Origin of the sequence: Caballeronia sp. S22 (assembly GCF_964261745.1) — a bacterium.
In the GTDB taxonomy this organism is placed as follows: Bacteria; Pseudomonadota; Gammaproteobacteria; order Burkholderiales; family Burkholderiaceae; genus Caballeronia; species Caballeronia jiangsuensis.
The window spans coordinates 1,187,196-1,299,039 of the sequence record NZ_OZ180036.1 but is presented as its reverse complement, the minus strand read 5'-3'; the positions used below and the strand labels follow the sequence as shown (position 1 = coordinate 1,299,039).

Sequence of the window (111,844 nt, the reverse complement as noted above, 5' to 3'; positions counted from 1 at the left end):
CCTCTCAATCCGCAAGCGAAGATCGTCATGATCACACGGCCGACGCCGGTACAAACAAAGGCCTTCCGCCTGCTCAACGTCAGCCCCGCAATCTGTACCCAGTAATCGTCTCGTTCACGCACGCATAACCGTGAGAAATCAATGGTCTATGCGCGGCGCACACTCAAAGTTCGGCATAATCAGGCAGCACGCCCCTTCAAATGGACTTTCCGGGGCTATCCGTTGCAAACGGGCACATCGTAATCGAGAGACAGACATGCCAGCCATACCCCCCAAACATTCCGCGACTGAACTTCAGCGTAAACTGCGCGGCTTGCTCGGCCATGAGCAGATCGTCACACAAGCCTACGGGCGGCACCTGCTGATCAAACGCCTCGATGATGAGGAACCGACCGTCGTAGCGCGCCTTACCGAACTCGCCCGTAATCGTTATAGTGCCGCCTTTCGCAGCCACACCGGACGATGGGAGCCGCTGCCGGGCACAGGTTCGCTCGACGAGATGGCCGACGTCGTCGTCACGCTTCTGCAGCCTTACTTGCTGCCTGATAATTATTAAAGCGATTTGAGGGATGTTGTACTAGCCGCGGAAGGTGGTATCCGAACGTTCTTGGAACGAAAGCGACCCTCGGCCTCGCGAGGATCGAAGGCACTCGGCATTGATTCGGGCCTGCAGGATTTGCTGATACGTGCAGCAATCGCCCAGTGCTGTTCCCATACCTCGAGTGCCATGCCGGCAATTTGCACGCTCCGACTCTTTCCTGGCAGCCCTTATGCAACTTCCTTGAGAGGGCTGTAGCGCTTGCCGTTGACGTGAATAGATTCGGCGTTGTCGGTGATGAATCTTGCAACTGCCGTTCTCGGGAAGGGCCGGTGTCCGCGAGGGACTTGGAATCGTCACTGGAGTTGCGCAGGGCTTCGGCGTCGTCTGTCATGTCGCCCAGTAGTTCTTCGGCTTGACCCGCCGTGCCCGTGCGTTGGATGCGCCCTCCGTCGTTGTTCTTCGGCTTTCAGGGAATGCTGGGTTGTGTGGCTGGCGTGCAGCGCAAGGAAATCCGTCAAGGCATCGCGTGCGCCAAGCACCGGAACATGTCCGGCTCGGACATGGGCGAGGACCACGAGGAGAATTTCAGCGGCGAAGCGGCCTTGAAGGCGGCGGGCAAAGACAGCACCATGAACCAGTTCTAATACCGGCGCTGCCCCTAGCAAAACGCCAATCTTCGGTTGGCGTTTTGCTAGTGTTCGACGGCAACGCCGCCTCATTCATCGAGGCCCCGTCGTTTGATGGAAGGGTTTCGCGGAACGCGGAGGAGCAGATCATGTCCGAACGTTGGCGAGGGCAGGCAAAGGCCGTGTCGCCGCGTTCGGCCACTTTCAGCCGTTCGCCCGCCGCACAGGCCGGCCACTGGAGCGGCTGATCCGCATCCAAAGCCGCCGTATGTTGGCATCGGCGTCTAGGCCATCGCCACTGTCAAGGGCACGGCGCGGCTCAGTCGGCAATGTGACCGCTTGCCGCGCCGCGGTTTTATGCAACAGGAGCTCCAGTTCCGGCTAGCTAGCACGCGTAGTCAATAAACACATCCTCCCAATTCAACTTCGTTGAGTCGTGACCCGGGCGCTTGAGGTACTGCTCAGGGACGCGGACCCGCGACGTCGCTGTCTTCTAGGATGCAACACCTCCAGTAATACGTCCGTTGGCCACGATCACGGCCTCGGAGAATCGACAACTACTGTGAGGCGAGGCATTGAAGCCAGGAGGGATAACTCGCGTTGAAACGGGTTTCGAAGGGAGGCGCGACGCCGCGGCCGACAACCAAGACGAGGCACCTTCAGTTAATAGCTGGCAACTTCGATCACCGCGTCCGCGAACGCTTTGGGAGCTTCCTGCGGCAGGTTATGACCGATTCCACCAGCGACTGTGCGGTGTGCGTACTTGCCGACAAACTTCTTCGCATACGACCCAGGCGTTGGATGCGACGCCCGTTCGCGTCGCCTTCCAGAGTGATCGTCGGAACCGTTATAACCGGCGCTGCGGCAAGGCGCGTCTCCACCTCATCGTACTGCGGCTCCCCGGGTGTGAGACCCAATCGCCAGCGGTAGTTGTCGATCGCGATCTCAACGTGATCCGGGTTCAGGAAAGCACGTGCGGATCGCTCGAAAGTCGCATCGTCGAAGCTCCATTTCGGCGAGGCAAGTTGCCAAATCAGTTTGGCGAAGTCGTGGCGGTTGGTTTCATACCCTCGCTTGCCGCGTTCCGTCGCGAAGTAGAACTGATACCACCACGCGAATTCCGCCTTCGGCGGCAACGGTTCTATGTTGGCTGCCTGGCTGCCGATCAGATAGCCGCTCACCGAGACCAGTGCTTTGCAGCGCTCGGGCCATAGTGCCGCGACCACATTGGCCGAGCGCGCGCCCCAGTCAAAACCGCCGATGATTGCCTTGTCGATCTTCAATGCATCCATTAGGGCAATGACGTCGACGGCAAGCACCGACTGTTGCGCATTGCGGGCCGTGTCGCTCGAAATAAACCGCGTCGTCCCATAGCCACGCAGGTAGGGAACGATTACCCGATAGCCCGCTGACACCAGTCGGGGCGCGACCTCGACAAAGCTGTGGATGTCATAAGGCCACCCATGCAGCAAGATCACGACAGGGTTGTTGGCTTGGCCAACGTCCGCATATCCGACGTTTAGAACGCCGGCATCGACCTGCCGGATCTGAAAGAACGATGCACTCGAAGGTAACACGTTCATGCCTCCAGCAGGCGCGCTCGACTTCGGGGCTTGGGCGTTCACTAGCCCGCTCAGGACGGAATCCATCGCCCCAACGCTGACAATTGCCGTACTCAGAAAGCGTCGCCGGCGGGTGTTGGTCTGATTCGACATCTTGATCTCGTCTCTGCAGGTTGATTCATTTCTCTGTGAACGCACGGCGCGATTGGACGCTTCGCTCCTTGCGTCGAACAGGTATGCCAGGGCCGCCTCTCATTCTCATGAGCAAAGGAGCACGGCGGCCCACTCGGCAAGCGTACGTTCAAAAGGGCTTTGATCGCCGGAGCCGGAGTGGAGCTCGACGTACACGGCCAGGCACTAGCCCACCGAAGTCGCCAGCGATGCGACAAGTTCGCTGGCATAGGCAGGGCCCGTGACAACGGGACTCGCTGCAATTGGAAGTGCAGCGATGACATGTTTACTCATCCGAATCCTTTGGTAAGTGTTAAAGCGGGCAGCTTCAGCTTCCGCGATAGAGTCTGCCCAGACTGGCAAGCTGACCGTCCTTCTGCGCCTGCTCCAATTCGTGACGTACGTCGGCTCGCGTTTTCGACGATGCGCCGATGTGGCTCGTATCGGATTGCTCCGTTTGCGTTGCAGTGGTGGCCGTGTCGGTGTCGGTGGCCCGAGCAATGCCCGAAGCGGTGATTGCGGCAAAAGCCAATGCGATGATTGAAGTCTTCATGCTGTTCTCCTTGGAACGATGATGGTGGTAGATGCCCGAAATGCATCGGCGTGGTGGCAGCTCGTCGCAATACTGGACGCGGTTGTCGAAACTAATTAAATCGGGATTCCTTACTGCTGCAATGGAACGTATTGCTGCGACTGCGGCTAGCGGAACCCTATTGTTGTTGTCGCAGTGGCCTGAATGCCGCGCGGAGCTCCTCGGCGAAGAGTTGCGGCTGTTCCCACGCTGCAAAGTGACCGCCCTTGTTCACCTCATGGAAATAGGCGAGCTTGGGATAACTGCGCTCGGTCCAACTCCGCGGAGCCCGATAGATCTCGCCAGGAAAGACCGTCACGGCAACCGGGACCGAAATCTCGGCGGTCCTCTGCTCCACAGCGTTGAAGTTGTTGTTGTTGTTTTCCCAGTACAGCCGCGCTGACGAGGTCGAGGTGTTCGTGACCCAGTACAGGGTGATGTCGTCGAGCATCTGATCCTTAGTGAGTGAGCGCTCGGCGTCGCCGCCACTATAGGTCCAGGCGGCGAACTTGTCGTACATCCAGGCAGCCTGACCCGCGGGCGAATCAGCCAGCCCATAACCCTCGGTTTGCGGACGAGTGACCATCATGGCGGCATAGCCGCCGCCCTTCTTGTAGAGGTTGGCTAAGGAGTCGTAGGCTGCCTTCTCCGCGTTGGACAGTCCGGCCGGCGGCGGTTCGCCAGCGTTCAGCGCCTTCGCGATCTCCGGTGGCACTGTCGCAGGCATATTGACGTGAATGCCCAGCAGCCCGGCGGGAGCCTGGCGTCCCATCGCGTCCGCCACCACTGAACCCCAATCGCCGCCCTGTGATACATAGTGCGTATAACCGAGACGCTTCATCAGCACGTCCCACGCTCGCGCGATGTGATCCGGGTCCCAGCCGGTGCCGGTTGGCTTGCCGGAGAATCCATAGCCGGGCATTGCGGGAATGACGACATCGAAGGCGTCCTCCGCGCGGCCGCCGTAAGCCGTAGGATCGGTGAGCGGACCGATGGCCTTCTCGATCTCCAAGGGCGAGCCCGGCCAGCCGTGAGTGACGACCAAAGGCAGCGCGTTCGGCTGTCGCGATTTGACTTGGATGAACTGGATATCGACGCCGTCGATCGTGGTCACATACATCGGCAGTGCGTTCAACCTTGCCTCGGCCGTGCGCCAGTCGTAGTCAGTGCCCCAGTAGCTGACGAGGGCTTGAATCTTGGCCTGCTGCACGCCCTGGCTCTGATCGGCGACGGTCTCCTTGTCGGGCCACCGCGTCGACACAATGCGGCGGCGGAGGTCGACAAGTGTTGCGTCCGGAACATGCACTTGGAATGGGCGGATAGTTTCGTCTTCAGCCACAACGCCTGTGCTAGTGGAAGGCTGATCGGGGACCGAAGCGGCATGGACGGAAGTGAAGGCGGCCGCCAGAGAAAGGCCGAGTGCACTTGCGAGCGAATAGGCAATCAAACTGCGTCGGGTATGTGCGGTTCCAATTATAGACATGGTGATGCTCCTATAAGTCTGCTGCGTGATGCGAGATGGCGGTTTATTCAGTGGTGCGCGAAAAGGTAGCGTTGCGTCGTCAGTGACTCACGGCTGCCCGATTGCGAGTGTCCGGCGGGCACAGCGCCGTACGCCGCCTGCGGTGCTTTGATGGCTTCGGTCCGCTCGGCAGCGATGGTTTCCGCGCTTTGCCCGCGCTGGGATGCGGGTGCGCCGACCAACGGACGAAAGAAAGGTGCGGGGCCGTAGCCACTGGCGAACGCCGGACTGGCGGCAGCGAGAGCAGCGATGAAGAGCGATTTGACCAATTTCATTGGTAGTTATCCTACATTGTTTCTTGCGGGTTGATATCACTTCGCACACGACCTGTGGACTCTTGCGTTCCATGAAGCAAAGTTACACGGAAGGCGGTACGCGCACTATTGGACGATGGTATTGGCGACACCTTAGTATCGGTGGCGAAATGGGGCCGATGCGCCGGTCGGGGCTCCGCCGTTCCGCCCTATCGGACGTCTATTGACTATCCGTCCGCAAGCGGCCATTGTTGTGTCTTGGGGCGTAAGCAGGAAAGGATCGCGATGCAAAATGAAGGCGTTTGCGAGCCGCGGCTTGATCCGGCACTGGCAAGAAGCGAGGAAGGCTTCCGCGTGATGGTGGAGACGACGCCGGAATGTGTGAAGGTCGTTGCGCACGACGGTACGCTGCTGCGTGTGAATTCGGCGGGAACCGACATGGCGGGGGCGCCGAGCGTAGAGGCGCTCCTCGGAGAATGCTTCTATGATTTCGTCGCTCCCGAGCATCGAAAAGCGTACGTGGCATTTAACGAGAAGATTTGCTCCGGCGAAAAGGGCTCCCTGGAGTTCGACCTCATCAACCTCAACGGCGAGCGCCGGCATGTGGAATCCCATTCCGCGCCGTTGCACGACAGCGACGGAACGGTCGTCCAGTTGGCCGTGACGCGCGACATTACGGCGCGCAAGAGGGCGGAGGAGCAGCTTCGCAAAAGCCTGGCGCTGATGGCCAAGGTGGAGCAGCTCAGTTCGAGCGGAAGCTTTTGCTGGCATCCGGCGAGCGGTGAGATCACGTTTTCGGAACAGGCTTATCGCATCTTCGGGATCGAGCCCGGGGTGCCGATGACACTCGACATCGCTACGGCGCGGGTCCATCCCGGCGACCTTCATCTAATACGGGAGACGTTGGACGGCGTGAAAGACGGCAAGGACCTGGTGTCCGAACACCGCCTGCTGCTGCTCGACGGCTCCGTCAAATATGTGGTCATGCAGGCTCACGCCACGCGTGGCGCGCAGGATCAACTGGAGTATGTCGGCGCCGTGCAGGATGTAACTGAGCGCCGGCAGTCCGAGGAAGCGCTCGGTATGCTGCGCGCTGAGTTGGTCCATGTGAGCCGCGTGAACAGCCTGGGTGCGCTGACGGCCTCGATCGCGCACGAGATCAATCAGCCGCTGGCGGGCATCGTGACCAACGCCAGCACCGGCCTGCGCATGCTGAGTGGGGAGCCGCCGAATGTCGACGGCGCGCTGGCGACCGTGCGGCGCACGATCCGCGACGCAAAGCGGGTTTCTGAGGTAATGACCCGTCTGCGCGCGCTGTTTAGCAAGAAGGTCGTCGCGACCGAGGTGGTGGACCTGCGTGAAGCTGCCCGTGAGGTGATCGAACTGCTGCGCAATGAAATCCGCGCAAAGCGGATCGTGCTGCGACTTCAAACGGTCGACGACTTTCCGCTGGTCACAGGCGACAGGGTGCAGCTCCAACAAGTAGTGCTCAACCTGCTTCTAAACGCCGTCGAAGCGATGCAGAGCGTCGACGATCGCCCGCGGCAGATGTTGATCACGATCGCACGCGACGATGGCGACCGTGTCCGACTCGCAGTAACCGATACCGGGGTTGGCTTCGAACCGCAGCGCGCGGAAAAGTTGTTCGATGCGTTCTACACGACCAAGGGCGAAGGGATGGGCATCGGCCTGTCGGTAAGTCGCTCCATCATCGAGTGTCATGGTGGCCGCCTGTGGGCCACCTCTAACGAGCACCATGGCGCGACGTTTTCATTCTCGATCCCGTGCCACGCGGACCACATGCCGGCCGCCGACCGATCCGGTGTTGGTGGCCAAATTGCGCGCCTGAACCCGGGGCACCCCGTGAGGAACGTATGATGGGCCACCGCTCGCTTATCGCGGTCGTCGACGACGATGAGTCGGTGCGCGAATCGCTGCCTGATCTGTTGCATGAGTTCGGCTTCGTGTCCCAGGCATTCGCGTCGGCGGAGGACTTCCTGGCCTCCGGCTGCGTAGCGCAGGCCGACTGCCTAATCCTCGACGTCACCATGCCAGGCATGTCCGGCGGCGACCTGCAATGCGAGCTATTGCAGCGCCGGCAAACCGTTCCCATCGTCTTCATCACCGCGTATTGGGATGATGCCGTCCGCCCGCGCATGCTGAAACGGGGTGCCGTCGAATGTCTGTGCAAGCCGTTCAGCGATACCGCTTTGCTCGGGGCGATCCAGGCGGCCCTCGCGGTCGACTGAGTTCGCCAACGGTGCCTAAGACCGGAGTAGCCGATGAGATTAGCCAAATCAATTGAAGGTAGATCCGAGTCGTCATCGGACAACATCGCACCGGTCGTGTTCGTCGTTGACGACGACGTTTCGGTGCGTGAGTCGCTGGAATCGATGATCCGTTTCGCCGGTTTAAGGACAGAGACGTTCGCCTCCGCGCATGATTTCCTCAGGCATCCGCGCGCTATGGTCCCGAACTGCCTCGTGCTGGACGTTAGTCTTCCGGATCTCAGCGGTCTTGATCTGCAGAACCTCATCGCGTCCGAGCGGACCGACATGCCCATTATCTTCCTCACCGGCTACGGCGATGTGCCGATGACGGTGCGCGCCATGAAGGCGGGAGCGGTTGAGTTCTTCACCAAGCCTTTCGACGACGAAGTTCTGCTCGGAGCCATCCGACTCGCCCTAGAGCGCAGCCGGGTGGCATTGAGCGAGCATGCCGAAACGAAGGAGATCGAGGATCGCTACGCGTCGCTCAGTACGCGCGAGTGTCAGGTCATGGGGTTGGTGGTGTCCGGCCTTCTGAACAAACAGGTAGGCGGCGAGCTTGGCATAAGCGAGATCACGGTCAAGGCACACCGCGGGCGGGTCATGCGAAAAATGAACGCCCGGTCGCTCGCCGACCTGGTAACCATGGCCGCAAGACTTCGTCTTGCCTGCGCAGAAATGGCTACGTCGCGGCAGTAAAGGCCAGCGAACGCGACGCTGCAGGTGATCGGCGTGGTTCGAACGTCCGGTGACCAGCGCTGTCTGGGCGTGTGAAGGGTCCGCGCGAGCACGCCGGCGACGGCGGACGTCGGCCGGCGCGAACTACGCCGCATGCCTTGCCGCCCGTTGCAAGGAGCGTCGACAGCGTAAGGCAGGACGCGGCCAGTTGCAGTCCCTGGTCCGTCCCGCAAAGCTGCCATTTAAACGGCTGGTTCGCATCCCAAACTTGCCAATCGCCTACGTGCGGATCATGGAACCAGGTGCCTACCGAGATCGCCGCGGTTCATGACAATTGCCAGCGCCTCCTGCAGGAGGCGTATCACGTCAGCATGCGCCGCGCCGGCAGCGCGTACTGCTCAAGCCCGGACAGTTGCCACATGCATTGCGTACCCTGCGTCTCGAAGAGGCCCGTGAAGCGATGTCGCTGCGACGCGATCAGGTCCCCAAGCATCGCTTCGCCGTACTGCTCGCTCGTCGTCGAGTCGATGATGAGGCGCAGGTCGTCGCGCAGCTCCTTCAGGATCGGCAGGAATCGCTGGGCAGGATTGCCTGCGGCGTCCGCTCGAGGCCTTTCACGGTTTTGATCAGCGTCAACTTGCCAGAACCCGGCGGGCCGCATACGACGACCACTATTTATTCCCTGCACGAGACGATTTCGACCGCAACGCCGAAGTTTCAAATTCTCCCGCAAGCATCGCAATGGTAACCATCTCGAATTTTTTCGGCAGGACAGCCTCGGCTTCGAGAAGTGTCGCCGCAAGACGGGCATTCACAGCTTGTTCGACGAGACATTCCGAATGATCCTCGGAAACAAGACGCGAGAAAAGCGAAGGCTCGCGGACCGTGCAGTAGACATCCAGTAGCGCGATGTTTTTGAGGGGTTCGGCCAGCCCGCCGCCACTTTCCGGATGGCACTCTGAACGCGCATCCACCTGCCATCAGGCGGAGAGGGCAAGATCACCTTGAAGTATGTGTTGAGGTCGCAGGCGTGGCTCTGACTCCAGGCCTTTCCAGCCTAGCCTCTCGCTCTTAGTTCCCGCACGCCGCGACCCAGCTTGCGCCTCAGCAGCGCGCGCAGCGTCACCGCATTGGCATAACCCACCTCGGCCGCAATGACCTCGACGTCGACGCGGCTGGTGCGCAGCAGGTGCACGGCGCGCTCGACGCGAAGATCCTGAACATAGCCGAGCGGCGACCTGCCCAGCACGGCCTCGATCCGGCGCTGCAGCGTGCGCGGGCTGGTGGCTAGCGCCGACGCAGCGACGTCCAGCGAGAAGCCTTCGGCCAGACGTTGGCGCGCCCAGAGTTCAAAACGCGCGACCAACGGGTCGCTGTGCGCCAGGTGGTCGGGGATGACATACGGCGCCTGTGAGGGCCGCGTATCGACGACGAGGTAGCGTGCCGTGACGGCTGCGAGTTCCGGACTGACCTGACGCACCAGCCACAGCGCCAGGTCCAGGTGGGCGATGGCCGCGCCAGTCGTGACGAAGGCGCCCGAGGCCACCAGCATGCGCGACTCGTCCAGCCTCACCTTGGGATAGCGCTCGCGGAACAGTGGCCCGAGCCACCACGACACCGTGGCGTCATGGCCATCGAGCAGGCCGGACTCGGCCAACACGAACCCGCCGATGCAGGGCGCTGCAATGTGCGTACCGGCCGCGTGGCGCTCGCGCAGGTGCGCTGCGGCTTCTCGCACCTCGCGCGTCGCGAGCGCGTCAATCAGACCCGGCGGCATCTTGGCTCCAATGGCAGGCAGCACCAGCCAATCGGCTACTGCGCCGTTGGCCACCTCGGCCGGTTGCACGGGCACCTGCAGACCCAACGCCGTCCGTACACGGCGGCGCAGGCCGACGACGCGCACGTCGAAAGGCTGCGTCCTCCAGCCCTGCGCAGCGGCCAGCTCATTGGCAGTGGCCAGCGTGTCCAGCACGGTCGCGAGACCGGTGTCGAAAACACCACTCAGGGCCAGGACGTCGAGTTTCATGGTTGGCGGGAATGATATTAAAGTTGTCGTCCCCGACAATATCATTCGCGGCCGGATGTGCCTAGAGTACGCAGAGTTGAACCCACAACACACTTCACCTGGAGCCCAATATCATGATCACCCTCGCCTTGTTCGCCCGTCTTGAAGCCATACCGGGAAAGGCCGCCGAGGCGGAAGCCTTTCTGCATGCTGCGCTTGCGATGGCCAATGACGAGCCGACCACGCCGATCTGGTTCGCCCTGAAGCTGTCGCCGACGACGTTTGGCGTCTTCGACGCCTTTCACGACGAGGCCGGCCGCCAACGCCACCTCAGCGGCCCGATCGCCAAGGCGCTGATGGCCAAAGGGCCGGAACTGTTCGTTGGCCAGCTCAACATCGAGTCCATCGAAGTGCTGGGCCTGAAGAACGAGGACTGAGGGCCCCAGGAGGAATGGACGTGCGAGAGTCCGCCCTAGTTGACTTCAACACAATCTAACCTGTGATGGACAGGGCCGCACAGACATTACTCAAGCCGAGATGACAGGAGCATGCAAGATGGATTGGAACAATCGTGCCTATCGTATCGCCCCCTTCAAAGAGGGGTCGCACCTGTCTGGGCTGGAGTTCATGCGCAAGGTCTCGGCTTCAACCCACAATCAGGCCAACATTACTTTAACCCCGTCTGCACAGGATTACTTCCATGCTTCTTGAGCCATTCTTCCGCGAAACGGGTGCCGGCCCTGGCGTCGTGTGTGTTCATTCGAACGCTAGCAGTTCGAGTCAATGGCGAATCCTCATGGAGCGCTTGGCGGCAACGTATCATGTGCTAGCCGCCGACTCCTTCGGTTCAGGCAAGAGTCCCGCTTGGTCGGGCAAGCGGCCATTGCACCTCGAAGACGAGGTTGAACTTCTCGAACCGGTATTCGCCCGGGCGGGGGCACATTTCTCGCTTGTGGGGCACTCCTACGGCGCAGCGGTGGCACTCAAGGCGGCGGCAACGTTTCCTCATCGCGTCCGTGCTTTGGCGCTGTATGAACCCACGCTATTTGCTTTGCTGGACGCCTACTCCCCCCCGCCGAACGAGGCTGAAGGAGTTCGGAATACGGTCGCTGCCGCCATAGCGGCGCTTGACAATGGCGACTCCTCAACAGCGGCAAAGTGCTTCGTCGATTTTTGGGGAGGCGAAGGTGCGTGGGATCGAACACCCGAGCAACGCAAGAAACCAATCCTTGAATCCATAGTAATGGTTCCCGGCTGGGCAAACGCGTTGTTCAACGAGCCGACCTCGCTGCAGGAGTTTTCCAGACTGAACATCCCGGTGCTCTACATGATCGGCAAGGACTCTCCCGCTTCTTCGCGAGGTGTGGCTAGACTTCTAACACAGGTCTTGCCACGGGTAGAGGTCATCGAATTCGAAGGCCTCGGCCATATGGGCCCGGTTACGCACCCGGAAGCCGTCAATGAAGCTGTCTGCCACTTCCTCGAACGAGGCTAACCCTTCCTATATGGACTCCCCCTCAACAGCAAGGGACTGACCGATTGGAGACCTTGGGGTAAAGCTCGTGCATCAGTCGCCGTCGATCGCAAACGTTCCAGCTCAATGACTGTTGAGCATTGGAAACAGCCCTTGAACTGGAGGCGGGCCGAACGGCTCTTGCGGGTCGGGTGCAGCAGTTCGGGCAGCGGTGACCGCGGATGCACGCGGCTCGAATTGCGATCTTCGGCAGCCGGCCATTTGCTGTCATTCGTCAGCGGTCTACGTAAGCGTTTGAAGGTCCGTTTCCGCTCAACTGTGAGACGTCCATGAAGACTCCCGTTATCGCGCTCTGAGCGATACTGATCGAGAAAACCGCTAGGAGGCAATGAGCAACGCAAACTCAGGACTTCGCTGCTCGGCCAGTTGAATTAACCGTGCGATCCATGGCAGTACGTGAGCCGCCTTCAATACCGGCCTCGCGGAGTCCGTTCCAAAGCGGAAGCGTCAGCGAAATCACTGTGCCTCCTCCATTGCGTTCGGCGGCGTTGACTCTTCCGTGATGCGCTTCCGCGATGGCGCGTACGATTGACAAACCGAGACCCATACCGTGGGCCTTGGTCGTGAAGAACGGTTCGAATAGCCGCGTGGCCGCGCCCGCAGGTAGGCCATGGCCGCGGTCTGCTACAACAAGCTCAATACCGCTGTCCAATAAGCGCGTTGAGATAGACAAAACGCGTTCGTCGGGCGCTGTGTGCTGCATTGCATCCATTGAATTGAGCGCGAGGTTCAGCAGGATCTGCTGGATCTGTACACGGTCACCAAATATTTTTACGTTGCCGGCGTTCAACAGCATTTTCACCGTGATGCATCGACGCCTCGCTTCGGGTTCGATCAAAGGCAACGATTGCGTGAGCGTCTCGTCCAGATTCATGGCACTGAACGAGACGCTCTGCTTCGCGAGCAAGGCGCGCAGACGAACGACGACTTCATTCGCTCGCAAAGCGTCGCGCCTGACGTCGGCGAGAATCTCATGAACCTCCTCAGCATTGGCCGGTGAAGACGTCAGGAGCAGATCGGCCGCGTCGGCGTTGCTCAGAATTGCGCCGAGCGGCTGACCCACCTCGTGCGCAATCGATGCGCTCAGTTCCCCGACTGTCGCGAGCCGGGCCGCGCGCGCAAGGTCGTTTCGACGCTCGCCAGCTTCGGCTTCGGCGCGCCTTCGCTGGCGACGCTGCGTGAGCAGCGCGGCAATCGTGACAGACTGCGCAAGCAAGACGCCGAGCAGCGTCACAACCGTACCGCGATACTCGCGAAACACCGACGGCGGTGGATTGACGAGACGGCAGGCGCTCGGCAGACGAGACACTGAAAGACCCAGCCGGTCGAACTCGCTGAGGTTCGCCACGCATCGTTCAGGCAGAGCGGGCAGCGCGGACACTTCGACGTGTCCGCCACGCAGGACTGACGACGCGACTTCGCCTGTCTTGCGCCCGTTCTCTTCCATGTCGTAGACAGCGCCGGCAGTCAGGCCATACTTGAGATACACCGAATACCAGCCGTAGATCGGCACATGAGACGCCTCCACCATCGGAGCTACAGCCTGGTATGGGAAATAGCGGCGACCGTCTCGATCGCGATACATTGTCGTGTAGACCACGGCCCAGTTGCGATCGAGCAATGCCAGCCGCCGCTGCAACTCGTTCAATGGAAGGCCTGTCCACTCTTCGATGACCGACCATTGCGCCTTGTTCTTTTCGGCAGCCTCGACGACTCGCTTAACGAAACGGAGATCGACATCGGCATTTCCGCCCACCACCACCAGGCGGTGCGCCTCGGGCTGCAACGCCTGGGCGATCGAAAGCGTTTTGGCTACATCGATGCGATACGGCACGGTTGAAAATCCGTCCGGTAGCGACCGCTGACTCAACCAGTCTTCTGGCACACTAGACAGGAGCACGGGTGCTCCTGGCCAAACCTCGGCGTGATTCTTGATCGAAAAGTCCGCAGCGTAGTTGCCGAGTCCGATCACCAGGTCGACGTGCTGGTGCGCGTACTTTTTCTTCATCAGCGCGAGGAACTCGGGCGTGAGATTCTCGCTACCGAAGCGAAAACCATCTAGCGTTTCGAGGAACACTTCCGCGCCTTGGAGCGGGGATGCATCGAGTTGCTTGCGAATCGCCTCTAGCTGAACGAGGGCGGCGGGCTGAATCGGATCAGCACCGGTGAATAGCACTACTTTCGGTGACTCCGCTGCAAAGGAACGGCATGCAAGCACCAACCAGGCGAGAACGACTACGCCTCTGAACATAGAGCACGCCTTAAAAATGTCTGCGCCCGACATCAGGCCACATGATTTTCGCGCGAACTCTCGCACAAGAAAGCAATTCGTTCTTCTCGCTGCCACACGGAAAAATTCTGCTTGGGAACATTTCAAGGCCGGAGCCCCAGAGCGCTCTGTGCACCGTTCCCGGTGTGCACCGTTTCGTTTGTTTGGCTCATGGGCGCGCGAACACACACGTCCGCTCGCTGCAACAAGTCGGCCAACGAAGTCGCGCCGAATTTGCGCATTATCTCGGCGCGACAACTCTTGATGGTTCTCTCCGATAAACCCAGTTCGGCAGCAATCTCCTTGTTGCGCTTTCCTGAGACGATGCCGCGCAGCACGGTACATTCACGCTCGGTAAGATCGGCACCGTTGGATGGGGAAGGTACCGACGGCTTAGACGACGGCGTATCAAGGGCGGCTTGCAGTGCGCCCAACAGCGTGTGCCGATCAAACGGCTTCGTCAGAAAATCGACCGCGCCTGCCTTCATGGCTTTGACAGTGCGCGGTACGTCGCCGTAGGCGCTCATAAATACGATGGGGAGCGCCCGAGCGTCGCGCATAATCGCCTGCTGCAGTTCAAGCCCATTCGGACCACCGAGTTCGACGTCCAGCAGAATGCAGCCAGGACGCGGATCCAATTCGCTAACAAGAAACTCGCCGGCGGATCCGTAGGTCCTGACCGCGTAGCCCACGCAGCCGAGCAGCCGCGTCAACGCGGTACGCAGGGAAGGATCGTCATCGACGACGTGAATCACGGGCGTTTCCGACTCGCTCACGGCGTTCTCCCGTTACGGTACCGCTGCCAGAATACGGTGCAGCCTCCTGGATTAATACAACAAATTGCTCAATCGTGCGCAAAAGTGGGCTGTTAGTTAGGTTTTCGCCTTTAAGCGACTGCCGCACTGCAGCAAGCGTGCGCGCTTGCCCCTCATCATGATATGGCTTCCGATCCTTCGGATGTTCGAGGGCGCGTCGATACAGGGTTTCGTATGCTGTCCGCTTCTCGCCTGCCGATTGCCCCAAAGGGCAATTTCGTTGCCCCGAATCCCTATGGCGACGCGCTTGCTCATGTACCAGAATCCATGCGATGGCGAACAGTCAACGCATGGACGAGATATTCCCCGTGATTGTGATCCTTGAGGACGACGCGGGCCTGCGGCGCGCGATTGAGCGCTTGTTGAAGCTATCGGGATTCAGCGCTCGAGCCTTCGGAAGCGCGGAGGAGCCGGATCTTCTAGCATGCGCGACGCTGGCGGCTTGCTTGGTCCTCGATGTTCAGTTACCGGGAAATTCGGGGCCGGCCTTCTACTTAAGCGTGCCACCACCTCGCCCGCCAGTGGTGTTCATTACTGCGTTCGACGGTCCTGCAACACGGAACAGGCTTGCCAGCGTCGGTCCACATGTGTTGATCAACAAGCCGTTTCTGGGCAAGGACTTACTCGCCGCAGTCAATGCGGCTCTGCGTCGGCAGCCTTGAGGTCGCCGCATGTTCGATCTGTGCAACGATATTTGGGGACCAGAATGCAACTTGGAACACGATTGTCGGATCTCGTCAAGCCTGCTGTACGTGCGCCGTTTGTTCTTGCGGCTGTTGGCCTCTTAAGTGTCGCGATCAGCGGACAGGCACAGACCTCCTCAGGGCAGACGACGAAGCCCAACATCGTCTTGATCGTCGGCGACGACGTAGGCTGGGGCGACCTCGGCGCCTATGGCGGCGGCGAGGGGCGCGGAATTCCGACACCGAATCTCGATCGGATGGCCGACGAAGGCATGACCTTTTTCGATTTTTACGGTCAGCCGAGCTGCACTCCGGGTCGGGCTGCCCTTCAGACCGGCCGTAACCCCAATCGCAGCGGCATGACAACCGTCGCATTCCAAGGACAGGGCGGCGGCCTGCCGAAAGCCGAATGGACGTTGGCGTCGGTTCTAAAGATCGCACATTACAACACTTACTTCACCGGTAAATGGCACCTCGGCGAAGCGGACTATGCGCTGCCCAATGCGCAGGGCTACGACGACATGAAGTATGTCGGTCTGTATCACCTGAATGCCTACACGTACTCCGATCCAAAGTGGTTCCCCGACATGGATCAGCAGACGCGAGATATGTTCGTCAAAGTCACCACAGGGATGCTGTCAGGAAAGTCGGGCGAGAAAGCGCACGAAGACTTCAAGTTGAACGGTCAATACCAGAACGAACCGGACAAGCGCATCGTCGGCATTCCGTTTGTCGATCGATACATTGAAAAGGCTGCGCTGGACGATATTGATGAAGCCGCGCAGAAGGGGCAACCCTTTTTCATCAATGTGAACTTTATGAAGGTTCACCAGCCGAACATGCCGGATCCAGATTACATCGGAAAATCTTTATCGAAGTCTAAGTACGCGGACTCGCTCGTCGAACTTGATGCTCGCGTCGGTCATATTATGGATAAGCTACGCGAGAAGGGGCTCGACAAGAACACACTCGTCTTTTTTACGACCGACAACGGCGCATGGCAGGACGTCTATCCGGACGCGGGCTATACGCCGTTCCGAGGTACGAAGGGAACTGACCGCGAAGGCGGTGCGCGTGTACCGGCTATTGCGTGGTGGCCGGGCAAGATCAAGCCGCATTCGAGAAACTTCGACATCCTCGGCGGCCTGGATTGCATGGCGACATTCGCATCAATAGCGGGCGTCGACCTGCCCAAGAACGACCGCGAAGGTAAGCCGATCATTTTCGACAGCTATGACATGTCGCCCGTCTTGTTTGGCACTGGAAAGAGCAAGCGCAACTCGTGGTTCTATTTCACCGAGAATGAACTGACGCCGGGCGCCGTGCGAGTCGGCCAGTTCAAGGCCGTGTTCAATTTGCGCGGCGATGCGGGCGTGAAGACCGGGGGCCTTGCAGTTGACTCGAATCTTGGCTGGAAAGGGCCCGAAAGCTATGTGGCGACGGTTCCGCAGGTCTTCGATCTCTATCAGGATCCGCAGGAGCGCTACGACATCTTCATGAACAACTATACGGAACATACGTGGACCCTCCCGACGTTCAACATCGCGGTGACGGAATTGATGAAGACCTACGTTAAATATCCGCCGCGTAAGCTGCAGAGCGAAGGGTATGCGGGTCCGATCACGCTCACCCAGTATGAACGGTTCAAGAATATTCGTGACGAACTGGAGAAGAATGGCTTCAGTATTCCCATGGCGACCGGAAACTGACGAGGGCGTGTCGCGGGGCGATCGCTGTACCCGGTGGCCCCGAGGTGCAGCGCGCTTGGTGCACGCACTACGACGTGAGAGGATAAGGATGCGCTTGTTCGAACCTCGAGTGCCATCATTCAGCGCGCTGCGCCGTCTCGCGTTGAGTTTCACGCTTGCATGCATCGCGCTGACTGGCTGCGCGAGCTATGAGGCGCAGCCATCCGCCACCAAGGCGCAACAGACGACCGCAGAGGAAGCCGCTGCGGCCGCGTTGCCTTCGTGGCGCGAAGGTGCGGCACGCTCCGCGATTCTCAAATTCATTGCCGAGGCGACACGCGAAGGGAGCCCTACGTACGTGCCTCCCAAAGCACGAATCGCCGTCTTCGACAACGATGGCACGCTCTGGAGCGAACAGCCGATGCCGTTCCAACTGTCCTTCATGATCGAGCAAGTGAAGGCGGCGGCGCCTCGACATCCCGACTGGCAACGAAATCCCGCCTTCAAGGCCCTCCTTGTGCATGACACGGCCGCGCTTGCGCGGAACGAAAAGGCACTGCTCCAACTGCTGGCGGTGGCAAACAGCGGAGTGACCACGGACGAGTATGATCAATCGATCCGCGCGTGGCTTTCGAGCGCCAAGCATCCCACGTTGCAGCGGCGCTATACGGAGCTCGTTTATCAACCGCAACTCGAATTGTTGACCCTGCTCCGTCAAAACGGCTTCAAGGTTTGGATTGTCTCGGGCGGTACCGCGGAATTCATGCGCGTCTGGGTCCATGAAGCCTATGGCATTCCGCCCGAGCAAGTTGTAGGAACGGAGGAAAAGCTCAAATATGAGGTTCGCGACGGCAAACCCGTGCTGATGCGCGAGCCCGGTTTCGATTTCAACAATGACGGACCTGCAAAGCCTGTCGGTATCTTTCGCGCAATTGGGTAGCGTCCGGTCCTCGCGTTCGGCAATTCAGACGGGGACAGGGAGATGCTCGAATACACAGCTGGTGGTCCAGGACAAACTCTGGCGCTCCTGGTGCACCACGACGACGCTGAGCGCGAGTTCGCCTATGACCGGCAGTCGGCGCTCGCACGGCTGGACAAGGCATGGGACGAAGCCGTGGCCCGTGGCTGGGTTGTAGTCAGCATGAAGCAGGACTGGAAGACGGTATATGCCGTGCCCAAGCCCTAGGAACTGGACCATCGTTTGGTGCTTTCGTGATAACGAAGAGAGTCGACATGGACGAGATCAGCAATCAAGTGCTTGCGCAACCTATCTCTTTTCTTCCGATGCGGCAGGCAACGAACGAACCGGTCGCGCCCGAACAACGAGGGCGTTTTCACGCGATGGCCAAACCGATCGGCTCGACTTGCAATATCGATTGCACCTACTGCTATTACCTTCACAAGGAACACTTGCTTGACCAGCATCGGGGTCGCCGCATGGAGGTGTCGATGCTGGAGCGCTACGTCCGCCAGTACATCGAGGCGCAGAATGGCGACGAAATCATATTTTCCTGGCAAGGAGGCGAGCCGACCATGCTCGGCATTGACTTCTTCCAGGACATCGTGGAGATTCAGAAAAAACATGCGCCCAAGGGGCGCCAAATCTCTAACGATTTACAGACCAACGGAACCCTGCTTGACGACGACTGGTGCCGCTTCCTCAAGGAAAATGACTTTCTGGTGGGTATCAGCATAGACGGACCGCGCGAGCTGCATGATGCGTTTCGCCTCGACCGCAAAGGCCAACCGACCTTTGACAGGGTGATGCGCGGGATCGGGTTTCTGAAGAAGCACGGCGTCAAGTTCAATACGCTGACGGTGGTGAACCGCGTCAACGCAAAACGACCGCTAGACGTCTATCGCTTCCTGCGCAATGAACTCGGCTCAACCTATATCCAGTTCATTCCTTGCGTGGAAACCAAAGAATTTCGCTCCGTCGCGCCCCAACAAGGGTCGCAAGCGGCCATGCCGGTGATCGGAAGCAGTGCCGCGAAACCGGGCACCCCCGATTCGGTGGTCACAGACTGGTCAGTCGATCCCGATGACTGGGGTTATTTTCTTTCCCGAGCGTTCGATGAGTGGCATAAACGGGACGTTGGGCGGGTTCTCGTCAATTTGTTTGAGACGGCAGTTGTGCAGACTGCGGGACGGCCAGCACAAACTTGCGTGACGGCCGAGTTCTGCGGCAAGGCGCTCGCGATCGAGCACAACGGAGACGTCTATTCGTGCGACCACTACGTCTACCCGGCCTATACGCTCGGCAACATACGAGAGACGCACCTCGGCGAAATGGCATTTTCGAAGCGGCAGCAAACATTTGGCTTCTCGAAACGCAATTCACTGCCTACGTACTGTCGTGATTGCAAGCATCTAAAGCTCTGCTGGGGCGAGTGCCCGAAAAATCGCTTCGTGCGAAGCCCTGGTGGAGAGCCGGGATTGAACTACCTGTGCTCCGGAATTCGCAGGTTTCACGACCACGCGGGGCCCGCGATCAGACAGCTGGCAAGGCAACTCAGCTAGAGCGGGATCAGCTCTCTCAATTGCAGTGCGAAGGCCGATCGTGACGCTCGATCTTGTGCCCGAATCTCCAGTGTGCTCATGGGCAACTCGGGCCCTGCTGTTCGTGGTGAACGCGACTCAAAAAGGCGAAGGGGACATCGAGTGGCTAGGTTCGTGGACCATCCAGCGATTCTATTTGTTGTACTCTTCGGACTCTTGATCTTCGCGGTGGGGTTTGGCGTGTTCATCCTCCGGCGCATCGCGCCAATGCGCGACGACGAGCGAGACGATTTCAACGCCGTGCAGGGCGCGACACTGACGCTCTTGGCGTTGCTGATTGGCTTCAGCATGTCGATGGCTGTCAACCGATACGACATGCGAAAGACGCTTGAAGAGGCGGAAGCCAATGCGATTGGTACCGAGTTCGCGCGTGCCGACCTAGCGGAGCCTCACGACCGAGACGCGATGAAGTCTGCATTAGTTCAGTACACGCGCCTGCGGTGGACCGAATTTCAGACCCGCAGTCTTGACGATAGAAAACGTCTCGATGCGGAGAATGCCGCGCTCCAATCGAAATTGTGGAATCAGGCAACACAGATTGCGAAGGATCAACCGACGCCCATCGGATCTTTAATCGTAGCTGGAATGAATGATGTACTCAATTCCCAGGACTATTCGGAAGCAGCAAGAATCAATCACATTCCGCTCGGCGCCTGGGTGCTCATGATCGTTATCGCGTTGTTCGGATGCACGGTGCAAGGTTACGGCGCAAAAGGCAAGCGTCGTACCGTGCTCCTCATGACTATCTTGCCAGTGACGATTTCATTGTCACTTGCCCTCATAGCCGACATCGATAGTCCTCGAGGCGGAATCATTCGCGTCCAGCCTCAAAACCTGGCCAGGCTTCTTCAGTCACTGGAGAGATAACGGTAGGTGCTTGCAGATGTATTGGTATGTTGCGCGCTAATTTGACGGCCGCTATGCAACGAAAAGCCGCCTGCCGGCTGCCGTGACGTCCATGACTGGGAAGTGGTCGGGTCCGGCCTTCGGGCCACGGTCGCCGAAGATGCACGAGGTTCGAAGTGTGATCTTCGGCAACCGGCCATGAGCGGTCACCAATACGGGTTTGCTATGAATGATTTGACGGGCCGATCGTATCCCCAAAGCAGTCGCTAACGGACGATCAAAGACTTCGCGTCGCTTGATCCGGGCTACGAACGCTTCGCTCCTTGACGCAACGCTTCAGCGACAACGGCGAACGCAGGGGTTGGCTGCCGTCGGCTCGGATAATAGAGGTGAAACCCTGCGAAAGGGCGGCACCAGTCGAGCAGCACGCGCGTTAGCTCGCCGCGTTCGATATGGGGTAGAACGCGCTCCTCAGGGACAAAGGCCAGACCCGCGCCGGCGAGCGCGGCTTTTACGGCCATCGTCGCCGTGTTGAAGATCAACTGCCCCTCGACGCGTACCTTCAGTTCGCGCCCACCCTTTGCAAATTCCCACGCATAGAGGCTCCCGGCCGTTGGCAACCGGATATTGATGCAATTGTGAGCCGTGAGGTCCTGCGGCGTTTTTGACTTCAGATGCTTTGAGAAATAACCAGGCGTCCCGACGACGGCCATGCGCACATCGGGGCCGATGCGCACGGCGACCATATCTTTGGCAATCGACTCGCCAAACCGAACGCCGGCGTCAAGCCGTTGCTCGACGATATCCGTCAGGCCGTTATCGATGACGATTTCGACGGTGATATCTGGATAGTCCGGCAACAGGCGCTCGATCGCCGGCCATAACAGCAGTTCGGCTGGATGCTCGCCAGCCGCGATGCGGACCGTGCCGGCCGGCTTGTCACGCATGGCCGTCAACGCCGCCAGTTCCGCCTCCACCTCCTCAAGCCGTGGCCCGACCGCCTGGACGAGCCGTTCTCCCGCTTCAGTCGGCGAGACTTTCCGGGTCGTTCGCGCCAGTAGTCTCAGGCCCAGCCGGGCTTCAAGGTTCCGGACGGTCTGACTCAAGGCCGATTGCGAGACGCCGAGTTTTGCAGCGGCTTTTGTGAAGCTGCCCTCATGGGCGACTGCCAGGAATGCAGTGATATCGGAAAGGTCGGAACGCGCCATTTATAAGCCTGCCTTCTAGCTTCATGCTGATTTCATATCTTAATCGGACGAAGCCGCGCTGCTACATTGAAAGTCAAGGCAATCACCGCAAAGGAACGCTCATGCAGATCAGGAAATGCGGATCACAGCCGTCCGCGAAGGGGCCGGCTGAATATTTCACGGGATCGGTCAGGATCGACGCGCCGTTCGCAGGCGAGGGCCCGGCGCGGATCGGCGGAGCGACAGTGACATTCGAGCCGGGCGCACGCACGGCATGGCACACGCACCCGCTCGGCCAGACTCTGCTTGTCACAGCCGGCCTCGGCTGGGTGCAGCGCGATGGCGGCCCGGTCGAAACGATCCGGCCCGGCGATATTGTCTGGATCGCCCCCGATGAGAAGCACTGGCATGGCGCAACCGCGAACACGGCCATGACGCATATCGCCATTGCCGAGTCACAGAACGGCAGTCCCGTCGCCTGGATGGAAAAGGTGACCGACGAGCAATATCAGGCCGGCGCGGCCGCAACGCAATAAGGAGTCTAACAATGGAAAAGCGAGTTCTCGGAAAAAGCGGCCTGGAAGTGTCGGCGATCGGCTTGGGCTGCATGGGGTTGAGCTACGCCTACGGCCCGGCCGCCGAAAAGGCCGACGGCATCAAACTGATCCGGTCGGCGTTCGAGCGCGGCGTGACGTTTTTCGACACGGCCGAGGCGTATGCGCAGGGTGCGAACGAAGAACTGCTGGGCGAGGCCCTGGAGCCGTTCCGCGATCAGGTGGTTATCGCGACCAAGTTCGGCTTTCAGGGCGGTGATGTCCAGAAGGGCGTCAACAGCAAGCCAGACAATATCCGCGCGGTGACGGATGCCGCCCTCAAGCGGCTGCGGACGGATCGCATCGATCTTCTCTATCAGCACCGGGTCGATCCCGACGTGCCGATGGAAGATGTGGCCGGCGCGGTTAAGGACCTGATCCAGCAGGGCAAAGTGAAGCATTTCGGGATGTCAGAAGCGGGCGTCCAGTCCATCCGCCGCGCCCACGCCGTGCAACCTGTCGCGGCGCTGCAAAGCGAATATTCGCTCTGGTGGCGCGAGCCGGAAAAAGACATCCTGCCCCTGCTTGAAGACCTCGGCATTGGCTTCGTGCCGTTCAGCCCGCTCGGCAAGGGCTTCCTGACCGGCGCGATCGACGTGACCACCAGTTTCGATAAATCGGATTTTCGCAATGTCGTGCCGCGTTTCTCGGAAGAAAATCGCAAGGCCAATCAGGGGTTGGTCGATCTGCTGAAGCAGATCGCAGCCGGGTTGAACGCCACCCCGGCGCAAATCGCGCTCGCATGGCTGCTCGCGCAAAAGCCCTGGATCGCCCCGATCCCCGGCACGACGAAGCTGCATCGTCTGGAAGAGAACGTCGGTGCGGCCGTCCTCGAATTGACGGCCGATAACTTGCACGACATTGAATCCGCGCTCTCGAATATCGCCGTGCAGGGCGACCGTTACCCGGCGCATCTGCAAGCGCGCGTAGGCAAGTAAGCCCATCCATCAACCAAACATCGCGAAGAGATTGATATGTCAGAAAACATTGTGGGAAAAGTCATCGTCATCACAGGCGCGAGCAGTGGACTTGGCGAAGCGGCAGTTCGCCGCCTGGCTGCGGATGGCGCAAAGCTGGTACTCGGTGCTCGCCGCGTTGATCGCCTTAAGGCGCTGGCGGCTGAACTGGGTCTTCCCGAAACTGCGGCCGTAGAAATGGACGTCACTGATGCTCAACAGGTCAAGGCGCTTGTTGATGGCGCAGTGAAAACGCACGGCCGAATTGACGTCATGGTTAACAACGCCGGTCTTATGCCACACTCGCCGCTGGAGCGCGGAAAGATCGAGGATTGGGACCGCATGATCGACGTCAACATCAAGGGTGTCCTCTACGGCATCGCCGCCGCGCTTCCCCATATGACCCGCCAGAAAAGCGGCCACATCATCAACGTCTCGTCCGTAGCTGGCCATAAGGTCGGCAAGAACAACGCTGTCTATTGCGCGACCAAGACGGCGGTGCGTGTTCTTTCCGAAGGTTTGCGCCAGGAGGTGAAGCCCCACAACATCCGCACGACGATCATTTCGCCGGGAGCGGTGCGGTCGGAACTGCCGCAGAGCATCACTGAAGCCGACGTTGCCGCAGGCATCGCCGATTTCTACGAAAAGTTTGCCATTCCGGCCGACAGCTTTGCACGCATGGTCGCTTTCGCGATCCAGCAGCCCGAAGACGTAGACGTGAACGAGATTCTGTTCCGCCCCACGGCGCAGGAACTGTGAAGCCAGGAGTCCGTGGAATGACAAGAGTCCTGATCCTTGGTGCGAATGGCGGCTTGGCCCGTAACACGACGCGCGTTCTGCTCGATCGCACGGACCTTGCGCTGACGCTTTATTTGCGGGCGGCGAAGCGGCTTAAAAACCGTGATCCTGACCGCGTGACCGTCATCGAGGGCGATGTCATTGACACGGCCGCGCTGCAAGACGCCATGGACGGCCAGGATGTGGTCTATGCGAACCTGTCGGGAGACATGGCCCGCCAGGCCGAGAGCATCATCGACGCGATGCACATGAGCGGCTTGAGGCGGTTGATCTTCATCAGCTCGATGGGGATTTACAGCGAGGTGCCGGGCGAGAAATATCGCAGCATTCTCGACCCCTACCGGGATTCCGCCGCGCTGATTGAAGCATCCGATCTGGACTATACGATCCTGCGGCCAGGCTGGTTCACCCGTGATCCAGAAGGGCCGTACACCATCACGCAGAAGGGCGATCCTTTCCAGGGCCACGATATCTCGCTCCATAGCCTGTCACGCCTGATCGCAAAGATCGCGACCACGCCCGGCCTTTACGTTCGCAACAGCATCGGCGTCAGTGACCGCTGATGCAGGAAACAAGGAAGCAAAGCATGCAAAAAGTCATCGTTGTCATCGGCCCTGGATCAATCGGACAGGCGATTGCGCGCCGGGTCGGCGCGGGCAAACATCTGTTGCTGGCCGATTTGCGGCAGGAAAACGCCGATGCGGCTGCAAAAACATTGAGCGAAGCTGGGTTCGATGTGACGACGACGACCGTCGATATCTCATCGCGTGCGTCGATCGAAGCTCTGGTCGCAAAGGCGACGTCGATTGGTGAAGTCCACGGCCTCGTTCATGCGGCGGGCGTTTCGCCGTCGCAAGCCTCTCCGGAAACGATCCTGAAAGTCGATTTGTACGGCACGGCCGTCATTCTTGAGGAATTCGGCAAGGTAATCGCGGAAGGCGGTTCCGGGGTCGTCATTGCATCGCAATCAGGACACCGACTGCCGCCGCTCTCGATCGAGAACAACAAGGCGCTCGCGACGACGCCGGTCGAGGACTTGCTAAAGCTGCCCTTGCTTCAGCCCGACCGGGTAAAGGACTCCCTGCATGCCTATCAGTTATCGAAGCGCGGCAATGCGCTTCGGGTGATGTCCGAAGCTGTGTGTTGGGGTAAGCGTGGCGCGCGGGTCAACACGATCAGCCCCGGCATCATCATTACGCCGCTCGCGAAAGACGAACTGTCCGGGCCGCGTGGCGAAGGATATAGACGCATGATCGAGGGCTGCCCGGCAAAGCGCGCCGGCACGTCCGACGAGGTCGCTAACGTGGCGGCGCTGCTGATGGGCCCAGATGGCGCTTTCATAACCGGAAGCGACTTCCTGATGGATGGAGGTGTTACCGCTTCCTATTGGTTTGGGCAACTGGCTCCGCAGTAGTGAACGAATGGCGTATCGTGCATGGCGGATTCAACCGGTGGATGCAACACACTGAGGACTGCGCAAGCAGCAGGAGTGTTGCAAATGAAACAAAGACGCCGGATTTACTACAGCGAGACGCAAAAAACGCTGATGTGGGAACGTTGGCGCAAGGGCGAGTCTCTGCAGAAGATCGCGCAGCTTTTTGACCGAAACCACTCGTCGATTCAGAGGATTCTGGCTGAGACGGGCGGGATCCGGCCACCAGAAAGGCACCGGTCGGGATTGGCGTTGACGCTGGAGGAGCGTGAAGAGATTTCGCGGGGGCTTGTGGCTGATGATTCGATCCAGTCAATTGCAAAGCGACTTTCGCGGGCGCCTTCGACCATCTGTCGTGAGATCAAACGTAACAGCGGACCAGATGGTTATCGGGCGACCTACGCCGATCAACTCGCATGGGATCGGGCACGGCGTCCCAGAGCCTGTAAACTGGTTGAGCACCGGATGCTGGCACAGATCGTTGCAGGCAAGCTCCAGTTGCAGTGGTCACCGCAGCAGATTGCCGGATGGCTCGGGCGGGCGTATCCAGACGACGAGAACTACCACGTGTCTCACGAGACCGTCTATCGCAGTCTCTTCATCCAGGCCCGTGGTGCCCTGAAGAAGGAGTTGCTGGAGCACCTGCGGCGTACCCGCGCCATGCGTCGTTCTCGCCATCACACGCAGAAGACGGACGATCACGGCAGGATTCGGGACACAGTATCGATCAGCGAACGCCCCGCGAGCGTTGAAGACCGTGCAGTACCAGGCCACTGGGAAGGTGATCTGCTGTGCGGTAGCGGCAGCAGCCAGATTGCGACACTGGTTGAACGCCAGACGCGTTACGTTATGCTTGTCAAGATAGCCAGCAAGGATAGCGAGACGGTCGCCAGTGCGCTCATCAAACACGCATCAAAACTGCCGCAGGAACTCTACAAGTCGCTGGCATGGGATAGGGGAACAGAGATGGCCGGACACAAACGCTTTACCTTGGCTACCGACATACAGGTCTACTTCTGCGATCCCCAGCATCCATGGCAGCGCGGATCAAACGAAAATACGAACGGGCTGTTAAGTGGGTAAGGAGACGGCATCACTGCCGCCCCCTCCCCAAAGAACCGCCCAAGCGACTTTCACCGCAAACGGCTCAAGCACAGCTAAAGCATCATCAGCTGATGCCGGTCTCGCCGCACTGCACAAGACCTTCGCAAACGCCATTTCGTTGGTCCATCCCATTGCTGAGACGAGGGCGCTGAACTGCAATACAGCAGTCTCTTCCAAGCTTCCCTACGTTGGACCTTAAACATGGGCCGGCGACAGCCGCACCACGCGGAAGTCTGCGCCCTTTCGGGCTAGGGCAAAGTTCGAACCCCTATCCCCTCCATTACAGAGCGGCATTCGCTTTTTCCGCGTTCTCTTACCCGCTTTCCCAACAGCTTCCCTCGCGGGTCGCCTGCCAACGATTCGATGTTCTGAACCCCTTGGCGGAGAATCGGGCTTACCACGTTCCCGCTCTTGCCGGCCCGACTGTTCCCGGGCCTATCCGTTTAGCGTCTGTCTTTCCCCCGGCAGCGCTTATGACGACGTGCTCCTTCTGATTAGAGGAGCAACCGGCTGCACACCTTTTGGTCAGGGCCTGTCAGCCGCTTTGGCCCTTCGGAAATGACGAGGTTTATCAACAATTCACTTACGTTACGCATGCGGAACTTGCCTGGCACCTCACACCGCACGGCGGCTGGCAGTGTCAACCCGCCCCGTCACCGGGGTGAGCCGTCAATCGAGAGGCACGTTGTCTCCAAAGCTTCATACCCAGCCGTTACCAGTTGAGCATGTCTGGATAGGCAACTGTTGGTCGCACAACAGGTCGCAGTTCCAAGCGCCTTCCTTCGGCGCTTGGGATACGACAAGACAAGAACGAGCTTTGCTGCCCTCACTACTGTACGTTCGACACGCTATGGGCAGCAGCACGTGTCGCACAGACAGTATTTCCCTAAAGGAACCGACTTGTCGGTGTATTCGCAGGCCCAACTCAACGCCGTGGCGAGACGATTGAACGAACGTCCCAGAAAGACATTGGCGTACGAAACACCAGCCGAACGATTCCAGCAAACTATGGCATCCACCGGTTGAATCCGCCCATCGAAAGCGGCCATTGCCGGCTCTTTCCTTTCTATGGATGCTTCGGATCGTCTACGGCCGAACGCCTCGAGATGTTGGCGGAAAAATTGAGTCGGCGAGTGCGCCCGTTGGCCAGATTTCGCGCCCACCAACGACGACTGTGCGTTGTTCGGGCTGCTCGTCTGGCTGGTCTGCCTGCGCGGGCCTATGATGGCCTCATTAGCTGGCGGGCGTGACTGCGCCCCATGAGCAAATGACCCGATTGCTGATCATCGTTGGCGTACTGTGCATCCTTGCCGGTCTCGGATGGACATGGCTCGCGCGCATTCCGTTCGGTCGGCTGCCTGGCGACATTCATATCGTCCGCGATGGCTTTAACTTTTACTTCCCCATCGTCACGTGCATCGTGATTTCGGTCGTGGTATCCGCGCTGTTGTGGTTCTTGCGGCGCTGAGCGCGGCTTTCGCGTCGGGGGCGTCGTCGGGGTATGCTGAGAAACCCGCAATTCCGGTGAGCAGAAGACACTTCCCGGCGGGGTGCTGACCCGGCTCCGCCAACCGGACGCCACTAGCACCGATTTCGACTCCATAGGCGAATGCAAGATCGGCGTAGAGGCAACCCTGCTGAAGCAACTGCAATGCGTTGGAGCGGCAGCCCGTAGGCGACGAGAAGGCGTAGCTGTCCAAGCGCACAAGCATGCGATGGTTCCAGCACGCTAATGTCGGAACCTTATAGCGAAGTCGATTCTCGGAGGTGGACGAAGTGCCTGGGGCGTCGCCGTGGATCCTGTTTCTCCTTCGTTGGGCGAGGGCTGGCGCCTCCACCTGGTGGGTTCGCTGCCTCAGAAGTCGCGCCCCATGCGAGCGCGGTCGCACTCGTTGGCGGTTGGAAAATGAGCCCGCCGCGCAAGGAGATTTTCGTTTAGACACTTTATGCTTGAATCCTGTTCGATCGGCCAGGTTATGCTTTCGTGTCGCGATCGCAGCCACCGCGAGAGCCCTATGAACGGACAGCTTATGCTTTAATTCGCGGACGCCTTTTATCTAACGGCACAGGTTGGTGGTTGTTTTGCCTCCATGACGAGGGCCTTTCAGAGACGCTCTTGGGTCACAGCACCCACTCGGTTTCGCGAGGTCCTCCGTGCTTAGCCAGGGGTTGCGCGGCGTCACTACCCATTATCTTCCAGTTCGTGCGACGCTTTTTGCTCGGACACTTCGTTATCCGAAAATCAAAGCGAACTCACAACAAAGCCGCGGTGTTATGCATCGGCATCGGTCGCAAACAGCGCGAGATAGTCATCGGGGTTGACCGATTGGCCGCCCACGCGTACTTCGAAATGCAAATGCGGACCTGTCGAGCGCCCCGTCGAGCCGACCTCGGCGATCGGCTCACGCGGCTGCACCGGCTGCCCGATACGCACCTTGATCTTCGAGGCGTGAGCGTAACGCGTGATAAAGCCGTTGCCGTGATCGATCTCAACGGTGTTGCCGTAGCCGGGCATCGGTCCGGCGTGGATTACGTGGCCGCCGGCCGCCGCGAGGATCGAGGTGCCTGTCGGCGCGACCAGATCCATGCCCGGGTGGAAACTCAGGTGGCGCGTGAACGGGTCGAGGCGGTTGCCAAACGGTGAGCCGGTCCGGCCGAGCGCGAGCGGACGGCGGCCCGGGAAGGCCTCCAATGCCGCTTCGTGCTGCGCGGCGCCCTGTTCGACGGCGGCAAGCGTCGCTGCCAGGCAGTCAAGATGCGGATCTGGATGCGCATCGGTTGCTTGACAAGGCCGGGGCGGCAGTTCGGGACCACCCGCCGCGTTACTGTAGCGCGTGCGCGCCGATGCCACCGCGTTGGTGGGAATTGCCCGCAGTGACTGCGCGCGCAGGCGTTGGTCAAATGCGCTGAGAGTGTCGAGCTGGGCGGCGAGTCGCTCCACGCGCGCGTCCAGCGAGGCGTTCGCGGCCTGCAAACGAGCGACCTCGCCGCTCGTGTAAGGAGAGGCGGCGGACGTCCTCGCGGACTCGTAATGGACACGCGGTGTCTGAACGCCGTAACGCGCCAGTGCGAGGCCGACAGCCAGCGCGAGCACGGCCACCGAGCACGCGGTGCCGACAATGGCGCGCAGCGCGCTACGCCGCATCACGACGTACAGATCGTTTTTCGAGCTCGAGACGACTGAAGCCACCCTTACCTCCCAGCAACCAGTGAGAATTTTGAGATGGTAAGAGCGCGTCGGAGATCTCTCTATCGGACAAATCAGATAAATTTGGGATGGGCGCGTATAGAACCGCAATTGCGCGGCGACAAAGAGACCAGTCCAAGCCGAGCTTCGATTACCGCACCAGGGCCCCCTCGTGAGGAGCTTGTTTCCCGATAACGCGCTCGGTCGGCTCGGGGGCTCGTCAGCGCATTCTCTAGCCGCGCCATATCGAGATCGTTCTGGCTACCGTCGATCCACTTCGCGTCTCAATGAGCCGCCGCCAAAATTGCCAGCATCCAATGAAGCGGCGATGGTTCCGCCCAGCAGACGCAGATCGCGCTGCAAAGGGGCAATCCGCGCGTGAGCCTCGTCATAGTCGATCGAGTCGTGGCGATTGGCAAGAAGTAGTGCGTGCGCCGAGTCAGGACCACGAGCAGCGGCAACTCGATGCGAATTTCCGACGCGCCCCTCGCGGCGCTCTAGAGTGCGGAGCCGTTTCCCTATCGCGGTGCAGGGACTTTCGGTTTGATAGCAGCGAGATACGGAATATCGCTGTCCGGTTCGTGAAAGAACACCCGCTGTTCGAGCGACGCGACGGTATGAAAAGCGGCGGGATTGTCGATGCGCAATTGTGCGACAACGGCATCGATGGCGGCGATTCGCTCACGGTCGTCTTGCTCTCGCGCGATGGCTTTCATCAGAGCGCTGCGCTGGCTGGATGTCAGATACACGTTATCTCCTTCTCATTGTTTGAGCCGCGAAGCGCAGCGACGGCGATCAAACCATGGGCAGTGGTCGCTAGAAACCGGAAGCGCATCGCAGTGGAGCAAAAATTCTGCTGATGGGAGCATTGGCGTCCCATCGGATAACACTGAAACATTCGTCACGATGTTTCTTGCTCAGCGCTTGAGCCATGTCGTGGCTTCACGTTCGGCGGCGTCATAAGGTGCTCGCTGCCGAAACTCATCGATCTGATCTGGAAGACGCGGACAAGCCGAGCGCCGCCCGCCATATCCACGACGGGGCGTTCGATGTTCAGGGTGCTAATCGCGTGCGATTCCGCGAGCGAGGGGAATTGCCGCTTGGCTTGAAGGGAACGGGCGACGATGACAAGAACGAGCAGATCGCGGCGATCAGGACGAGCCGCGCATCGTCGGATCGAAGCGCAGCAGGAGGCGCTGTTCACCGCGCCGCTGTCGCGCCTGTCGAACGTGATTCAGGTTTCGCTGATCGGCGCGATCGATCCGGATATCGGCTTCAGCTACATGCCGCTCGCTTTTTGATCCAATGAGATCATGGCCGAAGGAGCGCGAACACGACCCATTCAGGGCAGCTGTGAGGCAGGACGCTTGAGCGGATCGTGTCCCGGTATCGCGCCAGCACGGACCTATCGCGCAGCCGCAGCCGAAGCGCCTCCCGTATCGACACCATTCGACGCCGCATCAATCCCGCCGCCGAGCGCCAGATAAAGATTCGCGAGTTGCATGCGCTCTTCGCTCTGCACGCGCACCAGCCCGGACCGTGATGACGCGTAGGCGAGTTCCTGTTGAGTCACCGCGACGAGATCCCCCGAGCCGATCTTGTAGCGCACCTGCTGCAAATCGAAGAGCTTCGCATTGTCCGAAACCGCGCGCGCGAGGATGGTCTCCCGCTCGCGCAGCGCACTCTCGGCGGCAAGCGCATTTTCCACTTCGCCGAAGGCCTGCAACGCAACCTGTCCATAGCCGGCGAGCGCCTGATCCTGTTCCGCGGTTCGATATTCGGCCTGAGCCTTCAATGCGCCACCACGGAAAAGCGGCAACAGGATGCCTGCGCCGACGCTCCAGCTCGGGTTGTCACGATCGGCGAGCAGAAATAGCTCGCTCGACACACTCAGAAGACCTGCGCTCAGTGTGACGCGTGGCAGCCGCGCGGCATCCGCCTGGCGCGCGAGATCGAATGCGGCCGATATCCTCCGCTGCGCAGCCACGATGTCCGGCCGACGCTCGAGCAAATCGGCGGGAACCCCCGTGGGCAGCACCGGCGGCAGCGGACCGAGGCTGGCAGGGACCGCAACTTCGGCCGCCGGATAACGTCCGAGCAGCAATTCAAGCGCGCGCAGCGACTGCTCGCGTGCGAGCCTCAACTGCCGCGCGGTATCGCGATACGACTGCACCGCCGCTTGCGCGCTCGTCACCTCGATCTGCGAGCCTTTGCCGATGCGCAGGCGATGTCCTGCGAGGTCGCGCAATGCATCGGCGTGGCGGACCATGTCGTTGGCAATGGCGTATTGCATCTGCGCTTCGATTGCGCCGAACCATGCCTTCACGACCAACGCGGCGATCGACTGGCGAGCGTAATCGGCATCGGCTTGTGCAGAGGCATATTGATCCTCGGCTGCGCGCGCGCCGTAGCGTACGCGTCCCCATAGATCGATTTCCCACGAAGCCGATACGAGCCAGCCCTTGAGTCCCGAGCCGTCACCACCGAGCTTGCCACCCGGCCGGGCGAGAAAGCTCGCCGCCGGATAGAGCTCACCGCCTGCCACCTTGACGAGGGCGGCCGCCTGCGCAACGCGCGCGGCCGCAACCCGCAGGTTCGCGTTATACGCGATCGCCTCGTCCACGAGCGAGTTCAAGGCAGGGTCGCCGAAGGTGTCGATCCAGTCGGCGCGCACGAGACCAGACGTGGCGCCCTGCGCGGTCCACGCCGCGGGGACGTGCGCGTTGCTCAGGCTGTCGCGCCGGATGTCCGCGGCATCCGGCGGATTCTTCAGCGCGCAACCGCCGCCCGCAGCGAGCAGCAACGCGATCAGGAGAAAGCAGCGCGTGCGCACCGTCACACCTTCAGCACGAAGTAGTTGATATACGCGCCAACCCGGATGATCACCTTGCGCAGAATCTGAATCTCCTCGATATGGTCTGTGTAGATTGCCGCATGTCCACGCGCACCGGCGGCGAGGAAGACGTCACGCTCCCTGTCGTCGAGTTTCAGCCGCACGGCGAAACGCGCGGCCGGCGTCGGTTCCGTGCCGGTGATCGGAAGCGTGCCGCTCGGTGTGAGCTGACCCTGACCCTGCGCCCACACGACCGATACCACGTGCGCTTTCAGCACCTTCCCCGGTATCGTCTGAAGCGCGATCTCGGCTTCGTCGCCAGGGACAACCATCCGCAATTCGTTCTGTGCGAACAGAGCGATCACCTGATAATCGTCCTCGACAAAGCTCAACGCCGGGTTCTGAAGAAGCGGCGTCACGATCGAGCCCGGCCGCAACTGCAGATTGATCGCGACGCCGTTGGCCGGTGCGACGACCGTCGTCTGCGAGAGATCCCATCGCGCGGATTCGAGCTGCGCGCGAATCTGCGCGACTTCGGCCTGATCGTTGTCGACGGTCGCGTTCAGCACCGCGCGCACCTGCGCTTCCTGTGCGCGTGCGGCGGCGAGGTCGGCTTGCAGCGACTTCAGGTTTGCCTCCGCTTGCTCGAGCGCGAAACGATCGCCGGCGCCATGATCGACGAGCTGTCGGTTCTCCGATACGCGCCGCTTCGCGAGATCGATTTGCGCGCGCACGGCATCGCTCTTCGCGGTGGCGGCTGAGAGGTCTTCGTTGAGCTTCTTTGCCGAGCCTTGTGCGTTCACGAGCTGCGCTTCGAGCGCCTTCACTTGCAGGTTGAAGGGCGTCGGATCGATCTTGAAGAGCACATCGCCTTTTTTAATCGGCGTGTTGCCCGTGATCGGAACCTCGACGACACGGCCGCGCACCTGCGGAACGATTTGCACTACGTAACGGATAACGCGCACGTCTTCCGATGCAGGTGCGACAACGTTAAGCGTCAGAATCAGGATGGTGAGCGCGATGATCGGCAGAACGATCGTGATCGAACCGGTAACGATATTCCAGGGCAGCCACCTGAACTTTCCGAAAATGAGCCACGCGATCGTCGCGTATATGGCAAGAAGTAGGATTTCCATCAGGCTTCTCCTGCTCCCTTGGAGTTGTGTGCAGGCGGTGGAGCATTAGACTGAAGCGCCTCTAGTTCGTCGCGGGCGCGCCGCAGTTCCGGCGGCAGAATGCGTCGAGCTGCGATGCTGTCGAGTTCGCCGAGGATATAGCCCAGCTCATCGCTGGGTAGTGTGCCGAGCCTTGCCCGGTGGACGGCTTCGAAGAAGAAGTCATCATGCTTATCGGTGCCGTAAGCCATGCGATAGCCAAGCGGTTTGAAATACGTCCAGAGCCATGCAATCGGCCAAAGGAGACCGCCGAATACCAGTGAGAGAAAGCACAACATCTGGATTGCTTCTTTCTGCGGATGATGACGCCTCTCCGCAATCTTTTCGGGCAGCACGTGAATGAGTAAAAGGATCACTACACACGCCACTGGCACAACGCTAATAACGAAGATGGCTAGCCAGTCTGCGATTTTGTCCACCGTTTCGCTGGACGCATGGGCAAAGCCAGAAGAAGGAATGAATGACAGAAGAACGCCAAGAAGCGTGAGATTGGCCTTCATCGCGGTCGAAACCCCCAAGGATCGCTCGTTGACTACCGTCAGTAATCGGTGCCTCTGAGCGTTTATGTTCATTCTTGCTACACGCCACAAGCGAATACGCTAGTGGTGGACTGAAGCTTTGTTCATCAATATCACAGTCAATGCACGACGAAAAGGAGCCGGGCGGGGGCGGCCACAAAAAGGCTTGGCTGCGATGAAACGGACAAAGGGAAAGTTCCATTCGACGTATGCCAACCAAAGCGTCGATCTGAGAAACCACCTCGATCATTTACTAGGACATTCAAAAAAACGTCGATGAAACGAAAACAGTAAAAATCGACGTAACCTCGTCGTGGCGTTTATTGCGAGTCGCGAATAGCCTTTGGTGCAAAAGTGAAATGAAGTACTATCGTTGTCACTATGCGCCAAGCTAATACCAAGTCGTTGGACCTGAATCTGCTTGCAGTCTTCATGATGCTTTGGGACACCCGAAGCGTGACGCGAGCAAGCGATCGGCTGGCATTGACACAGCCTGCGGTCAGCCATGCGTTGCGTCGCTTGCGTGATGCAACCGGCGACGAACTGTTCGTGAACGCGAAAGGTGGTCTGGTGCCCACTTCGCGAAGCGAGGCACTGGTAGGCCCCGTCAGAGAAGCACTCGAAAAGATCTATGGCGCCCTTCGAGATGAGGAAACATTTGTTCCCTCGCTGGCCCGAAGAGAATTCAATATCGCGGCGGGCGATCTGGTGGAGTTTTCGTTCATTCCCGAGTTGGTCGAACATATCCGGCAGCAGGCGCCCGGCATCGTCGTTCGGCTGGGACCTGTCCCGGAAGAAGGGCTCGCGTACCAGCGTCTGGAGTCAGGCGATCTCGATGCGGTCATCAGTGGTCAGCCCGTCAAGGAGATGGGAATTCATGACGAGACCCTCGCGCAGATCGACCTGCTCACCCTGGTCTGGAAGCGCGAAAACCTGAGCAAGCCGAGGTTTCCTCTTGCCTTGTATCTGAAGCGACCCCACGTGGTGATCCGGTTACCGGATCGACAGGGATCGATCGTCGATCAGACGCTCGCGCAACGCGGTTTGCAGCGGCAAATCGGTGCGGTGGTGCAGAACTTCATGGCAATGCCGATGGTCGCCGCCAGAACGGGATTCATCTGCAATGTCCCTAGTCGCATGGCCGGCACATTCGCAGAACTTTTCGAACTGAGTGTGCACGAGCCTCCCATCGCCTTCGACACATCTCCGCTGTTCATGTCGTGGCATAGACGATTCGACGCGGATCCCGCGCACGCGTGGTTCCTGGATCAGATCCGGTTCGTCGTGTCCGTAGCCTGAGGCAGACGACACTCACGCAGGGCGAACGTGCTCGACTTCGACAGATCGAGCAGTTTCCCCTTCGCGCTTCATTCACCACTTCAGCTAAGGGATAACGCGACCTCGACGGGCCTTGCGCCTGCGCTCGAGCTCATTCCCGACATCAGTGATTTCCCTTGCTCCCACGCGGCTCATCGTGCGCATTTCCATGCGGGCAATCGGGTATTAATCGTGTGCATGTGACAAATTAGAACACTTCATTTTACTTATGTTTGTGTCGCTGATGTTATGTAGGCATTGAGCAAACACAACAAGGAGACACACATGAGTCACGCAGTCCCTCTTTCGATGGGCTGGTTCTGCCCCACGCTCGGCGACACGAGCGCATTCGGCGATCCGTCCAAGGCCTTTCCTCAGTCGATGGAGCACTTCGAACGCGTCACGCGTGCCGCCGAAAATGCGGGTTTCGACTACATGCTGGTGCCGGTCACCCCGTATTGCTGGGATGCATGGGTAGCGGCGTCGTTCGTCGTCAGCCGCACTTCGAAGATCAAGGCCCTTATCGCGGTCAAGCCCGGCTTCATTCATCCGGTTGCTCAGGCGAAGATGATCTCGTCGTTCGATCAGATGTCGAACGGGCGCATCTACATCAACCTGATTGCCGGCTTGAGTGAAAAAGACGCCATTGCCGAAGGGCAACTCGGTTCTAAAGAGGCGCGCTACGAGCAGCTCGAAGAAGAGGTCGTCATCATCAAGAAGCTGCTGTCGGAAGAGCAGGTCGAGTATTCCGGCAAGTACTACAAGGTCGACAAGCCGCTGATCATTCCGAAGCCGGTGCAGCACCCGTATCCGCCGATCTTCCTCGGCGGCGGTTCTGAACAGGCAGCCGAGATTTCTGCCCGCCATTCGGCCGTGCATCTTTTCTGGGGCGATTATCCGGAGCGCATCGCCGAGCAGGTCAAGGAGATGCGCGCCCGTGCCGCGAAGTACGGCCGTGAAGACGAGTTGCGTTTCGCCATGCGCTTGCAGGTCGTTTGCCGCGAAACCGAAGACGAAGCATGGGAAGCGGCGAATCGATTGATCGAAGGCGCGCAGGGCTGGAAGGACCAGGCCACGAATCTGAGCGCGAACATGAATTCGGTCGCCAACCAGCGTCAACGTGAACTGGCGCAGACGGTCGGCAGCAAGATGACGCCCCATCTGTGGACCGGCATCACCGAAGTGCGTCCCGGTGCGGGCGTCGCTGTAGTTGGCAATCCGCAGCAGGTGGCCGCGCAGCTCCTGGAGTTCGTCGACGCGGGTTGCAGCGGATTCTGCCTCTCGGGTTATCCGCACCACGAAGAAGCCGAGCGCTTCGGACGTTTGGTCATGCCGCTGCTGACGCGGTAACGAAAGCACATCGAAGTAAGACATTACAGTCCCGGTCGGCACGATCAAAACAACTAATCGGCCGGGACATAGAGACGGAGACAGATATGACTACGGCAGTCGATGCCAAGCAATTTCGTAAAGCCCTCGGTTCATTTACCACGGGCGTTACGATCGTCACCACGAAAGGTGAGGACGGAAAAGACTACGGATTGACGGCGAACAGCTTCAACTCCGTTTCGATGGACCCGCCCATGGTTCTCTGGAGCCTCGGAAAGAAATCTTCCAGCTTGCCGGTCTTTGCGGCCACCGCGCATTTCGCGGTGCATATCCTGGCGGCTGATCAGGAACGCCTGTCGAATCAGTTCGCGAAGAGCGGAACCGACAAGTTCGCGGGCTGCAAGCTCGCACGCGGCGATGGCGGCGTCCCGCTGCTCGAAGGCTGCTCGGCACGGTTCGAATGCCGCGTCGTTCACCAATACGAAGGAGGCGACCACGTCATCTTCGTTGGAGAAGTCACGAACTTCGACAGCTTCGAGCAGCCGCCACTGGTTTTTCACGGAGGGAACTACGGTTTGGTGATGAAGAAGGCTGAGGACGTCGCCGACGCGAATTCGAGCTTCGGTAACGGCTGGCTCGGCTTTTTGCTGGCTCGCGCCTATTATCAGTTACTGATGCCGGTCAGGCAGAACCTGCGCGGCAATGGCCTGCGCGATATCGACTACGACATTCTGACCGTGCTGAGCATGGGCGATGGAAGAACGATTGCGGAACTCGATCGACTCGTGTCGATCTCCGGCTCGCGTGTGTCGGACGGCGATATTCACAAGCTCGTGGAGCGCGGTCTCCTTACGCTCGGAGTGAACGGGGACGGCGAGAGCGTGGTGTGCTTCACCGAAACGGGCCGCACCTACGTTTTCGAGTTGCTGGCCATCGCCAAGGCGGCGCAGAGCGATGCGGAACGTGACCTCGACTACCGCGAGGCGCAAGTCATGACGCTGTTGCTGAAGCGCGTGATCCGTTCGACGGCAGCGACACTGCCTGATCATTGGCAGAAAGATCATTTCTGGCGGGCGAACAATCTTTGGAACGATCCCGTAGCGTCCGACACGGCATGACTTGCTGGCGTCCCAGCAAGGATTCAAATCCACCGAGAGTCGCGTTCATCCACGCGTCGTGATAATCGCCAGACTGATACTTAATTAACGCCCGACTGATCGCCAATAAAAAAATCAGGCGATCCAGTGAAGGGGAGACAAGCATGAGAGCAGAGACAATTGAACCGGGCCAGGACAAGTATGCTGGTTGCCGGGAAGTTTCAAGTACTAGTGCGGGCCGTTCCTGGTATGCGGTCAGCGTCTTGCTGGTCGCCTACATTTTTTCCATCATGGATCGGCAGATCCTCACGCTGCTGGTAGGCCCGATTCAGCAGACATTGCATGTCAACGACACCCTGATAGGCACGCTGCACGGCTTCACGTTCGCAGTGTTTTATGCACTGATGGGACTGCCGATTGCCCGCATCATCGATCGCGGCGACCGGCGCTTGATCATTGCGATCGGCATCGCCCTGTGGAGTCTCGCGACCGCCGCCGGCGGCATCGCGACCGAGTACTGGCATCTGCTGCTCGCCCGCGTCGGTGTAGCGGTCGGCGAAGCTGTCCTGATTCCGGGCGCCATATCCCTCATCGCCGATCTGTTCCCGGCCGGCCGGCGTGGTCGTCCCATGAGCCTGTTCGGTGCGAGCGGATCGTTCGGCTCCGGCGCCGGGCTGATCGTCGGCGGGTTGATTCTCGGCGTGTTCACCGCTGCGCCTCCTGTGCTGCCCTGGCTAGGTGCGCTCCATCCGTGGCAGGCTACCCTCATGGTCCTGGGTCTCCCCGGTCTGATCGTTGCCCTGATGATGCTGGCTGTGCCGGAACCCAGAAATGCACGCCGCGATTCCGGAATTCGCTCTTCCGCCGACGACACGAATGCGCAACTGCGCGAGGCCGTACCAGTCGCCCTGGTCAAGCGCTACATTACCGGGAACTTGAGGACGCTGGTGTCGCTCATGATCGGCGCAGGCTTTTTTTATGCCTGTGTGTACGGTTGGGCCGCCTGGGTGCCGACGTACTTCGTGCGTGAATTTGGCTGGAAGTATCCGCAAATCGGCGCGGTGCTGGGCGTGCTCCTGGCTGTGATCGGTCCGCTCAGCGCGATGTTCGGTGGCTGGCTCGGCGGCTTCTGGACGCGTCGCGGCGTGCCTCACGGCTACCTTCGCGTTGCCCTGACGGGCAGTGTCGGCATTGCTGTGTCGGCTGCCGGCATGGTGAGCATGCCAAGCGCAAATCTGGCGCTCGTCTTCATGGCATTGACGACGTGCTTCACGGGCTTCATGTTTGCCGCCGGGCCGCTGGCAGTTCAGGAAGTTGCCCCAAGCCCCATGCGCGGCCAGTTCGCAGCGCTTTATACGGGCTTTGTGAACTTGCTGGGCGCGGGCTGCGGCCCGGTCGCCATAGGTATGCTGACTGACCACTTGTTCCGCGATCCGGGCGCGGTCGGGCGTTCGATCGGAATCCTCTGCTTCTCATGCGGCATGATCGCTGCACTCATCTTCCGATTCGGCTTCGCGTCGTATCGCAACACGCTGAAGAACTCGGCCGACTGGCAGCCCGAGTCTGTTGCCTCCATCGGGCAAGCGGCCTCGAAAGCCGGCGCGCCGGGCCGTTGACGCTACGCGGTCGTTAGCGAAACAAACAACACTGTCTATGTCACGAAGCACGCGCACGGCGAAAGCCGGGCGGGGCTTCGTGCGCACTAAAAAATCGATATCTCGATAACCAGGTTAATTGAGGAGTAGGAACCGTGAAAATTTTCGATCGGGTTTATATCAATGGCAAATGGATCGACCCGCACGGTAGCGAATATGCCGATGTGACCAATGCCTCCACGGAAGACGTCATCGGACGCGTGCGCCTCGGCGACGAAACCGATGCCCACCACGCCGTGTGCGCCGCGCGCGCTGCGTTCGACCATTGGTCGCAAACCACACCGGGGCAACGTGCCGAATGGATCGCCAAAATCGCGCAGGGCCTCGAAGCCCGCGCCGCGGAAGTGGCGCAACTCGTCAGCGACGAAGTCGGCACGCCGATCGGCTGGTCGCAGTTTGCGCAGACCGGCGCGGCGATCGGACACTTCGCGGTGGCCGCGCAGTTGCTCGGCGGCTTTGAGTTTGCCGAAACCGTGGGCAACTCCGAAGTGCTGCGCGAGCCCATCGGTGTGGTGGCCTGCATCACGCCGTGGAATTACCCGCTCACCCTGATCGCGGCCAAGGTCGCGCCGGCGCTGGCCGCGGGCTGCACCGTCGTGCTCAAGCCGTCGGAAGTGGCGCCGCTCACGGCCTATCTTCTCGCCGAGGTGATTCACGAGGCAGGCTTGCCGGCGGGCGTATTCAACATGGTGCCGGGTTTCGGTCCGGTCGTCGGTGAGGCGCTGGTGTCGCATCCCGAGGTCGACATGGTGTCGTTCACGGGTTCGACGGGCGCGGGCCGTCGGGTCACCGAACTCGCGGCGCAGACCGTCAAGCGGGTTGCCCTCGAACTGGGAGGCAAGTCCGCCGCGATCATCCTCGACGATGCCGATTTCGCCACCGCGGTTCCCGGCGCGATCAACGCGTGCTTTCTCAACAACGGCCAGACCTGCTTTGCTCATACGCGCATGCTGGTGCCGAAAGCGCGCATGGAAGAGGTCAAGAAGATCGCCGCTCAAGTGGTCGGCGGCATGAAAGTAGGCAGTCCTCTGAACGAACAGACCCAGATCGGCCCCGTCATCTCGGCGCTGCAGCGGCAGCGCGTGCGGGACTATATCCGCAAGGGCCTGGAAGAGGGCGCCGAACTCGTGAGCGGCGGCCCGGACACTCCCGCAGGGCTGGAACGAGGCTTCTTCGTCAAGCCGACGGTGTTCGCCAACGTCACGTCGAAGATGACGATTGCCCGGGAAGAAATCTTCGGCCCGGTGCTGAGCATCCTTGCGTATGAAGACGAGGACGATGCCGTGCGCATCGCCAACGATTCGGTCTACGGGTTGAGCGGCGCGGTCTGGTCGGCCGGTGTCGAGCGCGCGAAGCGCGTGGCGCGACGCCTTCGCACGGGTCAGGTGGATATCAACGGTGCGCCGTTCAACCTGCTTGCGCCGTTCGGCGGTTACAAGCAGTCGGGCAATGGCCGCGAGTTCGGCAAGTACGGCCTCGAGGAATACCTCGAATACAAAGCCGTGCAGTTACCGGTTCAGTGAAATGGATGATCTCATGTTTGGATCGATGATGGATCGCCCGCTGCTGGTTTCGTCCCTGCTCGAGCACGCCGAGCGTCAGTTCGGGGATAGCGAAATCGTATCGCGTGAAAGGAGCGGCGCGTTGTACAGGTACACGTTTCGCGACGCCGCCAGACGAGCGCGACAACTGGCTCGCGCGCTCGCGCAGCTAGGGGTGAAGAATGGAAGCCGTGTCGCATCGCTGGCATGGAACGACCATCGGCACCTGGAAGCGTACTTCGGCGTGTCGGGCAGCGGTGCGGTGCTGCACACCTGCAATCCGCGCCTGCATCCGGAGCAGCTCGTCTATATCGTCAATCACGCTGAAGATGAAGTGCTGCTCTTCGACAGCGCCTTCCTGCCGCTGGTGGAAGCGATTGCGGCGCATTGCCCGACGATCCGCCATTACGTGTTGTTGGCTGGCCCGCAGGAGATGCCGAAAGACGATCGTTTTCCGAATCTCGTTTGCTACGAGGACCTGCTGGCGTCATGTGAAGATGACTTCGTCTGGCCCGAACTCGACGAGCGCATGGCGAGCTCGCTTTGCTATACGTCGGGCACGACGGGCAATCCGAAGGGCGTGCTCTACTCGCACCGCTCGACGATACTCCACACGTTCGCGGTCAGCTTGCCCGATACGCTTTCGCTCTCCGCGCATGACTGTCTCCTGCCGGTGGTGCCGATGTTTCACGTCAACGCATGGGGCATTCCCTACGCGGCCGCGATGAACGGTTGCAAGCTGGTGCTGCCGGGTCCGAAGCTCGACGGTGCGAGCCTGTATGAGCTGATCGAGGGCGAAGGCGTGACGTGTAGCGCCGGCGTGCCGACCATCTGGCTCGGCCTCACGCAACACATGGAGCAGCACGATCTCTCGCTCTCGACGATGAAGCGCACCGTAGTCGGCGGCTCGGCGATGCCGGAAGCACTGATTCGCACATGGACACAAAAGTTCGGCGTCGAGGTGCGGCACGCGTGGGGCATGACGGAAACGAGCCCTCTCGGCACGCAGGGAAGCCTGCTGCCCAAGCATGCGAACCTGACTATCGAGCAGCAATGCGCGCAGCGCGCGAAGCAGGGGCGTGCGGTGTTCGGCGTCGAAATGCGGATCGTCGATGCAAGCGGCAACGAGCAACCGCGCGACGGCAAGGCCGCCGGCGAACTGGAGGTTCGCGGTCCGTGGATTGCCGCGGCGTATTTCAAGGGCGAGAAGCCTGCGTTGCGTGACGGCTGGTTTCCGACCGGCGACATCGCCACCATCGATGCCGACGGCTACATGCAGATCACCGATCGAGTGAAAGACGTCATCAAATCCGGCGGCGAGTGGATCAGTTCGATCGACCTGGAGAACGCGGCCGTTGGACATCCGGCGGTGTTGATGGCGGCGGTGATCGGCGTCAAGCATCCGAAGTGGGATGAGCGGCCGGTGATGTTAGTCGTGACGAAGCCCGGGCAGACCGTGAACAAGGCGGAGATTCTCGCCTATCTCGAGGACAAGGTCGCGAAGTGGTGGCTACCGGACGAAGTGATTTTCCTCGACGCACTGCCGCTTGGCGCGACGGGCAAGGTGCAAAAAATGACCTTGCGCCAGCAATACGCGAACGTGCTGGCGTGATCGGCTTAATTGGGTTGCCTGCGTTTTCGTGCGATCAGGCGGCTTCTACAACGGGCTGACGGGCCATTGACCGTCAGCTTCGATCAGGAAAAAACATGAACGAGATCAAGGGCGGCTGCCTGTGCGGCAGCGTTCGCTATGAAACGGCGCGGGCGCCTCTGATGAGCGCGATATGCCATTGCATCCATTGCCAGAAGCAGTCCGGCAGTGCGTTCTCGACCAATGTGGTCGTGCCTTCTGCGGGCTTCGAGATTGCGTCATCGACCCTCGGCACGTTCAATGATGTCGGCGAAAGCGGCGCAGGCGTCAAACGCCACTTCTGCCGGAAATGCGGTTCGCCGGTGTACACCGAGCTGGACGCCAATCCGGATGTCGTCGCGATCAAGGCAGGCACGCTCGATGACCCTTCGTGGGTGCAGCCGCAGGTGCATATGTGGCGTTGTTCGGCGAAATCCTGGGGACAGGTTTCGGAAGGCGCCGTTTGCTTCGATCGCAATCCCCCGGCCTGAATCCACAGCGCCGCACGGACGCCAATCAAATTAATCAGGAATGCAAGAGATGGAAATTGAAGAATTGATATCGATCGATCGAATCGAGGATGCGCTGTCCGCCATCCGGCGTGGCTCGCTCGTCGTGGTGGTGGACGATGAAGATCGCGAAAACGAGGGCGATCTCATCATGGCCGCCGAGCTCGCGACGCCGGAGGCGATCGCCTTCATGGTCCGCTGGACGAGCGGCGTGCTTTGCGTGGCGCTGCCAGGCGAGCGGCTCGATGCGTTGCAGATTCCGATGATGGTCGCGCGCGGCAACGATTCGATGCAAACCGCGTTCACGGTGACGGTCGACTACCGGCACGGCACGACAACCGGCATTTCGGCGGCCGACCGTGCAACGACCATTCGCGCGCTGGTCGACCCGCAGGCCCGCGCCGGCGATTTCAACCGGCCCGGCCACCTGTTCCCGTTGCGTTCGGTGCCGGGCGGCGTGCTGCGTCGCCCGGGGCACACCGAAGCGACGGTGGACTTGTGCCGTCTGGCCGGTCTGCGCGAAGGCGGCGTGCTCGCGGAAATCGTCAACGATGACGGCAGCATGGCACGTTTGCCGCAACTGATTCGATTCGCACGCCTGCATGGTTTGCCGATCGTCTCGATTCGCGACTTGATCGAATACCGCGAGCGTTCGTATGCGGTGGCGACGAGCGAATGCGAAGCCGTGGCCTCCTGATAGCGCGGCATGCCGTTAATGAAGTTTGATTCAAATACAAAGAGATAGGGAGACGAGATGAAATTGAAATGGGTGGCAGCCGTCGCAGGCGCTGCAATCGGCAGCGCGGCACAGGCACAATCATCGGTGACGCTGTATGGCGTGCTCGATGCGGGGCTGATGTATCAAAGCACATCGGCGGCATCGTTCAATCCGGCATCGAAGAATCTGGGCAAGCTGTATCGCTTCAAGGACGCTGGCATTTACTCGAGCAATTTCGGCCTGACCGGCACCGAAGATCTCGGTGGCGGCTATCGCGCGAACTTCAAGCTGCAGGGGACCTTCGATACGGGCACCGGCAAGGCCGGCATTACCGATACCCCGGGCGTCACGGGACTATTCAACCAGATCGCGAGCGTCGGCATATCGGGGCCGTTTGGTTCGTTCAATGCCGGACGCCAGATCGCGCCGCTAGCTTTCGCGATGAGCGAGACCGACGTTCGCGGCGGCAGATGGTTCGGAAGCATCCTCACGTCGTGGCTCGGCATGAACCAGGCGGCGGGCTGGACCGGCACGAGCACCAACGGGCCGATCGGCGCACTCTACGACAGCAACGCACTTATCTACGAGACGCCGAGCTTCGGCGGCGTGAAGGCTTCGCTCGAATACGCTCCCGGCGGCGTCGCGGGGAGCTTTCAGGGCAACACGCGCGAGTCTGCTGTGCTGAAGTACTCGAACTATGGCGTGCGACTCGCGGCTGCCTATTACAACGGCCACGACACCAACCCTGGCCCGAACGCGGTGCCGACCGGTCTCGCCAACAATCGGCTCTTCTATCTCGGCGCGTTCTACACGCTGCATGACTTTTCGGTATCGGCGTCGTACACCAACGGCAAGAACCCGGCACGCTCGAATCAGGTGAGCATCGACATGTACACCTTCGGCCTCGGCTATCTGTTCACGCCCGCGTTCAGGGTGACGAGCGGCGTCTACTACCTCAGGGACCGCAACAACTCGGCGAACAAATCCATCGAAGTCGCGGCGGGCGGCGAGTACAGCCTGTCGAAAGCCACGATGGTGTATGGAGAAGTCGGGCACGTGAACAACCGGGGAACGATGACCCAGACGATTGCTTACGGTCAGCCGGTCGCGCCTGGCATGGCGACAACGGCTGTCATGGTTGGTTTGCGTCAGAAGTTCTAGGCACGCAGTACGGTCTCGGGAATGATGATGTGGGTCGACGTGACCCACTAGCCCCGCTTCAAAAATGCCCGCTCACCGCACCACATCATCGATCCTCACCTCGACAACCTTCGCCCCCTCCAACGACACAACCCCGCTCGACCCCGTCATGTCGCCCGACGCCGGCCGCGCCTGTCCCGACGCCGACACGCGCGCATCGATACTGACACGCGAGAAATCGGACAGCCGACGCCCCGGCGTCATCGACATGGAATCGTCGAGACGCACGGTCGCGGGCAACTGACTCACGCTCAGGCGCTGCACCGCGAGCGGCATGCGCGAGCCATCGTCGGCGAGCGCATAGACGAAGACCGTGTCGGTCGGACGAACGCGCTTTTCTAGCTCGGCACTCAGACTCACACGTACATTCACCGACGCTCCCTTCGCGGCAAGCGCGCGCGTTTCGTCGATATTCTTCCGGGCCTGCTGCCCGATCTCCGGCGCGAGATCCGGCACATTCACCAATCTCTCCCAGTACCGGATCGCACCCGCGAAATCGCGCCGGTCGAACGCAGCCGACGCCGCCAGCGCCAGCGCTTTCGGCTGATTCGCATCGATGCCGAGCGCGGATTCTATGATCTTCGACGTCGCGCCGTCGAGATTGCCGTCGTTCGCGCTCGCGATGGCGTCGGCGTAATCGGCGCGCAGTTCCGCGTCGCGCGGATTCAGAGCGACCGCGCGGCGATACGCCTCGGTCGCGTCGCCCGGACGATCGAGCACCATGTACGAGCGCGCGAGCATCGACCAGCCTTGCGCGTCGTTCGGATCGCGCTGCAATCGCGCGGCCAGAAGACTGACCGCCGCTTCCATCGATGCCGGCGTGTCCGCATGTTCGCGCGTCGGTGCGCTGGCCGCCTCCTGGATCGCGAGCGCCGCGGGATCGCCGATGCGCATGTACAGCGTCAGCGCCGACGCCGGCACGAGCGCGATCAGCAAGCCCGCGAGCGCCGCGTGCGAAGTCCCGCGTCCGGGAGTGGGCCCAAGCAGCAGCGGCGGCACGATGCACGCGAGCGCGCCCGTCAACATCGCGGCGACGATCAGCCAGAACGCCATCATGGAGACAGACTCCTCTCGCGCCGGGCATCTCGCGCGCGTCGAATATGTCGCGCCATCGCGACCGCGCCCGCCGCCAGCACCGCGAACGGTCCGAACCACAGCGCCCATGTGACCGGCTTCACCGGCGGCCGGTAGAGAACGAAATCGCCATAGCGGCGCACCATGTAGGACTCGATCTGTTCGTCGCTCGCGCCGTGCTCCACCTGCTCGCGAATGCGCGCGCGAAGATCGGCGGCGAGACTCGCGTTCGAATCGGCGAGACTCTGGTTCTGACACACGACGCAGCGAAAATGCTCGGCGAGACGGCGCGCGCGCTCATCGACCGGCGATTCCTGCGCTTGAGCGCACGCCACGAGCGTGAGGAGCAGCAACGCGATCCGCCTAATCACGAGCGTTCTCCTTCTGCAACTCGCCGACGAGCGGCAGAATCACGCGCTCCAGCGACGCGCGGGTAATCGGCCCGGCCTGCCGGTATCGCACGACGCCCGCCCGGTCGATCACGAACGTTTCCGGCACGCCATACACGCCATAGTCGATGCCCGTGCTGCCGTCGCGATCGACGAGCGTAGCGACATACGGATTGCCGGCTGCGTCCAGCCACTGCAATGCGGGCGCGCGCTCGTCCTTGTAGTTCAGGCCATACACCGGCACCGTGCCGCTCGCCGCGACGTTCATGAGGACGGGATGCTCGTCGCGGCACGCGTCGCACCACGACGCCCACACGTTCAGAATCCACACCTGTCCGCGCAGCGCGTCCGACGACATCTTCTGCCCGGACGCATCGAGGCGCGGCAGATCGAACGCGGGCGCGGGCTTGCCGATCAGCGCTGAAGGCAGCCGGCGCGGATCGTGTCTCAGGCCCGCCGCCAGCACCGCGACCAGGATACCCAGCACGGCGAGCGGGATCAGGAAGCGTTTCATCGTCCGGTCTCGCCGAGGGCTTGCGGCGTTTCGGCAGTCGTCGCAGCAGCGCGCCGGGATTGCGGCGCACGCTGCCGCATGTAGCGCCGGTCAGCGGCTGCGAGCAGGCCGCCGAGCGCCATCAGAATGCAGCCGCCCCAGATCCAGCGCACGAACGGCTTGATCTGGATGCGCACGGTCCACGCGTTGCCGCCCGCCGGCTGATCGAGCGCGACATAGAGATCGCGCAGCACGCCTTGATCGATGGCCGCTTCGGTCGTCGGCGTGTTCGAGACGATGAACTCGCGCTTCTCCGGATGCAGCGTGGCGATGGCGCGGCCATCGCGCGTCACGCCGATCGTCGCGCGTATCGCGCGGTAGTTCGGACCGTCGCTCGCGCGTACATCGTCGAGACGGAAGCGATAGCCACCGACATCGACATGTTCACCGGGCGCGAGCCGCGCATCGTGTTCGACGGAGAAGCCCTTCACCATCGTCACGCCGACGATGAACACGCCAACGCCCGCATGCGCGAGCCACATGCCGATGGTCGCGAGCCGCACGCGCCGCGCGCCGCCGGCGAATCGCTGGTACACGCCTGTTGCGATGGTCGCGAAAGTCCACGCGGCGAGCAGGAAGCCCAGGCTCACGAGCGGGCGCGACACGCCCGGCAGAAACGCCGACACGACGCTCACGAGCGCCGCCCAGCGCAGGCGCACCGTGATCTCCGGCAGGCGGGCAGCCTTCCAGCGCGCGAGCGGCGCGACGCCCATCAGGAACACGGCGGGCGCCATCAGCGGGACGAACACGCTGTCGAAGTAGGGCGCGCCGACGGAAATCTTGTCGAGGCCGAGCGCGTCGAGGATCATCGGATAGAGCGTGCCGAGCATCACCGAAGCGGCAGCCGCGAGCATCAGCAGATTGTTCGACAACAACAGCGCTTCACGCGACACCGGCTCGAATCCCGCTGGCGACGATGCAGCGCGCGGCGCGCGCCAGGCGAAGAGTGCGAGGCCGCCGCCCGAAAAAAGCGCGAGCAGCACGAGGATGAAGACGCCGCGCGCGGGATCGGACGCGAATCCGTGCACCGATGTCACGACGCCCGAGCGCACGAGAAAGGTGCCGAGCAGCGCAAGCGAGAACGCGCAGATCGCGAGCAGCGCGCTCCACGCGCGGAATGCACCGCGCTTCGCGGTGGCGGCGAGCGAATGAACCAGCGCCGTGCCGACGAGCCACGGCATGAACGACGCGTTCTCCACCGGATCCCAGAACCACCATCCGCCCCAGCCGAGTTCGTAGTACGCCCAGCCGCTGCCGAGCATGATGCCGAGCGTGAGAAACGTCCACGCGGCGAGCGTCCATGCACGCGATGCGCGCGCCCAAGCGGCATCGAGCCTGCCGTCGAGGAGCGCCGCGATCGCGAACGCGAACGCCACCGAGAAGCCGACATAGCCCATGTACAGCAAGGGCGGATGAATCACCATGCCCGGGTCCTGCAGGAGCGGATTGAGATCGCGGCCGTTCATCGCGGGCGGCATGATGCGTGTGAACGGATTCGACGTCAGCAGCATGAACAGCAGGAAGCCCGCGTCGATCCAGCTCATCACGCCGAGCACGCGCGCGGCGAACGGCCGGGGCAGCCGGCGGCCGAACGTAGCGACGGCGATCATCCAGAGCGTAAGCAGCAGCACCCAGAGCAGCAGCGAGCCTTCGTGGCCGCCCCAGACGGCGGTGAAGCGATAGATCGCCGGAAGCGCCGAATTGGAATTCTCGACGACATAGATCACCGAGAAATCGTCACTGAGAAAAGACGCCGCGAGACAGGCGAACGCGATCGCGACGAAGCCGAACTGCCCGCACGCGGCGGGCGCGGCGACGCGCATCCATCGCTCTATGCCGAAGCGCGCGCCGAGCATCGGCACGATGCCCGCGACGAGCGCGAGCAGCATCGCCAGAATCAGCGCGAAGTGGCCGAGCTCGGGAATCATCGGCGCGCGCCCGGGCTCGTGTCCGCCGCCGCGCGCACTTCGCGCAGCGCGCGTTCCAGTTGAGGCGGCGTGTACTTCTCGTCGTGCTTCGCGAGGACTTCATCGGCGTGAAAGCGGCCATCGGCGCCGAGCGTGCCTTGCGCGACGACGCCGCTGCCTTCGCGGAAGAGATCGGGCAGCGCGCCCGCGTATGTGACCTCCACCGAAGCGCGCGCGTCCGTGACGACGAAGCGCACGGCGCGGCCATCGCGATCGCGCACGAGCGAGCCGCGTTCGACGAGTCCGCCGAGCCGGAAGCGCTGTGTGCGCGCCGCTTCGTGCGAGGCGATCTGGCTCGGGCTCACGAAGAACATGACGTTGGCGCGAAACGCATCGAGCACGAACGCGCACGCGAGCGCGATGCTCGCGATGCCGAGCGCGATGAACGCGAAGCGGCGATGGCGCGCTCTCATCGGCGCAACGCCGGTTCGCGCAGCGCGCGGAGCACGAGCCAGGCTTCCGCGCCCATCAGCAGAAAAGTGATCGCGAGCGCGGCGCAGAGAATCGGATTCGCGGCGAGCATCGCGATGACGGACTCGAACGTGCTCATGCGGCATGCTCCTCGATTCGCGACGGACGTTCATCGCCCGCAGGCACGCGATCCGCCGCGCGCATGACGACGCGCACGCGCGCGAGCGATATCGCGATCGCGTACGACCAGAATCCGGCGCTCATCACGACGATGCCCCATGCCATCGACGCGCTCATCGACACGCCGCTGCCGAAGCCGAGCGACGGCCCCTGATGCAGCGTGTACCACCACTGCACGGAAAAATAGATGATCGGGATATTCACGACGCCGATCAGCGCGAGCACCGAGCACGCGCGGTCCGCGCGGCGCGCGCCGTCGATCGCGGCATGCAGCGCGAGAAGGCCCACGTACAGGAAGAACAGGATCAGCTCCGACGTGAGACGCGCGTCCCAGACCCACCACGTGCCCCACGTCGGCTTGCCCCACAGCGCGCCGGAGATCAGCGCGATCGCGGTGAAGAGCGCGCCGGTGGGCGCGAGCGCGCGCGCCATCATCGCGGAGAGACGTGTGTTCATCGCGAGATGCAGCGCGCTGTAGGCGGCCATCACGAGATAGAGGAACATCGACATCCAGGCGGCGGGAACGTGCACGAACATGATGCGGTAGATGTCGCGTTGCAGCGCATCGGCGGGCGCGATGGCGAGACCGATGACGAGCCCCGTCGCGATCAACGCGATGGACGCGATGCCGAACCACGGCGTTGCGTGCGCGGCGAAGCGTTCGAAGTTGCGCGGAGACGCATAGCGGAACCAGTTCATGGCGCTATTCCATCGATATGCGCAGCGCCGCGGCGCTTGCCCACGGACATAGCCACAGCGCAAGACAGAGGGCCGCCGCGAGCAGCGAGAAATTCGCGTTCGACCATGCGATGCTCGCCGCCGGATCGGCCACGCCGACACCGAACACGAGCACCGGCACGTAAAGCGGCAGGATCAACAGAGCGAGCACGACGCTGCCGCCGCGCACGCCGAGCGTGAGCGCCGCGCCCATCGAACCGATCAGCGACAGCAGCGGCGTGCCGATCAGGAGCGAGGCCATCAGCATGAGAATCGTGCGCGCATCGAGCCCGTATTCGAGCGCGACGACCGGCGCGAGCACGACGAGCGCGAGACCCGTCGTGAGCCAGTGCGCGGCGATCTTGCCGAACACGATGCCCGCGAGCGGCTGCGGCGAAAGCAGCATCTGCTCGAGCGCACCGCTCGCGAAATCGTTGCTGAAGAGCTGGCCCGCCGAAAGCAACGCCGCGAACAATGCCGTGACCCACAGCACGCCCGGCGCGATCGCGTGCAGGAGCTTCGGCTCGGGACCGATGCCGAGCGGAAACAGGCTCGACGCTAATACGAAGAACAGCAGCACGGACAGCGTCAGCGTGCGGGAGCGCCAGTTCAGAAGCAGTTCGCGGCGAATCACCTGAAGCGTCAGCCCGATCATGCGGCGCCTCGCGCGAGATGCAGGTGCCGTGTGCGCGCGGCATCGACGGGCAACGGGCGATGCGTCGTCGCGACGAGCGTGCCGCCTTCCCGCAGATGATCGTCGATGCACCCGGCAAACCAGAGCGCGCCGCTCTCGTCGATGGCGTCGGTGGGTTCGTCGAGCAGCCAGAGCGGCTTGCCTGACAGCACGAGACGCGCGAGCGCGACGCGTCTTCGCTGCCCTTGCGAGAGACGGTTGAGACGCGTGTGCATGAGCGGCAGCACGGCGGCGCGGTCGAGCACGTCGCGCTCGTTCCGATGCGCCGCGCTCGCGCCGAGCAACGCGGCGAAACGCAGATTCTCCGCGACGGTCAGTTCTCCGTTGAAGCCGTCGGCATGGCCGAGCCAGGCTAGGTCGCGGCGAAAGCGAGGAGGATCGTCGCGCACGTCGATGCCGCGCCACGACACGCGTCCTGCCGCGAGCGGCAGCAGGCCCGCGAGCGCGGCGATCAGCGAGCTCTTGCCGCTTCCGTTCGCGCCGTGGATGACGAGCGCCGCGCCGCTATCGACACGCAAATCCGCGCCGGCCACGATGGTGCGGCTGCCGCGCATCACGTCGAGTTGCCGGGCGCTGAGCATCGATGTTTCCTCTCTCCTCGAAGGCGTGGCCGAGCGTCGCTTACTTCTTCTTTCTGTCCTCGATCTCCTGAGCCTTCACCATGTTCGGCAATTCATGCGCGATGCCCTTGTGGCAATCGATGCACGTCTTCTCGCCCGTCTCCAGGAAGCGCTGATGCGCCTCCTGCGCGCGCGGACTCTGGCGCGTGAAGTCCATGTACTGGAACGAATGGCAATTGCGGCATTCGAGCGAATCGTTGGCCTTGAAGCGCTCCCATTCGTGCTCGGCGAGTTCGAGCCGCTTGTCGAGAAACTTCTCGCGCGTGTTCACGGTGCCGAATACCTTGGCCCACACTTCCTTCGACGCCTGCATCTTGCGCGCGATCTTGTCGGTCCAGTTGTGCGGCACGTGGCAGTCCGAGCACTTGGCGTGCACGCCGGTACGATTGCTGAAGTGGATCGTGTTCTTGAGTTCCGCATAGGTGTTGTCGCGCATCTCGTGACAGCCGGTGCAGAAGACTTCGGTGTTGGTGAGTTCCATCGCGGTATTGAAGGCGCCCCAGAAGATCACGCCCGCGACGAAGCCGCCCAAAGTCAGAAAACCGAGGCTGTAATACAGGCTCGGCCTTCGGATGGTGATCCAGTAGCGCTTGATCAGTGCCCACATGGCGATCGCTCATCGTTTCTGGTTCTTGGATGCCGGCTGCCGTTTGATGTCTTCGACAGCGACGAACGTATTGCCGACGAGCGGCTTCGTATCCGCCTGCGGAACATGGCACTGCGTGCAGAAATAGCGGCGCGGCGACAGATGCCCGGACACCATGCCTTCACGGTCCATGTAATGCGATACCGCGACGGGCACGGCGCCGCTCTCTTCGACACGGCTGCGCGCATGACACGCGAGACAGCGGTTCGCGTTCTTGTCGAGCTGATAGTTATCGATCTTGTGCGGGATCGTCGGCGGTTGCTGCGCGTAGTTGAGGCCGCGTATCACGTCCTTGTTTTCGGTGGGCGCGAGGAGCGGCGCGCGGGTCTCTTCGCCGATCGGCGTCGTGCCGCGCAACGAGTCGTGGAACGGCAGATTCGGGACGGTGGGCTGCGCGATCGCGATGGCGGCAAGCGCGAGCAGTGATGCGATGACGAGAGCGATCAGCGTGCGCATGACATGTGCTCCTAGACCCGCACGATCCTGACCGCGCACTTCTTGTAGTCGGTCTGGAACGAGATCGGATCGGTGGCGTCGAGCGTCACCTTGTTGATGAGCTGGCTCGCATCGAACCACGGCACGAACACGAGCCCGCGCGGCGGCTTGTCGCGGCCGCGCGTCTCCACGCGCGTGCGCATCTCGCCGCGCCGCGATATCACGCGCACTTCCACGCCGCGCCGGATGCCGAGCGCCTTCGCGTCATCGGGATGCATGAAGCATACGGCGTTCGGAAACGCGCGATAGAGCTCGGGCACGCGGCGCGTCATCGACCCGGAATGCCAGTGCTCGAGCACGCGACCCGTCGCGAGCCAGAACGGATATTCCTTGTCCGGCGATTCCGGCGGCGGCTCGTAGGGCAGCGCGTAGATCACGGCGCGGCCATCCGGATTGCCGTAGAACTGCCAGTCGGCGCCGGCCTTCACATAGGGATCGGAGCCTTCCTTGTAGCGCCAGAGCGTCTCCTTGCCGTTGACGACCGGCCAGCGGATGCCGCGCGCCTGGTGGTACATGTCGAACGGCGCGAGATCGTGACCGTGGCCGCGCCCGAAACTCGCGTACTCCTCGAACAGACCCTTCTGCACGTAGAAGCCGAACGCCGCCGCTTCGTTGTTGCGATACTTCGCGTCTATTTGCGATGCGGGAAACTTGTCGACCTGGCCGTTCCGATAAAGAATGTCGTAGAGCGTCTTGCCCTTGTATTCCGGCTTCTTCGCGATGAGTTCGGCGGGCCAGACCTCCTCGACCTTGAAGCGCTTCGAGAACTCGACGATCTGCCAGAGATCCGAACGCGCGCCGGCGGGCGCCTGCACCAGTTGATGCCAGAACTGGGTGCGCCGCTCCGCGTTGCCGTACGCGCCTTCTTTCTCGACCCACATCGCGGACGGCAGGATCAGGTCGGCGGCGACGGCCGTGACCGTCGGATAGACATCCGACACGACGACGAAATTCGATTCCTTGCGATACCCCGGCAACGCCTCGTTGTTGATGTTCGCGGCGGCCTGCATGTTGTTGTTGACCATCACCCAATAGGCGTTGAGCTTGCCGTCGCGCAGCATGCGGTTTTGCAGGACGGCGTGAAAGCCCGGCTTGTCGGGAATCGTTCCCTCGGGCAGCTTCCAGATGTGCTCCGCTTCCTCGCGATGCTTCGGGTTGGTCACGACCATGTCGGCGGGTAGCCGATGCGAGAACGTGCCGACTTCGCGCGCCGTGCCGCATGCCGAAGGCTGTCCCGTCAGCGAGAACGGACTATTGCCGGGCGTGGAGATCTTGCCCGTCAGCAAGTGCAGGTTGTAGACCATGTTGTTGGCCCATGTGCCGCGCGTGTGCTGATTGAAGCCCATCGTCCAGAAGGACACGACCTTGGTCTTCGGATCGGCGTACAGCTTCGCGAGTTGATCGAGCTTGTTCTTCGGCACGCCCGAGAGCTTCGTCACATAGGCCGCGTCGTAGCGCGAGACGAACTGCGCGAACTCGTCGAAGCTGATCGGCTGCGAGCCGTTCGGGTCGCCGGCGTTCTTCGCCGCCTTCTGCAGCGGATTGTCGGGACGCAGCCCATAGCCGATATCCGCGTTGCCCTTCCTGAAATTCGTGTGCTTGTCGACGAACGCCCGGTTCACCTTGCCGTTCTTGATGATGTAGTTCGCGATGTAATTCATGATCGCGAGATCGGACTGCGGCGTGAAGACGATGGTCTCGTCGGCGAGATCGAATGAACGATGCTCGAACGTCGAGAGAACGACGACGCGCACGTTCTGGTTCGACAGCCGCCGCGCCGTCACGCGCGTCCATAGCACCGGATGCATCTCCGCCATGTTGGAGCCCCACAGCACGAAGGCATCGGTTGCCTCGATGTCGTCGTAGCAGCCCATCGGCTCGTCCATGCCGAAGGTGCGCATGAAGCCCGTCACGGCCGAGGCCATGCAGTGCCGCGCGTTCGGGTCGAGGTTGTTGCTGCGAAAGCCCGCTTTCATCAGCTTGACGGCCGCGTAGCCTTCCCACACGGTCCATTGCCCCGAGCCGAACATGCCGACGGCGGTCGGGCCTTTTTCCTTCAGCGCACGCTTGAACTGGTCGGCCATCACATCGAACGCGACGTCCCACGAGACGGGCTGGAACTCGCCGGTCTTGTCGAACTTGCCGTTCTTCATGCGCATGAGCGGCGTGGTCAGGCGATCCTGGCCGTACATGATCTTCGAGAGGAAGTAGCCCTTCACGCAGTTGAGCCCGCGATTGACTTCGGCTTGCGGGTCCGCCTGCGTCGCGACCACCTGATTGCCCTTCACCCCGACGAGCACGCCGCATCCCGTGCCGCAGAAGCGGCAGGGCGCCTTGGACCACGCGATGTCGTCGCTCTGGGCGACGGCCTCCATGCCGGGCAGCGTGATGCCCGCGGATGCGGCGGCCGTGGTGGCGGCGGTCTGCTTAATGAACGCGCGACGAGTCAGTTTCATCGGGGATTTCCTCGTTCAGCGAATCGGCGTGTTCGTGATGCTGATAGACGAGCGCGATGCTCACGACATCGGGTATCGACTGCGCCGCGTGCAATTGATCGGCGACATGGGATGAGCGGTCCGCTTCGAGCGTGAGCACGATCCTGCCTTCGGCGCTCGATCCGTGAACCTGTGCGCCGGGCAATGCGGCGAGCGCCTGCTTGACGCGTGCCAAGGCTTCTATTCGTGCGTATACAACGACCCCGGCGATGTGATACTCGCAAGACTGATCAGTCTTATCGTCGAAACGATTACTGCTATCGACGAGCTTGAGCTTCATTTAATTGAAATAATCGCGACGCTCGTTAATGATGTGGCGGGCCGCCAACCAGCATCTGATAGAACCAGACCGCGAATCCGTAAGCGGCAATGATCATGACCGTGAGTACGGGAACCATGACGACGGTCAGAAACAGAAAGCTGCGCAACTCTTCGGACTGGCGTATTTCGTTTTTCTCATCCATGGGGCGCTTCGGATCTCGCTTGGCAATGTGGGAAAGGCCAGCACGAAAGATGACTTCAATGTTGGTATAGGGAATACATCTTTTCAAGGCGAAAATGCGTTATTCGCGTTGCGGCTCGTGTAACGGTTAATTAAGTCTGATCGGGGAGACGTATCCGATTGCGGTGCGACAGGCGTTTATCGTTTCGGCTCATTGAACATTCGCTTCGTTGGATGACTGCGTATCGCAACGCTGCATTGCATGTCTTTGCCATAACTTTCGCCGTAGTCCGAAAGGCGCTAGGCGGTCGGGTTCATAGAATTCGGGCACCTCAAACCACGCAATTTGGATCATGCCGACCAAGCTCGAATTCCAGACCCCCGAAGGACGTCTCTCGCTTTCCATCTTCGACGCTCAATTCATGGCCTATGACGCGGGCGAGCTCGCTTATCGATCGACGCGGGATTTCGTCGCGCGAATGCAATCGATGGGCCTCGGCGAACTGGCAGAAGCTTATGCGCGTCTTCTCGCACAGAACAAGGTTTCGGTGATGGAACTGCACGAAGCGCGCGAGGATGCGCAAGCGTGTATTGGTAGAGATGCTGAGTGCGCGGTGATTGCGGAGGGCATCATGCCGCGTGTTGAGAGAATTCGCGAGACGATCGCGCAGACGCAAGTCGACATGCGCGCGAATGTGGAGCGGCTGGCCGCGCTATCGGCGGCTTGCGATCATGCGTTGCGGCAGATTCCGGGTTATCGGCCGCCGGTGTGTGGGTCGTGAGGAATGTGGCCCTGCACTCGCAAAATCAGATCATATAAGGATGCCTACACAATTCGCCGCGTATAGGCTTCCTTGGAACGTAGACTACGTTAAGCCTTTTTGACGAATTCCGTCTTGAGACTCATGGCTCCAAAGCCATCGATCTTGCAGTCGATGTCATGATCGGCATCGACGAGCCGAATGTTTTTGACTTTCGTGCCCATCTTCACCACGCCGCCGCCGCCTTTGAGCTTCAGATCCTTGATGACAGTAACTGTGTCGCCATCGTGAAGAACGTTCCCAGCGGAATCACGATAGATCTTGGCGGCGGGTTCCGATGCGCTGTCCGTCTGCGCGGACCACTCGTGCGCGCATTCGGGGCAGATATACATGCCCGCATCTTCGTATGTGAATGCCGATTGGCACTGGGGGCAGGGAGGTAGTGGCTTCATACGTATCGCTCGATGACTTGCGGAAAATTGAAGGCCCGCAGTATAACGCCGTACGATGGTCAAGGTCATGACGCCGCACCAGCCCCAACCTCACCCCTCGCCGCTATATCCGTTCATACATTCCGTCCTATATAAACGATAAGAATGTTTTGCTTTCGTGAATGGTGGTTCTGCGCCAACATGAGGTGATTCTGAAAATCACATGGAGCGAGACATGGACAACAACACGGACCTCAAGCGCTACGAATTGCTGATCAACGGCGAATTCGTTCCTCCGAGCGGAGGTGAATATTCGACGAACCTCGATCCCGCCACAGAGAACCCGATATCCCGCGTGGCACAGGGTACGTCCGCCGATGTCGACCGCGCAGTGCAGGCCGCGCGCGCCGCGCTCAAACGGTGGAACGCGATCCGTGCAGCCGAGCGCGGCCGCATCCTGATGAAGCTCGCCGAGTTGCTCCGCGAAAATCAGGAAGAACTCGCGGCGCTCGAAAGTCTCGACGCAGGCAAGCCGATCGCGGGCGTGCAACGCCAGGACGTGCCCGCCGCCATCGACACACTCGCCTATTACGCCGGCTGGTGCGACAAGATCAACGGCCAGGTCGTGCCCGCGCGCCCCGACGCGCTGACCTACACCGTTCGCGAACCCGTCGGCGTCGTCGCGGCGATCGTGCCGTGGAATTTCCCGCTGATGATCGGCATGTGGAAGATCGCGCCCGCGCTCGCATGCGGCTGTACGCTGATCGTGAAACCCGCCGAAATCACGCCGCTCTCCGCGCTGATGGTCGGACGGCTCGCGCTCGAAGCCGGCGTGCCGCCGGGCGTGCTCAATATCGTGACCGGCAAGGGCTCGGTCGTCGGCGACGCGCTCGTCGCGCATCCCGGCGTCGACAAGGTCACGTTCACCGGGTCGCCGTCGGTCGGACGCGGCATCCTGCAAGGCGCGGCGGGCAACTTCAAGCGCGTCACGCTCGAACTCGGCGGCAAGTCCGCCAACGTGATTTTCGCGGACGCGAATCTCGACGGCGCCGTGCGCGCGGCAGCCTCCGGCATCTTCTTCAACGCCGGCCAGGTCTGCTCGGCGGGCTCGCGGATTCTCGCGCAACGCGCCGTCTACGACGAAGTCGTCGAGCGCCTCGCCCAGCGCGCGCGGACCATCAAGCTCGGCGATCCGTCGAGCCGTGAAACCAATATGGGCCCGCTCATCTCCGCCAAGCAGATGAAGAGCGTGCTGGACTATGTGGATGTCGGCAAGGAAGAGGGCGCGTCGCTCGTGACGGGCGGCAGGCGCTCAGGCGAGCGCGGCTTTTTCGTCGAGCCGACAGTGTTCGCGAATGTCGAACACGAGATGCGCATCTCGCAGGAGGAAATCTTCGGGCCGGTCGCGAGCGTCATCCCCTTTGACGATGAAGCCGACGCATTGCGCATCGCCAACGGCACCGCCTACAGTCTCGCCGCGGCTGTATGGAGCGCGGATATCGGCCGCGTGCATCGCATGGCTGCCGAACTGAAGGCGGGCACGGTCTGGGTGAATACCTACGGCTTCACCGATGTACGACTGCCGTGGGGTGGCTCAGGCGATTCCGGCTTCGGCCGCGAACATGGCGATGTCGCCATCGAGAACTTCACCGAGCCGAAGGCAGTCTGGGTCGCACTGACGCCTTAAGGGAAACGCCGCCGCGGGCAACCGCGGCGAATCATGCAAACACGAGAAGACGCAAAAGGGCGGTCCGGAATTTCCCGGACCGCCCTTGTCGAGAGTGAAGAGCCTTAAGCGCGCGCCGTTTCCTGGTTGCGCGCTCGCCAAAGCCGCGCCCGCTGCGTGCTGTCTTCATATTGAACCGTGTTTTGCCGGCATGCTTCGACAGTCGAATTCTTGCGCTCGACGATCGCCTGGCAGAGAAACTCCGCGCTGTACGCCTTCAGGAGATGCGGAGAGTGCGTCTCGATGTACTGCGCGATCTTCCCGTAGTCGCTGTCCGCCGACGCAAGCGCGAGATAGGTCTGCACATCCCAGCGGAACATCAGATCGAGTTCTTCGAAAGCGGTATTGAATGCGCAGACTTGCGCCTGAACTTCGCGGTCATCGCTGTACATTGCATGGATCATGATCGTCTCCTGTATGGCCGGGGGCATGAATGCAGGATAGGTAACACGATCCATATACGATAGTTAAAGTTTTTTCGCTTATATATTCAGGAAGCGTTATGAATTGGGCTTTCCGGTCTTCGCGACGATTTGCGTGATCGCTTCGATCTGTGCGGCCCCTTCTTCGACGAGAAACTGCTTGAAGGCGAGCGCCACCGGCGGCAGACGCTTGTTGTTCCGATGCACGACGAACCAGTTGAGCATCACGGGAAAACCCTCGATATCGAGCACCGCCAGTTTGCCGACCTGCAGCTCCATGCTGATCGTGTGCGCGGACAGAAAGCTCACGCCCATGCCGGCGATCACCGCCTGCTTGATCGTCTCCGTGCTGGTGATTTCCATCGCGACGTTCAGGTTCGAGAGCCGGCCCGCGAAACCTTCCTCCATCGAGTTCCAGGTATCCGAACCTCGCTCGCGGACGATGAACGGCTCGTCGGCCAGTGCTTCGAGCGGTACGTTTTTGCGTCCGACGAGCGGATGATCCGGCGGCGCGACGATCACATACGGATGCGGTGCAAAGGAAACGTTGACCGTATCCATGTCGCGCGGCGGACGCACCATCACGGCGAGGTCGGTGAGATTGTCGGAAAGCTGATGCAGCAGTTCTTCGCGATTGTGTACCGCAAGGTTGAGCCTGACATCGGTATTACGCTGCGTGAATGCCGCAAGCAGTCGCGGAAAAAAATAATCGCCCGCGCTGATCACCGCGACACTCAGCGTGCCGCCCGAAATGCCCTTGAGCCGTGCCATCGCGTCGTCGGCTTCGCGGAATTGCTCCAGGATCGCACGGCTGTAATGGAGCATTTCATTCCCGGCCGGCGTGAGGTAGATTTTCTTGCCCAACTGCTCGAAGAGCGGCAAGCCAGCGTGCTCCTCCAGTTGCTTGACCTGCGTCGAGACGGCGGGCTGAGTGAGATAGAGTTCCTCGGCGGCGCGAGAAAAACTCAGTCGACGGGCAACGGTCTCGAAGATCTTCAACTGACGCAGGGTAGCGTTGCGGAGCACGGCGATCCTTCATCCATTAACGATAGCTAATTTATACAATAATTTTTTCTAACTTTCCTTAATCGTTTTTCTCCCCCACGATGCTTTCACGTCCCCAAAAGTTGTAAGGAGGACGGTCGCGGCTAGCACGAACGGTTATGCTTAACCCCGAGCATCGGCCACGCGCTTTTCGCCATGTATCACGGCACGACTCAGCAAAAACCCGAAGCCTGCAAAGGCGCATCAACCATCCGGACTTTATTGGGAATCGCTTGAAATGATTCGTCGATCGCCTGACGCGGATGTTTGCCTGACGTGCGAATCGATCGCCCACTTCAGTATGTGCAGCACGCGCGACATGCGCGACAGGCGGCCTCACGCCCACGCCGCCTGGACCGAGCACTTCCCCTGACCGACCGCCCGCCGCCGGCGCACCGCGCCGGTTTCTCGCAGCACATCAAGCGCCGTACGAGCGCTAGAAAACATAACGGAGACAGACATGGCAAGCGCAGACACGGTTGTGTCCGGGCAATCGCACGGGCGTCATCACAACAGATGGTTCCAGCTAGTGATCGGCATCATATGCATGGGGCTGGTCGCCAACCTGCAGTACGCATGGACCCTGTTCGTCGTCCCAATGGATGCGAAGCATCACTGGGGTCAGGCGGCGATTCAGACCGCCTTCACTATTTTCATCGTCACCGAAACCTGGCTTGTGCCCGTCGAGGGCTGGCTCGTCGACAAGTTCGGCCCGCGGCCGGTCGTCATCGGCGGTTCGATCTGCGCGGCGCTCGGCTGGATCATCGACGCGAATGCGACGAGTCTCATCCATCTCTACATCGGGGCGGTGGTCGCGGGCATCGGCGCGGGCTGCGTGTACGGCACGTGCGTCGGCACGGCGCTCAAGTGGTTCCCGGACAAGCGCGGTCTCGCTGCGGGCATGACGGCGGCGGGCTTCGGCGCGGGCGCGGCCGTCACCGTGATTCCGATCTCCAACATGATCCAGAGCTCGGGCTACGAGCACGCGTTCATGTTCTTCGGCATCCTGCAGGGCGCGTGCATTTTTGTGCTGGCGCTGATGCTCGTGCGGCCCAATCCGCCGAAGGGCATCGTGCCGGCCAAGCGTATCGTGTCGACGAAAATCGACTACACGACAGGGCAGATCGTGCGCTCGCCGCTCTTCTGGGTGCTGTACCTGATGTTCGTGTTCGTCGCGGCGGGCGGCGTGATCGCGACCGCGCAGTTCGGGCCGATCGCGAAGGAGTACGGCTTCGCGAAGATGCCGGTGAACCTGCTGGGCGTGACGCTGCCGCTGCTCGCGATGACGTTGTCCATCGATAACCTGTGCAACGGCTTCACGCGTCCGCTGTGCGGTTTCATCTCGGACAAGATCGGCCGCGAGAACACGATGTTCATCATCTTCCTGGGCGAAGGCGTCGCGCTGCTCGGGCTGATGGAGTTCGGGCACGATCCGTATCTCTTCATGCTGTTCGCGGCGATGACGTTCCTGTGCTGGGGCGAAATCTTCTCGATCTTCCCGGCGACCTGCGCCGATACCTTCGGCAGCAAGTACGCCGCCGCCAACGCGGGCACGTTGTACACGGCGAAGGGCACGGCATCGATGCTGGTGCCGCTTGCATCGGTGCTCGCGTCGGTCGGTTCGTGGAACGCGGTGTTCATCGCGGCGGCCGTGACGTCGATCGCGGCGGGACTGTGCGCAAAGTTCGTCCTCGCACCGATGCGCAAGCGCTGGATCGAAAACACGCTGACGGAAACGTCGGCGGATTCATCGGTCAACGCGTCGTTCCAGACGGGCTGGGACGCATCGCGCAACACGGTTCAGTAAGGGCAAGTCGAGGCATGCCGCGCGAACCGTCTCCATCGCTCAGCGTATCGCTGCATCAGTTGAGATTGTTCGTCACGCTCGCGCGGCATCGCAGCTTCACGCGCGCGGGCGATGAATTCGGCATCACGCAATCGGCGGTCAGCCGCAGCATCAGAGAACTCGAAGACGAAGTCGCGCTGCGGCTCTTCGATCGCACCACGCGCCAGGTCGCACTCACCGACACCGGGCGCCGCCTGCTCGCGCGCATCGCGCCGCTCGTCGAGGAACTGGAAGCGACGCTGCGGCCGCGCGCGCAGGAGGCTGGCGAACCGGGCGTCGTGAATCTCGCGAGCAGTTGTGGTCTCACCGCGAGCGTCTTGCCCGGCATGCTCGCGTCCTGCCGCGAGCGCTTGCCGGATATCACGATCGTGATGATGGATCGGCCGCAGAACGCCGTGCTGCAACTCGTTCGCTCGGGCGAGGCGGAACTGGGCGTCGTGATCGCGCCGGAGAATCTCGACGAACTCGCCGCCGAACCGCTTTTCGCCGATGGACTCGCGGCGGTCGTGAGCGCGTCGCATCGGCTCAGCGAGGCGGCGCGCATCGACTGGCAGCAATTGCGCGGCACGCCGCTGCTCCTTCTCGATGATGACACCGGCAGTCTCGTCGCCATCGAAGCCGCGCTTGCGCTGCATGGCGTGACCGGCGCGGTTCGCCAGAAACTCACCCAGTCGGCGGCGGTCGCACGCATGGCGGAAGCGGGACTCGGCGTCGGTATTCTGCCGATGCACGCGCGCGCCGCATGCGACAGCGCGCAGGCGCGCTTCATCCCGCTAGTGCCGGACACGTCGCGCACGATCATGCTCGTGCGGCGCAAGAGCCGCGCATTGCGCGCGAGCGCGGCCGGTGTGTGGTCGCACATCGTGGCGGCCTCGTCGCATACTGTGATCTCGGGTCAGCCTGTCGACGCCTGACCGGCGCTTTTCCCTGTATTCATTCCAGCCCGCGGCGCGCTTCGCGCATGCGGGTTTCCGCTCGTCCGCAAGTACACGATTCGCCTTGTTCTTGGTCGATACGGAATGTAGTATCTTGTATATCAGAGAGCTAAAAGGCTACAACCCTCAGGAGACGAACCATGAAAATCTGCGTGTACGGCGCCGGCGCGATCGGCGGATATATGGGTGCGCAACTGGCGCGCGCCGGGGCGGAGGTCAGTTTCGTCGCGCGCGGCCCGCATCTCGCGGCCATGCAGGCGAACGGCGTGAAGCTGCGCATCGATGGTCAGGAGCACGTCGTCAAGGTGCGCTGCACGAACAATCCCGCCGAACTCGGTCCGCAGGATTACGTGATCATCGCGCTCAAGGCGCATTCGATTCCCGGTGTCGTCGATCTGATTCCGCCGCTGCTCGGGCCGGAGACGGCGATCGTCACGGCCGTCAACGGTTTGCCGTACTGGTACTTCTACAAGCACGGCGGCGAGCTCGAAGGCACGAAGTTGCAGAGCGTCGATCCTGGCGGCCGGCAGTGGGACGTGTTCGGGCCGGAACGCGCGATCGGCTGCGTGCTGCTGCCGGCGGCGGAGATCGCGGAGCCGGGTGTCATCGAGCATCACTACGGCAAGAAGTTTCCGATCGGCGAGCCGAGCGGTGAAATCACGCCGCGACTGCAGGCGCTGCACGACATGATGGCCAAGGCGGACATGGAAGCGCCGATGCGCGACAACATCCGCGACGAAATCTGGCTGAAGCTCTGGGGCAACCTGTGCTTCAACCCGATCAGCGCGCTGACCGGCGCGACGCTCGACGTCCTGACCAGCGATCCCGGCACGCGCGCGCTCTCGAAGGCGATGATGCTGGAAGCGAAGGCCATCGGCGACAAGATCGGCGTGAATTTCCGCGTCGACGTGGAGCGGCGCATCAACGGCGCGGGCGCGGTCGGCGCGCACAAAACGTCGATGCTGATGGACTGCGAGGCCAATCGCCCGATGGAAATCGATCCGCTGATGACCGTCGTGCAGGAAATCGGCCGTCTCGTTCACGTGGACACGCCAATGCTCGACGCGGTGCTCGCATTGATCAAGCTGCGCGAGGGCGTGAATCAGGGCACGGCGAAGCCGCTGCCGCTCCCGCAATCGCAAAAAGCCGCCTAAACTGCAGACGAAGGCACCAGCGTTGTTTCTGATATACAAGATGCAAAATATGTTGATCTCTGTTGCGATGCAGCATATACTGAGGGCTCTTGAGTGATTTGACTGGAGCCTGAAATGAGCATCGCCCTGTTGGTGGTTGTCGGATTCGCGCTGGTTGCCGTGGGTACGGGTGTTACGTTTATGATTGCGTCGGCGGTGCCGCAGAGCATGCTGCAGCGCGCACAGAATCACGGTCGCTTCGCCGGTCTTGCGGCGGATGACCAGAACGGCGGTTCGGGCAAGCGTGTCGACCCTCGCCGTCCGCACATGGGAAATCAAGCCATCAATGCCATCTGATACTCAATCCGTAGACAGGCCGGAAGTTCGCCCCGACGTTCGTCCGTCCGGGCTCACGCTTTCGCTGGAGCCGATCAATGCCACGGTTTCGCTGCGCGATCAGGCGTACGCGAAGCTGCGGCAGGCGATCGCCGAGGCGGACATCTACCGCTCGCGGGAAGAAATCCGTCTGGACGAGAAAGAGCTGACCGAAGCGCTCGGCGTCTCGCGCACACCCATCCGCGAGGCCATGACACTGCTCGAGCAGGAAGGCTTCCTGCGCACGGTGCCGCGCCGGGGTGTCTATATCTTGCGCAAGACCAAGCGCGAGATCGTCGAGATGATCCACATGTGGGCGGCGCTGGAAAGCATGGCGGCGCGGCTCGCGACACAGCGCGCGACGGACGAGGAAATCGCCCATCTGCGCCACATGTTCGACAATTTCCGCGACTCGACGCCCGCCGAGCACATCGACGAATATTCGGATGCGAATATCGCGTTCCATTCGGCGATCGTGCGTCTGTCGAAGTCGGAAATCATCTTCGAGACGATCAAGAACATCTTCGTGCACGTGCGCGCGATCCGTAAGATGACGATCTCGCAGAGCGACCGGGCGTCGCGCTCGATCGTCGATCACATGCGCATCATCGAGGCGCTGGAGAAGCGGGACACCGAACTGGTCGAGCGGCTCGTGAAGCAGCATTCGCTGGATCTGGCGGCGTTCGTCGAGGCGAATTGCGACTTTCTGGACTGATGCCGGATTGAAGTTCGAGTCATGAAAAAGGCTGCGTGGCGTTTGCCGCGCAGCCTTTTTGCGTTCAGGCTCGCTGAACCGGTACGACTAGCGTATCGCGTGGACCATCGTTTCGCCGAGCGCGGCAGGCGAATCCGCGACATGGATGCCCGCCGACTTCATCGCGTCGATTTTCGCGCTCGCCGTGCCCGAGCCGCCCGAGATGATCGCGCCGGCGTGGCCCATGCGGCGTCCCGGCGGCGCGGTCGTCCCGGCGATGAAGCCGACCACCGGCTTTTTGGTCTTCGATTCCTTAAGGAATTGCGCGGCTTCCTCTTCCGCCGATCCACCGATCTCCCCGATCATGATGATGCCCTCGGTGGCGTCGTCTTCGAGAAAGAGCGCGAGGCAGTCGATGAAATTCGTGCCGTTCACCGGATCGCCGCCTATGCCGATGCACGTCGTCTGCCCGAGCCCGGCGGCGGTCGTCTGCGCGACGGCCTCATACGTGAGCGTGCCCGAACGCGACACGATGCCGATCTTCCCCGGCTGGTGAATATGCCCCGGCATGATCCCGATCTTGCATTGCCCCGGCGTGATGACGCCCGGACAGTTCGGCCCGACGAGCCGGCTGTTCGAACCGGCGAGCGCGCGTTTGACGCGCAGCATGTCGAGCACCGGAATGCCTTCCGTGATGCAGACGATGAACGGCACCTGCGCGTCGATGGCTTCGAGGATCGCATCGGCGGCGAAGGGCGGCGGCACGTAGATGACGGACGCGTCGGCGCCGGTCTTCGCGACCGCATCCGCGACGGTGTCGAACACGGGCAACTCCAGATGCGTCGTGCCGCCTTTGCCGGGCGTCACGCCGCCGACCATGCGCGTGCCGTACGCGATCGCCTGTTCCGAGTGAAACGTGCCCTGCGCGCCGGTGAAGCCCTGGCAAATCACTTTCGTATCTTTATTGATCAAGACGCTCATGCTGGTGTCCTCTCAGTGAGCGACGGCGCCGACGATCTTGTCGGCGGCATCGGCGAGGTTTTCGGCGGGGATGATCGTGAGGCCGGAGGTGCGCAGGATTTCGCGGCCCGCATCGACATTCGTTCCAGCGAGGCGCACGACGAGCGGCACGCGCAGATCGACTTCGCGCGCGGCCGCGACGACGCCTTGCGCGATGACGTCGCAACGCATGATGCCGCCGAAGATGTTGACCAGAATGCCGCGCACTTTCGGGTCGCGCAGAATCAGCTTGAATGCGGTGGCGACGCGTTCCTGCGTCGCGCCGCCGCCGACATCGAGAAAGTTGGCCGGCTCGCCGCCGTATAGCTTGATGATGTCCATCGTGGCCATCGCGAGGCCGGCGCCGTTCACCATGCAGCCGATGTTGCCGTCGAGCGTCACGTAATTCAGGCCGTGTTTTGCCGCTTCGATTTCGGCGGGATCTTCTTCGTCCTCGTCGCGCAGCTTTTCGATGTCGGGATGGCGATAGAGCGCGTTATCGTCGAAATTGAGCTTGGCGTCGAGCGCCATCACGTCGCCGGAACCGGTCACGACGAGCGGATTGACTTCGACGATGGACGCGTCGAGATCGACGAACGCCTGATACAACGCCGTGATGAATTTCGATGCCGCGCCGACCTGCTTGCCGCTCAGACCGAGGCCGAATGCGATCTGACGTGTGTGAAACGGTTGCAGCCCGGTCGCCGGATCGATCGCGACCTTGAGAATCTTTTCCGGCGTACGGTGCGCCACTTCCTCGATTTCCATGCCGCCTTCGGTCGATGCCATGATCGTGATGCGCGACGTGGCGCGATCGACCAGCATGCCGAGATACAACTCGCGCGCAATATCGCAGCCTTCCTCAACATAGAGACGCTTCACTTCCTTGCCCGCCGGCCCGGTCTGCTTCGTCACGAGCACCGATCCGAGCATCTGCTGCGCGTTCTCGCGCACCGCGTCCACGGACTTCACGACGCGCACGCCGCCTTTGCCGTCCGGATCATTGGAAAAGCGTCCCGCGCCGCGGCCGCCGGCGTGAATCTGCGACTTCACGACCCAGACCGGTCCGCCGATCGCGCGCGCCGCGTCGGCGGCTTCCTGCGCGGAAAAGGCGACGCGGCCTTCCGGAACCGCGACGCCGTACTTTCGCAGCAGCGTCTTCGCCTGATATTCGTGGATGTTCATTACGTCTCCTGATGTCCTCTAATGGGAGTAGGCGCGGCAAAAAACGTATCCTTCGTCGCGCTGAAATACTGTATATCAGATTTCACGGCGAGCAAAAGGTTTTAGCGGGTATGGTGGAGTGACGCGGGTAATGGACGAAACTTCGGAGGAATACGGTAGTTGCTGCGATGCAATATCGATGATGGCGAAAGCACCATCGGTGAAGCATTCCAGACAATCGTGCAGTGCATCACAGGGTTTGTTCCGACCGAACTATAGTTGACTAATATTGTGTCTGGAATATTGTATATCACGGGAGCCGAGATGCTCGGCAGCTGCCGCGAGGATGCGCGCAAGGCTGGCACGATGGCGCAAAGGATGTACAAATGAATCTGAATCCATAAACGTCGAACTAAAGAATTGGGAGACAAGCCATGACGGTGAACAACTCTGGCAAGGCGCTGGACGGCGTGCGCATCCTGGATTTCACGCACGTTCAGTCGGGACCGACCTGCACGCAGCTGCTCGCGTGGTTCGGCGCGGACGTGATCAAGGTGGAACGCGCGGGCGCGGGCGACATCACGCGGGAGCAACTCCGCGACATTCCCGACGCCGACAGCCTCTACTTCACGATGCTCAACCACAACAAGCGCTCGATCACCATCGACACCAAGAATCCCGAAGGGAAGAAGGTGCTCGAGACGCTCGTGAAGAAATGCGACGTGCTCGTCGAGAACTTCGCGCCGGGCGCGCTCGATCGCATGGGCTTTACGTGGGAGCGCATCCAGGAGTTGAATCCGCGGATGATCGTCGCTTCGGTGAAAGGCTTCGGCCCCGGACCCTATGAGGACTGCAAGGTCTACGAAAACGTCGCGCAATGCGCGGGCGGCGCGGCTTCGACGACCGGTTTCGACGATGGCCCGCCGGTGGTCAGCGGCGCGCAGATCGGCGATTCCGGCACGGGCCTGCATCTCGCGCTCGGCATCGTCACCGCGCTGTATCAACGCAACACGAGCGGACGCGGCCAGAAAGTGCTCGCCGCGATGCAGGACGGCGTGCTCAACCTCTGTCGCGTCAAGCTGCGCGATCAGCAACGGCTGGAACGCACCGGCGTGATGAAGGAATATCCGCAGTATCCGAACGGCTCCTTCGGCGAAGCGGTGCCGCGCGCGGGCAACGCATCGGGCGGCGGTCAGCCTGGCTGGATTCTCAAGTGCAAGGGCTGGGAAACCGATCCGAACGCGTATATCTACTTCATCACGCAGGCGCCGGTGTGGGGTGAAATCTGCAAGGTGATCGGCAAAGAGGAGTGGATCGACCATCCGGACTACAAGACGCCGAACGCGCGCCTGCCGCATCTGAAGGACATCTTTGCGGAGATCGAGCGCTGGACGATGTCGAAGACCAAGTTCCAGGCGATGGAAATCCTCAACAAGCACGACATTCCGTGCGGCCCGATTCTCTCGATGAAGGAAATCGCCGAAGAGCCGTCGCTGCGCAAGACGGGCACGGTGGTCGAAGTGGATCATCCGGTGCGCGGCAAATATCTCACGGTCGGCAATCCGATCAAACTGTCCGACAGCCCGACCGAAGTCGTGCGCTCGCCATTGCTCGGCGAGCATACGGACGAAGTTATGGCCGAACTCGGCTATACGCCCGATCAGGTCGCAACGCTGAAGAGTCTCGGCGCGATCTAGACGCCTCTCACGCAATTGGTCTGCCTCACGCCGCCTTCGAAAGAAGGCGGCGCGGACCCGGCACGTCCATAGAAACCGAGACGCGCGACATGAGCAGCACGGTTGTCCTGTAACGAAGCGACGCAGCCAAGCTCATCCACGGAACTACCCGTCATGATGCTCGGCGCGAAGTAAAAGTGGGCTCGCGGCGCGGGCCTGATCCGATGTAAGGAGGAGGGGACGAGAGCGCGGGCCATGTACGCCCGCGCTCCTATTCTCAAGGAGACAGATTTGACACACTGGATTCGTTTTCGCGATGCCGGCGGCAGCATCGGCTTCGGTACGCTCGATCAGCACTCGGGCCGCGTCGTGCAGCACGAAGGCGCGATGTTCGACCGCCCGCGCCCGACGGACATTTCCTTCGCCGCCGACGACCTCACGCTGCTCGCGCCGTGCCAGCCGAGCAAGGTCATCGCGCTGTGGAACAACTACTACGCGCTGTCGCAGAAACTCGACAAGGCGCCGCCGCAGCATCCGCTCTTTCTGATCAAGCCGCCGATGTCGGTGATCGGGCCGAACGAGTCGATCCGCCGGCCGAAGAGTTATCAAGGCAAGATCGCGTACGAGGGCGAACTGGGCATCGTGATCGGCAAGACGGTGAGCGGGGCGTCGGTCGAGGAAGCCGAGGAGGCGATCTTCGGCTATACGTGCGTGAACGATGTCACCGCGATCGAACTGCTGCAGCAAGATCCCAACTTCGCGCAGTGGTGCCGCTCGAAGGGCTTCGACACGTTCACGTGCCTCGGGCCCGCGATCGTCACGCCGGGCAACGGCTTCGACTGGCGCACTGCGAACGTCGTCACGACGCTCGAAGGCGTCGAGCGTCAGAACTATCCGCTCGACGACATGATCTTCTCGCCCGCCGAACAGGTGAGCATGCTGTCGCAGGACATGACGCTCGTGCCCGGCGATGTGATCGCGTGCGGCACGTCGATCGGCGTCGGCTCGATCAAGGACGGCGCGCGCGTGGATGTGTCGATCGCGGGCATCGGCACGCTGTCGAACGTGCTGGCCGTCTGAAGGAGGGACGCATGTCCGATGCTCTGGCCGGCGCGCTGTGCGTGCTCGCGGCGTTGTCGGCGGGTTCGTCGATGCGGGCTGGCGCGGCGCGTGCCCATGCGCGTGCGTTGGCGGCCGCCGGCGCGGTGATCGTCGTCGCTGCTTGCGCGAGCGGCGGCCCTGCCGCCATGGCGACGCTGGCCGCCGCGCTCCTGCTCGCCGGTGTCGCGGGATTCGCCGGATATCGATTCGGTGGGAGCGCTTCGATTGCTTCGGGTGCATCGACGCACGCGTCGCTCACCACGATCGCTTTCGTCGCATGGGTGCTGCCGGGCGCGAACGGCGCGTATGCGGTCTTCGCAGGCGGCGCGATGGCGGCGCTGGCTTGTCTGGTCTGCGCGCGGGCGAATCGCGAAAGCATGTCGTTGCAGCCGCTGCATCTCGTCTGCGCCGGCGCGTGCGCGGCGCTCGCCTATGTGCTCGGCGCGCAACCCGGCGCGCACGCCGTGGTCTTGGTCGTTGCGATGGTCGCGCTGATCGGTGCGCATTTGTCGCTCGCGATGGGCGGTGCTGCGGGCGCGCCGGCCGCGAGCGCCTTGAGCGCGGCAGCGTCGTGCGGGCTTGCCGTTGCGGCGGCGCTCGGCGGCGCGCATGGCGCGCTCCTCGTGGCGGCCGTCGCGATCGCCATCGGTTGCGCGCGGTCCGCGGCGCTCGCCGGCGTCGCGCACGAGGCGAAATAAACGAAGAAGCCGGCGTGGTTTCCCACGCCGGCTTCGTTTCCATGCGTCATGCGCTCTGCTAGTCGCGCATCAACGATCGCGGTTCCACAACGCGCCGAGCACGAAGCCGACCGCCGCGGCGATCAGCACGCCCTGAAGCGGCTGATTCGCGACCGCCAGGCGCACGTTGTCGACGGTCTGCCCGTAACTCTGCTGCAAGTTGCCATAGGCCTGCCGCACTTTGCCTTCGGCTTGCGTCGCTTCATCCCCGGTCAATGCGCCGACCGCGTCCTGTACCTTGCCGACGACTTTTTGTGCCGCGCCTTCCACTTGATCCTGCACCATGGTGCCTCCTTTCGGGTTGAGCGGTTTCTCGTAACTCCGGAATCGCCGGAACGCACCTCTACAGCACGCCGCGTGCCTAAGTCCGCTCAGGCCGGACCGATAAGGCTTTTGACGCTGTCGACCAGATCATCGATGGAAAGCGGCTTGCGGCGAAACTGCGCGTGCGGATGTTCGAGCGCCGGCGCATTGGCCGCCGCGCTCATGAGGATCACCGGCACGCCTGCGAGCCCGTCGCTCGCGGCCAGTTGCCGGATCAGCTCGACGCCGTCCATGTGCGGCATCATCCAGTCGGTAATGACGAGCGCGGGCGGATTCGAGCGCGCCGCGTCGAGTGCGGTGCGTCCGTTGGAGGCCGTGGAAACCTCGTAGCCCTCCATTTCGAGCACGAGCCGCCACGTTGTCAGAATGTCGAATTCATCGTCGACGACGAGGATTTTTTTCATGCGCGCGCGCCGGGGTCCGACACAGAGAGCGCGGGCGCGAGCGACGGGTGTCCGGACAGCATGCCCGTCGGGCCGATGAAGCCTTCGCTGATATGCAGGCCGCGCGAGTCGATCGTGAGACGGCGAATCGCCGAATCGTGCGGGCCTTCGCGCTGCTTGACGATCGACACCATGCGATACAGCGCGGAATTCGCCTCCACGTACCGCATGAGCACGATGTTCTCCGTCATCGCGGACGCGCGCAGCGTCGTGGGCAGACCCGCATCGCCGTAGAGCGGCAGCTCCTCGGTAAGGATGGTGGTCACGCCCGCATCGCGCAGGCGGTGCGTGAGCGCGTTGAGAAAGAGCCCGAAGCGCTCGGTGCGGTTCGCGGATTGAAAGAATCCGTCGATACCGTCGACCACGAGCCGCGACGCGTTCGCGTTCCTCACCGCGTTCATCAGCTCGACGGCGAGCTCGTCGATCGCCAGTTCGACAGCAGGATGCCAGTGAATCACGAGGCGGCCGTCCTGCGCGGCCGGCACGAGATCGATACCGACCGACTGCGCTTTCGCCAGCAGCCGCTCGGGCGACTCGTACAGGCCGAAATAGACGCAGCGCTCGCCGCGCTCCACGCCCGCCAGCAGGAACTTGAGCGACATGAGCGTCTTGCCGACGCCCGACGGCCCGACGAGCGTGGTCGTCGAGCCGCGCACGACGCCGCCGCCGAGCATCTGGTCGAAATCGGGAAATGCGAAGCCGAGCTTGCTCGTGAAGTCCGGCGTCCCGAGATCGTTCGCGGGCGACGCCTCGATGCGCGGAAAGGTCACGAGGCCGTTTTCGGTGATCTTGAAGAAGTGCTTGCCGAGCAGGTGATCGCGGGCGCGCAGCTTGTGGACTTCGATTTCGCGAGCGCGACGCATGCCGGTGTTGTAGCGGTTCAGTTCGATGAGCCCATCGACGAGCGTGTGCTCCGGATGCGGCTCGTTGCCGGAAAGCGGCGCGAGGATCAGCGTCGTGCAGCGCGCGGCGCTCACGAACGCCGACAGCTCGTGGATGAATTGCGAGAGTTCGAGCTCCGTCGAACTGAATTCGCGCCCGCTGCGAAATCCGTCGATGACCATGAAGCGCGGGCGGCTCGTCTTGATCGTCGCGGCGATCAGCGCAAGAAAACCGGACAGGCCGTCGCGCATCAGCTCGTGATAGCCGGAGACGAAGAGCATCCGGTCGGAGATGGCGTCGGCGTTGTAGAACGAGAGCGCCCGCAGGTGGGACAGCAGCTTGGTATGCGATTCGGCGATCAGCGTGATGTACAGCACCATGTCGCCCTGCGCGACGCGGTGAAAGCCGATCTGCGACGAGAGAATCGTCTTGCCCGCGCCCGCCATCCCTTCGATCAGATACAGGCCGCCTTCGACGAGACCGCCGCCCAGGATTTCGTCCAGGCCCGCAACGCCGGTCGTCACGTTGCCGTCGTTGGCGGCGGGCTGCCTGGGTTGATCGGTCGAGTGCTTGTCGTCTTGAGTCATGGCATTTTCGTTTTTACTTGGCGATTCAGCATTTTTGCGAAGGCGCATTATGGCGGACTCTTGGCAAGCTGTGGCTGCTTGCCGCACCAATGAGTCCCGCTGCCGTGCCGTTTGCGGGCCGTTCTCTGCTTCGTCGCTGCGCTCCACGAGGCGTGCGCTGGCCATGCTTGCTCTGGCAAGCGAACGCTTACGGCACGCATTTTTCACGCCTGATCGCTATGTCGGATGGGATAGGCGGCCCGCGGGCAAGAATTGTTTGAGAACTCTCTCATGGGCAGGGGGCGCGACAGCTGTTGAAATGGCGAACGATGCAGTACACGAACGCCGTGTGTTTCTCGCGGCGGCTCCATTCCGGCGCTCGTGCGCCCTCATTGCCTTTTCCTTGCCATGCACCGTTCGCACTCGATCCCGGGCGCTTTTGCGCTCCTTGCCAGCCTTTTCGCGTTTTTCGCCATATCCGTCGCGCCGGCTCACGCCGTAGAGCCTTTGCCCGACGCGCGCATCTTGTCGGACACGCCGTTCGACTTTCGGGCAGACCGAGACATTTTCTCGCGCATGCCCGCAGAACACGGGGATTCGCGCATTTTCAAGCCGAGCGAAATCATGCGCCGCGCAACTGAAGCGCGATTGATGAACGAACGCCCCGGACAACAGCCCACGATTTGAGTTTGGCGTGCTTTAATCGCGATCGGATATAAGCCATTTCGATCGTCTGGAATTAATGGGATTACAGCGCCATAATCCATTACGGACGATCTGCTTTGCCTTTATGGAAGAATCGCAATGAAGCGTTTGGTGATTGCGGAAATCGCGCTAATCGCGGCGAGTTTGCTTATGCCGCTCCCGTGGGCCTGCGCCGCCGGCGATATGCGCGCTGGTCCATCGCCGAACAGTCCGGAAAAGGCCGTTACGACAAATGGCGATGTCGCGGAACGCGAAACGCTCATTACCGCCGGCAAAATAATAGAGTTGCGCAGGACTTACAATGGCAGTTATGGCGCAAGTCTTTCGTATTATGCCGAGCAGATGACTTATTACGTTGCACTGTTTCAGCAAAGCAATATCTGGCGCGTCTTCAAAACGCAAAACGAGGCGCGTGCCGAAGCCGTCTATTCCGATTTCGCGAAAACATCGACCACGCTCGCCGATGCCGAAATCAAGCGCATCAAGCTCGAAGCAGAAAAGGCGTATGCCGACCGGCAAATTTCCGTCCAGCAGGAACGGGCCAATCGGCTGCAGGCGGATCTCGATATTGCTCGCGCGCAGCAAACTCAGGTGACGACCCATCAGCTGGAGCAGCAGAACGCGATCCGCGAATTGCGTACGGAGCAGGCGGCCGCGCAGGCGCAGCTTCGCGCGCTGCAGACGCGTGTGCAGGAACTGCAAAAGCAGTCGGACGGCGATCTCCCCGCGCCGGCCAAATAGGCATTTTGCTGTACGCGCCTCAGAGCTCCGCAATTTGGGAGTTGTCCGCTTAAAGCGCATGAAACACCGGGCTACAATCCCGCAGCTTTTGGATTGCTCATCGATAGTTGAACGCATCCGAAATCGAATCATGAATCTGCCTGCCGCCTTTGGGAATGTCCCAAGGCCCGGAAATGAGGCGCGCTTTCAGCGGCTTCGCGCTTTCAAATTGACTCGCATGTACACCAAATTGCTCACGAAAACCCTTGCCGTTAGTCTTATCGCCGCTGCTGCACTCGCGGGCTGCTCGTCCACCTCGGGACCGGCTTTCAATATCAGCCAAATTCAGACGTCGGATGGCCAAAAGGCTTACCGCGCCGAATGCTACGGCGTTTTTGAGAAGGGCAGCGCCTGTATGACCGCTGCTCAGAAGATGTGCGGCACTCAGCCGGTCAATGTGCTCCAGACGCTCGTCGGCACGCAAGCGCCCAACGATCCCCGCAGCGTGATCTTCAATTGTGCGACGCCGGTACAGCAGGCTCAGCCGGCTCCCGTTACGCCGGCTCCCGCTGCGCCCACAAACGAGCCACAGCCGGCTCCCGCCAAAGCAATGGCCCCCGCGCCGCGCAAGGTCTTGCTGGACGAGAAAACGAACTTCGCGTTCGACAGCGCTGTGTTGACGCCTAAGGCCAAGGGCATTTTGAATCAGCTCGTCGCCGAATCGCAGGGTGCGAACTTCGCGTCCGTGACCGTCGAGGGTTATACGGATTCGACGGGCCCCGATGCCTACAACGTCGGTCTGTCGAAGCGTCGCGCTCAAGCTGTGCTCACGTATCTCAAGGAGCGCGGCCTGCGTGCCGACAAATACTCGCTGAAGGGGTTTGGCAAGACGAACCCGATCGCGTCTAACGCAACGGACGTTGGTCGTGCGGAGAATCGCCGCGTGGAAGTCACGCTCATGCCGTAATTTCACGAAGGACAGCGCCCCACGAAAAAAGCCCGCGAACCGGAAGGTTCGCGAGCTTTTTCGTTCACGCGTCGAAGACGTCGGTTCAGAAGAGCGTGAGCTGCTCGCGCCCCGGCCCGCCCTCCAGCGTAAGCAAATGACGCTTGCGCTCCACGCCGCCTGCGTAGCCGGTCAATTCCCCGTCGCCGCCAATCACGCGATGACACGGCACGATAATCGCAACCGGATTGCGGCCGTTCGCGCCGCCCACGGCCCGCGACGCGCCCATAGGCAAGCCGAGCCGACGCGCGAGATCGCCGTAGGTCCAAGCCTCGCCGAAGGGAATCTGCCGCAGTGCATCCCAGACTTGCCGCTGAAACGCCGTCCCGTCGAGGTTCAGCGCGATCGAAAATTCCTTGCGCACGCCGGAGAAGTATTCGCCGATCTGCTCGCGCGCCTCGCTGATCACGCGCGATCTTGGCAGCGCGTCGGACAGCGTCGGCTGCGGCAGGCCGTCGGGAAAATGCTTCTGTCCGACGAAGAAGAGCCCCGTCAAGCAGTCGTTTTCGGCGCGATACAGGATGTGCCCGAGCGGGCTCGGGCCGACATGGCATTCGATCACTTCGATTCTCCGCGCGGCTGTTTCCGACGATCGCCGCTTCAGATGAACGGATTGTCGGCGGTGCCCGACGGCGCGCCCGGTTCGTCGGGCAGCTTCGCGGGCAGCGACGCATCGCTCTGCAAGACTTCGATGATCGCACCGATCGCCTTCTGAAGCGCGAGGGCGTTTGCGAGTCCCGCCTTGTCGCGCGCGATCGTCAGATCGACGCTGATCGTCAGGCGCTTCACGCCGTTTTCGATGTTGACCGCGTCGCCCGCGATGTTCAACACGTCCGTATCGTTCGCAAATGGCTTAAACACCTTGCAACCCTCCAATTCGTTTGTCCTTCAGTCCGTCCGGTATGCCGGGAAATGCGAGGCCGCTCATCGCTTCCAGCTCGCGCACGGTTTTCATCGTGTAGGTGTTGGTCGGCGTGTTCTCGACCACCACCGCGAACGCGATCTGACGCTGCGGCAGATAAACCACCTTATACAGTTGCGTCGGCACGAACACGCGCGATTCGCCGATCGTCTGCAACTGACGTCCCGAAAAGAGCGGGCCCGTGACGACGAACGACTCGCCCGATTCCTCAGTCAGCCTGCGCACCGCTTGCTCGATGCGCGACCAGATGCGCCGATTGTTCGATGGATCCTGCGGCACGATGTTCGCGAGCGAGAACGATTCGGCCATGCCTTTCTTGCTCGCGCGATCGCCAGCGGGGCTCATGTGGCCGCGGTCGTAGCCGCTCTTCTTGTAATCGGAAAGCTGCGCGCTATCACCGGGCGGCAGGCGCTTGTCGACGAAAAAGCGATTGGTGCGCGTGTTGTTCTTTGCTTCATCGACACTGTTCGCGGTCAGATGCTCCGCCGACCAGAGCGGGCCTTTCGTGATGCCGGAATGAAGCAGCGCGAAGTCGGTGTAGCAGACTTCCTGCGTCGCCGCGCGCATCTTCGAGTTGACGACGACGGGCGCGCGACCGTTCGGACTGAACTGCGGGCAATCGTTCGCGGATGCGCTGACACAAACGAATGCGAAGAGCGCGGCGGCGAATGCCTTGATGCGAAATGGCATGCTTGAGAAGGTCCAGTCGACGTTCGGGGCCGCAAGTATAAGCGCTCGAGACAGCGCGCGGGGCGGGTGAACGCGCGGGCGCGTGTGAAATTCAGGCGCGCTAGAATGCGTCGGCCGACGTCATCCCGAAACCAAAAATGAATTCGTCCGTTCTTCGTTCTCTGGTGTTGTCCCTCGCGTTGTCCTGCGCTTTTCACGCGCATGCCGAGGACGCCGCGCAATCGACCAGCAATGACGGTCCCGCTTACGGTCCCGAGTTGCAAGGCTTCGACTATCCGTATCCGGTTGCGCAGTTTGCGCTCACGTCGCAGCGCCAGGTCGTGCGCATGGCCTATATGGACGTGCATCCGCTGCATCCGAACGGCCGTACCGCGGTGCTTCTGCACGGCAAGAATTTCTGTTCGGCGACCTGGAAGCAGACCATCGAAACCTTGACCGAAGCGGGTTATCGCGTGATCGCACCGGATCAGATCGGCTTTTGCAAGTCGACCAAGCCCGCGCGCTATCAGTACAGCTTCCAGCAGCTCGCGCGCAACACGCATGCGCTGCTCGGGGCGTTGGGCGTATGGAAGGCGACGCTCATCGCGCATTCAACGGGCGGCATGCTCGCGGTTCGCTATGCACTGATGTATCCGCGTGAGACGGAGCAGCTCGTGCTCGTCAATCCGATCGGGCTCGAAGACTGGAAGGCGAAAGGCGTGCCGTCGATATCGGTCGACGACTGGTACGCGCGCGAGCTGAAAACGAGCGCCGATGGCATCCGCCGTTACGAGACGAGCACGTATTACTCCGGCCAATGGCGCGCCGATTACGAACCGTGGGTGCAGATGCTCGCGGGCATGTATCGCGGGCCGGGCAAGGACGTCGTCGCGTGGAACTCGGCGCTGCTTTACGACATGATTTACACGCAGCCGGTCGTCTACGAATTCGACCAGTTGAAAACGCCGACGCTGCTGCTGATCGGCGACAAGGACACGACCGCCATCGGCAAGGATTTCGCGCCGCCCGAGATTCGTCCGACGCTCGGTCGCTATCCGGATCTCGCGAAGCTGGCGAAGGAGCGCATCGAGGGCGCGAGGCTCGTCGAGTTTCCCGAACTGGGCCACGCGCCGCAGATGCAGGACCCGGCGGCGTTCCACAGGGCGCTGCTCGATGGCCTCGCCGCCGTGAAGCCGCTTCCTCAGTGACTCAGTGCCGATCGGGCGCGCACGACGCGCGTTCGATCGCGGGCACCTGAACCGCCAGCGTGATGCCGCGCGCCACCATGAAAAGCGTGAGCGCGAGCCACAGTCCGTGATTGCCGAGCGATCCCGCGAGCGCCCAGGCGGCGAGCAGGAACACCGCAAGCGAGACGGCCATCGCTTTCATCAGTTCGTGCGTGCGGGTCGCGCCGATGAACACGCCGTCGAGCTGAAAGCCCGCCACCGATGCGAGCGGCAGAATCGACGCCCACGGCAGATAGCGCACCGCCGCCGCGTGCACGATGGCCTGATCGGTCAGCCGGCCGATGATCCATTCGCCGCTCATCCAGTAGACGACCGAAAAGCCCGCCGCGCCGATCGCCGACCAGAACATCGTGATCTTCACGGCCTGCCGGAACGCGTGACGGTCGCGCGCGCCGGCCGCCGCGCCGACGAGCGCTTCGGCCGCGTGCGCGAAGCCGTCGAGTCCGAAAGACATGAACGTCTGAAAGTTCAGCAGAACGGCGTTGGCGGCGAGGATCGCGTCGCCCTCGCGCGCGCCGAGATGCGCGAACCAGCCATACGAGCCGAGCAGACAGATCGTGCGGATGAAGATGTCGCGGTTGATCGCGACGAGCCGCCTGAGCGCGTGTGCATCGAAGATCGCACGCGGCGCGAGCGGTGCGAGCCCGCGTAGACGCGAATGCCACAGGATCGCGGCGCCGAGCGCGAAGCCGCAAAAATCCGCGAAGGCAGTCGCCGCGCCGATGCCCGCGATGCCCCAGTCGAAGCGATACACGAACAGCAGCACCGCGACGATATTCACCAGATTGATGAAGATCTGCGTGACGAGCGCGAGCCGCACGCGCTGGCAGCCGAGCAGATACCCGAGCACGACGTAATTGCCGAGCGCGAACGGCGCGGCCCAGATGCGCGCATGACAATACGCGCTCGCGGTGTCCTGCACGGCGGCGCTGCCGCCCAGCGCGACGAGCCCATAGCGGATGATCGGCACCTGCAGCGCCAGCACCGCCGCGCCGATCACGAGCGCGAGCAGCAGGGCGCGCAGCACGCTCGCGCGCAACGCCTCGTCGTCGTGCGCGCCGAACGCCTGCGCGACGAGTCCTGTCGTGCCCATGCGCAGAAAGCCGAAACCCCAGAACACGAAGCTGAACACGAGCCCGCCGAGCGCGACGCCGCCGAGATACTGCGGCCCGTCGAGATGCCCGGCGACGGCCGTATCGACCGCGCCGAGAATCGGCTGCGTGAGGTTGGCGAGGACGATCGGAAACGCGAGCGTCAACACGCGCTTGTGCCAGTGCACGGGTAGCGCGGCGGTTTCGGTCGAATCGTTTTGTGGGGGCGTCTGCAAGGTGTTCGGGCTGGCGGTTCGTGACAAGCGCGTCATTGTCCGGGCGCGGCGATGGCGGCGCAACTTCGGGCGGACGTCGATAATGCGCGTCATGAAAACATTCGCGCTCTATGTCGTCACGGCCATCGCCGAGATCGCCGGCTGCTATTTTCCGTATCGATGGCTCAGGGAGGGCGGCTCGCCGTGGCTCGTCGTGCCCGGCGCGCTGTCGCTCGCGCTGTTCGCTTGGCTGCTCACGCTGCACGACGCCGCCGCCGGACGCATCTATGCGGCGTACGGCGGCGTGTATATCGGCGTGGCGATCGCGTGGCTCTGGGCCGTCGATCGCATCCGGCCGACGGCGTGGGACATCGCGGGCGCGGCGATCGCGCTCATCGGAATGGGCGTGATCGCGTTTCAGCCGCGCGTCTGAGGCGAATCAGGCTTCGAGCGCCAGCAGCGCGAATGTCGCGAGCCAGTGCTCGCCCATGTAATCGCCCGCGACATGCGCGATGCCCGACGTCAGATGTTCGTTCGCGGCCGTTTCGAGCACCGCGATGCGCGCGTCGCCCGCAGGCAATGCCCGCGCGATCGTGCGCTGGCACCACGCGCGGGAGAGGTTCAGGCCGTCGAGGTGCGCGAGCTTGCCGTCGCTGCGATCGGTGACCGTGGCGGGCGTGAAGAGCGTCGCCGGCTGGCGCGCGGCAATGCGCGGCAGAAACCCGTCGAACCAGCCGACGAATCCATCGCCCGGCAGCACATGGCGCATCAGCACGGCTTCCATCAGCGACGGCGACAGGAACTCGTCGCCCGCCGGCTCCCACGCCTGACAGCCTTCGTCCTTCTCGAACCAGCGCAAGGCCGTTTCACTGAGCAGGCGCTCGAAGCCCGCGTTCCGTGTGGCGCGCGCGTAGCCGATCGCGAGCGTCAGCGCGAACGCCATGTTGAAGTGCGTGCCTACCCGAAGCGGATACGTCGATTTCGGCAGAAACTCCTCGAAGCGCGCGACGAACGCGTCGGCGAGCGGGGCAAGCGTGCGGGCCCAGCGCGCGCCGTCGTCGGAAGTCATCGAGTGGAGTTGTGCGGCGAGCGCGAGCAGCCACGCCCAGCCGTAGGGACGCTCGAAGCCGCGCGCAGCCGTGCGTTGCAGATACGCGACTTCGGCCGCGACGTTGGCATCGGTGAAATGTTCGTCGATCACCGCACGGATGCGCGGCGCCTCCGGCAATCCGGGAAAGCGGTCGTAGAGCCGCGCGATCAGCCAGTAGCCGTGCACGCACGAATGCCAGTCGAAGCTGCCGTAGAAGATCGGATGGAGCGCGCGCGGGCTCTGGACATCGGACTCGCTTGCCATCACGTGATCGAGCTTGTTCGGATATTCGCGCGCCAGATGGCCGAGCGCGACCTGGGCGAACTTCGACGCCAGCGCGGCGTCGAGGGTGATCGGTTGATGCGGATTCATGCAGTCCTCGTCGATGCGAATCGTGATTCCGAGACTTTATCGATAAATAGTCAGCAAAATCTTTGATCAGGGTAATTACCTAGCTTGAACGACCGAGGCATCGGCGGATCGCGTCGAAAGCGCCGCATAAACCGGTCGCAAGGGCGGCGAATGCTTTTGCGGCAAGCCTCGGCGGACACCTGACGTCATCGTCGGAGACGGCGCAACCGCGCGACTGCGCGAATTCGCTTACGACTGTCGGCCGTGTTCGGCGCGCCACGTGAGCGCGCTTTCGCCCGAACCGTCGTATAAACTTGCGCCCGAACGCCGCAAGAGCGCCCGGACCGGGGTCACGAGCCCCGGCAAACGCCATCCAGACAGTGACCAAGAGATCAGAAACAACATGACCGACCTTCCCGCTTATACCGCAGAGGACACCCGGCGCCGCGTTTTCGCAATCGTCGGGGCCTCGTCGGGCAACCTCGTCGAGTGGTTCGACTTTTATATCTACTCGTTCCTCGCGCTGTATTTTTCGTCGGCGTTCTTTCCGGGCGGCAATCCAACGGTTCAGTTGTTGAACACCGCGGGCGTGTTCGCGGCGGGGTTCCTGATGCGCCCGATCGGCGGCTGGCTCTTCGGCCGTATCGCCGACAAGCACGGCCGCCGCAACGCGATGATGATCTCCGTCCTGATGATGTGCGGCGGCTCGCTCGTCATCACCTTTCTGCCGACCTACGCATCCATCGGCGCGTGGGCGCCGTTTCTGCTTCTGATCGCGCGCCTGTTCCAGGGTTTGTCCGTGGGCGGCGAGTACGGCACGAGCGCGACCTACATGAGTGAAGTGGCGCTGCGCGGCCGGCGCGGTTTCTTCGCGTCGTTCCAGTACGTGACGCTGATCGGCGGCCAGCTTGCCGCGCTGCTCGTGCTGGTGGTTCTGCAACAGTTTCTGTCGACGGAAGAACTGAAGGCGTGGGGCTGGCGCGTGCCGTTCTTCATCGGCGCATGCGCGGCGCTGGTTTCGCTTTACCTGCGACGCTCGCTCGATGAAACCTCGACCGCCGAAACGCGTCATCGCAAGGAAGCGGGCACGCTCGCCGGGCTGATGAAGCACAAGGCCGCGTTCATGACCGTCGTGGGCTTCACGGCGGGCGGCTCGCTGATTTTCTACACGTTCACGACCTACATGCAGAAGTATCTGGTCAACACGGCGGGCATGCATGCCAAAACCGCCAGCAACGTGATGACCGCCGCGCTCTTCGTCTACATGCTGCTGCAGCCGCTGTTCGGCGCGCTGTCGGATCGTATCGGCCGCCGCGCGTCGATGCTGTGGTTCGGCGCGCTCGCGACCATCGGCACGGTGCCGCTGCTGCACGCGCTGTCCACGGTGGCGAGCCCGGTCATGGCGTTCGTGCTGGTCGTGATCGCGCTCGCGATCGTGAGCTTCTATACGTCGATCAGCGGTCTCATCAAGGCGGAAATGTTCCCGCCGGAAGTGCGCGCGCTGGGCGTCGGCCTGTCGTATGCGGTCGCCAACGCGGTGTTCGGCGGCTCGGCGGAATACGTCGCGCTGTGGCTGAAATCAGTGGGCAGCGAATCGACCTTCTTCTGGTATGTCACCGTGATGTGCGCGATTTCGCTCATCGTTTCCTGGCGCATGCTCGATCCGAGCAAGGAAGGTTATCTGCGCAACGAGCCGTAAGCGGGCCGACGGAATGCGTGTGGCGGCGATGCAACTGTCGCGTCGCGTGCGTGCCATGTCCGCCACGCTTGCCGATGACGTTAGTATGGTGTTTTATGCGGTATGTGGACGGCGCACCGGTCGAGGTGCGCAGCGATATTCGGGAACCGGATATGCATGCGCGCGGATCTCGCGCGCGCAACGCTGATGCGCACAATCGGGCGCGTCGGTCTGCCTGGAGCCTGTTCATGGAAGATTTCGACGAAACGCTGTTCCTTGTCTGGCGGTCCAATCTGAACGTGCTGGTTGGGACGCCGGGCGGCGCTGCGCGTCTCGCGCGCATGATGAGCTTCTCGCCGACGTTCATGAAGCTGATCGTCGCCGGTCAGCGCGATTTCAACGAGGAATTCGTGCGCGGCATCGAGCTCGTGACCGGCCTGCCGCCGCACTGGATGGACGAGCGCCGCACGCTGGAGGAAGTCCCGGCGGACGTCCTGCGCGCGATCGACGAGGAAACGCCGATGGCCGTGTTTCGCGGCACGGCCCATCCCGCGCCGAAGCGCTCCGTGCTGCGCGGCCCCGAACCGCTGCTTTCGCAGACCGAGGCGACGCGCCGCGTCGCCGATCTCGCCCAGCAACAGGCTGAAACGAACCGCCGCGATCTGCTCTTTCGCAAGAATCGCGAACTGCTGTCACAGGATTTGCGCCGCCTGGAGCGCCAGCTCGGGCTGCTTCAGGTTGAAGGCATGCAGCCGAAGGTCGACGAACTCATCGCGTCGGATCGCATGAGCGAGTCGGCGAAGGCCGACCTGACCGGGCGTCTCGAACAGATCGACAAGCACGTGAAGCTCTTGCACCAGCATGTGGAAAAGCTCGTGGTGCTGCTGTCGAGCCCGGATGAGCCCGAAGCGGGCGAATAACTATTTCTTTTTGCCGTCCTTCGGGGTGTCCGGCTCGGGGTGCACGGCGATCGGATCGCTGGCGGGGAAGGTTTCCTCCAGCGCTTCGTCGAGCAAGTCCTCTTGGTTGGCCGGGTCCGGCCGATCCTGCTTCGAACGTTCATCTCGGCTGGCTTTCTTCATGGCGCGCTCCGTGATGCAAGGTCATCGTCGATTCAATATAGCAGCCCCGAAGCGCGCCCGCAGTCAGCCCTCCCGGCGATAATCCGCGGGGCGCACGCCCGTCCACTTTCTGAACGCGCGGCGGAACGCGCTCGGTTCCGCGAAGCCGAGCGCGTCGGAGATCTGCGGGATCGTCTGCTGCGTGTGCGCGAGGCGCGCGATCGCGAGATCGCGTCTCAACGCGTCCTTGATCGTCTGATAGGTGAGCCCTTCCTGCTTCAGGCGGCGTCGCAGCGTCGCTTCGGCCATGTGGAGCGCCGCCGCGATGCTCTCGGCTTCGGGCCAGTCCGTCGGCGCGGTTTGCCTGAGGCGCGTTCTGATGCGGGCCGCGAGCGAGTCCGGATTGCGATATTTCACGATGAAGTTCGCCGGCGCGTCGCGCAGGAAGCGCTTGAGCGTCGCGGGCGTCTGCACGACTGGCAGCGCCGCGCATTCCGCCGACAGGTCGACGAACGAGCGCGTCTCGTCGAATCGAAGATCGTTGCAGAACATCAGCCGGTATTCGTCGCTGTCGGCGGGCTCGGGACAGCGCATATGCGCCGCCAGCACCGGAATGCGCCGCCCGACCAGCCAGCACAGCAGCCCGTACACCAAGATGAACCCCGTCGCGTAGGCGAACATCGTCTTGGGCGGCCCTTTGTCATCGAGCCAGATGCGCACGCGCGTCTTGTCGATATCGAATTCGAAAGTCAGCTCGTCGAGCACGAGGCGCATGAAGTTCGCGATGCGCGCGAGCGCCTGCGCGCCGTCGCGCGAGGACAGCGCGGCGTGGCACAGGAGCACGAAACTGCCGCGCCGCATCGGATGCGCGTCCTGGCCGAAGAACTCGTCGTCGAGCGCGTCGGCGGTGGCGTTCCACAGCTTGCCGTACTGCACCGGCGACACGCGCGCGCGCGGCGAATCGAGCGTCGCCGGCGCGATGCCCGCGGCGGCCAGCAAATGCTCGTGCGTGACGCCGCGCGCCTCGGCGCATCGCAATGCCGCCTCGACGAGACTCACGGAAATCGAATCGCGCTCGATCTTCTTTTTGGGACTTGGGGTTGTCACTAGGTGGCCAAAGCGCTCAGTTAGCGTGATCGTTTTGGGCATCGGCTAACGTCCGGCGATTGCCTAGACTCGTGCTCAGACGGCCCATCCGCCCTTCATCGACGACCCGGCGGCGGCCAGAAAGTGTATACGATCGATACGGTCCGCCGCCCCAGCCCCATTCACCGAAGACGACACATGATCGACGCATTCCTCACCGAAGAGCAGCGCATGATCCGCGACGCGGCTCGCCAGTTCGCCACCGAAGTGCTCGCGCCGAACGCGGGCCAATGGGACAAGGACGGCGCCATTCCCGACGCCGTCGTGCGCCAGTTGGGCGAGCTCGGCCTGCTCGGCATGGTCGTGCCCGCCGAACTCGGCGGCACCCTCAGCGACTACACCGCCTACGCGCTCGCGATGGAAGAGATCGCCGCCGGCTGCGCGTCCTGCGCGACGATGATGAGCGTGCACAACTCCGTCGGCTGCGGCCCGATCCTCGCCTACGGCACCGACGCGCAAAAGGCCGAATGGCTGCCGAAGCTCGCGAGCGGCGAGATCATCGGCGCGTTCTGTCTGACGGAGCCGCAGGCCGGCTCGGAAGCGAACAACCTGCGCGTGCGCGCCGTCGAAAAGGACGGCAAGTGGGTTCTCTCCGGCAGCAAGCAGTTCGTCACGAACGGCAAGCGCGCGGGCGTGGCGATCGTCTTCGCCGTCACCGATCCCGATCAGGGCAAGCGCGGCATCTCGGCCTTCATCGTGCCGACGGACACGCCCGGCTTCAACGTCGGCGCACCGGAGCACAAGCTCGGCATCCGCGCGTCCGATACCTGCCCGATCACCTTCGACGATTGCGCGATTCCCGCCGCCAATCTGCTCGGCAAACGCGGCGAGGGTCTCAAGATCGCTTTGTCGAATCTGGAGGGCGGGCGCATCGGCATCGCGGCGCAGGCGCTCGGCATCGCGCGCGCGGCCTTCGATGCGGCGCGCGCCTACGCGAAGGAACGCGTGCAGTTCGGCAAGCCGATCCACGAGCATCAGTCGGTCGCGAACATGCTCGCCGACATGCAAACGCAGATCAACGCCGCGCGCCTTCTGATCCATCACGCGGCGCGCATGCGCACGGAAGGCATCGCCTGTCTGTCGGAGGCGTCGCAGGCGAAGCTGTATGCGTCGGAAATGGCCGAGCGCGTGTGCTCCGATGCGATTCAGATTCACGGCGGATACGGCTATCTGCAGGACTATCCGGTGGAGCGTCATTATCGCGATGCGCGCATCACGCAGATCTACGAAGGCACGAGCGAAGTGCAGCGGATGGTGATCGCACGCAACGTTTGACTCGCGCTTAAAAAAACGACAGGAGACGCAATGAACGACGCCCACGCTTTCATCGAAGCACGAGACTTTCTGTTTGCTCATCGCACCGATTACGACACGGCGTATCGCGACTTCAAATGGCCGTCGCTGGATCGCTTCAACTGGGCGCTCGATTATTTCGACCCGATGGCGCGCGGCAACGATGCGCCCGCGCTGCATATCGTCGATGAAGGCGGCGGCGAGACGCGTCTTTCGTTCGCGCAGATGAGCGAGCGTTCGGCGCGCGTCGCGAATCATTTGCGCGATCTCGACGTGAAGCGCGGCGAGCGCATCCTGCTGATGCTGCCGAACCGCGTCGAGCTATGGGAAACGATGCTCGCCGCGATGAAGCTCGGCGCGATCGTGCTGCCCGCGACCACGCAGCTCGCACCCGCCGACCTGCGCGACCGCATCGCGCTTGGCGGCGTGCAGCACGTGATCGTCGATGCGGGGGAGACGCAAAAGTTTCACGACATCGAGGTGCCTGGATTGCGCATCGCCGTGGGCGGCGCGAAGGAAGGCTGGCTCGCGTATGAAGCCGCTTACGATGCCTCGCCTGAATTCGTTTCGGATGCCGTAACGAACGCGAACGATCCCTATCTGCTGTATTTCACGTCGGGCACGACGTCGAAGCCGAAGCTCGTTGCGCATACGCATCAGAGCTATCCGGTCGGCCATCTGTCGACGATGTACTGGATCGGCCTGCAACCCGGCGACGTGCACTGGAACATCAGCTCGCCCGGCTGGGCGAAGCACGCGTGGAGTTGCTTCTTTGCGCCGTGGAATGCGCAGGCGTGCGTGTTCATCTACAACTTCAGCCGTTTCGATGCGACTCGCGCGCTCGACGTGCTCGTCCGGCACGAAGTCACGACGCTGTGCGCGCCGCCGACCGTGTGGCGCATGCTCGTGCAGGAGCCGCTCGCGTCGTACGAGGTGAAGCTGCGCGAGATCGTCGGCGCGGGCGAACCGCTCAATCCCGAAGTCGTCGAGCGCGTGCAGGCGGCCTGGGGCGTGCCGATCCGCGACGGCTACGGCCAGACCGAAACCACCGCGCAGATCGCGAACACGCCGGGTCAGCGGCTCGTGCCCGGCTCGATGGGCCGTCCGCTGCCGGGTTATCGCGTGGCGCTGCTCGATCCCGACGGCAATCCGGCGGAGGAAGGCGAGATCGCGCTCGTGCTCGATCCGCCGCCGCTCGGCCTGATGACCGGTTACGCCGACAATCCCAAAGCCACCGAGAACGCCATGCGCGGCGGCTTCTATCGCACGTCCGATGTCGCGGCGCGCGGCGCGGATGGCTATTTCGTCTATGTCGGCCGCGCGGACGACGTGTTCAAGTCGTCGGATTATCGATTGAGTCCGTTCGAGCTGGAGAGCGTGCTGATCGAACATGAGGCGATCGCGGAAGCGGCCGTCGTGCCGAGCCCCGATCCGCTGCGCCTGTCGGTGCCGAAGGCGTTCGTCACGCTGCGCCACGGCTACTCCATCGGACCGGAATTAGCGAAAAGCGTGTTCGCGTTCTCACGCGAGCGGCTTGCGCCCTACAAGCGCATCCGCCGTCTGGAATTCGCGGAATTGCCGAAGACGATCTCCGGCAAGATCCGCCGCGTCGATCTGCGCAGACAGGAAATCGCGCGCACGCAGGACGGCGCGCGCGGCGAGTTCGAGTTCTGGGAAGAGGATTTCCCGGAGCTGCGTCAGACCAGCAAAGCCGACTAAAAAGGAATCCCCACGATGATCGAAGTCACGCGCGACGGTGCAACCGTCACGATTCGTCTCGCCCGTCCACCGGCCAACGCGTTCACGGCCGATGGCCTCGCGACGCTGCAGGAGACCATCGAAGGCCTGAACCGCGATGCGCACGTGCGCGCGATCGTCGTGACGGGCGCCGGCCCGAAATTCTTCAGCGCGGGCGCGGACCTCAATCAGTTCGCCGATGGCGACAAGGCGCACGCGCGCGTCGCCGCGCAACGCTTCGGCGCGGCATTCGAGGCGTTGCAGAACGCGCGCGCGGTGACCATCGCCGCGATCAACGGCTATGCGATGGGCGGCGGACTCGAATGCGCGCTCGCCTGCGATATCCGCATCGCCGAGGAACATGCGCAGATGGCGCTGCCGGAGGCGTCGGTCGGGCTCTTGCCAAGCGGATGCGGCACGCAGACGCTGCCGTGGCTCGTCGGCGAAGGCTGGGCGAAGCGCATCATCCTGACGGGCGAGCGCGTGAATGCGCAGACCGCATTGCGCATCGGTCTCGTCGAGGAAGTGGTCGCGAGCGGCGGCGCATATGAAGCCGCGTTGACGATCGCGGCCCGCGTCGCGTCGATGAGCCCGGATGCCGTCGCATATTCGAAGCCGCTGATTCACGCCGCGCGCGAAGGCGTGCCGCGCCGCGCGGCACTGGCGTTGGAACGCGAGCGCTTCGTCGATCTTTTCGATGGCGCGAATCAGCGCGAAGGCGTCGCCGCGTTCCTCGACAAGCGCAAGCCGAAGTGGAGCGTGTCATGAGCACGCAAGGATTGTTGCGCGACGCGCCGGAGGTCGGCTTCGAGATCGTCAATCGCGTGGCGATCGTCACGCTCGACAGGCCGCACGCACTGAACGCACTGTCGCACGACATGATCGCGCTTCTCACCGAACGCTTCGCGCAATGCGCCGCGGACGACGCCATCGCGGCGGTCGTGCTGCGCGGCGCGGGCGACAAGGCGTTCTGCGCGGGCGGCGACGTGCGCAAGCTCTACCACGCGGCGCGCAACGATCCGCATCACGAGACGCCTTGGCTGAAATTCTTCATCGACGAATATCGGCTCGACTTCACGGTGCATCGTTTTGCGAAGCCCGTGATCGCGCTGATGGACGGCATCGTGATGGGCGGCGGCATGGGGCTCGCGCAGGGCGCGGCGCTGCGCATCGCGACCGAGCGCACGCGCATGGCGATGCCCGAGACGCGCATCGGCCTGTTGCCCGATGTCGGCGCGACGCACTTTCTGCGCGTGCTGCCGCGCGATCTCGCGCTGTACGTCGGTCTGACGGGCGCGCGTCTTTCGGGCGCGGATGCGAAGCGCGTCGGGCTCGCGGACGAATGCGTGCCGTCGACATGGCTGCGCGGCTTCATCGAGCGCCTCGACACGCTGCGCTGGGACGATGCACAGGATGCGATCACGCAACTAAAGCGTGTGTTCGTGCCGGCCGCGAACATCGAACGGCACGCGCCGCTCGACGATATCCGCGCGCAGATCAAACGCCATTTCAGCGTCTGCGCGACGGGCGGCGTGGAGCGCATCACAGCGTCGCTGGCGATGGACGAATCGGACTGGGCGCGCGCGACGCTCGCCACGCTCGAAAGCCATTCGCCGACGATGCTCGAAGTGACCTGTCACGCGCTCCTGCGCGGCCGTCAGATGACGCTCGCGGATTGCTTTCGGATGGAGTTGGGCGTCGTGTACCGCGCAATCGACGACGGCGATTTCGTCGAAGGCGTGCGCGCGCTCATCATCGACAAGGACGAGCGGCCGCGTTTCGCGCCGACCACGCTCGCGCAAGTGCGGGCCGAGCGCGTGCAGCACTTTCTCTCGTCGCCGTGGCGCCGGGAGATGCATCCGCTCGCGGACCTGGGCGCGTAATCTCCTGACGGAAATCGCAAGCAAATGTTTCTGCGGCGAACCGGCGAAATGGCCGATGGTCGAACGGGGCTTATCGATCATCGGACAATTCAAGAGGGGAACCGACCATGCCGAACCGTACGTCACGGCTCGCAGTTCTGTCGGCCGGCATCGCATTCGCGTTGATCGCGCCGGCCGCATCGTATGCACAACTCAATCTCCAGCAGTTCGGCTTCGGCAGCGGCAGTTCCGAAGTGGCCGGCGGCGCGAACGGCGCGGCGCAGCCTTCCGCGCTGAATTCGCTGGTGCAGGGCTATCTCGGCGCGAACCAGCAAGTGCTCTCGGGACAATCGAATCTTGCATCGGCGATGGGCATGTCGAGCGTCGCGAGCCAGGCGCAATCGGCGGCGGGGGTGTTGTCGGGCGCATCAGGCGGAAGCGGCGTGCCGAGCACGAGCGTGCTGTCGCAACTGGGCGGCACGCAGCAGAGCGTATCGCAATCGTTGATGCAGGCGTTCACGAGCGGCTCCACGCCGCCGCCGACGGCCGCGAGCAAGCAAAGCTTCAGCGACGGTCTCGCCTCGCTCGGGCAGGGCGTGAAGCAGTACGCCGGATTGCAGTCGAATCTCGGCTCGGTGACCAATTCGATGAACATGTCGTCGCTCCTGCAGGCCGGTTCGAATCCGGCGACCGCGCAGGCTGCGAGCTATATCGCGCAATCCGCGCCGGGACAGTTGCAGTCGCTGGTGCAGACGCTCACGCAGGCGGTGCAATACGCGAAGACCAACGGCATCTCGGTGCCGTCCGTCGCTTCGTCGGCATTGAGCGGCGTGAGGTAATCGGCGCGCGCAACAAGAAAAGCGGCGGGCTCAGGATTGAGCCACGCCGCTTTTTGTTCGATTGCGCAGGATCGTTCGCTTCAGTGACTGGCGGCCTGTCGCATCACGAGCCGCCTGAGCACGGGCAGCGCTTGCTGCCGGCGCGTTTTGGGCGTCGGGGACGGGAGATACGAAATATCGGCGACATCCGCGAGTTGCTTGGTGAGCGGGTCCGCGTCGAGCACTTCGAGCGCGGGCGGCTCGACGGGTTCCGCATTGACGTGCTCCGGCTTGTCGACCGTGATGCCGAGCGAATGGCGCACATCCACGCCGCGGATGTGCGCCTTGTAACCGGCGTCGGCGAGCACGCGTTCACGCGATTTCCAGAACTCGACCCCGGACGACGTCATGGGATGCATCGACACATATTCGACCACGATCTCATAGCCGCGAACTTTCGGGTAGCTCAGCAGCAACTGTCCCGAACGAATGTAACGGATGTAGCGGTCGATCTTCTTCGTGAGCAAATCCTGATGCTCCTTTTCATCGCGCCAGTCGAGATCATCGAAGAGTCCGACATAAACGCGCTTGAAAAGAATATTCACTCCGATGTAATCGATGACTTCCACGTCACGCAAAGACATGGTCAATCCCCTGCGCCCTCAAACGGGCAAATAACAATGGAAGGCATTGTAACGGATTCACACCGTTGAATAATCGCAAAACGGCGCATTAACTCGGACAGAGTCTCATTTTAGTAAGACTCCGAATTTTCGATTTAAGCGCAATCTGATTGGCGCGAATAAAAACATCAAAATGTGAATCTATTTATCAATCAGGTCTGCCTTCTCGATGCATCCGCCAGATCCCGTGTGGACGTGGCTTTGGCGATTTCTTCGTTACTCATCGCTTCGACTTGCGGCAGCGGCGGCTGCTCGTTGATCCACGCATTAAGAATCGTCGACGTCACCGCGAGAATCACGGGACCGATGAATAATCCGACTATTCCGAACGCAAACATGCCGCCGAGCACGCCGGAAAGAATCAGCAGCATCGAGAGATTCACGCCGCGCTTGATGAGAATGGGCCGCAGGAAATTGTCGAGCATGGCGATCATGATCGACCACACGAGTAGCAGCGACGCGGCGACATTCGAGCCGTGCCAGTAAAGAAATGCGACGCCGCCCAGAAGCGGCAGCAGCGGGCCGATTTGCGCGAGACACAGCATCAGCATGATGGCCGTGATGATGCCCGCGGCCGGCACGCCCGCGAGCGCGAGCCCGATGCCGCCGAGCGCCGACTGCGTGACCGCCGTCACGACGATGCCGAGCGCCACCGCGCGGATCGCGAGGCCCGCGAGCTTGACGGCTTCCGCGCCACGGCGCGCGGCGATGCGCGTCGCGAAGCGGGTGACGAAGCGTCCGGCCGCCTCGCCGTTCATGTACAGAATGCCGGAGATGATGACGGTGATGACCATGTGCATCACGAACACGCCGACGACCGCGGCATGCGACAGCATCCAGCGCGCGGCGATCGTCACGTAGGGTTCGAGCTTCGCGAGCAGGCCGCCGGGGCCGGCGTCGGAGAGCGACTGCCATTCGGTCGCGACGCGCGCGCCCGCGAGCGGAATGTCGTGCACCCAGCCGGGCGGCGGCGGCAGCGCATAGGAAGGCAGGCTCTTGATGGCCGCCATGATCTCGCCGCCATGCAGCGCGAGCGTGGAGATCGCTTCATAAAGCGGCAGGACGATGACGATCAGCAGGATCAGCAGCATCACGGTCGTCGCGAGCCAGCGGCGGTTGCCGACGCGACGCTGCACGCCAACCATGAGCGGCCAGGTCGCGACGACGATCGTCGTGGCCCAGATGAGGCCCGGCAGAAACGGGCGCAGGACGTAGAGGCTGCCGACCGTGAGCGCGGTCAGGATCGTGATGACGAGCAGGATGCGCGCGATGTCCACCGGCTGGCGTGGATTCGGATTCGGCTGCCCGTTGTAAGGGATTGGCATGGTGCGTCCGGATGAAGGTGATGGTCGATGCGGCGCTCGGGTACGGGCGTAGCGCGCAGCGAGAGATGAACAAGCGATAAGCGAAAGCCGGCGATCCGGCAAGCTGTTCCCGGCGTAAGGGGCGCAACACAACGGCACGCCAATCCATACTACTAAAAATCGCGACGCGCCTGCCCCTGAAATACCCTTCGTCCGATGCGTGACGCGTCGAACGCAGTCTTTGCACGAAATCTGGAAATGCCTTTTTAAATTGCCTATTCTTTTTTGCGGGCGCAGAAGAGGGCAAGTGATGCTCCGCCGCGCACCACGAGGACGACACAAAAACTATTTGGGAGACTGACATGGCCGGTTTTTCCCGTACCTCGCTCGTTCCGCTCATTGTTGCCTTCGGTGCTTTCGGAATCGTGACATCGCACGAAGCCTCGGGCGCCGACGAAATCCAGAACACCAACACGACGCAAGCCGCACCGGTTCCGAGTTCGCTGCGACCCATCTCGCAGCAACAGCTCGACGGCGCCGCGGGCGACAGCGCGTCCTGGCTGCATTCGAACGGATCGTATGCCGAAACGCGCTATGCGCCCGCGACGCAGATCAATACGTCGAATGTGGCGAAGCTCAAGCCCGCGTTCATTTTCCAGACGGCGGTGATGGAGTCGATGGAAACCGCGCCGATCGTTTCGAACGGCGTGATGTTCCTCACCACGTCGTACAACCACGTCTATGCGATCGACGCGGTGACGGGCAAGGAGTTCTGGCATTACAAGCACAAGATGGGTCCGGTCACGACCTTCTGCTGCGGCCCGAACAATCGCGGCGTGGCGATCTCGGGCGACCGGCTCTTCATGGGCACGCTCGATGCGAAGCTCGTCGCGCTCGACGCGAAGACCGGCAACGTGCTGTGGTCGACGCAGATCGCCGATCCGGAAGAGGGCTATTCGGAGACGATGGCGCCGGTGGTCGTCGACGACAAGGTGCTGATCGGCACGAACGGCGGCGAGTACGGCATACGCGGCTTCGTGAAGGCGTTCGATGCGAACTCGGGCCAGTTGCTGTGGACCTTCTACACGATTCCCGACACGGGCAGCGAAGGCGTGTGGGCGGAGAACGACGCGGTCGGCCGCAACATGAAGCGCGATATCGCGGCCGAGAAGAAGACGCTCGCGGAGAAGGGCGGCGACTTCAACAAGACGCTCGGCGGCGGCGTGTGGATGGCGCCCGCGATCGATCGCAAGACGCGCACGGTGTACTTCGTGGTCGGCAATCCGTCGCCGGACCTGTATGGCGCGATTCGCCCCGGCGACAATCTCTATACGGATTCGCTCGTCGCCGTCGATCTCGATACCGGCAAGTACAAGTGGCACTTCCAGTACATCGCGCACGACGTGTGGGATCTCGACGCGGTGAGCCCGCCGATCCTCGTCGACGTGAAGGACAAGAACGGGCAGATGGTTCCGGGGATACTTCACGGCGGCAAGACCGGCTTCGTCTACGTGCACGATCGCCGCGACGGCAAGCTCATCCGCATTTCGGAGGCGATGATTCCGCAGGAGGGCGTGTGGACCCTGCCGACGCCGACCGGCGCGCGCATGCTGCCCGGCGCGAACGGCGGCGTCGAATGGTCGCCGATGGCGTTCAGCCCGAAGACGCGGATGGCTTATGCGGCGAACCTGCATCAGCCGATGACGTATCAGGTCGAGGAAGCAGCGTATCCCGGCGGCAAGCTGTGGCTCGGCGGCGCGTTCAAGACGATTCCGTCCGAGCAGCAATGGGGCAGGCTCGTCGCGGTGAATGTCGATACCGGCAAGATCGCGTGGGGTTACAAGACCGATCAGCCGTTGATCGGCGGCGTGCTCGCGACCGCGGGCGGCCTCGTGTTCAACGGCGAAGGCAACGGGCTCTTCCGCGCCTTCGACGCCGCCACCGGCCGCAAGCTCTGGGAGTTCCAGTGCGGCGCGGGCGTCAATGCGCCGGCGGTGTCGTATATGGTGAACGGCAAGCAATACATCGCGGTCGCGGCGGGCGGCAACACGCAGCTCGACTTCAAGCGCGGCAACAGTCTGCTCGTGTTCGCGCTGCCTTGATGATGACGCGCGCGAAACGTGTGCGGGTCTGGCTCGTCTACGCGCTGTGGATCGTCGCGTGCGTGCTGCTGTCGCTGCCTTCCCTGTCCCGCGCGAATGCGCAGACGGCTGCCGCGAAGGCCGCCGTCTGTACCTCGTGTCACGGGCTCGGCGGCAACTCGACGACGGGCGATTATCCGTCGCTCGCGGGGCAGACATCGCGCTATCTCTATCTGCAACTGCGCGACTTCAAGGCGGGCCGACGCAGTGATCCGCGCATGTCGCCGATGGCCGCGAACCTCACAACCGACGACATGCACGATCTCGCCGATTACTTCGCCGCGCAAAAGCCGATCGCCACCGACTTCAAGGCGGACCCGGTGAAGGTCGAGGCGGGCAGGAAGAAGTCCGAAGAGATTCTCTGCACGATGTGTCACCTCGGCGGCTTTTCGGGGCAAAACGAAATTCCGCGCGTCGCGGGGCAGCAGTATCCGTACATCGTGAAACAGTTGCAGGACTTCCGCGACAGGAAGCGCACCAACGACGCGGGCAACATGACGAGCGTGTCGAAGAATCTCACGGACGCGGATATCGAGAACCTGGCGAACTACATCGCGAATCTGCAATGACGCTTTACGAAGGTCTTTATAACGATGACAAACCCCCTTCGCTTGCTGGCACTCATTCTGTCGATGACATGCACGTTGGCTTACGCGCAGCAGGACGCCTACACGCTCAACGAACGCCTGCTTTCCGCGACCCGCGACGGTGATCAGGCGGCAGTCGCGCGTCTCATCGACGAAGGCGCGGCGATCGATTCACGCAACCGCATCGGCGACACGCCGCTCATCAGCGCGTGCAAGAAAGGCCTGACGCCGATGGCGCGCATGCTGATCGAGCGAGGCGCGAACGTGAGCCAGGCGGACGTGCAGGGCATCACGCCGTTGATGGCCGCGGCCTTCGACGGCAACGACGAAATCGCGGCACTGCTCATCGCGCATCATGCGGATGCGGCCGCGACCGATCGCGTCGGCAAGACCGCGATTGAATATGCGGCTGGGCGCGGGCACACCGCTATCGTGCAGCGTTTGCTCGATGCGGGCGTCGATGTGAACGCGGCTTATCGTAATCACCTCACGGCGCTGATGTGGGCGGCGGGCTATGATCAGGAAGAGACGGCGTCGATGCTGCTCGCGCGCGGCGCGAAACGCGATTTGCGGGACGATCGTGGCATGACCGCGAGGGATATCGCCGAGCAGACTCATTCGGCGCATGTCGCGGCTTTGTTGTCGAAGGGTTGAAGGCGCATTCGGGTTTGTTGCCGGATCCCGTGTTCGTGTTGGTTTATTAGCACTGCCCCTGTGCGGGGCGGCAGTCACTTTCTTTGCTGCTGCAAAGAAAGTAACCAAAGAAAGCAGCTATCCCCAGCCTAAGCACTTCACACCGGCCGCGGCACAGGCGATTGGCCTAATGGCCCGGCAGTAGCGAGTGCCCTCGAAGGTCTCGCGGGGCTTGGACCGCGCACGGTCCGACGCATCGCACCACACAACGAACTGGTTCAGCACCAAATAGCTCCAGCCCGCTACGCGGCCGACCGGTTAATCGGGTCCGCGCGCGCTTCTTCTCGACGGTTTCCCTCACATACCCAACGGCAGCGCGTAGCGCTGTGCCGAAGCTGTTTGGTGCTGAACCAGCGCGCTGAAACGTCTCGGGCGGCAGACCGTGCGCGAGCCAAGCCCGGTAAGTCCTTCGAGGGCGACACTTAGGCGAGTGCCATTGGCGGCTGGCAAGCATGGCTAACGTGCGTGTGACCGCGGGCGATGAGAAGCTGCTTTCTTTGGTTACTTTCTTTGCAGCAGCAAAGAAAGTGACCCCCGCCCCGGGGAGGGGCAGTGCTAATAGACCGACACGCCAACGGGATCCGGCGAAAACCCCCCTCAACCGATCAAAATACGTCCCCCGAATGCCTGACCGCCAGAATCCGGAAACAGCGTCGCACCGACGCGCTGCGGATCGATGCCGAAACTCTCCCCCGCCGCGCTCGCGATGACCGCATCGAGCCCGATCGTCGGCTTCAAATCGCGCGCCTGATACAGCGACGCATTCGCGAGCCCCGGCCAGTCCGCGAGCACGCGCCCGCCCGTCACCGCGCCGCCGACGATCATCGCCGCCGACGCCGTTCCGTGATCCGTGCCGCCCGTGCCGTTCGCCGCCGCCGTGCGGCCGAATTCGGTCGCGACGAGCACCGTCGTGTTCGCCCAGTGTTCGCCGAGCCCATCGCGCAGGGCAGCGAGCATCGTGTCGAGCGCCTTCAGTTGCGCGGCGAGGCGCGGGTTCTGCGCGCTGTGTGTGTCCCAGCCGCCGGTTTCGATCATCGCGATGCGCGGGCCGTCGGGCTTGCCGAGAAAGCTCGCCGCGAGCTTGCCGAGGCTCGCCGGGTCCTGACGCGCGCCCGCGTCGGCGGCGAGGCCGCGCGCCTGCATCGCGGCGTCCCAGAGCGGATGAAGCTGCGCATCGCCCGCATAGAGTTGCGAGACGCGCGTGAGCAGATCGTCCGGCGCCTGCGGCAACGACGACGGCGCATAGGACGTCACCTCGGCGCGTCCGCGCAGCGCGAGCGGCACGGTCGGCGCAAACGCGACGGCATCGGCGCGCGGCGCGGGCAGCATCGACAGAAGCCGGTTCATCCAGCCGTCCTTCAGCCGATACGGCGCGTTGCCGCCCGTTTCGAGCACGTTCTGGCCGTCGAAGTGCGAGCGCTCGCGATACGGCGATGCCACCGCGTGCACGAAGAGCGCCTGCCTGTCGCGATACATCTGCGCGATCTGCTTCATCGACGGATGCAGCGCGAAAGTGCCGTCGAGTTTCGTCGCGCTCGATGCGTCGATCGCGAGCGGCCCGCGCAGCGTCGCGTAAGCGGGATCGCCATAAGGCACGACGATGTTCAGGCCGTCCGCCGCGCCGCGCTGGATCACGAAGACGAAGCGCCGGTCGGTCTCGGCGGATGCGAATACGAGTTGCGGCGCGACGAGCATCGCGCCGGCGCTCGCGCTTGCGCACCACAGGAATTGGCGACGCGTCAGCATGGCTTCATCTCCTCAGAAAATCGGGCGACACGAGCAGGAGCGCGAGCGCGGTCGGCGCGCTTTCGGCGCGCGACACGGCGCTCGCGGTCGCATCGGACAGCGCGCCGGGAAGCAGTTGCGGACCGAGCGTGCGGGCGTCGAGCCGGTCGCCCGCGCGCGCCGCGAAACGCTGCGCGAGCTCGACGCGGCGCACCAGCGCATCGGGCGCGGCCCAGCTCGCGGCGATATCGTCGTAACCGGCGGGCGAGCCGGGACGCCAGACCTGCTGGCCGAGCTGCGTCAGAAGCGGCGCGGCGCGCACGCCTTGCAGGTCGATGCGCCCGAGCCCGCGCAGCGACGACACCGTCCAGTCCCACGGCGTCTTGAACTTGGCGGGCGCGCTTGGCCATGCTTCGGGCGCATCGGCCAGCGCGCGATACACCGACGGCAGATCGCCGCCCGTATCGCTGAAGACGCGCGCGAGCCTGTCGACGAGCGCGGGCGGCGGCGTATCCGCGACGAAGTGGCGCGCGAGCTTTTCCGCGACGTGACGCGCGGTCGCGGGCGAATTCGCGAGATCGTGCAGCACGGCGAGCGGCTGCGCTTCGTCCGTCTGCGCGTACTGCTTGCCCATCACGGTGCGCATGCCCGGCTCGTGCAGACGCGGGCGAAACACGAACGCGCCGGGCGGCGTCGGATCGTTGGGATTCTTCGCGGCGTTCGCCGTCATCCCGCCGAGGCTCCAGCCGGTTAGCGCGCGCGCGAACTCGGTCACGTCGGCTTGCGTGTAGCCGCTGCGCACGCCGAGCGTATGAAGCTCCATGATCTCGCGCGCCAAGTTTTCGTTGAGGCCGCGCTTGTTGTCGGGATTGCGCATCGCGGCGCGCGCGGCGGCGGGACTGTCCGGGCCGACCGAGCGCGCCTGATCCAGAAAAATCTGCATCGCCGGATGCCGCTCGGCCGCGACCAGCATGTCCTCGAAGCGCCCGAGCACGTGCGGACGGATCGCCTCGTTCTCGAACGATCCGGCGAGCATCGCGACGGGCGGCTTTTCGATCGACACGGCGAAGTGGTTCGCCCAGAAGTGCACGAGACGTTCGATGAACGGCGCGTTCGTCGTGAGCGCGCTCGTCACGCGCGCATCGACGGCGTTGCGGTAGATGTCGCGGATCTGCTCGCCGTATTGCTTGCGCACGGCGGGCTTGTCGGCGTCGCTCGCATCACGCAGCGCGCGCTGGCGATCGGCGAACTGCGCGGCAAGCGCGGCGCTCGACGGCTCGCCGTTCAGCGCGGGCGGCATCGCCTGATACGCACTTGCGCGCGGATCGGCCTGTTCGATGAGCCAGCCGCGCGGATCGGCGGGCAGCGGCTCGCCCGGACGCGCGCCGAGCCCGAAGCGATTCACCGCGATGGCGGCTGGCGAAAGTTGCGGCGCGTTGGCCATGACGTGCTCCGAAGTGCTCGATGCCGGTTAAACGTGTGTGCGCGGAAAACCCGTCGCTTTTTGTCATTGCTGCGGACGCTCGTCGGGCGGAACGGCGCGCAGCGGACCGTAGCGCTCCATCGCGCCGACGAGCTTCAGCCGTTCGTCGGGCGTGAGTGTCGATGCGAAATCCGCGACCGTGCCTTCGATGCGCGCGCGCAACGCGACGTCGGCTTCGCGCGTGCGCGAGAGTGCATCGTCGAGCGCCCGGCGATCGAAGTCCGGCGCGGCGAGGACATGCGCGAGATCGATGCGTCCGTCGCGGGCATCGCGAATCAGCGGCAGGCTTTCGCGGCGCGTCTTGCGCAGGGCGTCGCGCAGTTCCTTCTGGCGCCCGGGCGACAGATCGGCGGCGGCGAAACGGATGCCGCGTTGCTGCGCTGCCTCCGTGCGTTTCTGCGCGAGCGGCCCGGACAGCCAATAAGCGCCGCCCGCGATCGATCCGAGCAGAAACACGTTCAGCACGAGCGATACCGCCGCGAGCGTCTTCAGCGTGCGCAGGCTCATTGATCGCTCCAGTCGGAAGGGGCGCCGCCGAAGGCCGTGCCCGAATAGGATTGCTCGAACCATCCGCCGTGCGCGGGTTCGCCCGGCGCGGGCGCCAGCAGCGAAACCAGCAGCGCGCCCGCCGCGACGCCCGCCGCGCCCGCGCCGACGAAGCCCACGCCCGAGAACCAGATGCGCGGACGACGCCAGAAGGCGCGCGCGGGTCGCGTGGGCGCCGAATCGACGATGCGCCGCGCGAACTCCGGACCGGGCGCCGCGACGGCGTGAGCGTCGAGCATGCCGTCGAGCGCGCGGGCTTCGGCGAGCGCGGCGAGCGCTTCGGCGTCTCCGGCGTTCACGAGCGCGAGCGCCGCGTCGCGTTCCTGGGCGGGCCAGCGTTCCGGCGACGCGCCGTAAGCCTCGGTGATGTGGCGGAATCGTTCGGGTGTCATCGATGTTCCTTCGGGGCGTCGCCGCCTGACTGTGCGAGATCCGCGAGCGCGGCCCTGAGATTGCGGCGCGCGCGGGCGAGCAGACTTTCCAGCGCATCGACGCTCACGCCCATCAGCGCCGCCGCATCCGCGTTCGGCAATTCCTGGTAGTACTGCAGCACGAGCGCCTCGCGCTGGCGTGCGGGCAGCTTCGCGAGCGCCGTCGCGATGCGCTCGTTCGCGTTCGCGACCTCGATCCGCTCGTCGGGCAGCGGCGCGACATCGGCCTGTTCGGGCAGATCGTCCGATACGGTTGTCTCGCGATGACGGCGCAGGCGGTCGTAACACAGATTGAGCGTCACGCGATGCAGCCACGTATCGAAGCGCGCCTCGCCGCGCCGCCACTTCGGCGCGATATGCCAGATGCGCAGGAACGCTTCCTGGGCCACGTCGTCGGCCTCGTCACGGTCGCCGAGCATGCGGGCCGCGAGCGCGACGATGCGCGGGAGCTTCCTCGCGACGATCTCGCGGATGGCTCCCGGTTCCCGATTGCCGACGCGGGCAATGAGCGCGGTGTCCGGATCTTCTTCTTTCAATGTGTTGTCGGGTGTCGGATTGCCCGGACGCTGGGCGGGTTATCGCGTTGTTACGCATGCTCAGTAAACGACGACCGGCCCGCGATAGTAGACAGGGTGCGCCGGATACACGACGCATCCGGCGAGCATCACGGCGACGAGCCCCGCTGCGATCAATGCTTTCATCATGATGGGCTACCTCGATGCGAACGTGGTGCGGCTCATGCCCAATGCCCTTCGACCCAGCGCCAGTTCGGCCCGCGCTGCACCCAGTGCCCCGGTATCCAGCGATACCCCGTGCGCACCGGCCGCCAGTGACCCGGCGCCCAGACGTAGCCGCCATGCGCCCAGCGCCAGTGACCCGGATCCCATGCATAACCCGCGCGCGGCGGCGGCGGCGGTTCGACGCGCGGCGCGGGCGGCGCGGCGGGCGCGACGATGATGGCCTGCGCATCGGCAGGCGTGCTGTGCAGGGCTGCAAACGAAACCGCGACGACCGGCGCGAGCACGGCGGCCGAAAGCGCCGCGCGCAGCGGCGAAGGTGTTTTTTTCATGACGTGTCCCGTCGTTTCAGGTTGCGACGAGAACTTGAACGGCGCGACGGAGCGATTTCCGTCGCGGGTGCGGCGGCGAATTTGTAACCGGGTCTTACGCGAACGCGTCGATGCCGGCGACCAGACGCTCGGCAAGGCGCGGCTGCCGCAATTGCTCGGTCCACCATTGCAGCGCGCGGCCTTCGTGATCGCCGCGCCATGCGACGTACAGCACGTTCGGCTCGCGCGGATCGGCGGTTTCCTTCTCGACGAGTTCGCCGCGCGCAAGCAGCGATTGCACGCGATGCCGCGGCACCCAGCCCGTGCCGAGCCCTTGCCGCTGCGCGAGGATTTTTGCGCGCATCGTCGGCACGGCGAACGCGGCCTGTCCGCCGAGCACGCCGTACGCGCGCCCCGCCGAGCGCGACGAATCCGCGACGACGACCGCCCGATGCGCCACGATCTGATCGCGCTTGAGCGCCCCGTTCATCGTCGCGAGCGGATGACGCGGCGACACCGCGAACACCCATTGCATCACGCCGAGCTCGAACCAGCGCAGGCCGGGAATCGCCGGCGGCTCGTTGGTCGCGCCGACGATCAGATCCGCGCGGCCGTCGCGCAACGCTTCCCAGGTGCCGCTCAGCACTTCGTGGGTGATGCGCAGCGCGACGCCGGAATCGAGCGCATCGAATGCCTGCACGACCGGCAGCAGCGTCTCGAATTCGAGGATCTCGTCGCAGACGATCCACAGCCGGTCTTCCCAGCCGCTCGCGATCTGCTTCACGCGCTGCGCGAGACGCGACACGTCGAGCATCAGGCGCGATGCCTCGTCGGCGAGAAGATGGCCGGCGGGCGTCAGTTGCAGACGATAGCGGCGCCGGTCGAAGAGCAGCGCGTCGAAGCGCGTTTCCAGTTGGCGCGCGGCATGCGACACCGTCGACGGCGCCTTGCCGAGGCGCGCCGCCGCGCGCGAGAGGCTGCCGGTTTCGCGGATCGCGTCGAGCAGCGAGAGTTCTTCCTCTGACAACATGTTCGACTCCATCGAACGAGTTCATCGTCCGGATCGTACGGCAAAAGTGGCGTGGCGGATCAACATGAGCGTCATCGGGATAAACCCAACCTTCGATGGAGCTGAACGATGAACGCCTTCCTTCACACGATGCGCCGCGCCGCCAGCGTGCTTCTGGCCGCCGCCGCCCTGCAACCGGCCGCGCATGCCGCGAACACGCCGCGCGCACCCCAGCCCGCCGTCGCCGCGAGCGCGATCCAGTCCCGCACGATCGATGCGAACGGTGTCGACATTCACTATCTGCAAGCCGGACAGGGCGACGCGACGCCCGTCGTGCTGCTGCACGGCTATACGGAAACGAGCCGCATGTGGCAGCCGCTGATGACGCGTCTCGCGGGCGAACGCGTCGTGATCGCGCCCGATCTGCCGGGCGCGGGCGGCTCGGCGATGCCGTCGTCCGGCTACGACAAGAAAACGCTCGCGCAAGATATCCACGCGATGGTCCAAAAGCTCGGCTATCGCAAGGTGAAGCTCGTCGGGCACGACATCGGCCTGATGGTCGCGTATGCCTACGCGGCGCAATATCCCGACGAAGTGGACAGCATCGTGCTGATGGACGCGTTCCTGCCCGGCGTCGGCGACTGGCAGAAAGTCTGGCTCCTGCGCGACAAATGGCACTTCAACTTCTACGGCGACACGCCGGAGAAACTCGTGCGCGGCCGCGAGCGCGTCTTCTTCGAGCACTTCTGGAACGACTTCGCCGCCGATGCCGCGCATTCGGTGAGCGAGGCCGATCGCCGTTACTATTCGGCCCAATACGCGCGCAACGGCCGCATGCGCGCGGGCTTCGAGTATTTCCACGCGTTCCCGCAGGACGCGAACGATTTCGCCGCCTTCGCCAAGACGCCGCTCGCGATGCCGATGCTCGTGCTGACCGGCGAACGCGCGTCGGGCACGTTCCTGATCGATCAGGCGAAGCTCGTCGCGACGAACGTGCAGGGCGTGGTCGTGCCGGGCGCGGGCCACTGGCTGATGGAAGAAGCGCCGGACGCGACGATGACGCAACTCGTGCGCTTCATCGACGCGCCTTCGTCCAACTGATATGCATCGAGGCCGTGGCGCGTGTCTTGCGCCGCGGCATTCAAGGAGAATGGAAATGGGACTTCTCGTCGACGGAACATGGCAGGACAAATGGTACGAAACGGCGTCCACGGGCGGGCGCTTCGTGCGCAAGGACGCTGCGTTTCGCAACTGGGTGACGGCCGATGGCGCGCCGGGGCCGAGCGGCGAGGGCGGCTTCAAGGCCGAAGCCGGGCGCTATCACCTGTATGTGAGCCTCGCGTGCCCGTGGGCGCATCGCACGCTCATCGTGCGCGCGCTGAAGGGGCTGGAAGCGATGATCGACGTATCGGTCGTGAACTGGCTGATGCTGGAAAACGGCTGGACTTTCGACGACGCTCCGGGCGTCGTGCCCGACAGAATCAACGGCGCGCGCTATCTGCATCAGGTCTACACGGCAGCCGATCCGCGTTACAGCGGTCGCGTGACCGTGCCGATCCTGTGGGACAAGGTGCGCGGGACGATCGTCAACAACGAGTCGTCGGAGATCATCCGGATGCTGAATTCCGCGTTCGATGGCATCGGCGCGAAACCGGGCGATTACTATCCGCGCGAGCTGCGGGAAGAGATCGACGCGCTCAACGCGCGCATCTACGACACGGTCAATAACGGCGTCTACAAGGCGGGCTTCGCGACGACGCAGGCCGCGTACGAGGAAGCGGTGACGCCGCTCTTCGACACGCTCGATTTTCTCGAAGAGCGCCTGGGCACGCGCCGCTATCTGACGGGCGAGCGTTTCACCGAAGCGGACATTCGCCTATTCACGACGCTCGTGCGCTTCGACGCGGTGTATGTCGGCCACTTCAAGTGCAATCTGCGGCGCATCGTGGATTATCCGCATCTCTCGAAGTACGCGCGCGAGATTTACCGGATGCCGGGCGTCGCGGCGACGGTGAACTTCGAGCACATCAAGCGGCATTACTACGAGAGCCATCGGACGATCAATCCGACGGGCATCGTGCCCGCCGGACCGGTGCTCGATTTCGACGCGGCCTAGTCGTATCGATAGACGCCGCGCTTCGTCTTGCGCCCGAGACGCCCCGCCGACACGAGTTCGCGCAACAGCGGACACGCGCGGTATTTCGAATCGCCGAAGTCCTTGAGGAACACGTCCATCACCGAGAGGCACACGTCCAGGCCGATCAGGTCCGCGAGCGCGAGCGGGCCGATCGGATGATTCGCGCCGAGCTTCATGCCCGCGTCGATTTCCTCCGCGCTCGCAACGCCTTCATAGAGCACGAAGAACGCTTCGTTGATCATCGGCACGAGAATGCGGTTGACGACGAAGCCCGGCGAGTTGCGCACGCCGATTGGCGATTTGTCGAGCTTCTCGGTGAGTTCGCGCACGGCGGCGGCGGTTTCATCGCTCGTCTGCACGCCGCGAATCACTTCGACGAGTTGCAGCAGCGGCACCGGATTGAAGAAGTGCATGCCGATAAAGCGCTCGGGGGTGGCGAGCGTCGCGGCGAGCGAGGTGATCGAGATCGACGACGTGTTCGACGCGATGATCGCATCGGCGCGGGCCGCCCCTTCGATCTGCTTCAGGATGCGGTTCTTGAGCTCGACGTTCTCCGTCGCGGCTTCGATCACGATATCGGCTTCGGAGAGGCGCGCGTAATCGGTGGAGGTTTCGATGCGCTGCAACGCCGCGTCGCGCGCGGAGGCTTCCAGCTTGTCTTTCGACACGAGCCGCTCGAGGCTGCCCGTGAGCGCGGCGACGCCCTTCGCGAGTGCCGCGTCGGTGACGTCGATCAGCACGACCTTGAAGCCCGCGACGGCCGCGACCTGCGCGATGCCGTTGCCCATGGTTCCCGCACCGACGATGCCGACGGTCTGAATCTTCATGCTTTTGCTTCTCCTCGATCTGCGCCGGCCGAGAGCGGCCGGCAAACTGGAAAGGGTCGAAAGCGCGCGAGGCGCGTCCAGACATCGATTCTAACCAGTGGCCGCGACCGCGGCGTTACCCGAAAGCCGTCAAATCTTTCGGGGCGATGCCGTTTGCATGACAGAAGGCAGCGTAACGGTCCCAGCCGCTCTTCCAGTTTTCAGCGGCGAGGACCTGTCCGTCGTCGTTCACGAAGAGCAGTTCGCCCTGAATGATGTTGAGCGTGACGATGTCCGCGCCGCCCGAATCCGCGGCAAGCGCTTCCGGCGTGTGGCTCGACCCCGCCGTCTCGTACACGATGCTTCCCGGCCCCGCGATCCAGTCGTGCTCGCGATACTTCCAGCGCCCCTCGACCGTATAGACGATGACGGTTCCCGTATGCCGATGCCGTGGCATCTGGCCTTTCGCCGGCGCCTTCATGAGCGCGATGACCTCGCCGCGAATCGGATCCAGCTTGAAATACTTGATGAGCACGCGCGCGCTGTACGGCGTGAATGGCACCCACGGCAGGTCCGCGTCGTTGAGACATGTGGTCTGAATCTGTTCGAACAGCATGATGTCGGCTCCCGTTAGTCGGCTCCTGTTACTCAGCAGTGCATTGTAGGCAGCGCCGGGCCGGGCGAACATCGGCCGAACGGACGACCCCTTTCGGTTAAGCCGGATCGCGCGGTATCTGCTATCGTCCACGCCATGCCAACCATCATCACCGTTTCCAATCTGTCCAAGACCTACGGGTCGGGCTTCCGCGCGCTCCGGGACGTGAATCTGGAGATCCGTCGCGGCGAAATTTTTGCGCTGCTCGGCCCGAACGGGGCGGGCAAGACGACGCTCATCAGCACCATCTGCGGCATCGTCAATCCGAGCGAGGGCAAGGTCACCGTCGCCGGCCACGATATCGTCACGGACTATCGCGCCGCCCGCGCGATGATCGGCCTCGTGCCGCAGGAACTCACCACCGACGCGTTCGAGACCGTCTGGGCGACCGTATCGTTCAGCCGGGGCCTCTTCGGCCGGCCGAAGAATCCGGCGCATGTCGAGAAGGTGCTGAAATCGCTCTCGCTATGGGCGAAGAAGGACAACAAGATCATGACGCTCTCGGGCGGCATGAAGCGGCGCGTGCTGATCGCGAAGGCGCTCGCGCACGAGCCCGAGATTCTCTTTCTCGACGAGCCCACGGCCGGCGTCGATGTGGAACTGCGGCGCGACATGTGGGACCTCGTGCGCGGACTGCAGAACAACGGCGTGACCATCATCCTCACGACGCATTACATCGAGGAAGCGGAGGAGATGGCGGACCGCATCGGCGTGATCAATCGCGGCGAGATCGTGCTGGTCGAGGAGAAGCGCGAGCTCATGCGCAAGCTCGGGCAGAAGAAGCTCACGCTGCAGCTCGAACAGCCGCTCGCGCAAATACCCGCGCCGCTCGAGCCTTACGGCCTCGCGCGCTCCGCGGACGGCGGCGAGCTCACCTACACGTATGACGCGCACGACGAGCCGGGGCGCATCATCGCGCTGTTGCGCCACGTCGACGAAGCCGGCGTGCGTTTCAAGGATCTGCAAACGACGCAAAGCTCGCTCGAAGACATCTTCGTGAGTCTCGTCAGGGAAACCAAATGAATCTATACGCCATTCGCGCGATCTACCGTTTCGAGATGGCGCGCGCCGGGCGTACGCTGATGCAGAGCATCGTGTCGCCCGTGATTTCGACATCGCTTTACTTCGTCGTGTTCGGGGCGGCCATCGGCTCGCGCATTCCGGAAGTCGACGGCATCAGCTACGGCGCGTTCATCGTGCCGGGACTCGTGATGCTGTCGCTGCTCACGCAAAGCATCGCCAACGCGTCCTTCGGCATCTATTTTCCGAAGTTCACGGGCACGATCTACGAACTGCTGTCCGCGCCGGTGTCGCACTTCGAACTCGTCCTGAGCTACGTGGGCGCGGCCGCGACCAAATCCGTCATCCTCGGACTGATCATTCTTCTTACCGCACGATTATTCGTGCCGCTCAGAATCGATCATCCTGTCTGGATGATCGTATTTTTGCTGCTCACGTCCGTGACGTTCAGCCTGCTCGGGTTCATCATCGGCATCTGGGCGGATGGCTTCGAGAAGTTGCAGATCATTCCGCTCCTGATCGTGACGCCGCTCACGTTTCTCGGCGGCAGCTTTTATTCGATCAATATCCTGCCGCCGTTCTGGAAGGCCGTGGCGCTCTTCAATCCGGTCGTCTATCTGATCAGCGGCTTTCGCTGGAGCTTTTACGGTCTCGCCGATGTCCAAGTCGGCGTGAGCTTCGGCATGACGCTGGTGTTCCTTGCGGTATTCATCGCGATCGTCGCGTGGATCTTCAGGACGGGATACCGGCTCAAATCGTAGCGCGGCGCCTGCTGGCGGACGAAAGCATGAGAGCGGTCATTGGATGAAAATCATGAGACGCACGAAGCGCAATTTTCTCGGTGTGATGGCCGCCGCCTTCGCCGGCGGTACGGGCTCTTCCGCGCCCGCCCGGTCGTACGAGATCGATCACAGCAGCGCGGACTGGCGCCGCCGTCTCTCGTCCGAGCAATTCCGAGTGCTCCGGCGCGGCGGCACCGAGCCGCCGTTCGCGAGCCCGCTGCTCAAAGAGCGTCGCGAGGGCACGTATGCGTGCGCGGGATGCGGGCTCGCACTGTTCTCGTCGGCGACGAAGTTCGACAGCGGCACCGGCTGGCCGAGTTTCTGGAAGCCGGTCGATGGCGCCGTCGCGACCCACGCGGACGCGACGGGCCACATGCGCAACGAGGTGCATTGCCGGCGTTGCGGCGGACATCTCGGCCATGTCTTCGACGACGGACCGAAGCCCACGGGCCTGCGCTACTGCATGAACGGCGCGGCGCTCGAATTCCTGCAACAAGAAGCCTGAGATCGCGCACTCATCCACCTTACTCGCGACTTTCCAAATGAACGCTTCCGAACTCAAGCTCGATCCCGCGACAACCGCGCTCGTGCTGATCGATCTGCAGGCGGGCATCGCCGCCTTGCCCGTGCAACCTCACGACGCGGCGAGCGTGCTCGCCAACGCGCGTGCGCTCGCCGATCGCTTTCGCGTGCTCGGCGCGCCGGTCGTGCTGGTCAAGGTGGCGTTTCCGAACGGGCCGGGCGGCCTGCGTCCGCTCACCGACGCGGGACAGGCGCAGGAAGCGCCGGAGCCGGCGGGCTGGAGCGAGCTCAGCGCGGAACTGGACGTGCAGCCGTCCGATATCGTCGTCACCAAGCGGCAGTGGGGCGCGTTCTACAACACCGATCTCGACTCGCATCTGCGCCGGCGCGGCATCGATACGATCGTGCTGGGCGGCATCGCGACGGCCATCGGCGTGGATTCGACCGCGCGCGGCGCGCACGAGCGGGGTTATCAGCAGATATTCGTCGAGGACGCGATGAGCGATTTGCACGCGGACACGCACGAATCGACCTGCCGCTATATCTTTCCGCGCATCGGCCGCATTCGTTCGACGCAGCAGGTGCTGGCGGCGCTGGCATAGCGGCGCGCGTCGCCTATCCTGTAGCGTACGTCCGATGTCGACGGACGCGAGAGGGGTGCGGTGATGGCGGCCATTCCGAAAGTAGCGATCGCGTGTCAGGGCGGCGGCAGCCATGCGGCGTTCGCCGCGGGCGTGCTCGACCGATTGCTGAGCGGCGAGTTTCTCAACAAGTTCGAACTCGTCGCGCTGTCCGGCACGTCGGGCGGCGCGATGTGCAGCGCGCTCGTGTGGGCGGGCCTCTTGCTCGGCGGGCCTCCAGACGCGAGGCGCCGCCTCGCCGGTTTCTGGAAGGATCTGGAGGCGCGCGACGGGCCGGATATCGTCGCGAATGCGGTCGGGACCTGGTACGCGCGGCTGCCCGTCAACGCGGAAATCAGCCCGTATCTCTATCCGCCGGTTGCGGAAGAGCGCCTGCGCGAACTGCTCGACAAGCACCTGCCGTTTGCGTCGCTGCCGGCGGACCCGAAGCGACGCGCGCAGCCCACGCTTCTCGTCGGCGCGACCGACGTGCGCACGGGCGATCGCGTGATCTTTCCCGGCGACAAGCTCGACCAGGATCAACTCGTTGCATCCGCCGCGGTGCCGCCGTTGTATCGCGCGGTCGAGGCCGACGGACGCATGTGCTGGGACGGCCTTTTCAGCAGCAATCCGCCGGTGCGCGAGTTCACCGATTTCGCGCTCGACATGCGCCCCGACGAGATCTGGGTCGTGCAGATCAACCCGCAATATCGTCGCGAGTTGCCTGAATCGACGAACGAGATCATCGACCGGCGCAACGAACTGTCCGGCAATCTCGCGCTGGGGCAGGAGCTTTACTTCACGACGCGCGTGAACGAACTGCTGAAGGCCGACAAATCGCTGGGGAAGCGCTATAAGCCGATCACGGTTCGCGTCGTGCAGATGCATCTCGACGCCAGGGATTATCCGGGGCCGCTCGACTATGCATCGAAGCTCGATCGCAATCTCGCGCTGATTCATGCGCTGATCCGTAAGGGACGCGAGCGCGCGGAATGGTTTTTCGATGAACGCTCCGACTGGCCGAGGGAAGGCACGGCCCCGCACAAGAGCGTCTATGCGACGACGCCAGCGGCGATGTCGGCGAAGACGAGCTGAACGTTCGCAGTCCGTGATATTGCGGCGATTAGGAGAAGTCTTGTGGTTATTAGGTCGGTGTTCTCTTATTTTGTAGGCACTTGCTGGCGGAACCCCGCCTGCCAGTTCGAGAGCGTCCGTTCATCCCCGTGTTCGGGCGCGACGCTCTTCCCTGAGCGGTGGACGCGCGGTGCGGTTGTGCCGCGCGTTTTTTTTGGGGGCTTTGCAGAGTTTTGAGGTGAGCGATTTTGGATAGTTTTTTTTAAATTGGTCGACGGGAGATCGTTGCCGCTAAGCAGTGTTGGATGTTCGCGGGTCGGAAACTAGCCTGAACGGGATATTAAACGCGCGAGGAGAGACGACAGCTTTTCGGCCATATCGGACGTTCGCCGAGATGGAGGTGACAAAGGTCCCCTGGCGGACGAATAGAATCTTTTGGCAAGCTGTAAATTTAATCAAAACGTGAGTATCGTGTGATCCAGAACGATCATAAAAGAACGGATACACATTAAGTCTTCGGGGATGTCGCTGTGATCACTGTAATCGTCGCGATCGTGCTGATCGCCCTCGCCGCTGTTTTTCTTGCTTACAAGGCTGGACAGACGCGAGCTACTCAACGTAGTAAGTCTTCCACCATTGCAGCTGCTCCTGTCGAGCCCGCGCCATTTGAAGCTGATCCAATCTCTGTGCAGCAGATGCACGAGGTTTTTCACAACGTCGAACTCGTTGATTCAGAGGGCGCCACCGTGATGGACGTACAGCAAATGTCGGGCATACCATTTACCGCACGACGTCTCGATTCGTCGAGCGACGAAGTCAACAGACTGGGCCAGCTTGCGTCCGATTTTCTGGAAGCGGGAGTCAGCATCCCAGGCAAGACCATACGACTGGTCTTCAAGCCTGAAATTGCGCAAGGCCTGAAAGACGGAACCTATACGCTCATGCGGACAACGTCCGGAGAGGTTCTAGCTGACGCCGTCAATAAGACCGGGCAGGTGGCGGGGAAAGGACGGGTTGTGCAGGCGGGCTCGGCCCGTCAACTGGCCGTAGGGGCATTCCAGCTCGTCAGTATCGCGGTAGCGCAGGCCCATCTTGCGGATATCGAGCGCAGCCTTGGAAAAATCAAGAGCGGCATATCGGAGCTTATCGACAGGCTTGAAACCACGGATCGAACCAGCATTTCTGGCACCATTGCCTATTTAAGCGAAATCGCACAACACATGAAGGGTCTGCGGCGACCCATCGAAATATCGAGCGAAAAGTCTCATAAGATTGAAAGCATCAATCACATGGGATTTGAGTGGCGAGACAAAGTTCAGGGCGACCTCGCTGATTTGACGCGGCGGATCAGAGGGCTTACGGACAAGGATACGTTCGGCACAGGGAACACGCACAAGGAACTTCTGGATCTGGTGCAGAAAATTCAGCCGCTGCTTGTGCGTTATGGCCTTCTATTGCAACTGGTCGCAGTGACGAACATGATTGTTACTTACCTTGATCCTGCAGGACGCAAATATACGCGTATGCGCCCTCAAGTCGAGGAGTGGATCAAACTGGTCGATATATTTCGCAGCGAAGCCGTTGGGAAGGCCGATGCGCTACTTCGGAAGTCTCGCTTTACGAGCGACGAGCTACTGGACTATCGCAGGACGGAA

At 62.5% G+C, this 111,844-nt stretch carries 114 protein-coding genes and 5 pseudogenes (2 of these 119 only partly in view); 64 read left to right on the top strand and 55 right to left on the bottom strand.

The features are described 5' to 3' along the window. From ACEN42_RS21375 to ACEN42_RS21365, 3 genes and pseudogenes are all read left to right on the top strand, one after another. On the top strand, window positions 1-105 hold the end of the coding sequence (locus ACEN42_RS21375) for an IS1634 family transposase (protein ID WP_371879634.1). The gene continues 1,638 nt to the left of window position 1, outside the view; the window shows 105 of its 1,743 coding nt (coding positions 1,639-1,743); its start codon lies off the left edge, out of view; its stop codon occupies window positions 103-105. 151 nt (window positions 106-256) lie between these two features. Beyond that, window positions 257-556: a hypothetical protein gene (locus tag ACEN42_RS21370; protein ID WP_371881359.1), complete on the top strand. Its 300-nt coding sequence runs from the start codon at window positions 257-259 to the stop codon at window positions 554-556. Window positions 557-996: 440 nt separating this feature from the next. Then, window positions 997-1,185: pseudogene (locus ACEN42_RS21365) on the top strand (isocitrate lyase); the annotation flags it as partial. Between the two features lie 645 nt (window positions 1,186-1,830). Here the strand turns inward: ACEN42_RS21365 and ACEN42_RS21360 are convergent. The 4 genes and pseudogenes from ACEN42_RS21360 to ACEN42_RS21345 all read right to left on the bottom strand — a co-directional run bounded on the left by ACEN42_RS21360 (window position 1,831) and on the right by ACEN42_RS21345 (window position 5,268). Beyond that, window positions 1,831-2,882, bottom strand: a pseudogene (locus ACEN42_RS21360) (alpha/beta fold hydrolase). A gap of 346 nt (window positions 2,883-3,228) precedes the next feature. Further along, window positions 3,229-3,453, bottom strand: a complete 225-nt coding sequence (locus ACEN42_RS21355) for a DUF4148 domain-containing protein (protein WP_371881358.1) — start codon at window positions 3,451-3,453, stop codon at window positions 3,229-3,231. 157 nt (window positions 3,454-3,610) lie between these two features. After that, window positions 3,611-4,954, bottom strand: coding sequence for an epoxide hydrolase family protein (locus ACEN42_RS21350; RefSeq protein WP_371881357.1), 1,344 nt, complete (start codon window positions 4,952-4,954; stop codon window positions 3,611-3,613). A 47-nt stretch (window positions 4,955-5,001) separates the two neighbouring features. After that, on the bottom strand, window positions 5,002-5,268 hold the full coding sequence (locus ACEN42_RS21345; protein WP_371881356.1) for a hypothetical protein: 267 nt from the start codon (window positions 5,266-5,268) through the stop codon (window positions 5,002-5,004). Between the two features lie 264 nt (window positions 5,269-5,532). Here ACEN42_RS21345 and ACEN42_RS21340 point away from each other — a divergent pair, with 264 nt between their 5' ends. From ACEN42_RS21340 to ACEN42_RS21330, 3 genes are read left to right on the top strand one after another with little or no spacing between them, the layout of a single operon-like run. Then, complete coding sequence (locus ACEN42_RS21340) at window positions 5,533-7,125, top strand: ATP-binding protein (protein WP_371881355.1); 1,593 nt, start codon at window positions 5,533-5,535, stop codon at window positions 7,123-7,125. Next, the gene (locus ACEN42_RS21335; protein WP_374191200.1) at window positions 7,125-7,496 is read left to right on the top strand and encodes a response regulator transcription factor; all 372 of its coding nucleotides are present in this window, start codon (window positions 7,125-7,127) and stop codon (window positions 7,494-7,496) included. The genes ACEN42_RS21340 and ACEN42_RS21335 overlap by 1 nt, the downstream gene beginning before the upstream one ends. A 33-nt stretch (window positions 7,497-7,529) precedes the next feature. Further along, on the top strand, window positions 7,530-8,213 hold the full coding sequence (locus ACEN42_RS21330) for a response regulator transcription factor (RefSeq protein ID WP_371881353.1): 684 nt from the start codon (window positions 7,530-7,532) through the stop codon (window positions 8,211-8,213). A 340-nt stretch (window positions 8,214-8,553) separates the two neighbouring features. On the opposite strand, the gene ACEN42_RS21325 is transcribed toward ACEN42_RS21330, so the two are convergent. The 3 genes from ACEN42_RS21325 to ACEN42_RS21315 all read right to left on the bottom strand — a co-directional run bounded on the left by ACEN42_RS21325 (window position 8,554) and on the right by ACEN42_RS21315 (window position 10,218). Further along, entirely contained in the window at window positions 8,554-8,880 is a 327-nt protein-coding gene (locus ACEN42_RS21325) for a hypothetical protein (protein ID WP_371881352.1), read from the bottom strand. Beyond that, window positions 8,864-9,166 carry a hypothetical protein gene (locus ACEN42_RS21320; protein WP_371881351.1) on the bottom strand — a complete coding sequence of 101 codons (303 nt, stop codon included), beginning with the start codon at window positions 9,164-9,166 and terminating at the stop codon, window positions 8,864-8,866. The genes ACEN42_RS21325 and ACEN42_RS21320 overlap by 17 nt, the downstream gene beginning before the upstream one ends. A gap of 83 nt (window positions 9,167-9,249) precedes the next feature. Beyond that, a complete protein-coding gene (locus ACEN42_RS21315) occupies window positions 9,250-10,218 on the bottom strand; it encodes a GlxA family transcriptional regulator (RefSeq protein WP_371881350.1) in 969 nt (322 codons plus the stop codon). Between the two features lie 113 nt (window positions 10,219-10,331). Here ACEN42_RS21315 and ACEN42_RS21310 point away from each other — a divergent pair, with 113 nt between their 5' ends. The 3 genes from ACEN42_RS21310 (at window position 10,332) to ACEN42_RS21300 (ending at window position 11,692) form a co-directional block, all read left to right on the top strand. Beyond that, on the top strand, window positions 10,332-10,634 hold the full coding sequence (locus ACEN42_RS21310) for a putative quinol monooxygenase (RefSeq protein ID WP_371881349.1): 303 nt from the start codon (window positions 10,332-10,334) through the stop codon (window positions 10,632-10,634). Between the two features lie 118 nt (window positions 10,635-10,752). Continuing rightward, on the top strand, window positions 10,753-10,908 hold the full coding sequence (locus ACEN42_RS21305) for a hypothetical protein (protein WP_371881348.1): 156 nt from the start codon (window positions 10,753-10,755) through the stop codon (window positions 10,906-10,908). After that, on the top strand, window positions 10,898-11,692 hold the full coding sequence (locus ACEN42_RS21300) for an alpha/beta fold hydrolase (RefSeq protein ID WP_371881347.1): 795 nt from the start codon (window positions 10,898-10,900) through the stop codon (window positions 11,690-11,692). The genes ACEN42_RS21305 and ACEN42_RS21300 overlap by 11 nt, the downstream gene beginning before the upstream one ends. A gap of 382 nt (window positions 11,693-12,074) precedes the next feature. Here the strand turns inward: ACEN42_RS21300 and ACEN42_RS21295 are convergent, their stop codons facing one another. Beyond that, the gene (locus ACEN42_RS21295) at window positions 12,075-13,982 is read right to left on the bottom strand and encodes an ATP-binding protein (RefSeq protein WP_371881346.1); all 1,908 of its coding nucleotides are present in this window, start codon (window positions 13,980-13,982) and stop codon (window positions 12,075-12,077) included. Window positions 13,983-14,104: 122 nt separating this feature from the next. Then, window positions 14,105-14,755: a response regulator transcription factor gene (locus ACEN42_RS21290; protein WP_371881345.1), complete on the bottom strand. Its 651-nt coding sequence runs from the start codon at window positions 14,753-14,755 to the stop codon at window positions 14,105-14,107. A gap of 350 nt (window positions 14,756-15,105) precedes the next feature. Between ACEN42_RS21290 and ACEN42_RS21285 the strand changes: the two genes are divergently transcribed. The 5 genes and pseudogenes from ACEN42_RS21285 (at window position 15,106) to ACEN42_RS21265 (ending at window position 20,612) form a co-directional block, all read left to right on the top strand. Beyond that, a complete protein-coding gene (locus ACEN42_RS21285; RefSeq protein ID WP_371881344.1) occupies window positions 15,106-15,477 on the top strand; it encodes a response regulator in 372 nt (123 codons plus the stop codon). 44 nt (window positions 15,478-15,521) lie between these two features. After that, window positions 15,522-17,207, top strand: a complete 1,686-nt coding sequence (locus tag ACEN42_RS21280) for an arylsulfatase (RefSeq protein WP_374191188.1) — start codon at window positions 15,522-15,524, stop codon at window positions 17,205-17,207. Between the two features lie 88 nt (window positions 17,208-17,295). After that, window positions 17,296-18,372 (top strand): annotated as a pseudogene (locus ACEN42_RS21275) (HAD family hydrolase). Between the two features lie 98 nt (window positions 18,373-18,470). Further along, window positions 18,471-19,706: an anaerobic sulfatase maturase gene (locus tag ACEN42_RS21270; RefSeq protein WP_374191199.1), complete on the top strand. Its 1,236-nt coding sequence runs from the start codon at window positions 18,471-18,473 to the stop codon at window positions 19,704-19,706. A 141-nt stretch (window positions 19,707-19,847) separates the two neighbouring features. Further along, on the top strand, window positions 19,848-20,612 hold the full coding sequence (locus tag ACEN42_RS21265) for a hypothetical protein (protein WP_371881341.1): 765 nt from the start codon (window positions 19,848-19,850) through the stop codon (window positions 20,610-20,612). Window positions 20,613-20,896: 284 nt separating this feature from the next. Here ACEN42_RS21265 and ACEN42_RS21260 read toward each other — a convergent pair whose 3' ends face one another. Beyond that, window positions 20,897-21,799, bottom strand: a complete 903-nt coding sequence (locus tag ACEN42_RS21260) for a LysR substrate-binding domain-containing protein (protein ID WP_371881340.1) — start codon at window positions 21,797-21,799, stop codon at window positions 20,897-20,899. Window positions 21,800-21,900: 101 nt separating this feature from the next. Here ACEN42_RS21260 and ACEN42_RS21255 point away from each other — a divergent pair, with 101 nt between their 5' ends. The 8 genes and pseudogenes from ACEN42_RS21255 (at window position 21,901) to ACEN42_RS21220 (ending at window position 28,129) form a co-directional block, all read left to right on the top strand. Continuing rightward, window positions 21,901-22,314, top strand: coding sequence for a cupin domain-containing protein (locus tag ACEN42_RS21255; RefSeq protein ID WP_371882270.1), 414 nt, complete (start codon window positions 21,901-21,903; stop codon window positions 22,312-22,314). 11 nt (window positions 22,315-22,325) lie between these two features. Further along, window positions 22,326-23,309 carry an aldo/keto reductase gene (locus ACEN42_RS21250; protein WP_371881339.1) on the top strand — a complete coding sequence of 328 codons (984 nt, stop codon included), beginning with the start codon at window positions 22,326-22,328 and terminating at the stop codon, window positions 23,307-23,309. 36 nt (window positions 23,310-23,345) lie between these two features. After that, window positions 23,346-24,086 (top strand): SDR family oxidoreductase, encoded by a 741-nt coding sequence (locus ACEN42_RS21245; RefSeq protein WP_371881338.1) that lies wholly within the window; start codon window positions 23,346-23,348, stop codon window positions 24,084-24,086. Between the two features lie 17 nt (window positions 24,087-24,103). Further along, entirely contained in the window at window positions 24,104-24,688 is a 585-nt protein-coding gene (locus ACEN42_RS21240; RefSeq protein ID WP_371881337.1) for an NAD(P)H-binding protein, read from the top strand. Window positions 24,689-24,711: 23 nt separating this feature from the next. Further along, on the top strand, window positions 24,712-25,539 hold the full coding sequence (locus ACEN42_RS21235; RefSeq protein ID WP_371881336.1) for an SDR family oxidoreductase: 828 nt from the start codon (window positions 24,712-24,714) through the stop codon (window positions 25,537-25,539). Window positions 25,540-25,623: 84 nt separating this feature from the next. Continuing rightward, a pseudogene (locus ACEN42_RS21230) lies at window positions 25,624-26,631 on the top strand (IS30 family transposase); the annotation flags it as partial. Between the two features lie 903 nt (window positions 26,632-27,534). Next, window positions 27,535-27,687 (top strand): annotated as a pseudogene (locus tag ACEN42_RS21225) (IS30 family transposase); the annotation flags it as partial. A 241-nt stretch (window positions 27,688-27,928) separates the two neighbouring features. Beyond that, a complete protein-coding gene (locus tag ACEN42_RS21220) occupies window positions 27,929-28,129 on the top strand; it encodes a DUF2905 domain-containing protein (protein ID WP_371881335.1) in 201 nt (66 codons plus the stop codon). Window positions 28,130-28,933: 804 nt separating this feature from the next. Here ACEN42_RS21220 and ACEN42_RS21215 read toward each other — a convergent pair. Then, window positions 28,934-29,851, bottom strand: coding sequence for a M23 family metallopeptidase (locus tag ACEN42_RS21215; protein WP_371881334.1), 918 nt, complete (start codon window positions 29,849-29,851; stop codon window positions 28,934-28,936). Between the two features lie 515 nt (window positions 29,852-30,366). Then, window positions 30,367-30,564 carry a hypothetical protein gene (locus ACEN42_RS21210; RefSeq protein ID WP_371881333.1) on the bottom strand — a complete coding sequence of 66 codons (198 nt, stop codon included), beginning with the start codon at window positions 30,562-30,564 and terminating at the stop codon, window positions 30,367-30,369. Between the two features lie 408 nt (window positions 30,565-30,972). Here ACEN42_RS21210 and ACEN42_RS21205 point away from each other — a divergent pair, with 408 nt between their 5' ends. Continuing rightward, on the top strand, window positions 30,973-31,149 hold the full coding sequence (locus ACEN42_RS21205; RefSeq protein WP_371881332.1) for a hypothetical protein: 177 nt from the start codon (window positions 30,973-30,975) through the stop codon (window positions 31,147-31,149). 104 nt (window positions 31,150-31,253) lie between these two features. Here the strand turns inward: ACEN42_RS21205 and ACEN42_RS21200 are convergent, their stop codons facing one another. The 3 genes from ACEN42_RS21200 to ACEN42_RS21190 are packed head-to-tail and all read right to left on the bottom strand — an operon-like array spanning window position 31,254 to window position 34,374. After that, complete coding sequence (locus tag ACEN42_RS21200) at window positions 31,254-32,681, bottom strand: efflux transporter outer membrane subunit (protein WP_371881331.1); 1,428 nt, start codon at window positions 32,679-32,681, stop codon at window positions 31,254-31,256. 2 nt (window positions 32,682-32,683) lie between these two features. Continuing rightward, the gene (locus tag ACEN42_RS21195; protein ID WP_371881330.1) at window positions 32,684-33,817 is read right to left on the bottom strand and encodes an HlyD family secretion protein; all 1,134 of its coding nucleotides are present in this window, start codon (window positions 33,815-33,817) and stop codon (window positions 32,684-32,686) included. Continuing rightward, complete coding sequence (locus ACEN42_RS21190; RefSeq protein ID WP_371881329.1) at window positions 33,817-34,374, bottom strand: DUF3302 domain-containing protein; 558 nt, start codon at window positions 34,372-34,374, stop codon at window positions 33,817-33,819. Before ACEN42_RS21190 ends, ACEN42_RS21195 begins: the two co-directional genes overlap by 1 nt. Window positions 34,375-34,779: 405 nt before the next feature. Here ACEN42_RS21190 and ACEN42_RS21185 point away from each other — a divergent pair, with 405 nt between their 5' ends. The 9 genes from ACEN42_RS21185 (at window position 34,780) to ACEN42_RS21145 (ending at window position 45,331) form a co-directional block, all read left to right on the top strand. Further along, window positions 34,780-35,673, top strand: coding sequence for a LysR family transcriptional regulator (locus tag ACEN42_RS21185; protein ID WP_187605248.1), 894 nt, complete (start codon window positions 34,780-34,782; stop codon window positions 35,671-35,673). A gap of 303 nt (window positions 35,674-35,976) precedes the next feature. Next, window positions 35,977-37,041: an LLM class flavin-dependent oxidoreductase gene (locus ACEN42_RS21180; protein WP_371881328.1), complete on the top strand. Its 1,065-nt coding sequence runs from the start codon at window positions 35,977-35,979 to the stop codon at window positions 37,039-37,041. Then, a complete protein-coding gene (locus ACEN42_RS21175; protein WP_371881327.1) occupies window positions 36,954-38,138 on the top strand; it encodes a flavin reductase in 1,185 nt (394 codons plus the stop codon). The genes ACEN42_RS21180 and ACEN42_RS21175 overlap by 88 nt, the downstream gene beginning before the upstream one ends. A 143-nt stretch (window positions 38,139-38,281) precedes the next feature. After that, on the top strand, window positions 38,282-39,733 hold the full coding sequence (locus tag ACEN42_RS21170; RefSeq protein WP_371881326.1) for a spinster family MFS transporter: 1,452 nt from the start codon (window positions 38,282-38,284) through the stop codon (window positions 39,731-39,733). A gap of 134 nt (window positions 39,734-39,867) precedes the next feature. After that, window positions 39,868-41,295 carry an aldehyde dehydrogenase family protein gene (locus ACEN42_RS21165; RefSeq protein ID WP_371881325.1) on the top strand — a complete coding sequence of 476 codons (1,428 nt, stop codon included), beginning with the start codon at window positions 39,868-39,870 and terminating at the stop codon, window positions 41,293-41,295. 13 nt (window positions 41,296-41,308) lie between these two features. Further along, window positions 41,309-42,925 carry a 3-(methylthio)propionyl-CoA ligase gene (locus tag ACEN42_RS21160; protein ID WP_371881324.1) on the top strand — a complete coding sequence of 539 codons (1,617 nt, stop codon included), beginning with the start codon at window positions 41,309-41,311 and terminating at the stop codon, window positions 42,923-42,925. A gap of 95 nt (window positions 42,926-43,020) precedes the next feature. After that, a complete protein-coding gene (locus tag ACEN42_RS21155; RefSeq protein ID WP_371881323.1) occupies window positions 43,021-43,434 on the top strand; it encodes a GFA family protein in 414 nt (137 codons plus the stop codon). A gap of 67 nt (window positions 43,435-43,501) precedes the next feature. After that, window positions 43,502-44,149 (top strand): 3,4-dihydroxy-2-butanone-4-phosphate synthase, encoded by a 648-nt coding sequence (gene ribB, locus ACEN42_RS21150; protein WP_374191198.1) that lies wholly within the window; start codon window positions 43,502-43,504, stop codon window positions 44,147-44,149. A gap of 57 nt (window positions 44,150-44,206) precedes the next feature. Further along, the gene (locus ACEN42_RS21145) at window positions 44,207-45,331 is read left to right on the top strand and encodes a porin (RefSeq protein WP_238292877.1); all 1,125 of its coding nucleotides are present in this window, start codon (window positions 44,207-44,209) and stop codon (window positions 45,329-45,331) included. A 72-nt stretch (window positions 45,332-45,403) separates the two neighbouring features. Here the strand turns inward: ACEN42_RS21145 and ACEN42_RS21140 are convergent, their stop codons facing one another. From ACEN42_RS21140 to napE, 14 genes are read right to left on the bottom strand one after another with little or no spacing between them, the layout of a single operon-like run. Next, window positions 45,404-46,426, bottom strand: coding sequence for a tetratricopeptide repeat protein (locus ACEN42_RS21140; protein WP_371881321.1), 1,023 nt, complete (start codon window positions 46,424-46,426; stop codon window positions 45,404-45,406). Continuing rightward, window positions 46,423-46,815, bottom strand: a complete 393-nt coding sequence (locus tag ACEN42_RS21135) for a cytochrome c-type biogenesis protein CcmH (RefSeq protein ID WP_371881320.1) — start codon at window positions 46,813-46,815, stop codon at window positions 46,423-46,425. The genes ACEN42_RS21140 and ACEN42_RS21135 overlap by 4 nt, the downstream gene beginning before the upstream one ends. Further along, window positions 46,808-47,347, bottom strand: a complete 540-nt coding sequence (locus ACEN42_RS21130; protein ID WP_371881319.1) for a DsbE family thiol:disulfide interchange protein — start codon at window positions 47,345-47,347, stop codon at window positions 46,808-46,810. Before ACEN42_RS21130 ends, ACEN42_RS21135 begins: the two co-directional genes overlap by 8 nt. Beyond that, window positions 47,344-49,314, bottom strand: a complete 1,971-nt coding sequence (locus ACEN42_RS21125; RefSeq protein ID WP_371881318.1) for a heme lyase CcmF/NrfE family subunit — start codon at window positions 49,312-49,314, stop codon at window positions 47,344-47,346. The genes ACEN42_RS21130 and ACEN42_RS21125 overlap by 4 nt, the downstream gene beginning before the upstream one ends. Then, window positions 49,311-49,766: a cytochrome c maturation protein CcmE gene (gene ccmE / locus ACEN42_RS21120; RefSeq protein ID WP_371881317.1), complete on the bottom strand. Its 456-nt coding sequence runs from the start codon at window positions 49,764-49,766 to the stop codon at window positions 49,311-49,313. Before ccmE ends, ACEN42_RS21125 begins: the two co-directional genes overlap by 4 nt. Next, entirely contained in the window at window positions 49,763-49,903 is a 141-nt protein-coding gene (locus ACEN42_RS21115) for a hypothetical protein (RefSeq protein ID WP_238292867.1), read from the bottom strand. The genes ccmE and ACEN42_RS21115 overlap by 4 nt, the downstream gene beginning before the upstream one ends. Continuing rightward, on the bottom strand, window positions 49,900-50,643 hold the full coding sequence (ccmC, locus tag ACEN42_RS21110) for a heme ABC transporter permease CcmC (RefSeq protein WP_371881316.1): 744 nt from the start codon (window positions 50,641-50,643) through the stop codon (window positions 49,900-49,902). Before ccmC ends, ACEN42_RS21115 begins: the two co-directional genes overlap by 4 nt. A gap of 4 nt (window positions 50,644-50,647) precedes the next feature. After that, window positions 50,648-51,316: a heme exporter protein CcmB gene (gene ccmB / locus ACEN42_RS21105; protein WP_371881315.1), complete on the bottom strand. Its 669-nt coding sequence runs from the start codon at window positions 51,314-51,316 to the stop codon at window positions 50,648-50,650. Next, a complete protein-coding gene (ccmA, locus tag ACEN42_RS21100; RefSeq protein ID WP_371881314.1) occupies window positions 51,313-51,936 on the bottom strand; it encodes a heme ABC exporter ATP-binding protein CcmA in 624 nt (207 codons plus the stop codon). The genes ccmB and ccmA overlap by 4 nt, the downstream gene beginning before the upstream one ends. A 40-nt stretch (window positions 51,937-51,976) precedes the next feature. Continuing rightward, on the bottom strand, window positions 51,977-52,582 hold the full coding sequence (locus tag ACEN42_RS21095) for a NapC/NirT family cytochrome c (protein WP_187605231.1): 606 nt from the start codon (window positions 52,580-52,582) through the stop codon (window positions 51,977-51,979). A 9-nt stretch (window positions 52,583-52,591) separates the two neighbouring features. Continuing rightward, entirely contained in the window at window positions 52,592-53,077 is a 486-nt protein-coding gene (locus ACEN42_RS21090; RefSeq protein WP_187605230.1) for a nitrate reductase cytochrome c-type subunit, read from the bottom strand. Between the two features lie 11 nt (window positions 53,078-53,088). After that, entirely contained in the window at window positions 53,089-55,572 is a 2,484-nt protein-coding gene (gene napA / locus ACEN42_RS21085; RefSeq protein WP_250484358.1) for a periplasmic nitrate reductase subunit alpha, read from the bottom strand. Then, complete coding sequence (locus ACEN42_RS21080) at window positions 55,544-55,891, bottom strand: chaperone NapD (RefSeq protein ID WP_273654951.1); 348 nt, start codon at window positions 55,889-55,891, stop codon at window positions 55,544-55,546. Before ACEN42_RS21080 ends, napA begins: the two co-directional genes overlap by 29 nt. 25 nt (window positions 55,892-55,916) lie before the next feature. Continuing rightward, a complete protein-coding gene (napE, locus tag ACEN42_RS21075) occupies window positions 55,917-56,075 on the bottom strand; it encodes a periplasmic nitrate reductase, NapE protein (RefSeq protein ID WP_035502476.1) in 159 nt (52 codons plus the stop codon). A 331-nt stretch (window positions 56,076-56,406) separates the two neighbouring features. Here napE and ACEN42_RS21070 point away from each other — a divergent pair, with 331 nt between their 5' ends. Beyond that, window positions 56,407-56,835: a hypothetical protein gene (locus tag ACEN42_RS21070; RefSeq protein ID WP_187605226.1), complete on the top strand. Its 429-nt coding sequence runs from the start codon at window positions 56,407-56,409 to the stop codon at window positions 56,833-56,835. 89 nt (window positions 56,836-56,924) lie between these two features. On the opposite strand, the gene ACEN42_RS21065 is transcribed toward ACEN42_RS21070, so the two are convergent. Further along, window positions 56,925-57,266 carry a zinc ribbon domain-containing protein YjdM gene (locus tag ACEN42_RS21065; RefSeq protein ID WP_371882269.1) on the bottom strand — a complete coding sequence of 114 codons (342 nt, stop codon included), beginning with the start codon at window positions 57,264-57,266 and terminating at the stop codon, window positions 56,925-56,927. A gap of 214 nt (window positions 57,267-57,480) precedes the next feature. On the opposite strand from ACEN42_RS21065, the gene ACEN42_RS21060 reads away from it, so the two are divergent. Then, complete coding sequence (locus tag ACEN42_RS21060; protein WP_371881313.1) at window positions 57,481-58,932, top strand: aldehyde dehydrogenase family protein; 1,452 nt, start codon at window positions 57,481-57,483, stop codon at window positions 58,930-58,932. Between the two features lie 104 nt (window positions 58,933-59,036). On the opposite strand, the gene ACEN42_RS21055 is transcribed toward ACEN42_RS21060, so the two are convergent. Beyond that, entirely contained in the window at window positions 59,037-59,375 is a 339-nt protein-coding gene (locus ACEN42_RS21055; protein ID WP_187605223.1) for a hypothetical protein, read from the bottom strand. Between the two features lie 96 nt (window positions 59,376-59,471). Continuing rightward, window positions 59,472-60,419 carry a LysR family transcriptional regulator gene (locus tag ACEN42_RS21050; RefSeq protein WP_035502484.1) on the bottom strand — a complete coding sequence of 316 codons (948 nt, stop codon included), beginning with the start codon at window positions 60,417-60,419 and terminating at the stop codon, window positions 59,472-59,474. 478 nt (window positions 60,420-60,897) lie between these two features. Here ACEN42_RS21050 and oxlT point away from each other — a divergent pair, with 478 nt between their 5' ends. The 5 genes from oxlT to ACEN42_RS21025 all read left to right on the top strand — a co-directional run bounded on the left by oxlT (window position 60,898) and on the right by ACEN42_RS21025 (window position 65,441). Continuing rightward, on the top strand, window positions 60,898-62,244 hold the full coding sequence (gene oxlT / locus ACEN42_RS21045) for an oxalate/formate MFS antiporter (RefSeq protein ID WP_371881312.1): 1,347 nt from the start codon (window positions 60,898-60,900) through the stop codon (window positions 62,242-62,244). A gap of 14 nt (window positions 62,245-62,258) precedes the next feature. Continuing rightward, window positions 62,259-63,197 carry a LysR family transcriptional regulator gene (locus ACEN42_RS21040; RefSeq protein ID WP_371881311.1) on the top strand — a complete coding sequence of 313 codons (939 nt, stop codon included), beginning with the start codon at window positions 62,259-62,261 and terminating at the stop codon, window positions 63,195-63,197. Between the two features lie 161 nt (window positions 63,198-63,358). Continuing rightward, on the top strand, window positions 63,359-64,372 hold the full coding sequence (locus ACEN42_RS21035) for a 2-dehydropantoate 2-reductase (protein WP_035502487.1): 1,014 nt from the start codon (window positions 63,359-63,361) through the stop codon (window positions 64,370-64,372). 114 nt (window positions 64,373-64,486) lie between these two features. Further along, window positions 64,487-64,708, top strand: a complete 222-nt coding sequence (locus ACEN42_RS21030; protein ID WP_371881310.1) for a hypothetical protein — start codon at window positions 64,487-64,489, stop codon at window positions 64,706-64,708. After that, window positions 64,698-65,441 carry a GntR family transcriptional regulator gene (locus ACEN42_RS21025; RefSeq protein ID WP_035502489.1) on the top strand — a complete coding sequence of 248 codons (744 nt, stop codon included), beginning with the start codon at window positions 64,698-64,700 and terminating at the stop codon, window positions 65,439-65,441. Before ACEN42_RS21030 ends, ACEN42_RS21025 begins: the two co-directional genes overlap by 11 nt. An 87-nt stretch (window positions 65,442-65,528) precedes the next feature. Here ACEN42_RS21025 and sucD read toward each other — a convergent pair whose 3' ends face one another. Then, complete coding sequence (gene sucD, locus ACEN42_RS21020; RefSeq protein ID WP_238292845.1) at window positions 65,529-66,401, bottom strand: succinate--CoA ligase subunit alpha; 873 nt, start codon at window positions 66,399-66,401, stop codon at window positions 65,529-65,531. Between the two features lie 12 nt (window positions 66,402-66,413). After that, window positions 66,414-67,604, bottom strand: coding sequence for an ADP-forming succinate--CoA ligase subunit beta (gene sucC / locus ACEN42_RS21015; RefSeq protein WP_238292843.1), 1,191 nt, complete (start codon window positions 67,602-67,604; stop codon window positions 66,414-66,416). A gap of 413 nt (window positions 67,605-68,017) precedes the next feature. Here sucC and frc point away from each other — a divergent pair, with 413 nt between their 5' ends. From frc to ACEN42_RS21000, 3 genes are all read left to right on the top strand, one after another. Then, window positions 68,018-69,280, top strand: a complete 1,263-nt coding sequence (gene frc, locus ACEN42_RS21010; RefSeq protein ID WP_187605218.1) for a formyl-CoA transferase — start codon at window positions 68,018-68,020, stop codon at window positions 69,278-69,280. Window positions 69,281-69,550: 270 nt separating this feature from the next. Beyond that, window positions 69,551-70,339 carry a fumarylacetoacetate hydrolase family protein gene (locus ACEN42_RS21005; RefSeq protein ID WP_035502495.1) on the top strand — a complete coding sequence of 263 codons (789 nt, stop codon included), beginning with the start codon at window positions 69,551-69,553 and terminating at the stop codon, window positions 70,337-70,339. Between the two features lie 11 nt (window positions 70,340-70,350). Continuing rightward, on the top strand, window positions 70,351-71,058 hold the full coding sequence (locus tag ACEN42_RS21000; RefSeq protein ID WP_371881309.1) for a hypothetical protein: 708 nt from the start codon (window positions 70,351-70,353) through the stop codon (window positions 71,056-71,058). Window positions 71,059-71,127: 69 nt separating this feature from the next. On the opposite strand, the gene ACEN42_RS20995 is transcribed toward ACEN42_RS21000, so the two are convergent. The 3 genes from ACEN42_RS20995 to ACEN42_RS20985 all read right to left on the bottom strand — a co-directional run bounded on the left by ACEN42_RS20995 (window position 71,128) and on the right by ACEN42_RS20985 (window position 73,333). Then, window positions 71,128-71,382, bottom strand: coding sequence for a CsbD family protein (locus ACEN42_RS20995; RefSeq protein WP_187605215.1), 255 nt, complete (start codon window positions 71,380-71,382; stop codon window positions 71,128-71,130). Between the two features lie 86 nt (window positions 71,383-71,468). Continuing rightward, a complete protein-coding gene (locus ACEN42_RS20990) occupies window positions 71,469-71,825 on the bottom strand; it encodes a response regulator (protein WP_238214700.1) in 357 nt (118 codons plus the stop codon). Further along, window positions 71,822-73,333 carry an RAD55 family ATPase gene (locus ACEN42_RS20985; protein ID WP_371881308.1) on the bottom strand — a complete coding sequence of 504 codons (1,512 nt, stop codon included), beginning with the start codon at window positions 73,331-73,333 and terminating at the stop codon, window positions 71,822-71,824. The genes ACEN42_RS20990 and ACEN42_RS20985 overlap by 4 nt, the downstream gene beginning before the upstream one ends. 783 nt (window positions 73,334-74,116) lie before the next feature. On the opposite strand from ACEN42_RS20985, the gene ACEN42_RS20980 reads away from it, so the two are divergent. Both ACEN42_RS20980 and ACEN42_RS20975 read left to right on the top strand, forming a co-directional pair. After that, window positions 74,117-74,758 carry a DUF2968 domain-containing protein gene (locus ACEN42_RS20980; RefSeq protein WP_371881307.1) on the top strand — a complete coding sequence of 214 codons (642 nt, stop codon included), beginning with the start codon at window positions 74,117-74,119 and terminating at the stop codon, window positions 74,756-74,758. 130 nt (window positions 74,759-74,888) lie between these two features. Beyond that, a complete protein-coding gene (locus ACEN42_RS20975) occupies window positions 74,889-75,704 on the top strand; it encodes an OmpA family protein (RefSeq protein ID WP_371881306.1) in 816 nt (271 codons plus the stop codon). A gap of 85 nt (window positions 75,705-75,789) precedes the next feature. On the opposite strand, the gene ACEN42_RS20970 is transcribed toward ACEN42_RS20975, so the two are convergent. Genes ACEN42_RS20970 through ACEN42_RS20960 form a run of 3 tightly spaced genes read right to left on the bottom strand, consistent with a single transcriptional unit; the run spans window position 75,790 to window position 77,355 of the window. Further along, on the bottom strand, window positions 75,790-76,305 hold the full coding sequence (locus tag ACEN42_RS20970; RefSeq protein ID WP_371881305.1) for a methylated-DNA--[protein]-cysteine S-methyltransferase: 516 nt from the start codon (window positions 76,303-76,305) through the stop codon (window positions 75,790-75,792). 38 nt (window positions 76,306-76,343) lie between these two features. Further along, complete coding sequence (locus tag ACEN42_RS20965; protein ID WP_187605208.1) at window positions 76,344-76,604, bottom strand: hypothetical protein; 261 nt, start codon at window positions 76,602-76,604, stop codon at window positions 76,344-76,346. Further along, the gene (locus ACEN42_RS20960) at window positions 76,597-77,355 is read right to left on the bottom strand and encodes a DNA/RNA non-specific endonuclease (protein WP_371881304.1); all 759 of its coding nucleotides are present in this window, start codon (window positions 77,353-77,355) and stop codon (window positions 76,597-76,599) included. The genes ACEN42_RS20965 and ACEN42_RS20960 overlap by 8 nt, the downstream gene beginning before the upstream one ends. 137 nt (window positions 77,356-77,492) lie before the next feature. Between ACEN42_RS20960 and ACEN42_RS20955 the strand changes: the two genes are divergently transcribed. Continuing rightward, entirely contained in the window at window positions 77,493-78,542 is a 1,050-nt protein-coding gene (locus ACEN42_RS20955; protein WP_371881303.1) for an alpha/beta fold hydrolase, read from the top strand. A 1-nt stretch (window position 78,543) separates the two neighbouring features. Here the strand turns inward: ACEN42_RS20955 and ACEN42_RS20950 are convergent, their stop codons facing one another. After that, window positions 78,544-79,908 (bottom strand): MATE family efflux transporter, encoded by a 1,365-nt coding sequence (locus ACEN42_RS20950; protein WP_371882268.1) that lies wholly within the window; start codon window positions 79,906-79,908, stop codon window positions 78,544-78,546. Between the two features lie 91 nt (window positions 79,909-79,999). On the opposite strand from ACEN42_RS20950, the gene ACEN42_RS20945 reads away from it, so the two are divergent. Further along, complete coding sequence (locus ACEN42_RS20945) at window positions 80,000-80,320, top strand: YnfA family protein (protein WP_238292827.1); 321 nt, start codon at window positions 80,000-80,002, stop codon at window positions 80,318-80,320. A gap of 6 nt (window positions 80,321-80,326) precedes the next feature. Here ACEN42_RS20945 and ACEN42_RS20940 read toward each other — a convergent pair whose 3' ends face one another. Then, the gene (locus tag ACEN42_RS20940; RefSeq protein WP_371881302.1) at window positions 80,327-81,349 is read right to left on the bottom strand and encodes a DUF2891 domain-containing protein; all 1,023 of its coding nucleotides are present in this window, start codon (window positions 81,347-81,349) and stop codon (window positions 80,327-80,329) included. A 382-nt stretch (window positions 81,350-81,731) separates the two neighbouring features. On the opposite strand from ACEN42_RS20940, the gene ACEN42_RS20935 reads away from it, so the two are divergent. Together ACEN42_RS20935 and ACEN42_RS20930 are read left to right on the top strand one after the other, a co-directional pair. Continuing rightward, window positions 81,732-83,027 carry an MFS family transporter gene (locus tag ACEN42_RS20935; RefSeq protein WP_371881301.1) on the top strand — a complete coding sequence of 432 codons (1,296 nt, stop codon included), beginning with the start codon at window positions 81,732-81,734 and terminating at the stop codon, window positions 83,025-83,027. Between the two features lie 227 nt (window positions 83,028-83,254). After that, entirely contained in the window at window positions 83,255-83,926 is a 672-nt protein-coding gene (locus ACEN42_RS20930) for a hypothetical protein (RefSeq protein WP_035502568.1), read from the top strand. Here the strand turns inward: ACEN42_RS20930 and ACEN42_RS20925 are convergent, their stop codons facing one another. Both ACEN42_RS20925 and ACEN42_RS20920 read right to left on the bottom strand, forming a co-directional pair. Further along, window positions 83,927-84,088: a hypothetical protein gene (locus ACEN42_RS20925; protein WP_371881300.1), complete on the bottom strand. Its 162-nt coding sequence runs from the start codon at window positions 84,086-84,088 to the stop codon at window positions 83,927-83,929. Between the two features lie 63 nt (window positions 84,089-84,151). After that, the gene (locus ACEN42_RS20920; protein ID WP_371881299.1) at window positions 84,152-85,174 is read right to left on the bottom strand and encodes an AraC family transcriptional regulator; all 1,023 of its coding nucleotides are present in this window, start codon (window positions 85,172-85,174) and stop codon (window positions 84,152-84,154) included. A gap of 180 nt (window positions 85,175-85,354) precedes the next feature. On the opposite strand from ACEN42_RS20920, the gene ACEN42_RS20915 reads away from it, so the two are divergent. The 5 genes from ACEN42_RS20915 (at window position 85,355) to ACEN42_RS20895 (ending at window position 90,944) form a co-directional block, all read left to right on the top strand. After that, window positions 85,355-86,488, top strand: a complete 1,134-nt coding sequence (locus ACEN42_RS20915; RefSeq protein ID WP_371882267.1) for an acyl-CoA dehydrogenase family protein — start codon at window positions 85,355-85,357, stop codon at window positions 86,486-86,488. Between the two features lie 30 nt (window positions 86,489-86,518). Then, window positions 86,519-88,225: an AMP-binding protein gene (locus ACEN42_RS20910; RefSeq protein WP_371881298.1), complete on the top strand. Its 1,707-nt coding sequence runs from the start codon at window positions 86,519-86,521 to the stop codon at window positions 88,223-88,225. Between the two features lie 15 nt (window positions 88,226-88,240). After that, window positions 88,241-89,011, top strand: a complete 771-nt coding sequence (locus ACEN42_RS20905; protein WP_371881297.1) for an enoyl-CoA hydratase — start codon at window positions 88,241-88,243, stop codon at window positions 89,009-89,011. After that, on the top strand, window positions 89,008-90,126 hold the full coding sequence (locus ACEN42_RS20900) for an enoyl-CoA hydratase/isomerase family protein (RefSeq protein WP_371881296.1): 1,119 nt from the start codon (window positions 89,008-89,010) through the stop codon (window positions 90,124-90,126). The genes ACEN42_RS20905 and ACEN42_RS20900 overlap by 4 nt, the downstream gene beginning before the upstream one ends. A 107-nt stretch (window positions 90,127-90,233) precedes the next feature. Further along, on the top strand, window positions 90,234-90,944 hold the full coding sequence (locus tag ACEN42_RS20895; protein WP_238214672.1) for a hypothetical protein: 711 nt from the start codon (window positions 90,234-90,236) through the stop codon (window positions 90,942-90,944). Window positions 90,945-91,024: 80 nt separating this feature from the next. Here the strand turns inward: ACEN42_RS20895 and ACEN42_RS20890 are convergent, their stop codons facing one another. Together ACEN42_RS20890 and ydiK are read right to left on the bottom strand one after the other, a co-directional pair. Further along, entirely contained in the window at window positions 91,025-91,567 is a 543-nt protein-coding gene (locus ACEN42_RS20890; protein ID WP_187605195.1) for a DUF6572 domain-containing protein, read from the bottom strand. A 191-nt stretch (window positions 91,568-91,758) separates the two neighbouring features. Beyond that, the gene (gene ydiK / locus ACEN42_RS20885; RefSeq protein WP_371881295.1) at window positions 91,759-92,931 is read right to left on the bottom strand and encodes an AI-2E family transporter YdiK; all 1,173 of its coding nucleotides are present in this window, start codon (window positions 92,929-92,931) and stop codon (window positions 91,759-91,761) included. A 341-nt stretch (window positions 92,932-93,272) separates the two neighbouring features. Between ydiK and ACEN42_RS20880 the strand changes: the two genes are divergently transcribed. The 3 genes from ACEN42_RS20880 to ACEN42_RS20870 are packed head-to-tail and all read left to right on the top strand — an operon-like array spanning window position 93,273 to window position 96,292. After that, entirely contained in the window at window positions 93,273-95,012 is a 1,740-nt protein-coding gene (locus tag ACEN42_RS20880) for a PQQ-binding-like beta-propeller repeat protein (RefSeq protein WP_238292806.1), read from the top strand. Then, window positions 95,012-95,620 carry a cytochrome c gene (locus ACEN42_RS20875; protein ID WP_029672413.1) on the top strand — a complete coding sequence of 203 codons (609 nt, stop codon included), beginning with the start codon at window positions 95,012-95,014 and terminating at the stop codon, window positions 95,618-95,620. The genes ACEN42_RS20880 and ACEN42_RS20875 overlap by 1 nt, the downstream gene beginning before the upstream one ends. A gap of 24 nt (window positions 95,621-95,644) precedes the next feature. Then, window positions 95,645-96,292, top strand: a complete 648-nt coding sequence (locus ACEN42_RS20870) for an ankyrin repeat domain-containing protein (protein WP_371881294.1) — start codon at window positions 95,645-95,647, stop codon at window positions 96,290-96,292. A 636-nt stretch (window positions 96,293-96,928) separates the two neighbouring features. On the opposite strand, the gene ACEN42_RS20865 is transcribed toward ACEN42_RS20870, so the two are convergent. The 7 genes from ACEN42_RS20865 to ACEN42_RS20835 form a co-directional block, all read right to left on the bottom strand. Then, window positions 96,929-98,077 carry a DUF1501 domain-containing protein gene (locus tag ACEN42_RS20865; RefSeq protein ID WP_371881293.1) on the bottom strand — a complete coding sequence of 383 codons (1,149 nt, stop codon included), beginning with the start codon at window positions 98,075-98,077 and terminating at the stop codon, window positions 96,929-96,931. Between the two features lie 4 nt (window positions 98,078-98,081). Then, window positions 98,082-99,500, bottom strand: a complete 1,419-nt coding sequence (locus ACEN42_RS20860; protein ID WP_371881292.1) for a DUF1800 family protein — start codon at window positions 99,498-99,500, stop codon at window positions 98,082-98,084. 63 nt (window positions 99,501-99,563) lie between these two features. Then, window positions 99,564-100,046, bottom strand: coding sequence for a periplasmic heavy metal sensor (locus tag ACEN42_RS20855; RefSeq protein WP_371881291.1), 483 nt, complete (start codon window positions 100,044-100,046; stop codon window positions 99,564-99,566). Further along, window positions 100,043-100,477 (bottom strand): hypothetical protein, encoded by a 435-nt coding sequence (locus ACEN42_RS20850; protein ID WP_371881290.1) that lies wholly within the window; start codon window positions 100,475-100,477, stop codon window positions 100,043-100,045. Before ACEN42_RS20850 ends, ACEN42_RS20855 begins: the two co-directional genes overlap by 4 nt. Then, complete coding sequence (locus tag ACEN42_RS20845) at window positions 100,474-101,052, bottom strand: RNA polymerase sigma factor (RefSeq protein ID WP_371881289.1); 579 nt, start codon at window positions 101,050-101,052, stop codon at window positions 100,474-100,476. The genes ACEN42_RS20850 and ACEN42_RS20845 overlap by 4 nt, the downstream gene beginning before the upstream one ends. A gap of 200 nt (window positions 101,053-101,252) precedes the next feature. After that, complete coding sequence (locus ACEN42_RS20840; protein ID WP_371881288.1) at window positions 101,253-101,585, bottom strand: hypothetical protein; 333 nt, start codon at window positions 101,583-101,585, stop codon at window positions 101,253-101,255. 94 nt (window positions 101,586-101,679) lie between these two features. Continuing rightward, a complete protein-coding gene (locus tag ACEN42_RS20835; RefSeq protein ID WP_371881287.1) occupies window positions 101,680-102,594 on the bottom strand; it encodes a LysR family transcriptional regulator in 915 nt (304 codons plus the stop codon). A gap of 108 nt (window positions 102,595-102,702) precedes the next feature. Here ACEN42_RS20835 and ACEN42_RS20830 point away from each other — a divergent pair, with 108 nt between their 5' ends. After that, entirely contained in the window at window positions 102,703-103,674 is a 972-nt protein-coding gene (locus ACEN42_RS20830) for an alpha/beta fold hydrolase (RefSeq protein ID WP_371881286.1), read from the top strand. A 55-nt stretch (window positions 103,675-103,729) separates the two neighbouring features. Continuing rightward, window positions 103,730-104,689, top strand: a complete 960-nt coding sequence (locus ACEN42_RS20825; protein WP_371881285.1) for a glutathione S-transferase family protein — start codon at window positions 103,730-103,732, stop codon at window positions 104,687-104,689. Here the strand turns inward: ACEN42_RS20825 and ACEN42_RS20820 are convergent. Together ACEN42_RS20820 and ACEN42_RS20815 are read right to left on the bottom strand one after the other, a co-directional pair. Continuing rightward, entirely contained in the window at window positions 104,686-105,537 is an 852-nt protein-coding gene (locus tag ACEN42_RS20820) for a 3-hydroxybutyryl-CoA dehydrogenase (RefSeq protein ID WP_029672402.1), read from the bottom strand. The genes ACEN42_RS20825 and ACEN42_RS20820 overlap by 4 nt on opposite strands. 115 nt (window positions 105,538-105,652) lie before the next feature. After that, complete coding sequence (locus tag ACEN42_RS20815) at window positions 105,653-106,132, bottom strand: 2,4'-dihydroxyacetophenone dioxygenase family protein (protein ID WP_187605181.1); 480 nt, start codon at window positions 106,130-106,132, stop codon at window positions 105,653-105,655. Between the two features lie 135 nt (window positions 106,133-106,267). Between ACEN42_RS20815 and ACEN42_RS20810 the strand changes: the two genes are divergently transcribed. From ACEN42_RS20810 to ACEN42_RS20785, 6 genes are all read left to right on the top strand, one after another. Continuing rightward, entirely contained in the window at window positions 106,268-107,194 is a 927-nt protein-coding gene (locus ACEN42_RS20810) for an ABC transporter ATP-binding protein (protein ID WP_029672400.1), read from the top strand. Further along, entirely contained in the window at window positions 107,191-107,952 is a 762-nt protein-coding gene (locus ACEN42_RS20805) for an ABC transporter permease (protein ID WP_371881284.1), read from the top strand. The genes ACEN42_RS20810 and ACEN42_RS20805 overlap by 4 nt, the downstream gene beginning before the upstream one ends. Before the next feature lie 43 nt (window positions 107,953-107,995). Further along, the gene (gene msrB / locus ACEN42_RS20800) at window positions 107,996-108,478 is read left to right on the top strand and encodes a peptide-methionine (R)-S-oxide reductase MsrB (RefSeq protein WP_250484421.1); all 483 of its coding nucleotides are present in this window, start codon (window positions 107,996-107,998) and stop codon (window positions 108,476-108,478) included. Between the two features lie 37 nt (window positions 108,479-108,515). Continuing rightward, complete coding sequence (locus tag ACEN42_RS20795) at window positions 108,516-109,097, top strand: hydrolase (protein WP_187605178.1); 582 nt, start codon at window positions 108,516-108,518, stop codon at window positions 109,095-109,097. A 63-nt stretch (window positions 109,098-109,160) separates the two neighbouring features. Then, window positions 109,161-110,210 (top strand): patatin-like phospholipase family protein, encoded by a 1,050-nt coding sequence (locus ACEN42_RS20790; protein ID WP_371881283.1) that lies wholly within the window; start codon window positions 109,161-109,163, stop codon window positions 110,208-110,210. A gap of 509 nt (window positions 110,211-110,719) precedes the next feature. After that, a protein-coding gene (locus ACEN42_RS20785; protein WP_371881282.1) for a hypothetical protein crosses the window boundary here: on the top strand, window positions 110,720-111,844 show its 5' portion. Its footprint extends 180 nt past the window's final position; the window shows 1,125 of its 1,305 coding nt (coding positions 1-1,125); it begins with the start codon at window positions 110,720-110,722; the stop codon falls past the right edge of the window.

Coding starts and splice junctions, on each gene's coding strand:
- ACEN42_RS21370 (WP_371881359.1), top strand. CDS start 257: ATGCCAGCCATACCCCCCAAACATTCCGCGACTGAACTTCAGCGTAAA.
- ACEN42_RS21355 (WP_371881358.1), bottom strand. CDS start 3,453: ATGAAGACTTCAATCATCGCATTGGCTTTTGCCGCAATCACCGCTTCG.
- ACEN42_RS21350 (WP_371881357.1), bottom strand. CDS start 4,954: ATGTCTATAATTGGAACCGCACATACCCGACGCAGTTTGATTGCCTAT.
- ACEN42_RS21345 (WP_371881356.1), bottom strand. CDS start 5,268: ATGAAATTGGTCAAATCGCTCTTCATCGCTGCTCTCGCTGCCGCCAGT.
- ACEN42_RS21340 (WP_371881355.1), top strand. CDS start 5,533: ATGCAAAATGAAGGCGTTTGCGAGCCGCGGCTTGATCCGGCACTGGCA.
- ACEN42_RS21335 (WP_374191200.1), top strand. CDS start 7,125: ATGGGCCACCGCTCGCTTATCGCGGTCGTCGACGACGATGAGTCGGTG.
- ACEN42_RS21330 (WP_371881353.1), top strand. CDS start 7,530: ATGAGATTAGCCAAATCAATTGAAGGTAGATCCGAGTCGTCATCGGAC.
- ACEN42_RS21315 (WP_371881350.1), bottom strand. CDS start 10,218: ATGAAACTCGACGTCCTGGCCCTGAGTGGTGTTTTCGACACCGGTCTC.
- ACEN42_RS21310 (WP_371881349.1), top strand. CDS start 10,332: ATGATCACCCTCGCCTTGTTCGCCCGTCTTGAAGCCATACCGGGAAAG.
- ACEN42_RS21305 (WP_371881348.1), top strand. CDS start 10,753: ATGGATTGGAACAATCGTGCCTATCGTATCGCCCCCTTCAAAGAGGGG.
- ACEN42_RS21300 (WP_371881347.1), top strand. CDS start 10,898: ATGCTTCTTGAGCCATTCTTCCGCGAAACGGGTGCCGGCCCTGGCGTC.
- ACEN42_RS21295 (WP_371881346.1), bottom strand. CDS start 13,982: ATGTTCAGAGGCGTAGTCGTTCTCGCCTGGTTGGTGCTTGCATGCCGT.
- ACEN42_RS21285 (WP_371881344.1), top strand. CDS start 15,106: ATGGACGAGATATTCCCCGTGATTGTGATCCTTGAGGACGACGCGGGC.
- ACEN42_RS21280 (WP_374191188.1), top strand. CDS start 15,522: ATGCAACTTGGAACACGATTGTCGGATCTCGTCAAGCCTGCTGTACGT.
- ACEN42_RS21270 (WP_374191199.1), top strand. CDS start 18,471: ATGCGGCAGGCAACGAACGAACCGGTCGCGCCCGAACAACGAGGGCGT.
- ACEN42_RS21260 (WP_371881340.1), bottom strand. CDS start 21,799: ATGGCGCGTTCCGACCTTTCCGATATCACTGCATTCCTGGCAGTCGCC.
- ACEN42_RS21255 (WP_371882270.1), top strand. CDS start 21,901: ATGCAGATCAGGAAATGCGGATCACAGCCGTCCGCGAAGGGGCCGGCT.
- ACEN42_RS21250 (WP_371881339.1), top strand. CDS start 22,326: ATGGAAAAGCGAGTTCTCGGAAAAAGCGGCCTGGAAGTGTCGGCGATC.
- ACEN42_RS21245 (WP_371881338.1), top strand. CDS start 23,346: ATGTCAGAAAACATTGTGGGAAAAGTCATCGTCATCACAGGCGCGAGC.
- ACEN42_RS21240 (WP_371881337.1), top strand. CDS start 24,104: ATGACAAGAGTCCTGATCCTTGGTGCGAATGGCGGCTTGGCCCGTAAC.
- ACEN42_RS21235 (WP_371881336.1), top strand. CDS start 24,712: ATGCAAAAAGTCATCGTTGTCATCGGCCCTGGATCAATCGGACAGGCG.
- ACEN42_RS21220 (WP_371881335.1), top strand. CDS start 27,929: ATGACCCGATTGCTGATCATCGTTGGCGTACTGTGCATCCTTGCCGGT.
- ACEN42_RS21210 (WP_371881333.1), bottom strand. CDS start 30,564: ATGAAAGCCATCGCGCGAGAGCAAGACGACCGTGAGCGAATCGCCGCC.
- ACEN42_RS21205 (WP_371881332.1), top strand. CDS start 30,973: ATGACAAGAACGAGCAGATCGCGGCGATCAGGACGAGCCGCGCATCGT.
- ACEN42_RS21195 (WP_371881330.1), bottom strand. CDS start 33,817: ATGGAAATCCTACTTCTTGCCATATACGCGACGATCGCGTGGCTCATT.
- ACEN42_RS21180 (WP_371881328.1), top strand. CDS start 35,977: ATGAGTCACGCAGTCCCTCTTTCGATGGGCTGGTTCTGCCCCACGCTC.
- ACEN42_RS21170 (WP_371881326.1), top strand. CDS start 38,282: ATGAGAGCAGAGACAATTGAACCGGGCCAGGACAAGTATGCTGGTTGC.
- ACEN42_RS21160 (WP_371881324.1), top strand. CDS start 41,309: ATGTTTGGATCGATGATGGATCGCCCGCTGCTGGTTTCGTCCCTGCTC.
- ACEN42_RS21155 (WP_371881323.1), top strand. CDS start 43,021: ATGAACGAGATCAAGGGCGGCTGCCTGTGCGGCAGCGTTCGCTATGAA.
- ACEN42_RS21145 (WP_238292877.1), top strand. CDS start 44,207: ATGAAATTGAAATGGGTGGCAGCCGTCGCAGGCGCTGCAATCGGCAGC.
- ACEN42_RS21140 (WP_371881321.1), bottom strand. CDS start 46,426: ATGATGGCGTTCTGGCTGATCGTCGCCGCGATGTTGACGGGCGCGCTC.
- ACEN42_RS21130 (WP_371881319.1), bottom strand. CDS start 47,347: ATGAAACGCTTCCTGATCCCGCTCGCCGTGCTGGGTATCCTGGTCGCG.
- ACEN42_RS21125 (WP_371881318.1), bottom strand. CDS start 49,314: ATGATTCCCGAGCTCGGCCACTTCGCGCTGATTCTGGCGATGCTGCTC.
- ccmE (WP_371881317.1), bottom strand. CDS start 49,766: ATGAGAGCGCGCCATCGCCGCTTCGCGTTCATCGCGCTCGGCATCGCG.
- ACEN42_RS21115 (WP_238292867.1), bottom strand. CDS start 49,903: ATGAGCACGTTCGAGTCCGTCATCGCGATGCTCGCCGCGAATCCGATT.
- ccmC (WP_371881316.1), bottom strand. CDS start 50,643: ATGAACTGGTTCCGCTATGCGTCTCCGCGCAACTTCGAACGCTTCGCC.
- ccmB (WP_371881315.1), bottom strand. CDS start 51,316: ATGATCGGGCTGACGCTTCAGGTGATTCGCCGCGAACTGCTTCTGAAC.
- ccmA (WP_371881314.1), bottom strand. CDS start 51,936: ATGCTCAGCGCCCGGCAACTCGACGTGATGCGCGGCAGCCGCACCATC.
- ACEN42_RS21095 (WP_187605231.1), bottom strand. CDS start 52,582: ATGTGGGCACTGATCAAGCGCTACTGGATCACCATCCGAAGGCCGAGC.
- ACEN42_RS21090 (WP_187605230.1), bottom strand. CDS start 53,077: ATGCGCACGCTGATCGCTCTCGTCATCGCATCACTGCTCGCGCTTGCC.
- napA (WP_250484358.1), bottom strand. CDS start 55,572: ATGAAACTGACTCGTCGCGCGTTCATTAAGCAGACCGCCGCCACCACG.
- ACEN42_RS21080 (WP_273654951.1), bottom strand. CDS start 55,891: ATGAAGCTCAAGCTCGTCGATAGCAGTAATCGTTTCGACGATAAGACT.
- napE (WP_035502476.1), bottom strand. CDS start 56,075: ATGGATGAGAAAAACGAAATACGCCAGTCCGAAGAGTTGCGCAGCTTT.
- ACEN42_RS21070 (WP_187605226.1), top strand. CDS start 56,407: ATGCCGACCAAGCTCGAATTCCAGACCCCCGAAGGACGTCTCTCGCTT.
- ACEN42_RS21065 (WP_371882269.1), bottom strand. CDS start 57,266: ATGAAGCCACTACCTCCCTGCCCCCAGTGCCAATCGGCATTCACATAC.
- ACEN42_RS21060 (WP_371881313.1), top strand. CDS start 57,481: ATGGACAACAACACGGACCTCAAGCGCTACGAATTGCTGATCAACGGC.
- ACEN42_RS21055 (WP_187605223.1), bottom strand. CDS start 59,375: ATGATCCATGCAATGTACAGCGATGACCGCGAAGTTCAGGCGCAAGTC.
- oxlT (WP_371881312.1), top strand. CDS start 60,898: ATGGCAAGCGCAGACACGGTTGTGTCCGGGCAATCGCACGGGCGTCAT.
- ACEN42_RS21040 (WP_371881311.1), top strand. CDS start 62,259: ATGCCGCGCGAACCGTCTCCATCGCTCAGCGTATCGCTGCATCAGTTG.
- ACEN42_RS21035 (WP_035502487.1), top strand. CDS start 63,359: ATGAAAATCTGCGTGTACGGCGCCGGCGCGATCGGCGGATATATGGGT.
- ACEN42_RS21030 (WP_371881310.1), top strand. CDS start 64,487: ATGAGCATCGCCCTGTTGGTGGTTGTCGGATTCGCGCTGGTTGCCGTG.
- ACEN42_RS21025 (WP_035502489.1), top strand. CDS start 64,698: ATGCCATCTGATACTCAATCCGTAGACAGGCCGGAAGTTCGCCCCGAC.
- sucD (WP_238292845.1), bottom strand. CDS start 66,401: ATGAGCGTCTTGATCAATAAAGATACGAAAGTGATTTGCCAGGGCTTC.
- sucC (WP_238292843.1), bottom strand. CDS start 67,604: ATGAACATCCACGAATATCAGGCGAAGACGCTGCTGCGAAAGTACGGC.
- frc (WP_187605218.1), top strand. CDS start 68,018: ATGACGGTGAACAACTCTGGCAAGGCGCTGGACGGCGTGCGCATCCTG.
- ACEN42_RS21000 (WP_371881309.1), top strand. CDS start 70,351: ATGTCCGATGCTCTGGCCGGCGCGCTGTGCGTGCTCGCGGCGTTGTCG.
- ACEN42_RS20995 (WP_187605215.1), bottom strand. CDS start 71,382: ATGGTGCAGGATCAAGTGGAAGGCGCGGCACAAAAAGTCGTCGGCAAG.
- ACEN42_RS20990 (WP_238214700.1), bottom strand. CDS start 71,825: ATGAAAAAAATCCTCGTCGTCGACGATGAATTCGACATTCTGACAACG.
- ACEN42_RS20985 (WP_371881308.1), bottom strand. CDS start 73,333: ATGACTCAAGACGACAAGCACTCGACCGATCAACCCAGGCAGCCCGCC.
- ACEN42_RS20980 (WP_371881307.1), top strand. CDS start 74,117: ATGAAGCGTTTGGTGATTGCGGAAATCGCGCTAATCGCGGCGAGTTTG.
- ACEN42_RS20975 (WP_371881306.1), top strand. CDS start 74,889: ATGAATCTGCCTGCCGCCTTTGGGAATGTCCCAAGGCCCGGAAATGAG.
- ACEN42_RS20960 (WP_371881304.1), bottom strand. CDS start 77,355: ATGCCATTTCGCATCAAGGCATTCGCCGCCGCGCTCTTCGCATTCGTT.
- ACEN42_RS20955 (WP_371881303.1), top strand. CDS start 77,493: ATGAATTCGTCCGTTCTTCGTTCTCTGGTGTTGTCCCTCGCGTTGTCC.
- ACEN42_RS20945 (WP_238292827.1), top strand. CDS start 80,000: ATGAAAACATTCGCGCTCTATGTCGTCACGGCCATCGCCGAGATCGCC.
- ACEN42_RS20940 (WP_371881302.1), bottom strand. CDS start 81,349: ATGAATCCGCATCAACCGATCACCCTCGACGCCGCGCTGGCGTCGAAG.
- ACEN42_RS20935 (WP_371881301.1), top strand. CDS start 81,732: ATGACCGACCTTCCCGCTTATACCGCAGAGGACACCCGGCGCCGCGTT.
- ACEN42_RS20930 (WP_035502568.1), top strand. CDS start 83,255: ATGGAAGATTTCGACGAAACGCTGTTCCTTGTCTGGCGGTCCAATCTG.
- ACEN42_RS20925 (WP_371881300.1), bottom strand. CDS start 84,088: ATGAAGAAAGCCAGCCGAGATGAACGTTCGAAGCAGGATCGGCCGGAC.
- ACEN42_RS20910 (WP_371881298.1), top strand. CDS start 86,519: ATGAACGACGCCCACGCTTTCATCGAAGCACGAGACTTTCTGTTTGCT.
- ACEN42_RS20905 (WP_371881297.1), top strand. CDS start 88,241: ATGATCGAAGTCACGCGCGACGGTGCAACCGTCACGATTCGTCTCGCC.
- ACEN42_RS20900 (WP_371881296.1), top strand. CDS start 89,008: ATGAGCACGCAAGGATTGTTGCGCGACGCGCCGGAGGTCGGCTTCGAG.
- ACEN42_RS20895 (WP_238214672.1), top strand. CDS start 90,234: ATGCCGAACCGTACGTCACGGCTCGCAGTTCTGTCGGCCGGCATCGCA.
- ACEN42_RS20890 (WP_187605195.1), bottom strand. CDS start 91,567: ATGTCTTTGCGTGACGTGGAAGTCATCGATTACATCGGAGTGAATATT.
- ydiK (WP_371881295.1), bottom strand. CDS start 92,931: ATGCCAATCCCTTACAACGGGCAGCCGAATCCGAATCCACGCCAGCCG.
- ACEN42_RS20880 (WP_238292806.1), top strand. CDS start 93,273: ATGGCCGGTTTTTCCCGTACCTCGCTCGTTCCGCTCATTGTTGCCTTC.
- ACEN42_RS20875 (WP_029672413.1), top strand. CDS start 95,012: ATGATGACGCGCGCGAAACGTGTGCGGGTCTGGCTCGTCTACGCGCTG.
- ACEN42_RS20870 (WP_371881294.1), top strand. CDS start 95,645: ATGACAAACCCCCTTCGCTTGCTGGCACTCATTCTGTCGATGACATGC.
- ACEN42_RS20865 (WP_371881293.1), bottom strand. CDS start 98,077: ATGCTGACGCGTCGCCAATTCCTGTGGTGCGCAAGCGCGAGCGCCGGC.
- ACEN42_RS20860 (WP_371881292.1), bottom strand. CDS start 99,500: ATGGCCAACGCGCCGCAACTTTCGCCAGCCGCCATCGCGGTGAATCGC.
- ACEN42_RS20855 (WP_371881291.1), bottom strand. CDS start 100,046: ATGAGCCTGCGCACGCTGAAGACGCTCGCGGCGGTATCGCTCGTGCTG.
- ACEN42_RS20850 (WP_371881290.1), bottom strand. CDS start 100,477: ATGACACCCGAACGATTCCGCCACATCACCGAGGCTTACGGCGCGTCG.
- ACEN42_RS20840 (WP_371881288.1), bottom strand. CDS start 101,585: ATGAAAAAAACACCTTCGCCGCTGCGCGCGGCGCTTTCGGCCGCCGTG.
- ACEN42_RS20835 (WP_371881287.1), bottom strand. CDS start 102,594: ATGTTGTCAGAGGAAGAACTCTCGCTGCTCGACGCGATCCGCGAAACC.
- ACEN42_RS20830 (WP_371881286.1), top strand. CDS start 102,703: ATGAACGCCTTCCTTCACACGATGCGCCGCGCCGCCAGCGTGCTTCTG.
- ACEN42_RS20825 (WP_371881285.1), top strand. CDS start 103,730: ATGGGACTTCTCGTCGACGGAACATGGCAGGACAAATGGTACGAAACG.
- ACEN42_RS20820 (WP_029672402.1), bottom strand. CDS start 105,537: ATGAAGATTCAGACCGTCGGCATCGTCGGTGCGGGAACCATGGGCAAC.
- ACEN42_RS20815 (WP_187605181.1), bottom strand. CDS start 106,132: ATGCTGTTCGAACAGATTCAGACCACATGTCTCAACGACGCGGACCTG.
- ACEN42_RS20810 (WP_029672400.1), top strand. CDS start 106,268: ATGCCAACCATCATCACCGTTTCCAATCTGTCCAAGACCTACGGGTCG.
- ACEN42_RS20805 (WP_371881284.1), top strand. CDS start 107,191: ATGAATCTATACGCCATTCGCGCGATCTACCGTTTCGAGATGGCGCGC.
- msrB (WP_250484421.1), top strand. CDS start 107,996: ATGAAAATCATGAGACGCACGAAGCGCAATTTTCTCGGTGTGATGGCC.
- ACEN42_RS20795 (WP_187605178.1), top strand. CDS start 108,516: ATGAACGCTTCCGAACTCAAGCTCGATCCCGCGACAACCGCGCTCGTG.
- ACEN42_RS20790 (WP_371881283.1), top strand. CDS start 109,161: ATGGCGGCCATTCCGAAAGTAGCGATCGCGTGTCAGGGCGGCGGCAGC.